The following is a 115343-nucleotide window of genomic DNA, read 5'->3' as shown; positions in this document are numbered from 1 at the left end:
TAATAAAAAAAGAATTATTAAAAAAATTGCAGTTTTAAAATATTTATTGTACTTTTGGGGCTGTATTTTAAATAGAAATACAAATGGCTATATTTAATAAAGAGAGAGATAATAAAAAGATTATTATGGCAGCAGAAAATCCCACAGGAAGTAGCAACCGTATTGTTACTGAAACAAAATTCAAAGGAGAAATCAATTCAAAATCTGATTTTAGAATTGATGGTGAAGTGGAAGGAACTTTCCAAACTTCAGGTAAATTAGTAGTAGGCAGAACCGGTGTGATAAAAGGCACTGTGATTTGCGAAAACGCCGATATTGAAGGTAAAATAACAGGTACCCTCAAAGTGAGTAGTATTTTAAGTTTAAAATCTACTGCAGTTGTAGAAGGCGAAGTGTACGTAGATAAGCTTTCTATAGAACCAGGAGCGGTATTTAACGTTTCTTGCTCGATGAAAGGAGGCAAAAACAGCTTTACCATCAATGAAAAACCACAAGCACCAGTTACAGCCGAAAAACAACCACCTAAATAAGTGGATTACCTTTTCACAAATAGGGCTACAAATGGCTATTACCATAGCCATTTGTAGCTTTTTTGGTGTTTGGTTAGACGGTAAATTTCCTAATAAGTACTCTCTATGGACAGTGGTATGTTCGCTTTTTGGGGTATTTGGAGCTATGTATTCAGTAATTAAGAAAGCCCAACAGATGAGCGATGAAGAGTAACATACTCCTGTTTGTAAAATATTTATTATTGCTTATTGCCGGAGGGGTAGGACTCTTTTGGCTGTATGATTATTGCGTAAACACAGAGGGTATTAGTTTGTACTATTCGCTAAAAACCTTGCTCATCTTCCATTGTGGTTTATCTTTCTTCTTATTTAGTATTATCTTCATCGTAAACAAAAGACGCAAACAGCACACTGCTTTTGCTTTTATGGCGGGCTTTGTATTGCGTTTTGTAGCCGTAGTAATTCTCTCACTTCCGCTGGTAAAAACTGTAAGTCCTTCACCTTTATACGAAATGCTCTTCATCTTATTGCCTTCTTTTTATTTCACAATCATAGAGGCTGTATTAGCAATTCGGTTGATAAAATAAGTGCGAGCCAGGTGGGTAGAAAATTAGCAAATGAGAGAATTAGGAAATGAGAAAATGAGAAAATGAGAAAATGAGTAGTGATAAAAATAGTTTTTTGAGAGGTCTGACAAGTCAGACGATTCAGATGAGATTAAGGGCTTTATTGAAGAGGCTGAGAAGATAGAAAGATATCGGAAAAGAACGGAAGGACAAATTTAAGTAGAAGATAAAAAATGAGCTGTAAGATGGGTGGGGTTAGCTTATAGAGAGCTTATAGGAAGCTTATACGAATCTTGGACGATTGGTATAGGAAGGGTGTATAAGTAATTGATTAATAATATAATACAACAATGCCAAAAACGCCAAAAAGAGGGTTTCGAGGCGAAAGAAAGGGAAAAGGCACTAGGACTTAGGCCATAGGCACTAGGAGATAACCTCCCCCTTTACACATACCCAGCTATCGCTGGCTATTTTCAAAAGAGGAAACTGTGGCGAGTCTTTTATTCGGTAAGCCCCCGAACCCCCGAAGGGGGACAAGCTGGAAAAGCTGATAAACCTCCCCCTTACACATACCCAGCTATCGCTGGCTACCTCAGAGAAGGGGAAGGTAGCGACGGAAAAAGGAACAAATAACGAAGGACGAGAGGCGAATGACGAGAGTAAGGCGATGGTAAGATAAGGGAAATGTAAAGACTGAGTGTGGCAATTTTTGCTAAAAATACCTTGTTAAAGACACTATCTGTGAATTTGAATCAGAAGTATAACTTTTTTTGTTAAAATATTAGGCAATATCAAAAAAATGCTGTAATATTGCACCATAATTTTAATCTCATAATTTTACACACTATGGATGCACAAAAAGTGGATATGTTTATCGTAACCAATGGTAAATTTTTCAGACCTGAAATCGTTCCTCAAATTCGTGAAAAGCTTCTTTCTTTGGACGAATCAAAATGGGTAATGCTACAAACGATACAATTTAAAGACCCTACTACTTCTATCCTCATTTCTATTTTTGCAGGACATTTGGGTATTGACCGTTTCTACATAGGCGATGTAGGTATGGGAGTTGGTAAATTGCTTACTTGTGGTGGTTTGGGCATTTGGACGATTGTGGACTGGTTCCTAATTATGGACGCTACAAGAGACAAAAATGCGGAATTATTAGCTTCAGCACTTAGTTATTAATTGACGACTAAAAAGTTCTATACTTTCATCACACTCCTATGTCTTGCCTGTTGGGGGTGGCTACTTAGCCACTATGTTTTTCACGGACAGGACATAGGGGTTACTGTTTGTGCAATAAAGAATGTTACGGGGTACCCCTGTCCGTCGTGTGGTACCACGCGGTCGGTTGAGGCTTTTTTTGAAGGGCACTGGGGAGAGGCGTTACTAACCAATCCGCTTGGGGTATTGGCATCGGTATTACTTATCATTACTCCGTTATGGTTACTTTATGATTTATGCAGAAAGAAAACTACTTTGCAGGGAGCTTACATAAAGTTTGAACAATTCTTTAAACACCCTTACGTGTATATTCCCTTTTTTATTCTCATAGTACTGAACTGGATTTGGAATATTTATAAAGGTTTATGATAGAAACTAAACAATTAAACGAACGCATCAGCGATGGTGACAAGGAGCGCGCTGCCAATAGCTATATAATGTCGATAGTGGCTATTATGGCGGGAATGCCTTTGCCTATCATCAATCTACTGGCTACCATATTCTTTCTGGTGGCACATCGCAAAGGCTCTTTTTTTGTGCGTTGGCATTGTTATCAAGCCTTCGTTTCACAACTCTTCTTATTTTTTGTAAACACCACTACTTTCTGGTGGACTGTATCAATAGTATTGGGGAGCAATTTATTAACTAATGCTTATATTGCTTGGCTGATTATTGCCTTTATCTTTAATGTTTATGAAATTATAGGCACGTTTTATTCTGCCATAAAGATACGCAAGGGCAAACATTTATCGTGGTGGTTTTACGGTGATATTGTAGATTTAATAGTGAAAAAATAATGAATAAAGTAATATCAAGAGGCACTATTTTACTGTGTGTTTTCTTTGGCAGTTGGTTTTTACTGCAACAAGTAAACTGGTTGGGGATTTTTAAGATTAACCCGCTGATAAGGAATGAATATGTGAAGAAAATAGAGGTGAAGCTGGGTGAAATGATGTTTGAGGACTTCACGAGCAGAAACTCGGTGGTAGACGATAGCCTTGCAGTAGCGACTATCGACAGTATGGTGACCAAAATATGTGATGCTAATAACATCGACCGGAAGGAGCTGAAAGTGTACTTATTAGATAGTGAGGAGGTAAATGCTTTTGCTTTGCCTAATCACCAGCTGATGATTTATACAGGACTTGTAAAAAAGACTTCAAACCCAGAAGCCCTTTGTGGGGTGATTGGGCACGAACTGGCGCATATTGAAAAGGATCACGTAATGCAGTCGCTTGTAAGAGAATTAGGGATAGGCACTTTGTTTGCTATTATTTCGGGGCGGTCAGACCTTTCGATGATTACAGAAGTAGGCAGAATTGTATCTTCGAGTGCTTTTAACCGAAATATGGAAAAAGAAGCCGACCTTGTGGGACTTACCTATATACAAAATGCGAAGATAGACCCTAAACCTTTTGCTGAGTTTATAGGGGTGATAGATGATAAGAATACTCCGCCTTCGGCATTTAAATGGGTAAGCACTCACCCTTTTCCAAAGGATAGGAAAGAGTATTTGCTACAAAATATCAGTCAGCGAACTAACTACAAGCCTGTTATTTCTTCATCTACTTGGGAAACATTTAAGGAAATCATAGAGGAAGAATAATTATGCGACTCTTAGCTATAGACTACGGAACCAAACGCACAGGTATTGCTGTAACCGACCCCCTGCAAATCATCGCTTCGGGGCTTTGCACAGTAGAAACTTCTACCCTACTGGCTTTCCTAAAACAATACACTGCCGAGGAAGCCGTAGAAGCCTTTGTGATTGGGCAACCTAAACGAATGAACAGTGAGGATTCCAGCGTAGAGGCTGAGATACAAAAGTTTATCAGTAAGTTACAACAGGAGTTTCCAGAGATACCTATCCACCGTCAAGACGAGCGGTTTACCTCCAAACTTGCTTTCCAAACAATGATTGATAGCGGACTAAAAAAGAAACAACGCCAGAACAAAGCGCTGATAGATGAAATAAGTGCCACTATTATCTTACAAGAATTTCTTTCAGGGAGAGCTAATGAGTGGTCAAGCAAAAGATAAAATCACAATAAAAATATTTAACCAATGAAAAAGTTTATTATCACTATTGTATGTATGTTGTGTGCTGCGCCTCTTCTTTTTGCACAAACCCTTTTATCTCCTAACGAGAACCTCAAACTCTCATTTCGGCTTAATGAAAAAGGTACGCCTACTTATGCCTTAACTTTCAAAGGCAAAACAGTCATCAGTGAGAGTACTCTGGGGTTTGTAATCAACCAAAAGGAGGATTTCAACAGCAATTTTGAAATCACAGATGTTCAATTTGCTGAAGCTAATAGTGTATGGCAACCCGTATTGGGCGAAAACAAAGAAATACGCGACCATCACAAAGAAATGTTAGTGCACCTCACTCAGAAAAACAACGGACAACAATTGAACTTGCGCTTTCGCTTGTTCAACGACGGTTTAGGTTTCCGCTATGAATTTCCAGTGCAATCTAACTTCCGTCACTTTAGAATTCAAGAAGAGCTTACTGTTTTTCAGCTTTCGGGTAACCACAAGGCTTTTTGGATTCCCGCTGACTACGACACCAACGAGTTCCCTATTACCACTTCTGCCATTTCGGAAATTCCTAAACTTATCGACAAAGTGCGCGAAGAGCCTTTGGCTGCCAAAGCACCTACTCCTAATGTAGCCGTACAAACTCCCTTGATGCTCAAATCGAGTGATGGATTGTACATCAATCTGCACGAAGCTGCTTTGGTGAATTACCCTGCGATGATGCTCAACGTCAGTGCTACCAAACATCAGTTATCAGCTCATTTAGTCCCCGATAAGAATGGGGTAAAAGGCTATGTTCAAACGGGTAGCGTAACACCTTGGCGCACGATAGTAGTAAGCGATGATGCCCGTGATATTTTAGCTTCTAACCTTATCCTCAACCTCAACGAACCCTGCAAAATCACCGATACTTCTTGGATTCACCCTACCAAATACATAGGCGTTTGGTGGGAGTATTTCATAGGAGGCGGCAGTACGTGGGCTTACTCCGATGACCGCGATATTACCATTGGCGTTACCGATTACCAAAAACTAAAACCTAACGGACATCACGGAGCTAATACCGAGCACGTGAAGAAATACATCAACTTTGCCGCTCAACACGGTTTTGATGCCGTTCTTGTGGAAGGTTGGAACGAGGGTTGGGAAGATAATTATGCTTACGACAAAGAGCGCATCTACAGCTTTACCAAAGCCTACCCCGATTTTGATGTGAAAGCACTACACCAATACGCCGCTGCCAAAGGAGTAAAACTGATTATGCAACACGAAACTACCTCCTCAGTAGTTGATTACGAACGCCACCTACACGAGGCTTTCCGCTTTATGAAAGACAATGGTTACGACGCCGTGAAAACAGGCTATGTTGGACCTATCATTCCGCGCAGCGAATACCACGACGGACAATGGATGGTAAACCACTACAACTATGTAGCCGAAACCGCTGCTAAGTACCGCATAATGGTCAATTCACACGAGGCGGTGCGACCTACCGGTATGAGCCGTACTTATCCTAACTGGGTAGCCCAAGAGAGTGCACGCGGTACCGAATTTGAGTCGTTCAACGGCAATCGCCCCGAACATACTACTATCCTCCCCTTCACCCGCTTAATGGGTGGCGCTATGGATTATACCCCTGGTATTTTTGAAGGCGATTTGAGACGATATGGCAACAACAAAGCCAAACGTAGCACTACCCTTGTGAAGCAGTTGGCACTCTACGTAACAATGTACAGTCCGTTACAAATGGCAGCCGACTTGCCCGAGAACTACGAAAAACACCTCGATGCTTTCCAATTTATCAAAGATGTAGCAGCCGACTGGGATAATACTTACATTTTAGAAGCCGAACCCGGCGATTACATCACCATTGCCCGCAAATCTAAAGGTAAAAACGAGTGGTTCATAGGTGCTATCACCGATGAAAACGCCCGTGAAGCTCTCATCGATTTCAGCTTTCTACCCAAAGGAAAAACCTATACCGCTACCCTCTACACCGACGGTAAAAATGCCGATTGGCGTACCAATCCCAATAGTTACTCCATCAAAACAATGAAAGTAACTCAAAAAACCAAACTCAAACAACGCCTTGCCCCCAGTGGCGGCTTGGCTATAAGTATCAAGTGATTATGAAACAATTCTTTTTCATTATAGGTTTCATTTGCTGTGCTTCACTGAATGCCCAAGACCCGTGGCTGCTCAAAGCAGAGACCATCAACCCCGCGAACTATTACGGGGTTACAATAGGCAATGGAATGATAGGGATGCGTTCTTCTGCTGTACCCCTACAAATAGAACAAGTAATCATAGCAGGGTTGTACGATTACGGCAAAAGTAGGGTAGTTTCGGCTATGCCTAATATCAATCCATTACAACTGCGAATGGCTATTGATTACGAGGATATCAACACTCATTCTGTTAGTAATTTCACTCAAGAATTAGATACGCGCAATGGGGCGTTCACTGGTCACTTCAGCTTTAAAAACAAAGCTAAAGTTACCTATACTTATTATGCCTTGAGGCATTTGCCTCACACCTTGCTGTTAGACATCAGCATTACCCCTTTGCGAGATATTACACTTTTAGTAGAGAATATTCTAAGCACTCCCGATGGCTTCCGCAACCCTCAAAACTACTTCAATGAAATCAATCCGCCTCACGCTCATATCCCATTGCTCACTACGGTGGCTCAAACACCAGCAGAGAATGCCAAAGTAGCAGTGAGTAACGCTTTTCTTTTCGATAAAAAATACGGTGACGCTCCCCAAATATTGCACGAAATGAGAGACTACAATAGTCACCTAATGCAATTCACTCATAAACTAAAAGCAGGCGAAACCTATTCTTTCTCACTAATTGGCAACCTAATAAGCTCTCAGCACTCTGCCGACCCTTATAATCAAGCCGAAAGACTCTGTACTTATGCTTTCTTGCAGGGACACGAGGCGCTACTTGCAGGACATAACAAACAGTGGGCAAAACTATGGGAAAGCAACATTGAGATTGAGGGAGATGCACAGGCTAATCAGGACATCCACAATATGTTATACCACTTATACGCATCGGTAAGTGAGCTCCATTCCTTTTCTCTTTCTCCTTATGGGTTAAGCCACACAGGGTATATGGGACACATATTTTGGGATACCGAAATGTGGATGTATCCCCCTTTGTTATTATTGCACCCCGAAATAGCTAAAAACCTCCTCAACTATCGCTATCAAAGGTTAGAACGCGCCCAACACAACGCTGCTCTGCACGGTTATCAAGGCGCTATGTTTCCTTGGGAAAGTGCTGCGTCAGGAGAAGAAGACACTCCTGTGTGGGCACTCACAGGCACTTACGAGCACCACATCACTGCCGATGTAGCTATAGCAGTATGGAATTACTATTGTGTAACTAAAGATAAAGAGTGGTTGCGTCGCATAGGCTATCCCATTTTAGAAAGTACCGCTACCTTTTGGCAAAGCCGAGTGAGTGAACAAGCTCCCTATCAAATTAAAAACGTAGTATGTGCCGATGAATGGGCTGAAAATGTAGATAACAACGCCTATACCAATGCAGCTGCCAAACTGAACTTGCTCTATGCTACTGCTGCTGCCAAAGTATTAAGGATAAAAGCTAACCCTCAATGGAAAACCATAGCCGAACAGCTCGTTTTCAGCACGATGGATAATGGCGTAACCCGTGAACACGATAGCTATACGGGGCAATTCATCAAACAAGCCGATGTAAACCTATTAGCTTATCCATTAAAAGTAATTACCGACAAAAAGCAAATACACAAAGATTTAGAGTATTACAAAGACAAAGTGCCTTACAACGATACTCCTGCGATGACTCAGGCTATATTCTCTCTCTTATACAGCCGATTAGGCGACCGCGAAAAGGCTTATAAGTACTTTACTGAAGCCTATCACCCTAACCTCTTGCCTCCTTTTAGAGTAATGGCTGAAACCAAAAATGGTAAGACTCCTTATTTTCTCACTGGAGCAGGAGGCGTACTACAAACGGTGATGATGGGCTTTGGAGGCTTAGATATATCCGAAGAAAAAGGCATACAACAACTGAAAACTGTAATGCCCACACATTGGGAAAAAATCACTTTAAAAGGCATCGGAATTGACAAAAAAACATATATCATATCAAATGAATAAACCTCAATCACACCCTCCTAAAGCTAAACGACTCCCCCATATATTCCACGAATTTGGCAAAAAGCGCACCGATAATTACTATTGGCTACGCGAGCGCGAAAACCCTGAAGTTATTGCTTATTTAAAAGCAGAAAGCGCCTATTATCATGCGCAAACAGCACACACCAAACCTTTGCAAGAAACGCTCTTTACCGAAATGAAAAGCCACATCAAAGAAAACGATAGTTCTGTGCCTTACTTTTACAACGGTTATTGGTATCAAACTCGTTATGAAGAAGGAAAGGATTACCCTATTTATGTGCGCTACAAAGAAACGCTCGATGCTTCCGAAGAAGTGCTTTTCGATTGTAATGCGATGGCTAAAGGCAAAGCCTACTTTCACCTCGATAGCTTTGCTATAAGCGACGACAACCAGTGGGCGGTTTTTGGGGTAGATGCGGTATCTCGCCGTCAATATACCCTGCAAATCAAGAACCTCAGCACAGGTGAAATACTGCCCTATAAAATCAAAAACACCAACGGACAAGCAATTTGGGCAGCCGATAGTCGTACCATTTTCTACGTGAAGAACAACCGGCAAACCCTGCGTTCTTTCAAAGTATACCGCCATATTTTAGGTACTGACCCCAAAGACGATGTACTGATTTTCCACGAAAAAGACGATACTTTTGATGTATTCGTCTACCGCGAAAAGTCTCGCAAATACCTTGTGATAGGTAGCGAGAGTACCCTTACATCTGAATATCAAACTTTGAATGCCAATACCCCTCACGAGGCTTTCAAAGTATTCCAACCCCGCACACGTGGCTTGGAGTACGATATCGCTCATTATGAGGAGTATTTTTATATCCTCACCAATAAAGATGGTGCGACCAACTTCAAACTGATGCGTACCCCCGAAAGTGCTACAACTTCCGAGCATTGGGAAGAAGTAATTGCCCATCGTCCCGAAGTACGCCTCAACGATATCGAGATTTTTAAAGATTACTTGGTAGTCGAAGAAGTGTACAACGGCTTAGAACGTATACAAATACGCTCGTGGGACGGCTTAAAAGTGCATTATCTCCCCTTTGATAGCGAAACTTATACTGCCTATACTATCCAAAATGTAGATTTCAACACCGAATGGTTGCGCTACAACTACCAATCATTAGCAACTCCTGCTTCTATTATAGAATACAATATGGGCACTGGCGAAGAGCGCCTGCTAAAAGAACAAGAAGTATTAGACGAAAACTTCAACAAAGATAATTATATAGAAGAACGTCTTTGGGCAACTGCCCCCGACGGAGTAAAAGTCCCTATTTCGCTCATCTACCGCAAAGACATAGTGAAAAACGGGCAAAATCCTTTGTTGCTGTACGGTTATGGATCGTACGGAGTAACCATCAATCCTTATTTTTCTACCACCCGTTTGAGCTTGTTAGACCGCGGTTTTATCTATGCTATTGCACATATCCGCGGAGGAGAGTATTTAGGTCGCCAATGGTATGAAGATGGCAAACTCCTCAAAAAGAAAAACACATTTACCGATTTTATCGCTTGTTCTCAGTTTCTCATCGTCGAAGGCTACACCTCTCCCGAACATCTATTTGCCGAAGGTGGCTCGGCTGGAGGTTTGTTAATGGGTGCCGTAGTGAATATGGCACCACAATTGTATAAAGGCATTATCGCTTCAGTGCCTTTTGTAGATGTGGTAACCACAATGCTCGACGAGAGTATTCCGCTCACTACGGGCGAATATGACGAGTGGGGAAATCCTAATAACGAGGAATATTACAATTATATGCTCTCCTATTCGCCTTACGATCAAGTGCGAGCCCAAGCCTATCCAGCAATGTACGTGAGTACTGGTTTGCACGACTCACAAGTGCAATACTGGGAGCCTGCCAAATGGGTAGCCAAACTGCGCGAACTCAAAACCGACGACCATCCACTGTATTTAGACACCAATATGGAAGCTGGTCACGGCGGTGCCTCAGGACGCTTTGAAGCCTTAAAAGAAACTGCAAAAGAATACGCTTTTTTATTGGAATTAGAGGAAAATAGATAAACAAAAAAGGAATGTTTGTGTAAACATTCCTTTTTATAAAAGATACTACTCTATTAAAAATAAAATAGCATTTTATTTAATTTTTACTACTCTTCGTAGAAATTAATTTCAGAGAATCCCATCCAATAAGAGGAAGCGTTTTCATCATTAACAAAGTTTCCTACTGATAGACGTATAAGAGGAATAGCTTTTTTAAAGGTTATTACAATATCACCACTACCGTTATAAGTTATAGTTCCTTGATATTGCTCACTTCCTTGTGTCATACCAGCATACGCTGATATATTTTTCACTTGGTTCCCTGATATAGGTTTCAATACTACTGATTTTATAAGTCTTACTTTAGGAAAAGTAAAGTAATAATAAGCGCCATCTCTCACATAAGAATAGGTATTTTCATCTCCATCTAATAGAAATCTTGGAGAGTAATATATGTCTCCATAATAAGAAGCGATAATACCTTTTCTATCTATTATTTTACCTGATGGTTGAGTGCCCACTTCTACATTATCATTTGATGAGACTAACTCTTTAATGTCGAAATTCACGAAGAGTTTGTTATTACTCAATTCTTGTTCATTGCCTGAAGCATCTTTTACTACATATTTGAGAGGTAATGCGTATTCTCCCTTATTAGTAAAAGAATCTTCATTTAGATTGAAAGTAAGTTTTTTACTTAACGCATCGAAATTATCTTCGGGGAGAGTTCCTTCAACTCCTGCAGGCGCCAGGGTTCTACCACTTAGCACAGCACTATCATCGCGCACTAAGGCTACTTTAAGTCCTGTTGGGAGTTCATAGCTACTCTTTATAGTGAAAGCGACTTCCTTATCACTATTCCCTATATAAACACTACCATTGTAGTAGCCTAAAAGTTTAGAAACAACTTTAGATTCAGCAGTGATTTTTATTTCTTCAGGGAAGACTTTTAGTACAAATACACCTTTCCCTTTAGGAAGTGTAAGACCGCTATCGGTTACTTTTAAGGCATAAGGCAAAATAACTTTTTTGTTAAAATTAGAGTTATTGCTAATAGTAAGTGTAAAAGTAACAGAAGTTTCACCTTTACTAAGGGTTTTGGTAGCTTCACTCAACTGAACAAGGTTTGCATCTCCTAATTCAAAGCCTGAATAATCAGCTTTTACTTTGTCGTAAGCTGATGCATCGTAAGCAAATGATACTTGAACATCCTTATCATAAGGTTTGTCAAGCAGTCTTACTTCTACTTCTTTGGTATAGTTTCTATTAATAGTTACATTACCAAAAGAGAGCATTGGCAGATCGGCAACAGTGGGTCTGAGATAAATATAGTTAAGACGAGGGTCATACCCTAATTGGGTACGAATATCGTTGTCTTCTATTTTTTTATCAATTTCCCAAGTAGTGCTATCGTTTTTTTCGACAGTAATCTCGTCTTTTTTACAAGATACTAATAGTGAAAAACAGAAAGCGACTGTTAAACTATTGAATATTATTTTTTTCATTGTGTTTATTTTTTAGAAGCTATTTCTTTACAGTATAGCCTCATTGTTATTACTAATCTTCTGTATCTAAGATTTCAGATGGGAATTTTACATTTTCTTTCCATTCTACCGTAGGGGTAAAGGTAGCTTCATCAATATCTTTTACATACGAATCACCATCTTGTTCTCCTGTATTATAGGAAGAAGTACCTTTTCTATAGATAGTGGTATTATTGTACTTGCTCATATCTTTAAAACCGTCTTTTTTGGTGATAGGCAAGTAGGCTACCAAACCTTTACTAGTTGGATCAACAGGCAAGTATAAACCATCTACAATCTCAGCATCGGTAAGAACTCTGTTCCACAATCTAAACTCGCGGAAATAACGATTCGCAGAGTAAGAGGTTTGGGTATTTTCGATATTGATACGCATACCAGGAGATACTTTTAAGCTAGGGCGTTGATAAGTTTTAATAAGTTTACCATTGATATACAATTTAAGGAAAGAGTCTTTATAGGTGAAGGTAATTTGTACCCATTTTCCTACAGCAATATCTTTAGATTCTGCCCAATCGTCGGGACTATCTCCACCACCGTTTTTCACCTGTATTTTACCAGCATCTATACGGGTATAAGGTAACATTTCGCCTTGGAAAAGTGACATATTTACATTGGTATTATTATAGGAGTGAAATTCTTCAAACAAGAACATTCCTTGTATGGTAAATTCATCATTTCCTTGAATATTGTCGGCTACTTTCACTCCTAAACCATAGCCTTGTTTAATTTTGGCTACTGAAGTTTTGAACGGACGACTAAGGCTTATTACCACATCTTTATTAGAAAGAATAGGCAAAGAAGCAGAGACGATACGCAATGGGATAGCGTATTTTATGCCTAAAGGGAAGGTATCATCATTTAAAGGGCGTACTTTCACTCCCACTTGTACAGCTGTTTGTCCAGCTTTTAGAGTGATGTTCAAACTACCATTAGTAGATTTATTGGCAGTATTACCTTCTTCATACAATTCGTATTCAGAGACAGGTAACATTTTGTAATTAGTGGTGTTTTTCTCGTTGTATTCAGGGAAAAAATCGGTAGTAGCAATGGTGATGGTTTCATTGCGCTCTCTGAGGTTAGACATACGGATTTCAAACTTAGTGCTACCTGATTCAGTAGACTTGGCAAAGCTCACATTGACATTGTTGTCGTTCATATACACCGCTGAAAGGTTTCCGAGACTGTTACTATTGTCGTTGTCTAACTTTTCTTGACAAGCGGTGAGCCCTAAGAAAAGGGCTACACTCGCTAATTTTATGATTGTATTTTTCATTGTAATAATTTTTTAAGGGAGAATGATTGTAGGTTCCATTTCTTTATAGCCTGAGTAATCAGGGCGAGGATTAGCGATGCGGATCGCTTCACGAGTCCAAGCGTAGTGCAAATACTTGCGAGTAATATTATTATCTTGGAGATATTTTTTGAAGTGAGGGTCACTTTCATTGGTAACAGCGTAATCACTTTGTCCGTGGTATGCTCCTAAACCCCATATTTCTTTATTTTTTACAGCTTTCCCTTTTCCTATCATTACATTAAATTTACCTGCTTGATAATTAGCTGAGGTAGAGTTGTAGTAAACACCTCCTAAATGTTCAATATGATTTCCTACCCCATTAACATTATAGTCTTGTAAAAAGTGTTTATCAAAATAAGTAGTAAAGTGATTATGGAAAATTGCTGCTACGTGACAGGGCACATCGGCACAGAAATAGTAACGTTTGGTAAGATAGTTAGCTGGCAAATAAGATTTGAAACTATTAATATATTCAGCTTCTTTAGGGTGGAATCCTGAAGTAGAAGCGGTAAATAACGCTTTAAGATTAGCTTCGCGTTCTGCTTGAGTTTTTACAGCATGATCTGCTCCTATAGGACCAAAGTATTTAGCCATTTCTTTTACAAATTTAGCTATATTACTATTCTCATTACCCCAATCTACCATTAATGGAGTCTGTTTTTTCTGTTCTTCTCCTGTAAGATTTTGATTATGGTTCCCACAAGTTTCCCAGTCTACATCATAACCATCAAAATCCATAGCGATGATATAGCGCGCTAACTCACGAGCATAGATCTCTGGCCATTGGTTATAGCATTCAGCATAAGGATATTTGTTATGAAAGTCTTGACTACCTGACACTCCTTCTTTGGTAGCGGGTAAGCCTAAACCTACACTTGGAGTTTGCCAACACATCAAGATAGAGCCTCCCTTTTTGTGAAAAACCTTAATATCTTTCTTGTGAAACTCAGTAAGGGTTTCGGGGCGCATATTAGTACCTCCCCAAATAGAAAGCGCTACTATCGAGTCGGGTACAGCTTGTAACCAGCCACGTGCAATGCCTTTTACAGGTTGCCAAGTAGGTCCATCAAACCAAAAATATACCATAGGCACCTGACCGCCAGCTTCACCTGTATTGAGCCACGCTTTTTGTTTGTACTCGCGGAGCTGAGCCCAATAGGCTTCAAGAGCTTTTTTGTTCTCTTCAGTACGTTCGGCTTCAGCGAGCCATTTAGCAGCGTCTCTTTTGTCCTTTAAGTCCTCTAATGCCGCTCTTTCAAAATCTTCGGCATTCGACTCTGTTTCTGTCCACTTACTACAGCTTGTAAGTCCGATAGTAAGGGCTAATAGTGTGTATACAAATTTTTTCATCGTATTTTACTTTTAAATTTATTTAGTTTTTTTGTCCCACCATACGTTAGTAGCAGCGTTATCAGTACCACCTAAGAGGCTTTGAGCAACTGTAACGTTTTCTCTGTTTTGTTTAAATTCATTTTCAGGGAATGGGAAACGACGCATACCGAAATCTTTACCAGAAGCAGGGATATTTTGCACTCCTACATTGGTTCTGTTTAAAGCGGCTGTAAACATACGAGGGTAGCCCGTACGACGCCATTCACTCCAAGACTCGAAACCATTAGGATAGTTAGCGAGGTATTTTTGAGTGATAATTTGCTCTAAATGGTCTTCAGTACTACCGCTGGTGAGCCATTTTTTATCAATAGTGCTCGCTGCACTGATGTTGTAAACAGAGTTTTTAGGGTCGGCATAGTTAGCAGGCTGAGCACTACTATTGTAATAGCTTTGCGCTTGAGCAGCAGTTAAACCATTTTCGGCGAAAGATACTTCAATACCTTTTTTGTACAAATTTTCGGCAGTATCGTTAGTATACCATCCTATCAAAGCAGCTTCGGCGAGTAAGAATTGTACTTCGGAAGCGCGCAACCAATAGGTAGGAGTAGTTTGTACTACAGTAGGTACTGAGAAGTTTTTGTAAACAGCTACATCGGTGGTAGGGTCGATACCAGAGCGTACGGCGTAGAAATCGGAGGTTTGAGTATCGGCAGTTGCTTTGGTAAAGTATTTAGCCATACGAGGATCGTCATATCCTTTTAGGTAAGAATAGATAGTCGCCCCCATTTTAAGCTCTCCATAACCTAACATAGTTACCAAGGAATGGTCGAAAATATATTTACTAGAGGTTACTAACTTACCTGCTTGAGAATCGTCTTCAATAAGTCCACCAAGATTCGTAGTAGCTTTGATTACATATTGTTGAGCGAGTGCTTGGTCAGCAAAGCGTACACGCATTGCTAAGCGCAACATCAATGAATTGGCTAAGCGTATCCATTTAGCAGTATCTCCTTGGTAGACAGGGTCGAAGTTTTCTAACACTTTGTTGTTAGCTCCATATTGGTTGAGTATGGTTACTGCATCGTCTAATTCTTTTAAGAAAGATTTGTAAACTTTTTCTTGGCTATCGTATTTAGCTTTGATTTTACCAGGTTCCATATCGCTATAAGGGATAGGACCAAAGAGGTCGGTAGCGCGATGCATAGCCATTATTTTTACGATTTGTGCTAAAGAATAAGCAGCTTGGCTTGTCAAATCTTTAGGGGTATACATCAATTTACCATTTACAGTTTGGACATTGTGCAAGCGGTTTTTAATCTCAAAATAAGGGTTCATCACTTTTGTAATAAGTGTAGAGAAAGTACCATTGGCACGGAAGTCGGACACATAGTAACTGGTTTGGTTATTACCATTATCCCAGTGATTACGCCCTGGAGAGAAGTAACCTACCCAGTTATCAGTACTCATATTTTGTACTACTTGATAGTCGTTAGCAGGGTTAACACCTACTCCTGTAGGGATCGGGCGTTGTACCAGCTCGGTAAAATATCCACCAGAGGCATAGCCACCACGGTTAATATCCTCATCGGTAGGTTGTGTTTTATTAGTATTTACATCGGCAAAATCTTTAGTACAAGCGCCGAGTAATATACCTGATAATGCTACAACTGCTATATTTTTATTGAATATTTTCATTGTTTTGTCGTTTTTGAATTAGAATTTAATTTTCAAGCTCGCACCGTAAGTAGCTGCACTTGGAGTCATAAAGAACTCAGTAGTAGCATAGGTACCTACACCATAAGTAAGTTGAGGGTCGAAAGGAGCTTTGTTGTAAATCATCCAAAGGTTAGTACCAATGGCACCAATCGTTACGCTTTTCACTTTATCCCAGAAGTGTTTACCATCTATAGTATAGTTGAGTGATACTTCTTGGAGACGTACGTTAGTAGCGTCGTAAGAGTAATAACCAGGAAGGTCTTTAATGGTATTGTAGTATTTTTGAGCGTCGTATTTTTTACCATTCACTACTACTCCATCGTTATCACGAGCATCGGCAGAAGCTTTTGATACTCCATAAGCATCGAGCATAGGTTGTGTACCTGCTAAAACGATACCTCCAAAGCTACCGTTGAACAAAAAGCTCAAATCGATACCTTTATAAGAAAGGGTGTTGCGCCACCCCATTTGGAAATCGGGGGTAGAACGTCCTAATTTTACTTCTTGAGTTTTATCAAATTTGTATTGAGAAGCTTCTTCGATAAGATCACCGTTCACATCGCGGAGCAATACACCTCTTACTACAACATCGGACATACTACCGCCTTCGCGCAATACAGTGCTACCTTTGCGCACTTCGGTAATATCGAATAATTCACCTGTGAAAGGATTGCGGTAACCGCGAACTAATTCTTTTATTTCGTTCACATTGCGTGAATAGGTAAGAGTAGAATTCCAGTTGAGTTCTTTGTTAAGGAATTCTTTATTGTAATTTACTGACAACTCAATACCGCGGTTTTCAACGTTACCTGCTTGCAAATAGAAAGAAGAGTAGATAGAAGAAGCGGACAATTGTTGTTCAAAGAATTGGTTATAAGTGTTAGATTTGTATAAAGTCAAATCTACTGACAAGCTATTACCGAACAATTTCGTATTTAAACCAGCTTCCCAAGAAGTAGTGCGTTCAGCTTTAAATTCTGGATAAGGATATACCTTATTAGTTTTCAAGCCGTCGGCAGTAAGTTCGTGAGTAATAGTACCTGGAGTAATACCTGTTTTGCTGATAGGAGAACCTACCTCAGTATATGAACCGCGTACTTTCAAATAGTTGATAAACTCAGGCAATTTTGCCATTTGAGAAATCACAGCTGAAAGCCCTACTGAAGGATAGAAGAATGAAGGTTCGGCAGAGTTTACCAGTTGTGAAGACCAGTCGTTACGACCTGTAGCAGAGAGGTATAACATACCTTTATAGCCGAGTTCGGCACTTGCGAATACCGCTACGTTTTTAGCGCGAGAATAGCTCTGACCTGAGCCTCCTCGTTGGGGGTCGAAGTTAGTTGTTGAGAAGAGGTTAGGCAAACGGAACAACACGCCTCTTGCTGAAAGACCAGTGCTATAACGGTCGTTATAACTTGAACCAACGTTAGCTGTTAAAGAGAATTTTTCGCCAAAGTTTTTATTGACGTTAAACATTATATCGGCATAAGTTTGCTCATCTTTAGTTTGGGTATTAGCATAAGAACCGTTGTTGTTAGGCCCCCATTCAGTTTTCCAACCGATTAAGAAGTTGGTAGTGCTGGCATATAGTTTTTCTTCAGCAGTACCGTAGTCGTTATCTAAACGCACACGCCCTGTAACGTTCAACCAATCGAGGATATCGTATTTCAAAGAAGCCGACATCATATAGCGTTTCTTGTTGTTCAAGAAGAGTTCTCGATTCGCTACCCAATAAGGGTTTTCGGAGAAGTAACTGTCAACTCTATCAGAATAAGGTTGATATCTTTCATAAATACCTCTTGAAGGGTTGTAGCGTTCATAAGCTTGTACATCGCGATAATCCATACTGCGTGGCATTAAATATAAACCTACTAAGGGGTTGAAATAACCACCTCCCGCCATCATATTACGGCTACCTTGGCGGATAAAGTTACCACTTACATCTAAGTGCAATTTATCTTTAGCAAAATTAGCGGTATTGCGCACCCCTACGTTGTAACGATAGTAAGCGTTGTTAGGAATGAGACCTTCGGCATTGGTTTGTGCAGCCGATACAAAAGTTTGGTTTTGAGCGTTCCCTGTAGAGAAGGTAACAGAGTTCATAAAGTTTGTACCTGTATTGAAGAATTTACGAGGTTCGAAAGTAGAAGGTGTTGCTAATTTAGCTCCCCAGCTTTTATCACCATTACTACCATAAGTATTTTGGAATTCAGGTAATAATATAGGAGTCATCAACTCTACACTGCTGGATAGGTTTACTTCAGTTTTACCTTCTTTACCTTTTTTAGTGTTGATAAGGATTACCCCGTTAGCGGCTTCACTACCGTACAAAGCTGCTGCCGAAGGACCTGTAAGTACGTTGATACTTTCGATATCCTCAGGGTTGATATCTGAAATACCTTCTCCTCCACCTGGACGACCGAAGTTATTACCACCACCATCACTTTGTTTATTGAAGAGTGGCACCCCATCAATTACATAAAGTACACCGTTATTACCGTCCAATGATTTGAGACCACGCATTACCACTTTGGTAGAACCACCTACCCCAGAAGAACTACGTTGGATATTCACCCCCGCTACTTTACCGTTGAGGCTATTTACCACGTTCACGTCTTTCACTTTGGTAAGTTCTTCCGACTTCACTTGTTGTACGTTATAACTCAAGGCTTTTTCTTGGCGTTTAATACCCAAAGCGGTTACCACTACTTCACCAAGTTGTTGTGCTTCTTCTTGTAACACCACATCTAAAGTAAGAGTACCGCTCGCTTTCGTAACTTTTCTTTGCAGAGTACTATACCCCAAGAAGCTGTACTCAATAGTTTCATTAGCAGCTGCTTGTAGTTCATACTTCCCGTCAAAGTCAGTTGAAACACCACGTGTTGTACCTTTAATCACAACACTTACACCTGGCAGTGGCATACCATCACTGCCTGTAACTGTACCAGTTACTTTCGTTTGTGCCATTAGCGCACCGCCAAACAATGCAAAAACGAACATTAGCATTGATATTTTTACTTTCATTACTTTATTGAATAAATTAATTTGGGCGCAAAATTAGGAATATTTTAACATAGTGCAAATTTTTTGCTTTACTTTTTTCCTTTTTTTTCTCTTTTTCTTTATTTCAAAAATATATATTATTGATAATCAAACAGAATCAAAAGTACTAATTTTATATTTTTCTCCTTCAAAAATCTTCAAAGATTAAAAAATAATCTTCTTTATATCTATTTTATTAAAGAGAAGCTTATCTTATACGGTTATTTTTTAAATCTATTTAATTATTATAACCAAAATAGTTTACTCATTAAATTAAAGTCTTTTTTTCTAAATCAATACCCATTCTTAATATTTTCTTAAAACAAATGTTAAAGTCTTCTCCCCTTCATCTCAGCGTCATTTCATCACTCCCTTTCAAAATCGCAAACCACTATTCTTCTCCCCTTTCCCCGACCATACACCTTACCAAAGTTTCTAATTGCTTTTCGTACTACAACCTTTTACAAAGTCAAAAACTACCAATAACCCTCTTTTTATCTCTACCTTACCTTTAACTTAGCTTCACTTTTTCTTCGTCCATTTTTCGTCCATTTTTCGTCCATTCTTCGTCTTTGCATCGCTACAATTCCCCCTTTGGAGGTAGCCAGCGATAGCTGGGTATGTGTACAGCGAAAGCTGGGTATGTGTAAGAAGGAGGTTACCTTTGTCTTTTCTATATCTGTCCGCGTAACTCACACTGTCTTTTATTCATTGTAGACCCACTGTAGACCCACTGTAGACCCACTGTAGACCCACTGTAGACCCACTGTAGACCCACTGTAGACCCACTGTAGACCCACTGTAGACCCACTGTAGACCCACTGTAGACCCACTGTAGACCCACTGTAGACCCACTGTAGACCCACTGTAGACCCACTGTAGACCCACTGTAGACCCACTGTAGACCCACTGTAGACCCACTGTAGACCCACTGTAGACCCACTGTAGACCCACTGTAGACCCACTGTAGACCCACTGTAGACCCACTGTAGACCCACTGTAGACCCACTGTAGACCCACTATAGACCCACTATAGACCCACTCATTATTCAATTATCCTATAAGCTTTGTACAATCCTCTCAAAATTTCACCACTAACCACTAACCATTAATTAAAAATTTGTTCATTTGCTAATTATTTTCTACTTTTGCCTACTGATAACCGATACTTGTAATCATAATAATGAATAAAAATGCTGTATTAGGGTGGGCAACCCTCATAATGATAGTAGTAGGCTTAGGGCTTATCGCTTTAGGAGCCTTTAAATACAACGAAGTAGCAGGCTTTGGATTCGGAGCAGTAGGCATCGGCTTTTTTGCTATTGCTTGGGTATTCAACGCCCTCAAAGGAAGAGTATGACAATTTGCTAATTTGTTAATGTGATAATTAGCAAATATACATACCCTACTCATTTGCTAATTTACTAATTTGCTAATTAAAAAATTATGAATATACCAGAACAATTTCAAGTAAAACCCTTTCGCCAAGACACTTACCTTATCGATGGCGAACTCCGTGAGTGGAAAGGTGAGTTCACCAATATCTATTCCACTATTTCTTCTACTGAAAAGTATGAACGCACCCTCTTGGGTAGCGTGCCTTCGTTAGGCAAAGCTGATGCTTTAGAAGCCCTTCATTCGGCTACTGAGGCTTATAACAAAGGTAAAGGTTTGTGGCCTACAATGAAAGTAAAAGACCGCATCTCCGCAATGCTCAAGTTTGTAAAACAAATGGAAAAGCAACGCGATGAGGTCGTAAAACTGATGATGTGGGAAATCGGCAAAAACCTGGACGACTCGCATAAGGAATTTGACCGTACCGTAGAGTACATCTACGACACTATCAATGCTTATAAGGAACTCGATAACGAGTCGTCTAAATTCGTACAACGCGATGGAGTCTATGCCCTCATTCGTCGTGGCCCCTTAGGAGTTGTACTCTGTTTAGGCCCTTATAACTACCCACTGAATGAAACCTTTGCACTGATTATCCCTGCACTTATTATGGGCAACACAGTGATTTTTAAGCCCGCTAAACACGGGGTATTACTCTTCACGCCTCTATTGGAAGCCTTCCAAAACTCCTTCCCTCGTGGGGTGATCAATATTCTTTACGGACGCGGTCGCACCGTTGCACCACCCATTATGGAGAGTGGTAAGGTAGATGTATTGGCACTCATAGGCAACAGCAAGACAGCTATTGCACTGCAAGACCAGCACCCTAAGAAAAACCGCTTGCGCCTTGTCTTTGGGTTGGAAGCTAAAAACCCTGGGGTAATACTTCCTGACGCCAATCTTGATTTGGCAGTAAACGAATGCGTGAAAGGAGCTTTGTCTTTCAACGGACAGCGTTGTACAGCTCTAAAAATCCTCTACGTACACGCCAAGATTAAAGATGAGTTTCTCAAGCGTTTTGCCGAAAAGGTCGATGCGCTGAAGTTTGGTAATCCGTGGGACGAAAAAGTAGCTCTCACTCCCCTACCTGAGGTCGATAAACCTGCTTTCTTACAAGAACTCATAGATGATGCTCTTGCCAAAGGCGCTACTATTCAGAATAAAAAAGGTGGTCAGCGCACTGATAACTTCATTTTCCCCGCGGTACTTTATCCCGTTACCAAGGAAATGCGAGTGTATAACGAAGAGCAGTTTGGGCCTCTTATTCCAGTAAAACCGTTCTCCAATATCAACGAGATTATAGATGAGATTTCCGATTCTAAATACGGACAGCAAATCAGTCTGTTTGGCGAAGACCCACACGAGCTCTCTCCTCTCATCGATATGTTGGTGAATATGCTCTGCCGTGTGAACCTCAACAGCTTGTGTCAGCGAGGCCCCGATGTATTCCCTTTCACTGGTAGAAAAGACTCTGCTGTGGGTACCCTAAGCGTACACGATGCCTTACGCTCGTTCTCTATCCGCACTTTTGTATCGTTCCAAAACAACGACTACAACGACAGAATAGTAGAGAACCTCCTCCGCACCGGCGCTTCTAACTTCATCAACACCGATTTCATTTTATAAAGTATATTTATAAGGTATATAAAAAAGCAGGTTGCTAATTAGCAACCTGCTTTTTTTTCCGTGACCGCAAGAGGAGTCGAACCTCCAACCTTCAGAACCGGAATCTGATATTCTATCCAGTTGAACTATGCGGCCTCTTTTAAACTATATATTACTAAGACAATAATCTCTTTACAATCTCCGAAATGAGCTTGCCATCAGCTTTACCTGCCAATTGTTTGGTGGCTACACCCATTACCTTGCCCATATCCTTAGGCGTAGTAGCACCCACTTGGTTAATAATCCCTCTCAGAGCAGTTTCTACTTCTGCTTCACTGAGTTGAGCCGGTAAGAACTTCTCTATCACCGCCATTTGGGCTAATTCAGGCTCAGCTAAGTCATTCCTACCTTGTTGTGCGTACAAAGCCGCACTGTCCTTGCGCTGTTTTACTAATTTTTGTAACAGTTTAAGTTCATCAGCTTCCGAAAGTTCTTCGGCAGCCCCTGCTTCTGTTTTGGCTAACAAAATAGCCGATTTAATAGCTCTCAACGATTCTAATGCCACTGTGTCCTTGGCTTTCATCGCTTCTTTGAGAGCCTCCATTACTTTAGTTTGTAAACTCATAATTTTTCAGTGTTTTGTGGGGCAAAAGTAATGCTATATTTGTAAACTGCCAACTTTTACCCCTGTTTTTTATTTCCAACGGAGGCTTTCCATTATCCTCCTCACATCTTTTTCTAAATAATTACTCGCAGGTTGTACCGAATCGTAATTAGGAACTACCCTAAAATACACCGAACCTGATATAAAATGACGCACACTATCGGTAGCGTAAAACTGTGCTTGCGAAGCCGCATTGCCATACACTTGGTAAAACATACCGTACACTTTGGTCGTATCGTTCATAAATACTGTCGAAGCAATATTATCTGCCTTAATCGTATGGTCATAAGTAAACTTCTGTGCATCACTCAGCAACTGACGAATATTGCCATTCACATTTTTATAAGTGAGATAAACCGTAGCCTTCATCGCAGGATATTCTATATTAACATCACACGAATGGGGCTTGTATTTCAATTCCGATAGCGTATTTACCTCAAAAGTAAACGGACAATTAGGCAATTCAGTTACTTTCTGATACGATGCTTGCGGGTATTCCAATCGCAATACTCCCTTAGGCTTAGGCAATATATCAGTACCACAAGCTACTAATAATAGCACTACACTACTCAACAGACTATAAATAAGTTTTTTCATACATCACACTAATACCAAAAAACCTCAGCCACTTATGCTAAGGTTTTTCAGTGTAAAAAAGTTTTTATAATGGGTGAAAAATTATTCTACAGGTTTTTCTTCTGCTTTCACTTCTTTTTTCTCACCACCTTTTTCGTGGCAAGACTTTTTGCCATCTTTCTTACCGTCTTTTTTGCAACAAGATTTCTTTTTGCCATCTTTATTGCACTCTTTTTTCTCGCCGTCTTTATCGCAAGATTTCTTCACTTTCACTCCTCCGTTACCATCTTGGTCTACGATAAGGCTTTTAGCGATTTGATTTACATTAAGGGTCATAGCCCCTACATTAGTACTAAATGCAAACATTACAAATGCTGCAACAATTAATTTAAAAGTGTTCTTCATACAATTTTATATTTAGTTATTAATTTTCTGTCTATCAATATATTTCCATTCTTATCCCAACATCGCATACCCCATTGTAGCAACGCCTATTTCCACATTGGGGACGGTTTTCAGTAGCTCATAACAGTTGGTGAGCGTAGCTCCTGTGGTCACCACATCATCTACCAAAAGCACCTTCTTGCCTTCTATTCTATGAGTGTTTTGAAGAGAAAATATATGTTCACTCTCCTTCAAACGTCGCCACACTACCTTTCGGGTCTGCGTAGTATTAGCTTCAATTTTCACTAATACATCATCTATATAATCAAGGTGTAATACCGAAGCCAATGTCCTGCCAAACAAGGCGACTTGGTTGTATCCTCGTTTGCGTTCTTTGCTTTTGTGCAAAGGCACAGGCAACACCACCTCAGCCTGCTGAAATAGGGGCGCATTCTTTATCTTTTCACCGAGCCATCGTCCTAACCACTCCCCTATCTGCTCTTCTCCTTTATACTTCAAAAGATGTATCAAATGTTGTGCCATATTGTCCTTTTTAAAGTAAAATAATGCAGTAGCCGCAAACACTTCGCACTCTTCTGTCAGTCGCTGGGTAAACAAATTTTCCGCCTGCAAATGAAAGTCCGTTTCTTCCAACTTTTCTCTACAATTTACACACAAAAATTGCTCACCTGTAACCAATAATTTTCCGCAACCTCTGCAATAAGCAGGTGATAACACCGAAAGTATATCCGATAAAATCATAATTCTTTTAGATAATAGGTCGTTAATAGCCTTCTCTTAAATCCACCTTCTCTCCTTCCGTTCTTCGTTCTTTGTTCGTCTTTTGTTCGTTGTAGACCCACTGTAGAGCCACTGTAGACCCACTGTAGACCCACTCTTTGTCCATCTATCCTATAAGCTCTGTATAATCTCTCCCAATTTCACTATTAACCATTAACCATTAATCATTAACCACTAACCATTAATCATTAACCACTAACCATTAATCATTAACCACTAACCATTAATCTAATTTTTTTCGGCAAATATACTCCTTTTTCCAAAAAATAATAGTATCTTTGTCGAATTATTTTCAATCTCAAACAAGCTTTAATCTATATTTTATAACTGAAAATCAATTGAATATATGGCAAATACAGACGATCAATTCAAAAAAGTTGTTGCTCACGCCAAAGAATATGGCTTTATTTTCCCTTCAAGTGAAATCTACGACGGACTCGGTGCCGTATACGATTATGGGCAAAATGGCGTTGAACTAAAAAAGAATATCCGCGAATATTGGTGGCGCGCAATGGTGCAAATGAACGAGAACATTGTGGGTATCGATGCTGCTATCTTTATGCACCCTACTACGTGGAAGGCTTCTGGGCACGTCGATGCTTTCAACGACCCTCTTATCGATAACAAAGACTCTAAAAAACGCTACCGCGCCGATGTGCTCGTAGAAGATTACGTCGCCAAACTCGACGATAAGATTGAAAAAGAAATCGCTAAAGCTCAAAAACGCTTCGGCGATGCTTTCGACCGCGAGCAGTTTATAACTACCAATCCTCGTGTGTTAGAATACAAAAAACGTGGCGAAGAAATATTACACCGCTTGGGTAAATCGCTTGAGAAAGAAGACCTCGCCGATGTAAAAGCTCTTATCGAAGAACTCGAAATTGCCGACCCCGAAACAGGTTCTCGCAACTGGACAGATGTAAAACAGTTCAACCTAATGTTCGGTACCAAAATAGGCGCCTCTGCCGATGCCTCTATGGATTTATACCTACGTCCCGAAACCGCTCAGGGTATTTTCGTAAACTTCCTAAACGTGCAAAAATCCGGACGTATGAAAATTCCTTTTGGTATCGCCCAAACGGGTAAAGCCTTCCGCAACGAGATTGTGGCACGTCAGTTTATTTTCCGTATGCGCGAGTTCGAACAAATGGAAATGCAATTCTTTATCAAACCAGGTACCCAACAAAAATGGTATGAGTACTGGAAAGAAACCCGCCTCAAATGGCACCTATCCTTAGGAATGGGAGAGGAAAACTATCGCTACCACCCACACGAAAAGCTCGCTCACTACGCCGATGCGGCTTGCGATATCGAGTTCCGTTTTCCTTTTGGTTTCAAAGAATTAGAAGGTATCCACTCTCGTACTAATTTTGACCTCGGTAACCACGAAAAGTATTCAGGCAAAAAAATGCAATACTTCGACCCCGAAGAAAATAAGAGCTATACTCCTTACGTACTCGAAACCTCTATCGGGCTCGACCGTATGTTCCTTGCAGTGTTCTCCAACTCATTGCAAGAAGAAGCCTTAGAAGGAGGTGACACTCGCACCGTATTGCGTTTACCTTTTGTGTTGGCACCTACCAAAGTAGCCGTATTGCCATTGCTCAAAAAAGACGGACTTCCAGAAGTTGCCGAACAAATCGTGAACGAGCTAAAATACGATTTCAATGTAGCTTACGACGAAAAAGATGCAGTAGGTCGCCGTTATCGCCGCCAAGATGCGGTAGGTACACCTTTCTGCGTAACCGTCGATCACCAAACTTTGGAAGACAACACCGTTACCTTACGCCACCGCGACACTATGGAGCAAGTGCGCATTGCCATTCCTGAATTGCGCAACACTATTGCCAAAGAAGTGGATATGCGCAATTGGCTTCACAAATTAGATACGAAGTAAGAGATAAGAGGTAAGAAAATGACTGAAACTCCAACAATCAAACGTCCCGTGCCCATAGACGAAGAAGTGTTGTGGGATAAAACCACTACCCTGATGAGTCGTACCAACAAGCACGGACATATAATGGAAACCAATAAGGCATTTCAAGAAGTATCAGGCTATACTGAGGCTGAGTTATACGACCAGCCTCATAGCCTTATCCGCCACCCCGATATGCCCAAAGTAGTTTTCAAAATACTGTGGGAAAACCTCAAAGGGCATAATAATTTCCACGCTATCATCAAGAACCTCTCTAAAAGCGGGCGCTATTATTGGGTGATTACTAATTTTGAAATAGTACGCAATGAGCAAGATGAGATTACTGCTTTTGTATCACACCGCAAAGCTTTGCCTAAAGTACTCATTAGCGAGCATATAGTCCCTTTGTACGAACGTCTTTTAAAGATAGAAAAAGCCAATGGTTTGGAAGTAAGTGAACGCTATTTCAACGGCTTTTTAGAAGACCGTAAAACTACCTACGATGCTTTCATTCGCCAATTGCTCAAAGAAAACGCCGAAGAAATCAAAGCCTTCTATAACAACAAAAACACCGATAGCTTTTTAACAGAACTCATTCGATGAAATACTTTTTACTATCTTTTCTCCTTTTCTCCCTATATCCTGCTACAGCGCAGGAAAACGACTCTATTCCACAATCTCTATTGGATAGCGTTACAAACGCTTTACAAGGCTCACACCCATCTGAAGCAGATTTATCAGGTAAACAATACAAAATCAATGATAATCTAACCTATGTATACCAAAAACCGCGTTTTGTAGATATCTTCAACAAAATACCACGCAACATAGGTAAATCGGCAGTGGAGATGGTGTCTAAACCGAACTATCCTTACGGATTGGCAGCTATTGGTGCTACGGTAGCTCTTATACCCGCTGACCCTTGGCTCATTAGAGAGAGTAGAAATTTGGGAGAGAATTTAGGACTAAATGAAGCTCATACCTATAAGAAGTTAGGCTTTTTGAAGATTATTCCTGCCGATGTAAACTCAGCAATGTATTTTATTGGCAATGGTACGACTTTTATCATTATCAGTGGGGGGATGGCTACTTATGGTCTTATTACAGGTGATTATCGCGCCAAAAGTACTGCTATGCAGATATTGGAAAGCATCATCGTATCGGGGGCATTTGTACAACCTATCAAGCGACTCACAGGGCGCGAGAGTCCATTTATAACCGCAGACGACGGGCGTTGGCACAGTCAGTGGACGTTTGCTCCCAGCTTTAAAGCTTACCAAGAGGATACCCCTATGTATGACGCTATGCCCTCTGGACACCTCACTACTGCAATGTCAGCACTCACAGTGATTGCCGAAAACTACCCCGACTACAAATGGATAAAGCCCGTAGGTTACACAGCCTTAGGCTTGATGTGCTACGAGATGATGCAAAGTAAAGTACACTGGGCTTCCGATTACCCTATTGCCCTATTTGTGGGATATATCACCGGTAAAACGATTGCTAACAGACGCATCACCAAAATAAGAAAAGAAGAAACTTTCTTAGTTAATAAAGTAAAATATAGTTGGGAATTCTGTACCTCCAACACTTGGGAAGGATATCAGCTACTTGGAGTAAATATTAAATTTAAGTAAAGAAAATTATTCACTTACATCTTCTAAATGAACGACTTCTACGCCTGCTTTTTCGAGAAAAGCTAACCCTTCGTTGTCGCGATAGCCTTCCTTATACACCACGCGCTTAATCCCTGATTGGTAGATGAGCTTACTGCACTCTTTGCAAGGTGACATTGTGATATAGAGCGTCGCTCCTTCTGACGATTGTGTAGACGAAGCAACTTTCATTATCGCATTGGCTTCGGCGTGAAGTACATACCAATGGGTATTGCCTTCCTCATCTTCACAACAGTTATCAAAACCAGTGGGCGTACCATTATAACCGTCTGAAATAATCATACGGTCTTTTACTATTATAGCTCCTACTTGCTTGCGCTGTGAATAAGACAATTTTGCCCATTCCATCGCCATACACATATAAGCTTTGTCATAACGCAATTGCTTTTCTCGCTGTTGTTTCGTCATCTTGTAATTGTTTTTTAAGAAGTGCTACCGAAGAGAACTTTCGTTCTTCACGTAGGTATTTTACAAAATATATTGTGAGTTCACGGTCGTAAAGGTCGCCGTTGAAGTCAAAGAAATAGACCTCAATAGACGCTCCTTTACCTTCGATAGTAGGGTTCTTGCCAATGCTCATCATTCCATACACTTTTCGTTCGTCAATGTAACTATACACAGCATATACGCCATCTTTGGGAATGAGTTTGTAGTCTTCGGTTACTTGTATATTAGCAGTAGGGTAGCCTAAGGTACGCCCCAATTTGAGTCCGTGTACCACAGTGCCTGTAAGGCTATAAGGAGTTCCGAGGTAATGCTCAGCAGTGATAACGTCGCCTTTATTCAACGCTTCTCTGATTTTGGTGGAACTCACCGATACTTCATCTACTTCTTGCACCGATATTTCTTCTACAGCAAAGCCATACTTTTCGCCAAATAAACGCATATCGCTGATATTTGCGGTACGATTGCGCCCGAAACGATGGTCGTAACCAATAATCACCTTTTTCACGTTGAGGTGCTGTACCAAAATAGTACTTACGAACTCCTCAGCAGTAAGTTGGGCAAAAGCCTCATTAAAAGGTTGCACCACGAGCAAATCGACGCCTAATCGCTGGAGTAGTTGCTTTTTCTCTTCCAAAGTGTGGATGAGTTTCAAACTTTTGTCGTGTTGCACTACCATTCGCGGATGCGGAAAGAAAGTGAATATTGTTGCTAAAAGTCCTTCTTGGCGAGCTGTTGCTACTACCCTTTCAATGATTTTCTGATGCCCCAAATGCACACCATCGAACGTGCCTATGGTGAGCACCGTAGGTTGCTGGGTAGAAAAAGTAGTAATATCGGTTATTTCTCTCACTTATTGTAGAACTTATTGTAAATATCTATATATTTTTCTTTAATCACACGTCGTTTGAGTTTGAGAGTAGGAGTGAGATGACCGCCGTCTATCGTCCATTCATCGGGGGTGAAATCAAAAAGTTTTACTTGTTCCCACTTGCCTAAATGATTGTTTACCTTTTCTACCTCTTTGGCAATACGATCGTGAACGGCTTGGTTTTGTATAATCTCTTCGTTGGTCTTTCCTAATTTCACTTTATGACGGCGTGCCCACTCTTTTACAAACGGGAAATTGAGCTGAATAATAGCCGCTGGCATCTTTTCACCTTCGCCTACTACCATCGCATTCTCAATAAAACGAGAGAGTTTTAGTTGGTTTTCTATCAGCTGAGGTGATACATATTTACCGCCTGAAGTTTTAAAGATTTCCTTCTTGCGGTCGGTGATTTTAAGGAAGCCATCAGCATCGAGTTCGCCTATATCACCTGTGTGGAAGAAACCATCGGTGATGTTTTGATCTGTTTGCTCGGGGTCTTTATAGTAGCCCAACATTACATTCTCGCCTTTCACAAGTATTTCACCGTCTTCGGCAATTTTCACTTCTATATTGACAATAGGTTTCCCTACGGTACCTATTTTCCAAAATCTACCCGATTCGCGGTTTACTGCAATAACGGGAGCAGTTTCGGTAAGACCATAACCTTCCATTATTTTGAGCCCTGCGGCAGAGAACACCTTAGCCAAACGCGGTGAGAGGGCAGCACTACCTGAGACAATCATCTGTATGCGTCCTCCTAAGGCTTCACGCCATTTACTAAAAATGAGTTTGCGTGCAATTTTCAGTTTGAACTGATACCAAGCCCCATTAGCACCATAAGGTTCGTACTGAAAGCCCAAATTGAGTGCCCAAAAGAAGAGTTTGCGCTTAATGCCTTTAAGTTCTGCCCCTTTTGCGAAGATTTTGTCGTAAATCTTCTCTATGAGTCGGGGTACTACTGTAATGATATGCGGTTTTACTTCGCGTAAGTTATCACTGATTTTATCGAGAGATTCAGCAAAATAAATGCTTAGACAATCGTACTGATACAAATAGGTGAGCATACGCTCAAACACGTGGCACACAGGCAAAAAGCTGAGTGCTGTAGAGCCTTCGGTAATAGGCAAACGGTCTTGGCAGTTCAGTATGTTAGAGATGATATTCCAGTGGGAGAGCATTACCCCTTTTGGGCGACTGGTAGTGCCCGAAGTGTAGATGATAGTAGCTAAATCATCTTTTTGTATGCTATCTTTGCGTGCTTCCACTTCTGCTTGATTGCCCTCATCGGCGCCTAAATCGAGGATTTCTTGCCAATGGTGGGCATAAGGTACATCGTTGAAGGTAAAAATAGTTTTTAGATGAGGCAATTTATCTTGGATAGAAGAGATTTTCTCCCATAGTTCTTTATCGGAAACAACACAGTATTTACATTCCGAATGGTTGAGGATATACTCGAAATCCTCTAAGTTGATAGTGGGATAGATAGGTACATTCTGTGCGCCTACTTGTAAAATCCCGATGTCGAGCACGTGCCATTCGGTGCGATTAGTACTTGAAATGACCGCTATTTTATCATTTTTTTCAATGCCTAAGCGCAATAAGCCTCGGCTTACGGTATTCGCTTTTTGGATATATTCAGCGGTAGAGGTTTTTGCCCACTCACCGTTGTATTTGGTAGCAAAAGCGACCTCTAAAGGGTGTTTAGATTGTTGATAATAAGGTATATCGAATAAACGATTTACGGTATTCATTGGTTTAAATTTTTGTTACAGAGGGCAAAAGTAATAAATAATTACGAAATACGAAATACGAATGACGAAAAAAGGAAAAAACTTTATTTTTCTGGAAAAAAATTGTCTTTTATCATTTGTAATTTACAATTAATTCATACTTTTGCACCAAATAAAAACAATTGAGATATAGAAGAATAGAAAAATACACATAAGATTTAAAGAGAAAGTTGTTAATATTCCTTTTAAAAAGAATCTGGTAAATTCAATAAAAAAGCAGAGGTGAATTAACAAATAGTTTCTCGCCCCACAAGGGCGTGAACTGTTTTTGTTACATACCTGTTTTTGGGCATACCAGAGCCTTTTTAAAGTGTGAACAAAACATTCACGCTTTTTTTATGCTCTAAAAGTTGCCCTTACTCATATCGTAACATCAAAATTAAATCAATAACAAATGAAAAAAATCGTATTATTCAGTGTTTTAGCACTACTGTTAGCAAGTTGTGGTGTAACAAGAGAGTTATCACACAATGTAAACAACCATACTACTCAAGTGGTACTGGCTAAAAATAACTTTAAAGTAGTAGAACACGTTAAAGGAGAAGCTTCTAATCAATATTTTCTATTGATTATAGGAGGTGGGAGACGTGCTTTGGTGGAAAAAGCAAGAGCTAAAATGCTTCAAAATGCCAATTTGGTAGGCTCTTCAAGAGCGGTTATCAATGAAACCGTTGAGTCACATTGGATTTTTATAGGGGTAGGAATCCAATATACAGTAAGTGTTTCAGCTGACGTAATCGAATTTACTGAATAGTAAAACACAAAAAAGAAGCTGTTCAAAAAGTTTTATTTTTATAGGGGCGTTTACAAGCGCCCCTATAAATGTGATGTAAATGAGATTGACTATCAATGATTTCAACTTTAAAAAAGTTATAGTAAGACAAGGTGCGAGCTACACGGGGGACGGAAACTTTGGCAAGGTATAACGGCAGTAAGATGAACGAAGAGTGGCTCTACAGTGGGTCTACAGTGGGTCTACAACGAACAAAAGACGAACCTAAATAGAAAGTAAGTTAAAGCTAAGATAGAACTAAAAAGAAGGTAGTTAAGGGATTTCTATTTTGGTAAGGGGCGTAGCACGAAGAGCGAACAGAAACTTTGGCAAGGTATATAGTACAAAAGCAAATAAAAAAGAGTATTTTGTTATATCGAGCTCACTTCAAACAAAAAAAGAGTCAATTTGTAAGTATACAAATTGACTCTTTTTCTAATTGAGAAATTGGGAAATTACCAAATTATTCTACGGTTACTGATTTGGCTAAATTACGAGGTTGATCGACATTGCAACCGCGCTTGATAGCGATATAATAGGACAGCAACTGCAAAGGTACTGAGGCTAAAATAGGGGTAAGCGCCTCACTGATTTCGGGTATTTCAATCACGTGGTTTGCTAAGCCCGCCATTTGGGTATCGCCTTCGGTTACTACGGCTATAATTTTACCTTTGCGTGCCTTTATTTCTTGTGCATTGGAAACTACCTTATCATAATGTCCTTTAGACGGTGCGATGAATATCACCGGCATATTCTCATCGATAAGGGCGATAGGTCCGTGTTTCATCTCGGCAGCTGGATAGCCTTCGGCGTGAATATAGGATATTTCTTTGAGTTTTAAAGCCCCTTCCAAAGCGGTAGGGAAGTTAAAACCACGACCTAAATACAAGCAATTGGTAGCTGTTTTATAGCTTTCGGCTATTTCGGCTATCTTGTGATCGACTGTTTTGATAGTGGTTTCGAGCAACTGGGGCACACGTTCTAATTCCTTGCAAAGACGGTGATAGGTTTCCGTACTGAGGGTACCCTTCTTATGTCCTAAATGCAAAGCGATAAGGGTAAGCACCGTAAGCTGGGTGGTAAAGGCTTTGGTAGAAGCTACCCCTATTTCAGGACCTGCGTGAGTGTAAGTGCCTGAATGGGTGATACGCGCAATTGATGAACCTACCACATTGCAAATACCGTAGATAAAAGCTCCTTTTTCTTTCGCTAATTTGAGGGCTGCTAAGGTATCGGCGGTCTCACCCGATTGCGAAATAGCAATGACGATATCCCCTTTATTGATAATAGGGTTGCGATAGCGGAACTCTGAGGCGTACTCTACCTCCACAGGAATACGAGCGTATTCTTCTAACAGATATTCACCTACCAAGCCTGCGTGCCACGAAGTGCCACACGCTACAATAACGATGCGTTTGGCATTGAGGAAGGTCTCTAAATGATTATCTATTCCTGATAGTTTGGTAGTATGGTTGGGCAAGAGGCGACCGCGCATCGTGTCTTGGATAGACTTAGGCTGCTCGTAGATTTCTTTGAGCATAAAATGGTCGTATCCGCCTTTTTCAATTGCTTCGAGGTTGAGTTTGAGTTGTTGTACAAACGGACTCACCTGCTCGTTACTGCCTATTTTAATCACTTTCAACGGTTTGTTGAGGTGAATGGTAGCCATTTCGCCATCTTCTAAATACACAGCATTTTGGGTGTATTCTATAAAAGGAGAGGCATCGGAAGCGACGAAGAACTCTCCATCACCTACCCCTATTACCAATGGACTACCCAAGCGGGCTACTACTATTTCCTCAGGTTTGCTTTCCTCCATTACAGCAATGGCAAAAGCGCCAACCACCTCGTTGAGCGCATAGCGCACGGCAGTCTCTAAATTGACGTTTTCTTTTTCTTTGAAGTATTCGATGAAGTTTACTAATACTTCGGTGTCAGTATCTGAATGGAATACAAATCCCTCTTTGATGAGGTTTTGCTTGATACTCTCGTAATTCTCAATAATTCCGTTGTGTACAATGGCTATTTTGCCAGAGTTAGAACGGTGAGGGTGTGAATTGATGTCGTTAGGCACTCCGTGGGTAGCCCAACGGGTATGCCCCATACCGCAGCCATAAGTAGGAACATTTTCTCCTGCCTTGGCTACCAAATCGGATACTTTGCCCTTGGTTTTTTCTCCGTAAAAACTCTCAGCGTTTAAGATAAAACCTGCGCTGTCGTATCCGCGATACTCTAAGCGTTTTAAACCATCAATCACGATGGGAAAGGCGGCGCGTTTGCCTAAATAACCTACAATTCCACACATATTTTTAAGTTCTTTTTATTATTTATTAATTTATACTCTTACACTTTCGGGCACTAATACGGTATAATCACCGTGATTGCGAATAACATCGCGCACAATAGACGATGATATAAACGAAGTACGCGCTGCCGTAAGTAAAAAGACAGTTTCTATTTGAGATAATTTGCGGTTAGTATGCGCAATAGCTTTTTCAAACTCAAAGTCGGCTGGGTTGCGCAAACCTCTGAGGATGAACTGAGCATCGATTTCTTTGCAGAAGTCTACCGTAAGTCCTTGGTAAGTTGTAACTTTTACTTTGGGTTCATCGGCAAAGGCTTTTTCGATAAACTCTTTGCGTTGTTCTACCGTAAACATATAGTTCTTGTCGCCATTAACACCTATGGCAACCACAATTTCATCGAATAGGTCTAAAGCGCGTTTGATAATATCGTAATGACCTAAGGTAATGGGGTCAAATGACCCTGGAAATAAAGCTCTTTTCAATGATTAACGATTAATGGTTAGTGATTCAATACTCGTTCAATTTCGCTTTCGAATAGTTCTTCAAGGCTAATACCAGCTACTTTAGCTTGTTGAGGCAGTAAACTAGCTTCTGAAAGCCCTGGTGTGGTATTCATTTCAAGCAAATAAGGTGTATCGCCTACTATGATAAACTCACTTCGGCTGAAACCTTCCATTTTTAACAATCGGTATACACGTTCCGCCAAAGCGTTGATTTTAGCAGTCATTTCGGCAGAAAGGCGCGCAGGGGTAATTTCTTGCGACTTGCCGTTATACTTGGCATCATAATCGAAGAAATCATTCTCGGATACAATCTCAGTCATTGGAAGAACTTTTATTTTCCCGCGATAGTTGATTACCCCGATAGAGATTTCAGTACCTTTCAAGAAAGTTTCGATGAGGATTTCGTCGTCTACTTCAAATGCTTTGTCTATATACATAGGCAGTTGAGCCTCTTCATATACTTTATACACTCCAAAACTACTCCCTGATTTATTAGCCTTCACAAAGCAAGGCAAGCCTACTTTGGCCACAATATCAGCAGTGTTGTAGTCTTCACCTTTGTTGAGATAGTAAGAAGGGGCTGAAAGAATTCCGAAAGGTTTGAGTACCGATAGCATATCACGTTTGTTGAAAGTAAGAGCCGAAGCATACATACTGCACCCTGTGAGCGGTAAGCCAATCAAATTGAAATAGGCTTGTAAATAACCGTCTTCACCTGGGGTGCCGTGAATAGCATTGAAAACAGCATCAAAAGTAATTTTACGTCCGTTTACTGTTACCGAGAAGTCGTTTTTATCAATAGGGTGTTCGTTGTTTTGAGTATCTACATACACCCATTTATCACGGTCGATACGCACGGGGTAAGGTACATATTTATCTTGGTTGAGGTTTTTGGCTACTACTGCAGCACTTTTTAAAGAAACGGGAGCTTCATTAGAGTATCCTCCCATTATGATTGCTATATTCTTTTTCATTTTTTCAATAGTATTACTTCTGACGGAAATACACGTCAATAGGCACGCCATTAAAATCAAAGTTCTCACGGAGTTTGTTTTCTATAAAACGTCGATATGGGTCTTTTACATACTGAGGCAAATTAGCAAAGAAAGCAAACTGTGGCATAGGTGTAGGCAACTGGGTACAGAATTTTATCTTGATGTATTTCCCTTTGATCGCGGGAGGGGGATAGTTCTCAATGATAGGCAACATCACCTCATTGAGTTTGCGAGTAGGGATACGCTTGGTGCGGTTGTTATACACTGCTACAGCCGTTTCTATGGCTTTGTAGATACGTTGCTTATTCAATGCCGATACAAACAAGATAGGTACATCGGTGAAAGGTTCTATTTCTTTACGGATAGCCGCTTCGTACTGTTTAGCCGTATTGTTTTCCTTCTCTACCAAATCCCATTTGTTTACCAATATCACTATGCCTTTGCGATTGCGTTGTGCCAACCAGAAGATATTAGCATCTTGGCTTTCAAAACCACGCGTAGCATCAAGCATCAAAATACACACATCGGAGTGTTCAATGGCGCGAATAGAACGCATTACTGAGTAGAACTCTAAGTCCTCTTTCACTTTGGCTTTGCGACGGATACCTGCTGTATCAACTAAGTTAAACTCAAATCCAAAACGGTTATATTTAGTGTCAATCGCATCGCGTGTAGTGCCTGCAATATCAGTAACAATATAACGGTCTTCGCCTATAAGGGCGTTGATAAAGGACGATTTACCCGCATTAGGTCTCCCTACTACGGCAAAACGCGGTAAGGTGTTTTCTTCTTGTTTTTCTTTTTCGGGCAAGAGAGCGACCAAATCGTCGAGTAGCTCCCCTGTACCGCTACCATTTACACTTGATAGGGCGTAGAGATGTTCAAAACCTAAGGCATAAAACTCGTGCATATCGTTGCGACGGTTGTTGCTATCTACTTTATTTACCGCTACTAATATCGGTTTATGGCATTTGCGCAACAACTCAGCCACCGATTCGTCCATACCGGTAAGTCCTTCTTCTACGTTTACCATAAAGATAATCGCATCGGCTTCGTCTATGGCTAAGGCAACTTGTTTGTTGATTTCTTTCTCGAAAGAATCGTCGCCTCCCGCTAAGTAACCACCTGTATCAATAACAGAAAAAGAGACCCCGTTCCAGTCGGTTTTACCATAATGGCGATCGCGTGTTACGCCACTTACAGCGTCCACGATAGCCTCTCGGCGTTTTATCAAACGGTTAAAAAAAGTGGATTTACCTACATTCGGTCGTCCCACAATGGCTACTATAGCACTCATAATACACCTACTTATTTTTTGCAAAGATAGAAATTAATTGACAAATGACAATTATCTTCTTACAATCGCTGTTCTTTTTTATATGGATTGGGGCGATATCCGTCCATTAAAGCATCGTTTTCCATTATAAACGGAATGGCATTGGGTTGCTCCCATTCTACATCATATCGGTTCATTAAGTAATCACTGAGCTGGGTGCGATTCTCTAGTTTTATTACCTGATAGGGTTCTTGAAAAGCGAGTTTTTCGATAAAGAGCAGCTTGCCGTCAAAAGGTACTAGTACCCCTACGTGTCCTACAAAAAGAGTGTTCTCCTCTGGGGTGATTTGGGAATGGAAGACTGCCGAAATAAGCGATGCCTTAGTAGGGTCGTTTTTATAACGGAAATTGATACCGCGTTCTTTCCACGCTTGTTGCATCGCCTGCAAATGAATGTTTACATCTTTGGTATTAGTAGTGGGCACCTCAGTAAAGAGGGTAAAAAAGTTATTTTCTTCCTCAGGGGTAAAGAACTTCTTAGGGGTATTATGCAAGGACTCACGGTCTATAAAAAGCACCTCATCTTCCTCTTTGCTAGCAAACTTTTTATTTGTGGGGAAAGCAATTAAATCACGCAAGAGGGTGAAAGAGGTAAGACGACAGTTATAACCTTGAAACATAGGGTATTTAGCCGTCCAAATGCTTTGTATAGCAACCTCATCATACTTAGGTAGCAAGCTGTCAATAGTAACAAATCCTTTGGGTACTAAGCCTGCTTTATCGCCTACTGTTTGGTTGAAAAGGGCTACACTCTCCAAAAAAGAGGCTACATTTTGCTCAGCTATTCCCGCTGCTGTAAGGGCTTTTTGCACTTCATCTTGGGTAGCGGTATCTACTAAATTAGAATAAGTGAGAGTAACTGCTGTATTTTCAGTTGTTGCTTTCTTCTGCTGGCAAGAAATTGCTACCAAAGAAAGAATAGTTATCAATAGAAGTCTTTTCATTGTTTTAGTCATTACTTTCATAATAATAAGATTGTTCTATACCTTTAAAAATTACTTCACGGTCGTTTACTTTATCAGTAAGGGCAGGTTGCAACAAAAAGCGCAATTCCAAATCGTTGATAGGGCTACGCTCCATTGCTTGGAGATAAGGAGCTTTATCTATCAGTTGCCAATTCACTACTTTGCTTAAGCGTTTTTTGAGTATCAAGTCGAGCCATATACGAATAGCACGTCCATTGCCTTCCATAAAAGGGTGGGCAATATTCATCTCTACGTATTTGGCTACAATTTCTTCAAAAGTATTTTCAGGCATTTGGTCTATTACGGGTAGGATAGCGTGCAAAAACATCGCATTAGCAAACTTAAAACCGCCCTTGCTGATGTTTAGCCGACGTATCTCACCTGCAAAATCGTAAAGCCCCTCAAAAAGATAGCAATGTATCTCGCATAATCCTTTAGTGGTACCTACTTCTATTTGCTCTATAGTCCCACTCTCAAAAAGACGATAGGCATTTTGTAAACTTTGCGCGTCGATTTCTTGAGTATTCATCTTCAATTTTCTCTGTTTAATGTATATATCAAACTTGTATGTCTCTCCCCTGTGAGTGGAAACAAGAAATCTTCAATGGTATGATGGTAACGGAAGCCACATTTTTCAAGTACTCGCTGTGAGGCAATATTTTCCTCGTATGCGCCTGCCCATAGCTGGGTAAGGTTCACCTGTTCAAAAGCATATTGCAGTACCCTTAGGGTAGCTTCAGTAACATAGCCCTTACCCCAAAAGTCTTCTCCAAGCCAGTAGCCTATTTCAGCTTCATTTTCGCTTACAGGAAGATTGCTCTCTCCTTGTAAAAGCAAGCCTATACTTCCTATGGGAATGTTGTTTGCTAAACAAATAGCAAAACTATGAGACTTGCTAAGGACAACCTCAATAATCTTTTGGCTCTCTTCTACACTTTTGTGAGGGTTCCAACCGCACCGCTTGCCTATAATAGGATTGTGCGCTTGTGCGTATAAGGCTTCGGCATCTGTTGTTTTCCAGGGACGAAGCAAAAGACGCATTGTGTGAAGTGCTTCCATAAACTTAAATATTTTATAAATAGACTTTACCAAAGTTATCTGCCCGTGCGGCTCGCACCTTTGGCAAAGTTTATCATTAACCATTAAGCACTAACCACTACTTAAACATTTCTTTAATCTCTTCCAACATCTTAATCTGTTTCTTTACCGATTCAGTTTGGTTTAAGCCGCGTTTGATAGTAATACCTTCATCCAATACGTTTTTGAGCATCTCTTTAGCAGCAGGGTTCTCCATATCTTTAGCGATTTCTTTGAGTGATTCAGCCAATAGCTCCACGTGTGAAGTATTGTCTAAGTGCATTGCCCACTCATAGCCTTTCTTGAAGTTGACAGCTGTTTCAGGATTGTCCTTTTCAAAGAAAGGATAGTATATAAAATAAGGAAGTATCGCAGGGAGATACTGCTCCATTTGGTTGTCTACAATTACTCCTGATAATCCCGCTAATTGGTCGGTATCAAAGTCTTTAATACTTCCTTTTTCAAGTATACTCTTAGCGCGGGCGGGCTCAGTACGAGCTATCCCGTTAATAGCAGCATTCTTAATAGCCCCCGAAGGAGTTTCAAGGTATTTTTCAAATAAAGAAACGTATTTGTTTTTGTCTTTTGAGGTAGCTAATACCCATATCGCTGCCGATTTAGCTAAGTTCTTAGGGTCAGAAGACGCAATCTTTTCTACCATTGCCATTTCTTTGGCATTGAGTTCATAATTAGCGAGTTTTTGTAATGCTTGTATACGCACTTGGAAAAAGGGGTCTTTAAGAGCAGCGAGCAAAATATCTTTGCCGTCAGGAGCCATTGGGGCACTTACCGCTTGCATTCTGCTCTTGAGCGATTTAGCGCGTTGCATTTGGTACAAATACTCTGCCCACGTTTTTTGGTATTGCTCATCTATCAGCACCACACCTTCGGGGTTGATATCTATCAACTCTGGGGCTTTCTTCATTGCGAAAGTAAAAGTATTTTCTTTACGAGCATCTACCCAAACACTATAACGCTCTGCCTTGCCATTTCTGTAAATATCTATATCCAACGGAAACTGAAACAAGAGGTCTTCGCTTTGTGTTTGAATGATTTTTAAGGTCAATTTACCATTACTAAACGTCTTTTCTACATTCACAGTAGGGTTACCATTGCCAAAGTACCATTGGTTGAAGAACCAGTTCAAGTCTTTACCGCTCACTTTTTCTAACGAAAGACGTAATTGGTGAGCTTCCCCCGTGCCGTATTCATTTGTTTTGAGGTAATCGGTAAGCCCTGCAAAGAAAGCCTCATCACCAAGATAATTGCGCAACATATGCAAGATAGCCCCGCCTTTGTTGTAAGATACCAAATCGAACATATCCTCACGTGAATCATAGCCAAAGCGCACCAAATCTTTTGCAAAATCATTGACGCGGTGTTGGTATTGAAGGGTGTTATTGCTAAGGTGGTATTCTGCGGCATCTTTGCCGTATTTGTGTAGCAACCACAAGTATTCGCTGTAGTTAGCAAACGACTCGTTTACGGTGAGATTCGACCAGCTTTCGGTAGTTACCAAATCACCAAACCAGTGGTGTGCCAATTCGTGTGCGATAATAGGCTCCCAATAGTTTTGGTCAGCCAAAGCTTCTGCGCTCTGATAAGCACTCTCGGCGTGGCTTACAGCCGTAGTGTTTTCCATTGCTCCACTCACAAAGTCGCGCACTACCATTTGGGCGTATTTAGCCCACGGATAGTCATAGCCAAAACGCTCAGAGAAGAACGTAATCATCTCGGAAGTATTTCCAAATATCTGTTTTGCAACAGGCTCGTATTCCTTTTCTACATAGTATTCAATAGGCACCTTACCGCGCCAAGGCGTATCTTTTACTACGGCAAACTCTCCTGCCCCCATAAAGAAAAGATAAGGTGCGTGAGGCTTGTCCATCACCCAATAGTCGGTGCGCATATTGCCTTTCTTATCACTGCTTTTTAGCACCCCGTTAGAGAGGGTAACAAAGCTATCGGGCACTGTCATTTCTATTTCTTGAGTAGTCTTTTGGTTGGGCTTGTCGATGGTAGGAAACCAGCACGAAGAGCCTTCTGTTTCACCCTGCGTCCATACTTGGCGCATAGGCTTATCGGCTTCTCCGTTAGGGTTGATAAAGTAAAGCCCTTTCGCATCGGTAATCGCACGACTGCCCTTATCAGTTACCTTTTCAGGCTGTGCCGTATAGCGAATGTACACGGTATAGGTCTCCCCTTTTTGGTAAGTTTTGTTGAGTTTTATTCTCAACATATCGTTCTTATAGCTATAAGAAAGAGACTTTTGCTTGCCGTTCTGTTCCAAAGCCACCTTGTGGATAAGCATAGCCTTTGCATCGAGGATAAGGCTATCGGTAGCATAAAAATAAGGAGAAGCAGTAAGCCATTCTTCGCCGTTGAGTGTTTGGTTAGTGAAGTTAAAATCTACCTTCAATTTCGTGTGCTTTAAGGCAGTTTTCTTCTCAGGAGTAGCACGATAGAGGCTTCGCCCCGAAGTATCCGTCTGTGCAAAAGTGTAGCCCGAAAGTAACAGGGCAATAATAGTAAAAAGTGTTTTTTTCATTAGCTTATTTTATTGCCTTGAAAAATATATTTCCAAGAGATAATTTCAAGTGCAAAGATATAGCTTTTTGCCATTATAGCGAAATAAAACACCAAAAAATCACAACCGTTGTACTTCTTCCAGTTCATTTACGTGTGCCTCTTTAGCTTTTCCAAATTGGTAAGTGAGGTTCAGTTTAAGCTGTCGGCTTTCGCTATTGCCGTAAGCATAAAGGTCTAAGTTAGGCAAATGGCTCTCGCTGTCCCAACGTTGGGTGTGGAAAATATCGGTAGGACTTTCGTAGCGCAAGCCATTTTGTAGGCGCTCACTGCCGTAATCCATTGCGTAATGCCCCAACTGATGATTATAACCCAAACGCAAAATACCCTTCTTCACGCTGTGTTGCAATTGGAGTTCTGTGTTCTGTCGCAGATTCCACCAATACGACACAAATAATCACCTGTACTTTCAATATAAATGCGCAACTTACGAGGAGGAGAAGTAAAGCTAAAGAGTCTGTTAGTTCCCGTAAGAGGTTCGCTTACAATAAGGTTCGTATCAGCATCTAATACTTTAATAGCTACTCTGGGAATTCCCTCAAGCGAAGCGTTATGGACGAAGCCTTTTACAGTGTATTGTGCTTGAGCAGAAAGGGTAAGCTCACAAAAAAGAGCAAGAAAGAAAATAAAACTTTTCATTAAAATATTGTTTATGGCGAATACTGGTGCAAATGTAAAATAAAAAACACACTCCATAAAAAGAATTAACTTATTTTATTGTTTTACTTTAACAAAGTTTCACATTCGTCCTTCGTCCCTCATCATTCGTCATTTCTCCTTTTTTCCCTCGCCACACTCCCCCTTTTCTGTCATACTCCCTCCTATTACCTATGCCCTAAGACTCCACACCACCCCATTTTCTCATTTTCAAATTTGCTAATTCTCTAATTTCTCTTCCCTTTTTTCCGTCCCTACATTCCCCCTCTCCTTGGGAGAGGGACGGGGTGAGGATTCTCTTTCTTTCGCCTCGAAACCTCATTTTTAACATTTTTAGCCTTGTTGTATTATATTATAAATCAACTTTTTATACACCCTTTCTATACCAATCGTCCAAGATTCGTATAAGCTTCCTATAAGCTCTCTATAAGCTAACCCCACCCTCCTTACACCCTTTTTTCACCAAAATTCCTCTTAACCTTCTTCCGAATCTCTTCGATATCTTCCGAAAGTTCAGAACATCTTTAAGATTCTCCAAAAACTCCGACGAACCTCTCTCCCCATTTCACAAGGCGTAGGCTTGATTTTGTTTAAAATTTGTTTAATTTCTGAGGCACAGCCTCATTCCTCTAACTCAAACTCGCACCTCATTTCCTCATTTGCTAATTTTCTAATTCTCCAATTCTCTAATTTTCTCATTTCTAACATTATTTGGTATTAAAGAATTATTTACTATCTTTGCCCCAATCTATACAAAAGAAAAAATGATGAAAAGAACGATACAATATTTGCTCACAGGTGGAGGAGTAGTTTTGCTCTCTGGTTTTTTGGTCAATGCAATGTCAGTTAAAAAAGAAGAAAACAACATCTACGAACAAGCAGAAGCCGAAGTAGCCCAGAACCCTCTTTCAGCTCAAGAAACTCATCATAAAAGCGATTTCTCTAATGATTACAGAGTTTTTGCCATCGATTTACCCGAAAAATTAGACTTTGCTGGTGAAAGAGTACCTTTGGAAGACCCCGATGTACACGAGCGTTTAGACCGAGAGCTTATCGTAAATACCTATTGGCAATCCAATACTTTGTTGGTGCTCAAGCGTGCTAATAAGTACTTCCCTATCATCGAACCTATCCTCAAACGCAATAATATCCCCGATGATTTCAAATATTTAGCCATCATAGAAAGCGGACTTACCAATGCGGTATCACCCTCTGGTGCAAGTGGCTTTTGGCAACTTATGAAACCCGCCGCTCAAGAATACGGCTTAGAAGTAACCGACCAAGTAGACGAACGTTATCACATAGAAAAAGCCACCCAAGCTGCCTGCGATTATTTAAACAAAGCTAAGCGCAGTACAGGTTCGTGGACGATGGCTGCCGCTGCTTATAATGCCGGTATCTCAGGAATGAATAAGCAAACTTCTTTTCAAGAAACTAATAATTATTATGATTTATGGCTAAGCTCCGAAACTTCACGCTATGTTTTTCGTATTTTAGCTCTAAAAGAGATAATGAAGCACCCTAAGAAGTACGGCTTCATCTTCGAGAAGAAACATTTGTATAACGAACTGCCCACTTACAATGTAATGGTAGATTCCACCATTGAAAATCTCACCCAATTCGCCAAGAGCCAGAACATCACTTATAAAGACCTAAAACTATACAATCCTTGGCTACGCGATAAAAGGCTAGATAATATAGACGGTAAAGCGTATTATATCAGGATTCCCAAGAAATAGTTTTTAAGGATAAATATTAGAAAGTAGAAATTTTCAAGTGTTCGACATTCTTGGGCGCAAACTGTTGCAATACTTCTACCTTGCCATTAGCAAGCCAAAGGTGTTGTGGCTCTGCAGTAGCATCATCATTCAGTAAATGATGTTGAGAAAGTATATTGCGCGTTTGTTTAGCTACCGCATACCCCGAATCTATTACCTTTATGTGTGGAGGAATGAGTTCTTGTATTTGTGGTAACAAATAAGGGTAATGAGTGCAACCTAACACCAAATAATCAATCCCTTCGGCAATCATAGGTAAGAGGTATTTACGTAATAATAGCGTCATTTCAGGACTCTTTATACGTCCCGCTTCTATAAGGTCTACTAGCCCCTCCCCTACTTGCTCTATAATTTCCACTTGCTCTTCCTGTTTAAGGTGCTCACTGGTTTTAGCAAAAAGGTCGCTGGCAAGTGTACTGCGGGTTGCTAATACCCCTATTTTCTTAGTAACACTCTGCAAACTCGCAGGTTTTATAGCAGGTTCTATTCCTATAAAAGGTACTTCTTTATATTTATTCCTCAAATACGATATAGCATTGGTAGTACCCGTATTGCACGCTACTACTATAATTTTTGCATTATTTTCTAACAGAAAACGCGTATTGGCATCGCATAATGCAATGATTTCTTCCTTAGTCTTCTCACCATAAGGGGCATTTTTATTATCTGCTATAAACAGAGTATTCTCATTAGGCATTAGTGCGTTTACTTCTTTCCAGATAGTAGTTCCCCCTACTCCAGAGTCAAACAAACCAATAGGTGCTGTGCGTGATGTTGAGTGAGTCATTTTAAAATAAGGTTCTTTTCAGTTGCAAAAATAAAAAAAAGTGTTCACTTAGCGAACACTTTTCATAAGAAAAAATATCTAATAATTTTAAAAACCTACGAACTAAAATCCTAAGTCCTTTTTAACTGTACTGTAAAGGTCATCTCCTGTAGCTACAATCACGCTTGAGCCTGCACTTGAATCCAATACGTACTGAAGTCCTCTTTGCTTAGCAATTTTCTCAATAGAGCTTTTTACCTTTTTAAGCAATGGCTCTACCAATTCTTGTTGCTTTTTCTGTAAATTCTCAGCAGCAGTTTGTTGTGTTTTACGGATATTTTCTTCCATAGTTTTAATTTCCTCTGATTTTTTGAGGAATTCTGCTTCACGAGCTTTAAGTTGTGCCTCTGTAAGAGCAGCAGCTTCATTCTGATACTTTTGAGCCTTAGCTTGCAATTCTTTAATAGCTGCTTGAATATCGTTCATATATCCTTGCTCCATTTTCTTTAATTGTGACTCTATTGATTTTCTTTCAGGCATTTCTTCTAAAAGTTTTTGCACATCAATATGAGCGATTTTCACTTGTGCAGTAAGCATTGTAGTAGCTCCTAAGAATAGAGCCAATGCAATCATCAACGTTCTAATGTTTCTCATCATCTGTTTGTAATATTAGTTATTTAAAAATTTTTACTGATTTGTTGTAGGCGTTTGTGTTCTCGCCTCTTGTTGTTTTTTAAGGCGCTCGGCTTGTTCTTTTTCACGTTGCACCCTTTGCTCTTCAAGTTTCTTTTGGCGTTCAGCTATTTCCTTCTCACGCTGTTCTTTCTGTTCTTGTAACTTCTGTTGGCGTTCGGTTTGTTCTTTGTCGCGTTGCGCCTTTATAGAATCGCGCTGTTGTTGGAACTTCTGCTGACGCTCAGCTTGCTCTTTCTCACGTTGTGCTTTAAGGGCATCGCGCTCTTGTTGGAATTTCTGTACACGTTCGGCTTGTTCTTTTTCGCGTTGCGCTTTAAGGGCGTCTCGTTCTTGTTGGAACTTCTGCTGACGCTCGGCTTGTTCTTTCTCGCGTTTCGCTTTGAGCTGTTCGCGCTGTTGCTTCATTTCTTCAGTCTTGCGCAAACGTTCTTGTTCGTATTGTACTCGGCGTTGCTCACGTGCTTTTTCAGCTTCTTTACGTTTCTTAACGCGTTCTTCTACAAACTCAAAATCATAGCTTTCTTTTAAGAGCTGAGCCATATCTTTGTTCCTATCTTCGGCATTGTCTTTCTTCTTCAAGGCACGAAGCACTACTTTACTCAAGTTATGTTGCTCATTAGAGAATAACATAGTGGCATCACTCTTTTCAAAGATAAAGTCGTATTTACGCATCTTGCCTATCTCTTGCACTATATTAAACACTTGGTCTTGGATAGGCTTAGCAAGCATAAACTTTTGGGTGATATACTCTCCTTCCTTAGCATCAAACTTCTGCTGTTTATAGGCATTCAAGTTGTATTCTAACAGAGCTATTTCTTCTTCTTTATCTTTGATAAGCTCGGGAGTAAGTAAAGCTTTCTCAGCTTCTAACTTATCTTTTTCAGCCTTTATCTTTTCTTGGCGCTTGGCTATTTCAGCCTCCCATTGCTCTACTTGTAAGGCAAACTGCTGGCTTGCTACTTTATAATCTTCGAGGTGTGATAATATGTAATCCATATCCACATAGCCAATACGAGATGGCTTTTGTGCATAAGTAAAACAGGCACTACACAATAGTACTATAAATAACGCTTGTAGTTTGTTCATAACATTTATCAAATGTATATACTACTTTTTAGCCTTCTCTTTTCATAAAAGAAAATATCGTGCCAAAAATTAGAATTGTTGTCCAAAAATAAAGTGTGTTTGCCAGCCACTGCGGTTATTGCTATTGGCAGGGTTATCGAAACCATATCCAAAGTCAATACCCAGCATACCGAACTGTGGCATAAAGAGTCGCAATCCTAAACCTGCTGAACGCTTAATCTGGAAAGGATTAAAGTTCTCTAATCCATTGTGTACATTACCTCCTTCGGCAAATACTAAGCCATAGATAGAAGCCATTGGTTTAAGAGTAATAGGATAACGCAATTCCAGAGAGAACTTGTTAAACACAGTCTCGCCATCATCGGCGGAAAGGGCATAGTTTTCATACCCGCGCATTTGTATGTTTTCACGTCCGTCCATAGAGTAATAGCCTAAACCATCGCCTCCCATAAAGAAACGTTCAAAAGGTACTATACCGCGTTTGCTGTTATAAGCTCCCAAATAACCAAAATCAGCACCAAACTTTAATACAAATTTACTGTAAATATTGGTATACCAAGCTGAGGTAAATTTAAGCTTATAAAACTCTAACCAGTGAAAACGCTCTTGGTCTATTTGTGCTATTCTTTCAGAATCGCCGTTATTAGATGCAGTTTCACGTTCTTCAAGCAGTTTGCCATAATCTATCTTATTGAACAATGAGTAAGGAGGGGTAAGCTTCGCACTAATTGTAAAGCTACTTCCTGACATTGGATAGATAGGGTTAGGACCACTTGAGTTACGCGATAGCGAAATAGTATAAGCTAATGAATTAGAGTTACCATCTTTAAAAGTAAAGAGTCCTAAATTAGGATAATTCTTCAAATCATAATGCTGATAGCTTAAAGTATGAGCGATTTGGAAATAATCATCGGGGACTCTCAAACGTTTGGCTAAACCTACGCTTATTCCTGTGATATACACACGTTTACTCTTATCTACATCATAGCTCCTGTAACTATACCCGAACTGTTCGGTTCTACTGAATGACACTGAGAACTGCACAGGCTGTTTACCTCCCATCCAAGGCTCGGTAAATGAAAACCCATAAGTACGGTAGTACCTACTTATTTGGAAACTGAGTGATAGTGCTTGACCGTCGCCCATAGGCACTGGACGATAGGCTTTGGGGTTGAACAAGTTGCGAATAGAAAAGTTATTGAATGAAAGGGCAAGTGTACCTATGAATGAGCCTCCACCATACCCTCCTTGCAACTGCACTTGGCTTGAACCTGTTTCGGTGAGTTTATATTCTATATCAACGGTTCCTGCATTAGGGTCGGCATTTTTAAACTCTGGATTGATGTTTTGAGCATCGAATAGTTGCAACTGTCCTAACTCACGAACGGTACGCACTACGGCATCTTTGCTATATAAATAACCAGGACGTGTGCGCAACTCGCGATAAATTACATAATCGTTAGTCTTTTCGTTACCTGTTACTGATATTTTATTAAAATAAGCAGGCTTCCCTTCTACCACGCGTATTTCGAAATTGATAGTATCATTTACTACTGAGGTTTCTACAGGGTGTATTTGCGAGAAGAGATAACCACTATTTTGATATAAGTTGGTTATATCTTCGGCATCGGGTTTGGTATTGTCTTGAATGCGTTTTTTGAGCAATACTCCGTTATATACATCGCCTTTTTTGATACCCAATACTTGATTGAGCACACGGTCGTTATAGACTGAGTTTCCTAAGAAGCGGATATCACCGAAATAATAACGCTTCCCTTCTTCTACTGCTATATTAAGACTTACGTTACCGTCTTTATTTTTAATAAGTGTATCGTTTACCACACGAGCATCGCGATAGCCTTTTTCTTTATAGAAATCTACGAGGTTTGTTAAATCTTCGTCGTAGTCTTTCTTAACATATTTGGAGCGTTTCCAGAAACGACCGAAACGCACTTGTTTTGTCTTTTTGAGCTTCTTGCGCAACTTAGCTGAGGTGAATTGCTGATTGCCTTCAAAAGTAATTTTATCAATTTTTACCTTATTACCTCTATCGATGTGAATGAGCATATCTACACCATTGGCATCGGTAGTATCTATTTTGGTATCGATGGTTACTTTGGTATTGAGATAACCATCTTTTCGATATTTATTAGTGATATAGTTTTTAGTATTAGCAATAAGGCTTTCGTTTACCTTTACTCCTTTTTTTATTTCGGCATCTTTAAGGAGGGTTTCTGCTTTTTTCTGTCCGATACCTGTTACTTTTACATCGACTAATGAAGGTGTTTCTTTGATAGCTAACTCTAAGAATACGGTATCACCTTCTACGCGCTTGATATAAATATTAATATCGCTAAACAACTTATAGCCCCATAGCTTATGAATGATGGAGCTGAATTTTTCACTGGGGATTTCGATTACATCACCTACTTTCAAACCCGAAGTAGTGAGGATAGTTTGTTCGTTATAACGTTTTGCGCCAGTAACTTCAATGCCACCAATTGTATATTTTCTTCCTTTTCCTAATGATATTCTATCTTCTTCTTGTGCACTTACAAGGCTTACAAAAGCCAAGAAAGCAAGCAATAAAAATTTTTTCAGCATAGTTTTACGTAAGTTGTTCGCTTGTTTTTCCAAATCGTCTTTCTCTATTTTGATAGTTTGATAGGGCTTCTTCTAAGTGTTTTTTTGTGAAGTCAGGCCATAATACTTCAGTAAAATAGAGTTCGGCATAGGCTATTTGCCATAATAAAAAATTGCTGATGCGCTCCTCACCGCTGGTGCGGATAAGTAAGTCTACATCGGGTAAGTCGTAGGTGTATAGGTGTTTTTGTAGTGTTGTTTCGGTAATTGTATTAGCAATAAGTGTGCCTTCTTTTACTTTTGCTGCAATTTCTTTTATAGCAGTTAGGATTTCTTCACGTGCTCCATAGTTGAGGGCTAAGGTAAGGGTAAGCCCTGTATTGTTTTTGAGTTTATCGATAGAAGCAAGTAGGGCTTCGCGTGGTTTAGGAGGGAAACGGTCTAAATTGCCAATGGTTTTGAGTCTTACATTATTCTTGTGCAAATTATCAACTTCCTTTTTTAGGAACTTTACCAATAGCTCCATTAGGGCTTTTACTTCTAAGGCGGGTCGTTTCCAATTTTCGGTAGAAAAGGCAAAAAGGGTGAGGTATGGAATACGGTGTTCCACACAATATTCCACTACTTGTCGCACAGTTTGCACTCCCTTTTCGTGACCATAGGCTCTGAGCAAGCCTTGTTTTTTTGCCCAACGCCCATTACCGTCCATTATAATAGCCAGATGCTTTGGATAGTTCGTAATCTCCATTGGTTTTAAGTGAAATTATCTACAATAGCAAGGCCATTCGCCGAAGGTGTAGGTAAGGGTAAGACCTGAGAAGGCGTACCAGTCGTAACTTCTTCCTATGTTACCGAATGTAAAGGATTTTCTTTCGGGCGCACTACCATCGACGTTGTTAGTAAGGGCAAAACGGAAAGCTACTTCACCTCCTAAAACAAGCCTTCGAGTGATTTTAGCTTTAAAACCGAAAGCTACGGGCACAGCCACATCGAAGTCGCGACGTGTAGTATCGGTAGCTTCAACGGGTTTGGGAGAGGAGGGGTCGAAGTACAAATCGTCGTGCCAAAGCCCAGCTATACCTACGAACACATAGGGGGTCATAGGCATATCGAGCAAATTGCCGATTCTGTAGCTAAAGAAATTGAACTCGGTGCCTACTGCCAAATCGGTAATATCACTTGAATAAGCGAACCCTCGGTTGCGTTTACCAGGGATATCGGACTGGACGTCGTTAGCTCTAAGTTCGGACTTAGTAACCTGCACACGAACTGCCATACGTTCGTGGAAATTCCATTTATATATCCCACCAAAAGCGATTTTGTTAGGATATAAATAATAGGTTCTACCAACATCTGAAATGGGGTTGCTTCCACCTAAGAAAACACCGATTTCGTGTTGCTGTGCCGATGCCATATGCATCGCCAATAGTATCAATGTAATGTGTATAAATCTGTACATACGCTATTCTATGCAAGGCGCAAATATACGTGTTTTATATGAAATAACATTTATTATTTCCTATTTTTTTATTTTGGATTTTTTAATTAGCTGTTAAAATTCTTTATATATCATTGATTATTAACACAATATAAGTATATTTATTTTTATAAAGAATTATAAGTTATCGGGGGTGATTTGTGAAAAGTGGGTAGACGAAAGGTGCTTGTAAGTAGGTAGCAAGAAGTACCTTTTGGTTGCTCTGTGAGACATCTGACGGATTTTTAATAAACCTTAAACGGAACTACAGTGGACTTATAGTGGCTCTACAGTGGCTCTACAGTGGCTCTACAGTGGCTCTACAGTGGCTCTACAGTGGCTCTACAGTGGCTCTACAGTGGCTCTACAGTGACTCTACAGTGGCTCTACAGTGGCTCTACAGTGGCTCTACAATGAAGACTAACCGAAGATTAATGGAATACTAACTGAATATTGATTGGACTTATAGTGCTACTATCTGCTCATATCACTGGTTCTACTGGTTAGACTTGTCGGACATAAAAATAAGTAGCGTGAGCTCGATGTAAAATAGCCAACGAATACTCGGAGTGGGGTATGCGAGAGATTGTGTTTCAGAAATTAAACAAAATTGATTTCAAAATTAAAATAGCATCAAGACTGCACCTTGTGAAATAACAATTCAAAATTCAACTTTGCCAAATTTTGAAACTTTGGCAAAGTGTATATACCGCAAAAAAGACTCATCATCAGAATTATTTATCGAACTGATATTAACTTTCAACTTCGTGCGTTTGCTCTGATTGACAAATTGGCAGGTTTGTAGATTGGTATTATTTTTGTAGTTTTGCACCCTAATTAAAAGAAAGAAAAAATTGCTATGGCAAACATTGAAAAGATAAAATGCCTAATTATAGGCTCAGGTCCTGCGGGCTATACTGCCGCTATTTACGCTTCGCGCGCGAACCTAAGCCCTGTGCTTTACCAAGGAGAACAACCTGGTGGACAGCTCACTACTACTAACGAAGTAGAGAATTTTCCGGGATATCCTGAGGGAGTAATGGGTAGCGAAATGATGATACAGTTAGAGCAACAAGCTAAACGCTTTGGGGCTGATATTCGCAACGGCTGGGTGACTAAGGTAGATTTTTCGGCTCACCCACACAAAGTATGGGTAGATGACCAAGAGCTCCACGCTGATGCCGTGATTATCGCTACGGGTGCTTCGGCTAAATACTTAGGTTTACCCTCAGAACAGCACTATTTGCAAACAGGAGGAGGCGTATCGGCTTGTGCTGTGTGCGACGGTTTTTTCTACCGCAATCAACACGTGGCTATTGTAGGGGCAGGCGACTCGGCTTGTGAGGAAGCGCTTTACTTAGCGAATCTTTGCTCGAAAGTAACAATGTTCGTGCGTCGCGATGAGTTCCGCGCTTCACAAATTATGAAGGAACGCGTGCTCAATTCGCCAAAAATAGAAGTGCTTTTCAATACCGAAACTGAAGAAATTCTCGGTGACGGACAAGTAGTTACGGGCATTAAAGTGCGCAACAACAAGACAGGGGAGATAAGCGAAATAGCTATCACAGGTTTCTTTGTAGCTATCGGTCACAAACCTAATACTGATGTGTTTAAACCTTATATCGACACTGATGAGGTGGGCTATATTAAAAATGTAGCGGGCACTTCGCTCACCAATGTAGCAGGGGTGTTTGTAGCTGGTGATGCTGCCGACACGCGCTACCGCCAAGCTATTACGGCAGCAGGCTCGGGCTGTATGGCAGCGTTGGACGCAGAGAAATACCTTCTTACTCTTGAATAGGTAAGAGGTAAAAGATAAAAGGTAAAAGGTAAAAAAGCGCGATGTTTATTATTCTAAACATCGCGCTTTCTCATTTGCTAATTGACTAATTTGCTAATTATTCAATTTATGGTTGATAATTCTATCCATATAGTCTTGCATAAAGGCTTTTAAATCTTTAATACCTTTTTGTATTTCGGCATTGTCTTCTTTGCCCAAGAGATTGTTTTTGAGAGCACCGTCTTCTTTCTTGTACACTCCGTTTACCTTGCCTGTTTCGTCGATGATATAGATGTAATTACCTTGCATCATTTGGTACATAAGCGCATCGGAGATAAAAGCGCGAGGCGTTTCATCAGGAAGATTGGCAAACACACTGCGCCCCCAAGAGCGGAAAGGCTTATGGTAACCCATTAGGTCTACTAACGAAGGATAAATATCTATTTGCTGAGTAATATCTGAATTTACACCCTTTGGCACCAAATTAGAGTTAGGGCTGTAGAACATAATTGCCGCTCCTTTGCCTGTAATAGGCTCTTTGTAAAGGTCGTAATAGATTTGGTTAGGGTGGTCATTGACAAAAGCAAAGATAGTATTGTTATACCAAGGTTGTTTTTTAGCACACTCAAAGAATTGTTTGAGAGCGTAATCGGTATAGCCAATACATTGGTGAATTTCTAAGTTGCCTTTAGGGAATTTGCCCTCATATTGCTTAGGAATTTGAAAAGGGTGGTGGGAGGAGAGTGTGAAAATAGTGCCTAAGAAAGGTTGTTTCTTTTGAGAATAAGTTCTGCACATATATTGGAAAAAAGGTTCGTCCCAAATTCCCCAGTGTCCATCGTCATCAGCATCGTTATTGTACTCATTCTTACCATAGTAATGGTCGAAACCTAAGATATTAGAAAAACCTAAGAATCCCATAGAACCATTGGGTGCTGAATGGAAGAAAGAGGTATCGTAGCCCATTTCTTTGGCGATAGACACCAAAGATTGTGTGGGTTGTTTCACATAAGGTGATGAGGTGTAAGCGACTTGAAAAGAGGGAATTCCTGCCAACATTGACGACATTCCGTGTATAGACTGACGTCCTGTACAATAAGCATTGTCGAGCACAAGTGAATGTTGTGCTAACGAGTCTAAGAAGGGTGTATACGACTTAAAGTCAGGAATATGGGTTTTAGTATTCATACAGCCCCAATACTCTTTGCCGAAACTTTCTAAAATAAAGAGGACGACATTAGGCTTGGTAGCTACTTCGCGGTTATACTGCTTAATAGGTTTTAAACTCTCATTGATGTAGGCTTCATCTACAAAGTGATATTCTTTAAATCCTTTGTTCTTACCCATACTGCGAATGAGACAAAAAGGCGTGTTTAGTATCGCATCAGCCTGAGGAGCTGTATTTACGTGTCGGCTAGCATCGAGCATATTGATAGGGCGTGTATCCGAAGTAAAACCACCGCCTCGTATAGCCATCATTATCAGAGTACCGAAGCCTAAGAAAAATACAGCAGACCAACCAAAATAAGATTTCTTTTGAGCAATAGGCACTTCGACGTTTTTCACGCGTTTATAAAGGAAAACCCAAAGAGCTATCAGTAAAAAGAAGCCTACAAACATATACCAATAGCCTCCTAAAAAGCTACTGAATATTTTCATTTTGTTGTTTTCGTGTTCTATAACTGCAAACGATGCCGAAGTAAGGCGAGACTTGCTAAAAGGGTAGTATGCCATATCAATAAAATTGGTGGCATAAGCAATCGTATTAGGTATAAAGTACGACCAAAAAACTACTTTCTGAAATTTCCTATGGGTATTTACCCACAAAGGTAGTAAACTGAGCAGTATGAACAGCAAATTAGTGTACATTATAGCACAGTTATCAAACGCCAATCCATAATAGAAAAGGTCGGATGTGTTATAATCACCCATCAGTCCGCGATTCATATAGATAAACAAACCACGTGCAATGGCATAAAATAAGTATACCAAGAAGATACGGTATAAGAAAACTACATATTCTCTGATTCTCATTGTATTTAATTTTAAGTGAATTGTAATAGCAGAATTATAAAGGCTAATACGCACGAAGCGATGAGTACACCACGTGCGCGTTCGTTTTCATAACGATTGATAAAAAAGAAGAAGATAGCAAGGTCTAACAGGGCTCCTAAGAGTATGAGTTTACCTAAATATCTCTTGTAATAGGCATCTTGCAAGGTAGTAGCAATACTAAACTTAGAGAAGATAAGCACATAGGCTATCACCCCTATTACATTTAGAACAATACCTGCTATAAAACCAATGATTTGGTCTTTGCGTTTTTGATTTATATTTAAAAATCCCATTGCTTTAACTCTTGAATATTTTGGTGAGCCGTAAGGTCAAATTGAATAGGCACTACTGAAATGTAGCCGTTTTCGAGAGCCCATTGGTCAGTATCAGTACCTTGGTCTTCATTCACAAAAGTACCTGTCATCCAGTAGTACACTCTTCCTTGCGGGTTCACACGTTTGTCAAAACTTTCTATCCAGCGCGAACGTGCTTGACGGCATACTTTTACGCCTTTTATTTCTTCCTTCTTGATATTAGGTATATTCACATTTAGCACTATTCCTTTGGGTAAACCATTAGTGAGTACTTTTTCGGCTATATGTTTTATATAAGCACGTGCTTGCGAAAAATCAGCATTCCAACTGGAGTCTAATAATGAAAAACCAATAGCAGGAATGCCCTCAGTACCCGCCTCAATAGCAGCACTCATCGTTCCTGAATATATCACGTTGATAGAAGCATTGGAACCGTGATTGATACCACTCACACAGAGATCGGGCAGACGACCATTCAGCACTTCGTGTTTGGCAATTTTCACACAGTCGGCAGGTGTACCACTACAAGCGTATTCGCGAGTAGCTCCGTTATGTGAGGGCATAGGGTCGCAGTACATAGTAGTATCGAGGGTAACGGCGTGCCCTTTACCACTCTGTGGCGAATCGGGGGCTACTACCACCACTTCGCCTAATTCTTTGATTATGTCTATCAGATAACGGATACCAGGAGCGGTAATACCGTCGTCGTTTGTTACTAATATTAAAGGTTTTTGCATACTAAAAAGTAAAGACGCGTTTTGTAGTCGCGTCTTTACGATGTGCAAAAGTACACAAATTTTAAATAAAAGCAATATTACATATGAAAAATATATATTTTTACATCAATTGGATTTCATCTACAAATAGTAAGGCTGGTGTGCCTTTACCCTCGTGCCATTCAGGGATTACAGTACCTTTGAGCACTACTTTCACATAGCGAGTTTTAGTTTTAGCAAAGTTCAAACTGATAGGCACACGCTTGATAGGGTCGGTCTTCTGGGCTATCTTCAAAGGTTGCTGAGTGATGAGCTGAAAGTTTTTTCCATCAGCAGAGCTGTAAATAGCGACTTCTGAGGCTGGAAATATCCAGTTAGGCGTATCGGCTAAGCTACCCGCTTTCAAGGTACTAAACTCTTCTTCTCTACCTAAATCGATTACTGCTTCTACTCCCACTCGACCAGGAAAGCCCACCCAATGTCCATCGATATAAGAATCTTCACCTATTTGCGCATCTACTAAGGCAGTAGCCCCTCCAAAAGTGTATTTAGGATTAGTTTCAGTGAGTAATTGTATAGGCTTGTAAGTAGCCTTATTAAATAACGACTGGTAGCTAAACACTCCACTTATGGTATCTTTATGCACAGCTACTGCTTTTAACAGCACCTCGTTGCTGAGTTTGATAGGCTGGGTATAAAGCGTTTTGGTAGCATCAGGAGTAGTGCCATCGGTAGTGTAGTACACCTTGCCATTGCCTACGGTGAGGAGTTCTACCTGAATACCATCTTTCTTAGGAGCGGGCTGAATCACAGGGGTAACGCCCAAGATGTGTTTGGCATAATGATATCCCTCTTTTTGGTAGTAATTGAGTAAGTTGCCTAAACGCTTCAAAAAGTCGGCATAGTTCTTTTTCTCTGGGGCTGTCCATTGTACCTCAGCTAAGGCAGCCAAGCGAGGCAAGAGCATATACTCAGCGTGTGCAGGACTCGCGATGTACTCTGTCCATAAATTAGCTTGTGCTCCTAAGATGTATTTACCTTGTTCGGGAGTGAGTTTAGGGTCGATAGGCTCGTAGTCGTACACCTTTTTCACGGGGAGGTATTCACCTATGGACAGTGGTTCTTTACTGGGGTCTTCGCCTTGGTTATAGTCGAAATACAAACTGTAATGCGGGGTCATAATAGCACGGTTGTGGCGTTGTGCTGCGGCGATGCCTCCTTCGGTACCTCGCCACGACATTACAATTGCGTCTTGTGAAATGTTATCTCCCTCCAAAATCTCGTCCCAGCCTATTACCTCTCTACCTTTCTTCTTGAGAAACTGCTCTACGCGCGATACCACATAGCCTTGTAGTTTCTGTTCGGCAGTGTGTTCAGCGTCGCCTTTTAAGCCCAATGCTTTAATTTTAGCCTGGCATTTAGGGCACTCTTTCCAACGTGTTTTAGGACATTCATCACCTCCTACATGAATATATTTAGAGGGGAAAAGTTCGGTAATTTCGTCGAATACGCCTTCTAAGAACTCATAAGAAGCCTCATTGCCGGCACAAAGTACATCGTCGAACACGCCCCATTTGGTACCTACTGCATAGTCCTTGCCTGTACAACCCAACTCAGGGTAAGCCGTGAGCACAGCTAAGGTATGTCCGGGGATATCTACCTCGGGAATAATCGTAATATAGCGGTCTTGGGCGTATTTTACAATCTCTTTAATCTGTTCTTGGGTGTAGAATCCACCATAAGGTTTGCCATCAAATTGGTGGGGTTTATCTTTGAGCAAATGCCCAATAAGCGTTTCTTTGCGTGTTGAACCTACCTCAGTAAGGCGAGGGTATTTTTTGATTTCTATACGCCACCCTTGGTCATCGGTAAGGTGCCAATGGAACTTATTAAGGTTATGAAGTGCGAGTATATCAATGTACTGCTTGATAAAATCTACTGTAAAGAAATGCCTGCTCACATCAAAATGCATTCCCCGATAGGCAAAGCGAGGCGCATCGTCTATCACAGCCGTAGGAAACGCTAAGGATTTAGGTTCTGTTACGTCAATCGACTTGCGCAAGGTTTGTATGCCGTAGAACACACCTGCGGGACTTGCTCCATCAATAGTAATTTGCTCACTTGCTACGGTAAGTTGATAAGCCTCTTGGTTAGGTTTTTTAAGGTCGGTTTTAAGACGAATAACCTTCCCACTATTTACATTGGGCTCAGTGGTAAGGGTTAGCCCTGTGATTTCTTTAAGATAAGAAGCGAGGAATTGGGCATTCCTTTGTAGTAAGGCATCATCTTGTGGATAGGTAATCACGGTTTGAGCATCGAGCTCAAAAGGTTTCTGATGGGTATAACTAATGGATTGTGGTAGCGGAATTACCTCGTAATGAATTACAGGCTCAGTGCCTTTACAAGCCATAAGACATAGTGTTACTAAACTAAATATAAGTTTTTTCATTGGTGGTGGTTTGATTTTTAATATTTAATAGTTGGGATATATTGTGCTCTATAGAAAGTAAAAGGCAACATAAAAGAACGTTTTATGGTGGGTGTTTCGTTGCGGTCGGTAATGATTATTTGTTTTTTGGTACTCAACGTGATTAGTAACAAGTCCTCACCTATAAATTGGGCATTGCTACGGTTTGATGAGGATAAATCTTTGGGAAGGGCTACTGCCATAGGAACTGTTACTGTTTTACTTTGTTCATTTACTTTATACAAAATAGCTCTCGAGCCTGTATCGGAATCTGAACGCGCATTGTCAATCACTAACACCTCGTTAGGTGCTTTCGGGTTAGCACAGTGCATTCCGTGAGTAAAGTATTTTTTCTCAGGTTTTATGGTGCCATTTTCGCCTATCCGATATAGTAACTTCCCTGTTTTACCGTCAATTTTCCAAAGTTCTCCATAACGATTAAACGTCATATAGTAATTACCTTCGCTATCGTAGTTAAAGGAGTTGGCGTGTAGCCAATCTTTTTTTACTCCTTGTATTTTTATATTAGGGTCGGTAGTGGGGTCTACATAATCAAAACAACTCCATTGCTGGGTGATTTCTCCTCTTCTATTCATAATCACAAAACCATCACCCTTTACAATATCGGTGGTTGTACCGCCTTGTGCAGTGAGGTCGAAAGTTTTATCAATATAGGTCACTAATCCTATACTGCCATCGGGCATAGGGCGACACTCGTGATGCACTTCCCGTCCGTTAAGTGCGGGAACAGTAGCAAAGTCTTTTTGAAATACTACCTCCCCAAAGAGGTCTATAATTTTAATACTTTTAGCATTGAAAGTATAAGGACTTCCAACAGGGTAAGCAGGATTGGTAAGAATGTAAAACTGCTGACGCTGTGCATCGTAATTTACGACCAAAGGCTCTTCGGGCACTTGCTCATACCATACTACTACTCCTTTTGTATCTGTCAGATAGATGGCTTTTGTACCATTCATACGGGCATTTGCAAAAAAATAACCACCTATATCTTCTTTTAGGTCGTCTATGAGTAATGTTGCATTAGGAAGGAAAGCCTCCACACTTTTTGTTTTAAAGGTTTTTACTGCCGACTTATCTCCTTTCTCGGTAATGATTTGGCAACTATATTGCCTATCGGGTTTGAGGAACAATAGCGTTTTACGTTCTATCCCTTTGCCCTGGTAGGTATTGGTTTGCTGTACTTGTGCCGGATGGTTCACTTCCCAATAAGCTATATGGAAGGACGTTTCTCCGCTGAAAGTTGCAGTTACTTCCGCGCGAAGGTTATTCGTCTTGCTCAAAGACACCTCAAAATCGTTAAGATTACTCTGATACGGAGGGGTAAAAGGGTCTTCTTTTTTAGGGGGAATAGGGTCTTCTTTCTTAGGGATAAAAAGTTCGTCTTTTTTACAAGAAACTAATACCCCCCCTATGATTAAAAACAAAATAATAATCGATTTTCTCATATTTTAAATCTTTCTTGTTCCTATATGTTATTTCAATAAGAAAAAAGCGTTAGTCTTTATCGGGATTTACAGGCTCAATAGCATTACTAAAAGGTTCATACGTCACATAATCCCACAAGGCATAATGGTCTCTGGTAGGAATACGGTCACCTATAAAATCTATATTTTCTACACTGCAAAAGATACGAAAAGGATACTGTTGCCCATAGTTGAGCTCCGTATGAAGGTGTTGCACCCCATCGATGAGCCACGTAGCAATATAATGGTTGTTCTGCGGATTGATAGCTAATTTAATCTGAAAAGTATGCCATTGGTCGCTGTCTATAAGCACCTCAGCATTTTGCTTCCAAGGATTATTCTGGCTGGTCATAAACACCACTACCTGCCCCTCTTTTGCGCCCAACTTCTTCCTGCGTTTAGCATCACCTGAGCCTACTTCAAAATCTATTTCGTGCCCCTCACTGTTATACAAGAAAGAGCCTATACTTGCCCAAGCGCCTGTTTCCATCGGCGGAATGTAAGCGCGCCAAGTGTAAATACCTGCCCCGTAACGGTGTACTGTCTTTTGTTTTTTGCGTTGTTCAGTATGAGCTTTTGTCCATATTTTCAGTGCCCAACCATCTTTGGCGTAAGAATCACTTACCACTTTGGCATAAGTTTCTTTGTCCTTCCCTTGTGGGTAATCCTCGTCCTGATTACCTAATAACCAACCGTCAAGCGTTTTAAAATCCCATCGCATCACTTTGGTTTTATCAATGGTCACCTCAGGAATATCACTCGATTGTTTGCTACAGCTTACAAAAGCTGTCCAACACATTGCCATTAAAAATAGATTTACTCGTTTCATATGCTTTTATTTTTTCGTTTTTGCTTTATTTAAAATTCTCTTTTGCTTTATTGTTTCTTCGCTATTCCTTCTCCGTTTCTTCGTTCTTTCTTCGTCTTTCCTTCGTCTTTCCTTCGTCTTCCCTTCGTCGTTTCTTCGTTCATTATTCGTCATTGCATCGCTACACTCCACCTTTTCCGTCATACTCCCTCCTATTGCCTATGGCCTAAGACCTCACACTTCCCCATTTACTAATTTTCTAATTTACTAATTTCCTAATTATCCCTTCTCCTTTTCCGTCATACTCCCCCCTAGTGCCTATGGCCTAAGGCCTAGTGCCTATTCCCTTTTCTTTCGCCTCGAAACCCTGTTTTTACCTTTTTTTGCTTTGTTGTATTACAGTATTAATCAATTACTTACATACCCTTTCTATACCAATCGTCCAAGATTCGTATAAGCTTCCTATAAGCTCTCTATAAGCTAACCACACCCATCTTAGACCCTTTTTTCACCAAAACCTCTCTCAGCTCTCTTCCGAACTTTTTCGATATCTTCCGAAAAGCTCAAAACTCTTTATCCCAATAATTTCTCACTTTTCGCTATACAAACTGGTGTGAGGGTTGTAATGAATACCGTTTTAACTAACAACAAAGCAATTCTATTAATATTCTATAAAGGTAGATAATTACAACCCCTTTACCAGCCATTTATAAAAGCAATATGTAAGTCTCGTTTTATTAGCGAGGTTTATAAGAATAAGGATATGGTTGATAAGTTACATAATCCCATAAGCCTACAACATCTTCTGTAGTAGGACGTTCTCCTAAAAAGTCTAAGTTCTCTACACTACAAAATATATGAAATAATTTTTCTTGTCCATAGTTTAGTTTTGACTTATAACGGTCTACTCCATCTATAGCCCAAGTGATGATATAGTTCTGACCATTAATAGCTTGATTTATTTCCAATCTTATCTGAAAAGTATGCCACGATCCTTTATTTACCCTATCAACTGTAACAATCTCAGTATCGTGATGTAGTTCTGGATTATTTTGGCTTGTAATATAAGCTATCAACTGATTGTTTTTCGTTGCGTGAGCTTCTCCTCTTTTTTTAATAGTCCCTGAACCAACCTCAAAATCTACTTCGTGTTGGTCATCGTTATAAAGCCAAGAACCTACGCTCACTCTTTCACCAATATTCATTGTAGGAATGAAAACACGCCAAGTGTAAATCCCTGCACCAAACATTTGTTTTGTCTTTAATTTTTTCCGCTCTTTTGTCCCTGCATTTGTCCATATCTTCAAAGCCTTACCATCGTCACAACCATCTTTATAAACTGATGAACAATGGTCTACATTCTTATTAGGTTCTTGGTTGGCTAAAATCCAATCTGAAAGAGGATAAGAACTAAAGTGCCATCTGTAAGTTTCAACAGGATTATCAGGCTTAGGGTCAGGTGTAGGCTTAGGTGTAGGAACTACGGCTCCACCATTGGGCGTATACTTAACATTGTCCCATACGCCTATTGTAGGAGTAGTAGCAGGTCTATCACCTACTTTTGGTAAGTTCTCTACACTACAAAAGATATTGAAAAGGTACTTTTGACCATAATTAAGTGTTCCTTCCAATTTATCCTTTCCTTCTCTTCCATCTACTGTAAGGATAGCGTGATAGTTGCCATTCACTAACTTCAATTCTATCTTAAATCTATGCCAATCTTGTTGGGTAATAGCTATCTTTTTAGTAGCCATTCCGTAACCACCCAATTCTGCTATTACTTGATTATCAGTAAGTCTCATTTGAGAGCGTTCCGCATTCTTTCCTGAATAGACTTTGATAGACAATTCGTGATCGTCATCTTTGTAAAGAAAGCAATTCACACTTGTTTGGGCTCCTTTCTCCAATTTAGGAACATACAATCTCCATTCATATACTCCCGCTCCATATTGTCTTACAGTTTTGAGTTTGTTGCGTTGCAAAGTATTCACCTCTGTGTGAATAATAAGTCCACCGTTTGTACAGCCAGGGCTATGTTGTATCTTATAGCAATTAGGCTTACTGTTCTGATTGGCTTCTATCCAATCGTTAGAAGGAGCATCAAACTCCCAAAACATTACCCCTTTTTGAGCTTGTTGTGCAGCATTAAGCGATTGCCCATCGCTTGATGTAGTTGTTGCGTTGCGGGTAGTTTCCTCAGAATCTATCTTACAACCAACATAGATGAACAAGGTCATCAATGAAAAAATAAATGTTTTTTTCATACTAAAATCATTAAGTTGTATGCTTTATTCTTAGTTTCTTTTTTAAGAAAAAGAGGCTGTCTCGTTGTTGGAGGTGAGACAGCCTCTGAAAAATCAATTTGCCATTTATAGATAAACATCGATTACTACTAATAGGCGGTATATTCAATAAAGTTAAACTTCGTTTCTAAGTGTTTTGTAAGAGCTTTATCGAGTTTAGCCCATTTCATCCAAGGTCTATTAGCAGCTGCTTCGGCTATAAAGAAGAACTTAAATTCATCTTCACCATAATTTGCAACTAAAGTTTTTAATACGTTACCATCAATAGAGTAAACAATAGTATACTTGTTATTTACTTTTTTAAGGTCGATGGTAAGTTTGTAGTCTTTGTTAGCATCTAATAAGCCAACATATTCGTCTACCGCAGGTTCAGCTCCTTGTATATATAGCAATAACTGATTGGGTTTAGCTCCTAAACGAGTGCGATCCTCTTCTGAGCCTATACGAGCCATCATTAAAAAGAGGCGTTCGGTTACTTTCCCTTTTTCATCTTCTGCATAATAATAAAGATTAGCTCCTGATTGGAATTGAGTACCCGCAGGAATAGTTGATACATCGGGGAAGCGGACAGACCACGTATATTTTCCATAGCCCATTTTCATACCCAACTTGTATTGTACCTTAGCAATAGTATTACCACTATCTACTCCTAACACCAATTTACCACTATCTACTTTAGCAATACCCCATTTCAACCAATCGTCGGGGAAGCTGTTGAAAGTCCATTTCTTTACTTCTCCTGTATCTGGTTCTGGTTCTGGGTCAGGTGGGTTAAGTTGGTTTTGAGGTTCTGTAGGTTCCATAGAATATGAGTAGGGAGTATAGGCTACATAATCCCACAAGCCATAATTATCTTTATAAGGCCAGCTATCGCCTACAAACTTCAAGTTTTCAGTACTACAAAAGATATAAAAAGGGTGCTCTTGCCCATAAGTGAGTTGCTGAGCGGCACACTTTACATCATCAATAAGCCAAGTAGCAAAATACTTTCCTCCTGCTAATTTTAGGTCAATTTGGAACGTATGCCAAGCATTCTTCTTGATTTTTACCTTTTGGTGTAAAGCTGGGTTATCCTGGCTGGTAATATAAGCAATCACTTCATCATCAGCAGCTGCTAAGGCATCACGGTCTTTAGCCGTACCAGAACCCACCTCAAAGTCCAACTCGTGTTTATCGCTATTCCACAACCAAGAGCCTATGCTCACACGTTCAGTAGTTCCTAAATCAGAGATATAGGCACGCCAAGTGTAGAGTCCTGCTCCGTATTGTTTTTTAGTTTTGAGCTTTTTACGCTCTTTGGTACCTGATTTAGTGAATATCTTCACTACTTTGCCATCTTCAGCTTGTGTATTGCTTTCCACTGAAGTTTGTGAAATATTAGCCTGTTCTCCTTGACTGGCATTAAGCCAATCATTGGTATTATCAAAGTTCCACTTCACTTGTTTAGCAGTAACTAAACTGCCTTCTTGTGGAGTTCCTATCTCACTGCGTGGGTTATCGCTAAAACGCCCATCTACATCGCTCTTGTCACAGCCTATCATACTAAGCATCGCAACAGCCATCAGTATTGGTTTTGTATAGGTTTTCATATGAGTTTACATTTAAGATTATTGTTCTCTAAAAGAACGGTTGTTTTGTAGGTCAGGGAATTTGTTACTATACACCCCTGGTATAGGGTAATACCTACGTTTGTCATAAGGTTTAAACGGATTGCTGAACTTAGGATACACTTTCCATTCAGGACTCAAATCATAAGGATTCTTTACTACATTAGGGTCTCTTCTGGCATTTAAATTGGCTTCTTTAGTTTCCAATTTTTGTTTAACAAGATCCATATAAGCATCTAAGCGGTCTTTCCATAATCCCATACGGATAAGGTCTACACGACGAACTCCCTCCATATTAAGCTCAAACAAGCGTTCATCACACAATTTACTACGCATATCTTCTTTGGAAGCAAAGTTTGCCAAGGTATAATTGTGGTTGCTATTTTCAAAAGCTCTCTCACGAATTTTATTAATCAAATCCACTGATTCTTGAGTAGGTCCATTGAGCTCATTAAGAATTTCAGCTTTGCAAAGCAATACATCAGCATAACGCAATAAGATGAGGTTATTAGGTGTATTATAATTATAGGTTCCTGGTTTGGTATATTTGTACTTTTTAGTATATACCGCATCATTCTCTACTATTTGCGGATTACTTTTTTCATTCCTAAGCGTTCCTACTTCATTAAGTTTAGGAGATATGTACTTTATAGGTTTTCCGTACACGTTGTTGAAAGAAGTTACAATAAGTTCTTTAAGACGTTGGTCATCACTATCAAACTTCCAGTACAATTCCAGAGGCATATTGATATTGTTCCAGCCCATATCATATTCCCAAGGAGTGAAATACAAAGCTAAATCTGAAGAACCTGAAGGCACTTTATCACTTGCTCGTATAGCAAAGATAATCTCGTTATTATTTAAGGTTTCAGGCTTAGAAGGGTCGAACACATCAAACACTTTAGCTTGTAAGGCGTATTTACCTGAGGTTATCACTTGGTCTGCATACATTAAAGCAGCTTGCCAAGCAGCAGTAGCATCTTTACCTTCTTCACGCAAACGCCCTGCTTTACGCATATTAAGACGCATCAAATAGCCATAAGCCGCGCCTTTGGTAGGACGACCTGAAGCTCCCTCTGTTGTAGTACCCCATTCATCGGGAAGGTTATTAGTAGCAATGAGCAAATCTTGTTCTATTTGGTCATCTAATTCCTCAACAGTAGCCAAAGTAGGATTAGCATCAGCTTCGTAGAAACCATTTGTTATCAAAGGTACTCGATAAAAAGCATTGGTAAGCTGATAGAAAGCAAAAGCGCGCAAAAAGTGGGCTTCGGCTAAGAGCTCTGGTTTCCTATCGGCGGTTTTGAAACGAGATTCGGGAATCATTGAGATATTGTCAATAGCAGTATTGGCACAACCAATCATTTGCCAGTTACCATTGTAGCATCTCGCAAGTTCTACGTTGCCAGAGAGACCATTTTCATTGTATATCTCGAAAGCAATACCATCTTTAAAACAGTCATCAGTAGACATATCGTTGATGTAGAAGTTGCTTGTGTGTGTAGCCCCAAGAAGGTAACGATAAATTCCGTTTACACCTTCTTGTGCATTTTCTTCGGTAGTATAGGCGTTATTAGCATTGTAAACCGAAGTTAAATCTTCTTTGAGTTCACAAGCGGTAAACGAGAGTCCTAAAAGACCTACCAATGTATATAGTTTATAATTCGTTTTCATTATTCTTTTGCGTTAAAAAGTTAATTTCACTCCAAAGTTAATGGTTCTGTAAGCAGGATAAGAGTTCAAATCCAAACCTTGTGCAATAGCACTACTACCATTGGTACTGATATCGGGGTCGAAACCTTGGTATTTAGTGAAGGTAAGCAAATTTTGAGCTCCTACAAACATACGCATTGTTTTAAGAGTTTTCATATTCCATTGACTGCCTGTGAAGGTATATCCTAACTCAACATTGCGCAATTTTACGAAATCGGCATCTTCTACAAAACGAGAGTTTACATAAGAACCATATTGCAATTTGGCTGTTTTTTGATAACCATTACGAGGCACACTGTTAGAAGCGTGAGCTTTTGTCCAACGGTCAGCTGAATCCGAAAGGCGGTTATTATCTTCCAAATAAATACGAGTTAAGTTAAGCATCTTGGCTCCTAATGAGGCTTCAAAGAAGAAAGAGAAGTCAAACCCTTTATAGGTAAAACTATTGTTAAGACCTATGATAGTTTTAGGGATACCAGTACCCAATACAGTACGGTCTTTTTCGTCTATTTTACCATCACCATTGAGGTCTTTAAACTTAGGGTCACCAGGTGCTGAGTTAGGCTGTGGTGCATAAGTTTCACCTTCTTGAAGGATACCATCGAACTCATAACCATAGATAGCACTAAGAGGTTCACCTTCTTTGAGCATCATATATTCTTTTTCGTCATAAGAACCGTGAGGACGTATATACTGAAAACGTGGTTTTCCATCGTTGAGTTTCAATACCTCACTACGGTTATGAGAGAAGTTAAATGCTGTAGTCCACACAAAATCGTTTTTATTGATATTGGTAGATTTGATAGCCACTTCAAAGCCTCGGTTTTCAATCTCACCATCGTTTACCATCATTGCGGTATACTCAAAACGGCGACCGTCATTCACATAGTTAGGGAAACCTCCTGAAGGGTGAATAGGGTCAGGGTTTAACAAGTCGTGAGTGCGTTTGATATAATAATCGAAGCTGGCTTCTACTCTACCAACCACTAAATCGATACCGGCATTCCATTGTGCAGTGGTTTCCCAACGGAGTTTTGGATTGTAGGGATTAGAAGGATACATACCTTTAGAGTTCACGTCATTACCAATATACACATCGCGTACAGAGTATTGGTATTGTGACAAACCAAAACGGATACCATCGTTACCACTAAGCCCATAGCTAGTGCGCAATTTGATACGAGAGAAAAGAGGTTTAGCAAATTTCATAAACTCTTCTTCTCCTAAGTGCCAAGCGATAGATCCCGCAGGAAATATACCCCAACGATAGTCAGCTCCGAACACTGATGAACCATCGGCACGAACTGAAGCGTTGATAATATAACGATTATTGAAGATGTATTCGGCACGACCGAAAACAGAAGCTTTTTTGATTGAGGATTCACCTGAACCTATCCAATCTAAATGTTGGGCAGCTCCAATATTTTTGAAAGAGAATACATCGGAAGCAAAACCATAGGCTTGCACTTCATCTCCTTTACCTCTTTGATAAATATAGGAAGTACCTGCGGTTACTTTTACATCGTGTTTACCTTCCATTTTAGGGTGATAAGTAGCCACACCTTCTATTTGGTGTTTTACGTTTTCTTCGTGACTGAGAAATGCTTGTCCTTTGTAAGACTGACCTATAGAAGTAGAACGGTCATAATACTTTTCAGTTTTTAAATGGTCATAAGCATAAGTATAACGACCATTGATAGTAAGTGAAGGCAACAAATCTATATCGGCATAGGCGGTTGCATACATTGTATTAAAATGGCGATAGAGTTGTGCTCCGCTCATTTCTTCGAACACAGCAGGACGACGGTCTTTAGTTCCAAACACATCGAAACCTTCTTTATTTTTCCAAGGTTCCAAATTAAAGATACGATACATAATATTTTTATCAGAAGAGACTGTACCCATATCTAAGAATTTCTTTTTAGATTTGGAAAAACTCATATTAGCCCCCGCTCTTACTTTCGGACTTATCTTGTACTGCAAATTGATGCGTCCTCCATAACGATTATAATCGGTATTGAGCAGAATACCAGGTTCGGTAAGGTAGTTACCTGACATAAAAGCGGATAAGCGGTCAGTACCACCTGATACAGAAAGTTGATGCAATACAGTAAAGGCATCGTGAGTGGTTTCTTTGAGCCAATCGGTACCTTTACCGCGATAGGTAGCTTGTTGAGCTGTCCATTTGCCATAAGCGGCGTCTTGGGTTTGTTCATATAAGCGACGGGTAAGTGCTATGGTTTCTCCAGCATCGAGCAAATCCCAAGGATTATACATATTCTTATAAGAAGTTTGGTTAGAATACTCTACATTAAAGCTACCTTCTTTACCTTTTTTAGTAGTAATAAGGATAACCCCATTAGCACCACGAGCTCCGTAAATAGCAGTAGTAGAGGCATCTTTTAAGATTTCGATTGATTCGATGTCGTCTATACTGATTTGCGACATATTATCTGTTTGGAATCCATCGATTACGTAGAGTGGTTCGTTATCGGCACTTACTGAAGAAGCACCACGTACACGGATAGATACATTACCACCAGGCTCGAGTGAGTTTTGGCGCACTTGTACTCCTGAGGCACGACCTTTTAACATCTGTGACATATCGGCTACCACCCCTGCTTTTACATCATTGGTTTTGATGGAGGTAATAGCACCTGCTAAATCACGTACTTTAGTAACGCCATAACCTACGACCACTACTTCGTCTAACTTTCTTTGCTCTTCGGCAAGAGCAATATTCAAAGGTGAAGGTGTATTGGCGGTTACTTTTACATTTTGAGTTACATAACCCATAAATGAGACTTCTAAGGTTTGCCCTACCGATACCTCTATGGTATACTTACCGCTCATATCGGTACTGACACCCTTACTAGTTCCTTTAATTACTACCGAAGCACTCATTAGGGGCTCTTTGGTAGTAGCATCGCTGACAGTTCCACGGATAGTGCGTTGTTGCGCATAGCTCCAACTCACTAATAAGAACAACAGAACTGATAAAAATAGATTTCTTTTCATACAATGGTTGTTTGTTCGTTTGTTTTCGTATGGTTTTGATGGTTCAAAAGTACAAAATAGATGAAGAAATAGAGGTTTAAAATCGTCTATAAAAGGTTTAAAATCGTCTAATGAGTTTTAAGACATTCATAATCAAAGGCTAAAAAGAAGCTCTAAGAAAGTAATAAAAAGAAAAATAGCCTATAACAAATAGAAAAAAGATAAAAACAAAAGAATAAAAGATAAAAAAAGCCCCCAAAAAGGGGGCTGCGCAATTTAAAAATATATTACAATGCCGAGAAAAATCTCGTTATTTTTATCCACACTTACAATCAGTTCCTCCTCCACAACTTTTCTTTTTCTTTTTAAAAAAAAGTGTTTTTACGAGATAGCCTACTGCTATAACAACTAATATATAAGCGATGATTTCTTGTGTATTCATAGAAATATCTATTTATTGAGTAATTCAAAAGCTACATTTATTTGTGCTTCTACCGCTATTTTGCCTATTGCTAAGGTGTCGTCGTTAGCTTCCGCTCCGCTACTACCTAAGCTCACTTTACTGGATCTGAAAGTAGGTTGTACATCGTTAAAGTTTGATGAGAGTTCTTTAACAGCAATGGCTTTGCCTATATTTTGGTCTAAACTTACTGCATAGAGCAGTGCTTTTTTACGAGCATCTTCAATGGCAGCTACACGAGCGTCTTGCAAATGCTTTTCTTTATTCTTCACATCGAAACTTACACTGTTGATACGGTTTACGCCTGCATCAAAAATAGCGTTCATTAAACTATCGTATTTGCTAATATCTTCTAATTTAATAGTAATATTTTGTAAAACGCGATATTTATTAATCTTGTTATAATCGTCTTTATAAAGTGAAACATAGCTGGTTTGGAAGTTTTCCTTTGGCAGTTCTTTACTCAAAGTCTCCAAGACCTTGGCTACTTCTTCACTGTTTTTTTGTCGCAAATTTTTAAGGTCAAGTCCTTCTCTTTCTATACTGATAGAGATGTTTACGACATCGGGGATAACATATACAATGCCTTCACCCACCACTTGCACTGAAGGTGTTTGGGTTTGTGCTATTGCCATTGTAGAGACCAATGAGAATAATAAAATGTACTGTTTCATATGTTTGTTTTTAGTTTATTATATGCAATTTATATGCCAAAAGTGCGAGGTCGCATAGACATTAGCTAATGATTAATGGTTAATGGTTAATGATTAATGGTTAATGATTAATGGTTAATGATTAATGGTTAATGATTAATGGTGAATGGTGAATTTGGGAGGGGATTATACAAAGCTTATAGGATAGATGGACGAAGAGTGGGTCTACAGTAGCTCTACAATGGCTCTACAGTGGGTCTACAGTGGGTCTACAGTGGGTCTACAGTGGGTCTACAATGAAGACTAACCAAAGATTAACTGAATACTAAGTGAATACTGATTGAGTTTAGAATGTTACTAATAGCAATCAAGGGTTGAATTAACCTATTGATTATAAATATTCCCCTTACAATACCTTTCTCTCGCTGGTTATCTTCAAAAAAAGACCGTACAAAGCACACGAGGAGGTATAAAATTAGCAAATGAAACAGAAAATTAATTGAAGAAGCTCGGAGGCACGAGCTACAAGAAACGCATTAGCGGAGGGATTCATTTAATTCACGGATTTTAGTAACAAGTTGCTTAGGTTTTACAAAGACATTCTTCAAAAGGATACTGTAAATCAGAATTATATATAGAAATGATATTAACTTTTAATTTTGTATGTTTGCTATAGTAAGAATTTTTCCTATTAGCCTATTTGTTAATTATTTTGTACCTTTGCCCCCTCGATAGATAAAACAATGAACACACAACAAAAAATCATCATTTATAAGACCGACGACGGTAAGGTGAAAATCTCTCTTTTTGCCAAAGACGGCTCGGTATGGTTGAACCAAAATCAGCTTGCTGACCTTTTTGACACCTCTGTTCCTAATATCAGTATGCACATATCTAATATACTAAAGGATAATGAATTATCTCCAAATTCAGTTATTAAGAATTACTTAACAACTGCCTGTGATGGGAAGAATTATGAAGTTACTTTTTACAGTTTGGATATGATTCTGGCTATTGGATTTAGGGTGCGTAGTAAGCGAGGAGTTCAGTTCAGGCAATGGGCTAACCAGTACTTGAAAGAATTTATGGTGAAGGGATTTGTGATGGACGATGAACGGCTGAAAAACCCCGATGGGCGACCTGATTATTTCGACGAATTACTCGCCCGTATTCGCGACATTAGAGCTTCGGAAAAACGCTTCTACCAAAAAATAAGAGACTTATTTATGCTCAGTAGCGATTATGATAAAACCGATAAGGCGACCCAGATGTTTTATGCACAAACTCAAAATAAAATTCTATACGCTATCACAGGTCAAACGGCTGCTGAATTGATTGTCAGTCGTGCTGATGCTTCGCAAAACAATATGGCACTTACCTCGTGGGAGGGAAACATAGTGAGGAAAGGGGATATTTACATAGCTAAGAATTACCTTACTGATAATGAGATTGATAGCTTAAATCGGTTTGTAATGGTATTCTTAGAATCGGCGGAATTAAGAGCTAAAAACCGACAAGACATTACTATGGATTTCTGGCGTGAGAACATCGATAGGATTATTGAATTCAACGATAAAAAAGTACTAAAAGGCAATGGCTCAGTGAGCAACGAACAAATGAAAACAATAGTGAGAAAAGTGTATGACGAGTTTGAAGTGAAACGGAAACAATATGATGCTCAGCAAGCTGACTTAGAAGATTTAAAAGAAATAGAAGAATTAGAAGCGCATATAAAACTGCTAAAATAAACAAATGAAAACCAAAGAGATACTTATAAAGGGTGCTAAATTACACAACCTTAAAAATATAACTGTAGGGATTCCTCGTAATAAGTTAGTGGTGATTACAGGACTTTCGGGCTCGGGTAAATCATCATTGGCGTTTGACACGCTTTACGCCGAAGGACAGCGCCGTTATGTGGAGAGCCTATCGTCGTACGCGCGTCAGTTTTTGGGTAAGTTAGACAAACCCAAAGTAGACAATATCGTAGGGATTGCCCCTGCGATTGCGATTCAACAGAAAGTAAATACCTCGAACCCACGTTCTACTGTGGGCACTTCTACCGAGGTGTACGACTACTTGAAGCTGCTTTTTGCTCGTATCGGGAAGACGTATTCGCCAATTTCGGGACAAGAGGTGAAAAAACATACGGTTACCGATGTGGTAGATGCAGTAATGCGATATCCCAAAGGTACGAAATTGTTGCTTTTAGCCCCTGTGAGTATCCCCAAAGACCGCACCGTAGAGCAAGTGCTCAAACTCCTATTACAACAGGGCTATGCACGCATTCTATACAAAGAAGAAATTATCCTTATTGAGGAAGACAACTTACCTAAGAATCTCGACAATTTCCAATTGGTAGTAGATAGGGTGATTGTGCGTCACGACGAAGACTTTCAGCACCGCCTTGCCGATGCGGTAGAGACGGCTTTTTTTGAAGGCAAAGGCGAGTGCTATATTCAAGAAATGGACGGGGTGGTACAAACGCATTTCAGCAATCGGTTTGAGTTGGACGGTATCACTTTTTTAGAGCCTAACGTACATTTGTTCAGCTTTAACAACCCTTATGGGGCTTGCCCAAAATGCGATGGTTATGGTGATACTATCGGACTTGATGAAGACCTTATCGTACCTAACACAGGTCTTTCGGTCTACGAGAATGCTATCTATCCTTGGCGTGGCGAGACGATGAGTTGGTTTCGTGACCAATTGGTGAATAACGCCTATAAGTTCGATTTCCCGATACACAAGCCTTGGTTTGAGCTCACCAATGAGCAGAAACAATTGGTTTGGGACGGTAACAAGTATTTCACAGGACTCACCGATTTTTTCAAAGAGTTAGAAGACAAAAGTTACAAAATACAAAACCGAGTGCTCTTGGCACGCTATCGCGGAAAAACGCGTTGTCACGAATGCCACGGCAAGCGTTTGCGCAAAGAGGCTAACTACGTAAAAATAGCAGGCAAAAGCATTTCGGACTTGGTAGAATTGCCTATTGAAGAACTACAAATCTTTTTCAAAGAACTCAAGCTCACCGACTATGAGCAAGAGGTAGCCAAACGATTGCTTTTAGAAATTAACAACCGCTTGCAATTCCTTGCCGATGTAGGCTTAGGTTACTTAACGCTCAACCGAAAATCGAACACGCTCTCAGGAGGGGAAAGCCAGCGCATTAACTTAGCGACCTCGTTGGGCAGTAGTTTGGTAGGCTCTATGTACATACTCGATGAGCCCAGTATCGGTTTGCACCCACGCGATACCGAACGACTGATAAGCGTACTAAAATCCCTGCGCGACTTAGGCAATACGGTGATTGTGGTGGAGCACGACGAGGATATTATGAAAGCTGCCGACCATATTATTGATATAGGTCCTGAAGCCGGTACGCACGGTGGCGAAGTAGTAGCGACAGGCACTTACAACGAACTTCTAAAAGCCAACACCCTTACGGGGAAATACCTCAGTGGGCGCTTAACAATTGAAGTACCCAAAAAGCGACGCACTTCGCCTCACTACATCACTTTGGTAGGCTGTCGCGAGAACAACCTTAAAAATATAGATGTTACTTTTCCTTTGGATATGCTCACGGTAGTTACAGGGGTATCGGGTAGTGGAAAATCGACTTTGGTGAAAAAGCTACTCTATCCTGCTATTCAGAAAGAATTAGACTTAGGCGGAGAGAAAATCGGTCAGTTTACCAAAATAGAGGGCAAATACAAGCACTTGCAAAGTGTGGAGTTTGTAGACCAAAACCCTATTGGCAAATCTACCCGTTCAAATCCTATTACCTATATTAAGACTTACGACGATATTCGCGCCCTCTTTGCAAGTCAGAAGTTGGCAAAGATGCGCAATTTCCAATCCAAACACTTCTCGTTCAACGTTGATGGGGGGCGTTGTGAAGTATGTAAAGGAGAGGGTGAAGTAACCATAGAAATGCAATTTATGGCTGATGTGCACCTCACTTGTGAGGCTTGTGGCGGCAAACGCTTCAAAAAAGAAGTGCTTGAAGTGATGTACGAAGGCAAAAACATAGATGACCTGCTGAACACTACTATTGATGATGCCGTAGCCTTTTTCCAAAAGCACAAACAAACCAAAATAGCCGAAAAACTCAAACCTTTGCAAGATGTAGGTTTGGGGTATGTAACACTGGGGCAATCCTCTTCTACCCTATCGGGTGGGGAAGCCCAACGGATAAAATTAGCGTCGTTTCTATCGAAATCAGACAGTAAAGAAAAGGTGCTTTTCATCTTCGATGAGCCTACTACGGGGTTGCACTTTCACGACATTCGAAAGCTCTTAGACTCGCTACAAGCTCTTATAGAAAAAGGGCATTCGGTAATTATTATAGAGCACAATGTAGAGATGATAAAATCGGCTGACTACGTGATAGATTTAGGCTTAGAAGGCGGTGCTAAGGGAGGTAATCTCATAGCAACGGGTACGCCCGAAGAAATCGCTAAAAACAAAAAGAGCTACACAGGTAAATACTTAAAACTGAAATAAAAAAGAGTTCGGTATTCTTACCGAACTCTTTTTTATTGATAATCCTAATAATAAACTACGCTTGACGAAGCTGTTTTTCCAAAGCAATTGCTTTAGGGAAAAGGATATTGTTTTCGAGGTGGATATGACGATTTAAATCGGTTTCAAACTCTTGCAACATTTGATACGTTACCTTGTAAGTATTACAAGCGTCGGCAGGAGGCGTATAGTTATTGGTAAGCTTTACTATTTCCTCGAAACGCTCACCTTCTGCACTGTGTTCGTGCATCATCATTGCAATAGGGTTCTCTACCGTACCGAAAGGTATATCGCCAAGAGGTTGCCCTGATTGTTGTGCTTTTACGAGGCTTTCGATAAAAGGGAAAAGCACTCCTTCTTCTTTTTTAAAATGCGACTCGAGGTCACGAGCACTCTCATTAAAAATACGATTGATTTCAAAGAGCTCAGGGTGACGCTCGCCGTGCACACGACATAGCTTATCGAGAAACTGCAAGAGCATAGGGGTTTTGTCGTGCACGTATTGATGATGAATGCGCACAATATAGTTAGCAAGCAAGTCGAGAGGCCAATCGCGTACATCGACCTCGTTACCATTGCCTTTGGGGAGTGCTTCTAACTCGCTAATAAGCGCGTTTTTCTCTACTCCTTTTTTCTCACAGGCTTCGTCGATAGTACGACCGCCTTTGCAGCAAAAATCAATACCGTGTTTTTTAAATATAGCGGCAGTGCGAAAATCGTCGGCTACGATTTCGCCAATGGTTTTGTTTGTTGTTATACTCATAATGATTTAATTTGAGAGGGCAAAGGTACGAAAAGTATCTGGATAATAAAAGTGTATTATATCTTTTTTGTTTATTATACAAATACTATCTCTTAGAAATAAGGTAGTTTTTGCTTTTAACATTCCTTTTACATTAACAAATATTTAAGACCTTCATTTTAACATTAAGAAGATAGCTGAATCCTTTTATTGTTCTAAAATGAATAAAGGGAAGGGTAACACAATAGCTTTTTTATAAGGATTTTGGGCGTTTTAAAGAAGATAGTATTGTCTTAAAAGGACAAAAATAAAACTTTAACATTCTTTGCGTTATTCTCGGGATTTTAACATTTTCTTTGCGTTTTATCTGTTAAAAACGGTTTTTTAACAGATAAAACGCAGTGTTTTTAAAGATTTAATGTGTAATTATTAACAGTAAAATAAGAATTTCAGCGACAATAGTTATATTTTTTTGCATATTTTTTTGAATATTTTTTGGTAGTTACATTTTTTAACGTATCTTTGTGCCATCAAAAAAGATAAGAGACTTTTTCATAACCAACAACAAAGAAATAAACGAACTACAAGTTGTGTATAAAAACAAGAATGTAATTGTAAACAAAAAGTTTTTTTCATAATTTTTATTTTTAAGTTTTCTTTTTTATTATTAAATTCAAGAGGCTTCTAAGGGGTTAGAAGCCTCTTTTTATTTGAGCCGGCCGGCCGTAGCACGGCAGGCACTTTAATTAAGCAAATACAATTTGAGATGAATTTGGGCTAAAGAACAAAACTATGCCTCAGAAAGTAGTAGCACGACGGACAATTGATTTCAGAATTGGAATGCTTGAAAGATTACACATAAAAAACCGTTATAAGTATTGCAACTTATAACGGTTTTTTTTATAATTATTATTTTAAATATTTAATTCTTATGAATAAGACTACTAAAAAAGTATATCATCTCCAACTATCTTGTCTATTATTTAAATTCTGAAATATCTTTAGGGTTGTATATACCTCCTGCACGGAAAGGAGATTCTCCTAAAGCATTTTTATAAGCTGACTTACTTGCTAAAGGTATATATAATTGTATCTGACCAGCATCAAAAGCATCTGTAGCGGTAGGTTTTTCTGGAGCTGGCTCACGTTTGCCTTTTACAATAGTTTTAGGGAGAGCACCTAATCCTTTTGGAGGAACTGTTCCTCTAAAAGCTACGTGTTGTAACGCAGTACAATTACTGAATGCATATTGTCCTAAGTGAGTTAAAGTAGCTGGTAATTCTACTCTTGTTAATTTCTTAGCATTTCTAAAAGAGGAATCTCCTATTTTTACTACTTTAGGCAATGTAATAGAAGTAAGATTAACGTTAATACCTAATACATCATCTTCATTTGCACTAAATATTTTACCTTCTATCTCAGTAACATTATTAAAATCAATCTCGGTAAGCTCAGGTTGATTCTTAAAGACTGTAGCTGCTACTTTTGTAACGTTTTCAGGAAGTTTTATAGCTCCTTTTAAATTTACACCTGCTTTTATTCCTGTAAGTACGCCGTCTTTTATTATATAAGCGGAATTATCAACAGCAGTAACATTGATTGTCAAGCTAATTTCATTCCCTTTACCGTTATCACCATCGCTATTAATAAGCTTTAACACAAAAGAGCCTGCTTTTTTACCTGTTACTTTTATACCTGTAAAGCTACCATTTGGAATTTCTGTTCCTGCACTTAATTCTCTTGCATACTCAACAGTGGCAATATCATTATTTACACCTTCGAAAGTAAAGGCATTGTTATAGATATTGATTAAATCAATACGTTTGGTTTGCCCTACTCCTACTTCACCGCTTTGTATTGCAAGGAAAGGAGCTCGTACGTGTACGATAAAACTTCCTTTAGGGAATCCCTTCTTCTTGTCGTTCTCACCTGCGGTATCTTCAAAGTATACTTCACCAGTTAGTCCCTCGCCTATTCCTTTTACAAAAAATCTATTTCCATCTTTACGTACTTGTGCCAAAGCAGATGAAGTAGATTTGATATTTACTTTATCTATTACATCGTTGTATTTTTTGAGCAAATTAGTAACTTCTACTTCTTGGTCTCTATCAACAAATACGGTTTTACCCAAAACGACTAAACCTCTATCATTAGTTTCTTTGTCTTTTACAGTTACATTGATATAGGCTATATTCCCGGTTTTACTTTCTATTTTTACACGGGTCTCTCCTACTTTCTGTTTACTTTGGATAGTAACCCAAATATCTCTACCCACAGTAGCAATAGCCACATTTACATCTTCAGATTGGGGTTTTTTGATACCATCGGGGGCTGTTACTTTTATAGTTTCTTGCCCTCCTAAGTTAAGGGTTACAGCACTCTTCCCTAATACTATATTAGAGTCTCCCTCTTTATCGTCTTTTTTGCAGCTAAACAGGGTTGCTGAAGTCAACACTGCTAAAGCTAACATCATTAGTCTAGTTTTCATTGCTAAATACATTTAATTAAATTTCGCTACAAAAATAGGTATTTTTACAATACAAAACAAACTTTTAGAGATAATATTATCTACTATTTTGTGTTATTTGTAACATTATATATTTAAATACCTGACAATCAAGTAATATTATAAGAATTTTATTAGAGTAAAATTATTGTTTAATAAGAGAAGTATAGGTTAAACGCACGAGGGTTTCTTTAAAGAAAATCAAACAAATAGGTAAAAGTATTTCAATTGACAATTGATAATTGACAATTGATAATTAACAAATGTGATGTGCACGAAAGTATAGTGGCTCTACAGTGGCTCTACAGTGGCTCTACAGTGGCTCTACAGTGGCTCTACAGTGGCTCTACAGTGGCTCTACAATAACGATTAATTAAATTATAATCGAACATTAATTGAGTTTATAGTGTTTTAAGTTAATGTGAGATTGGTGTAAGAAAAAAGTGTAGCTTACGCTACAGAAATCTTACAAATCTTAAAATAATCAAACAAATAGGTAGCAAGCCTGGAAGTCTCGCGTAGATTTCACGGAACAGTAATGAATAAATTGTAACTGACGTTAATTATGATGCATAAGATAGGGGATAAAACTGATAACACCAAAATAAGCCAATAATACCAGAAGTGACGAAATGAGAGAATGAGGAAATTAGCAAATGGGGATGTATAAGATAAAAATAAAAGGCAAAAGGTAATAAATAAAGTGAAGGAAAATACAATGACCATTACAGTTGGGATAGTAATAAAATTTTTAAGAAATGAAAAAGGGCTACCCTTAGCGGATAGCCCTTTTAAAATAAATATTAATTAATGTATAACCTATGAAGCAAACAAATCTTAACGATATAGTGTGAAGTTACCGTTGAAGGTACGAGTATCGTGTTCGTCGCTAAGTTCTACGAGATACCAATAGTCGCCTGTTGGCATATCTCTACCGTCGTACTTACCATCCCATTCTTCGCCTGCTCTAAGCGTTTTGAGGCGACGACCGTAGCGGTCGTAAATAGTAGTACGAATGAACGGATACTTATCTACCCTGCGTGGTGCCCACGTATCGTAGTTGCCATCGCCGTCAGGAGTAAAGAAGTTCGGTATGAATACATCGAAGTATTCTTCATAGAACGTTTTGGAGAACGTACAGCCTGCTGCATCGTGTACTACTACATCTACTATTTTGAGTTTCTTACCGCTGACTGGATCGGTGTACTCACGGTCGTTCATTCTCAATTCGTAGACGTTATTGGTATCGTAGTCTTCGCCATTGAACTCATAAAGATAAGGTTTCACGCCGTTTACACCTTCTACTTGTAGTGTATTGATAACGGTAGTAGGTGATTTCACGATATTGTTCAACTGGCGATACTCTACCACAGTTACTGATTTGGTAGCCATTTGAGTACATTGCTTAACAGCTCCGGTAACTGAATGGACATCGGTATAGACGATTTCTAAGGTTTGTGTTGCTATACTCATATTAAACCTGTTCTGGTCGATATAGCCGACATTCACACCGTTGTTACGCGAGAAGGTTTGTGGTGTTGTAGCTCCGTTGAGTTTGTAGGTTATCTTATTGAAATCTACTTCGTCTTTGAAGCGTACTTCTATCCAAGTTGTGAACTCGTTATTATCACAACTGAAGCCTTGCTCGGTAGTTGGGTCGAGGTCAGGAGCTGAGTAAACACTGAACTTATAAGTAGGCGACATCACACAGCCGTTGGTTGTACTGCTTACGCTATCGGTTACCACAATCTCGTAATTGCCTTCGGTTAAGTTAGAAGCGCGGATTACGGTTGCTGACGAGGTAGCATAATCGGTATGTGCAGGAACGTTAGAGCCTTCTTTCATTATAGCGATGTCGTAGTTAGGGCGACCGCCATCAACGGTGAACTCTATCCAAGCGTCGTTACCTTTGTGACATACGAGCAAGTTAGAATCGGTTACATTCACTACGATAGGCTTAGGTTCTTTTACTTCCAATTGTCGAACGATGAGGTTACAACCCCAAGTATCCCAAATTTCAACGGTGTACATACCTGGGAGCAAGTTCTTAAATGTGGTGTCTTTTGGATCAGTATGGGTATCATTATTAAAGTTAGAATCTACAATAGTATAATAATATCTACCTGAACCTCCACTTAGACTTGATGGGTCGATAGAGATTTCACCATCGTGGTCACCTTGACAGGTAACATCACGAGTTACGGAAACGGTAGCAGTAATTGGGTCAGGAGTTTTCAAGCCTACTTGTGTAGTACCAGAAACTACTGAACAACCCCACGCATCGGTAACAGTAACGGTATAGGTTACTACACCACCAGGAGTACCCGTAGATACTAAGCCTGTGAACAAGGCACTATCGCCATTGAGAGCTATGGTTTTCCGACCTGTAATAGCACCACCTTGGATATTGACAGTATAAGGAGCCCAACCACCTGATACAGTTACAAGTATTTCTCCACGGTTATTATCGCAAGTTACACTGGCTGTTTCCTTAGCAAAAGCAGTTATAGGAGCTTCGGCTTGTACTATCTCGAAGGTAGTTTCGGCTTTACAACCTGAAATAGCCGAGATAGCTTCTACCCTGTACTTGCTTGCTGGCAAGCCTGCGTGTGCTATGGTAGCACCTGTAGAGTTACCTGTAATAGGAGTACCTACTGGCAACGGATAGATTGTATAGCTAAATCCGTTAGCCACTTGGTCGCCATCAGAAAGACGGGTGTCGGTAAGTTCTAAGGTAATAGAACCTGTACCGCCGTAGCAAGTTACCCTTTGTGGGTTCTTAGCTTCTAACAACAAGGTGTTAGGATCGAGGACGGTATAGTTGGTACTTACCTCACAACCTGTAATCATATTCTTAGCTCTTATCACATAAGCGTAAGGTTCGGTAAGGGTGAGAGTATAAGTAAGTGAGTTAAGCGTTACTGGAGGTATTACGGTAATAGTACCCCAACCTACTTTGCTCACTGAGTACTCGATAGGTTCGCCACTGTATACGGTGGTAGTGCTGAGGGTTACAGAGATGTTTTCATCTACATTACAAGTCTTCGCTTGTAACTGAGTAGCGGTAAGACCGCTCATCATAAGTGTAGGTGAAATAGTCACTGCGGTAGTAGTTGCACTACAACCATTGGTATCGTACACCTGTGCATAATAACTATTAGCGGTAGTTAAATAGCTTGGTAAGGTGTAGCTATAAGAGGTTACTCCCAGAGTTACTTGCTGTTGATAGAGCAAGGTACCTGAGGCAAGCTCTCGGTATTCAATACGTGTATAAGACTCAGTACCACCTGTTACATTATTCAAATCGAAAAGCAATTGTGGATTAGTAACTTCACCGGTATCAGCATCACAAGTGTACTCTTTTTTGCTAAGGGCATTGGTAGTTGAGATTACATCAGGAGAGGTAACCGTTACTTCAATGGTTGATGAACAAACTTGTGCACTTACAGCTGTAATACGGTAGGTAGCACCACCTAAGATAGCTGCACCTGATGGTACGTTATTAAAGGTTACGTAATTACCATTTAGAACCTGAGTTACACCTGGTACTGCTACCCCTGCATTATCGGTGATTGTAAAGGTATATGGAATACCATCAACAGGATTTGCTTTTATACGTACGGTAGCAGTTTCGGCATAACAAGTAGGTGTAGTAACCGAAAGGACTTCGAGTCTAGGTATTTCAGGAGGTCTTACTACGAAGTCTAACGACTTAGCACATTCGGCAGGAGTACCCCAAGTAGCTGCATCATAGATATTGATGAGATAGCTACCTATACCACCATTGGTTATTACACTGTGTGCATTACCTGTAACATTAGCCCCTGTAACCACTGGCACAGCACGTTCGTTGGCAGTACCTTTGTTAATCACACGGTAGAGACTAAACTTATAAGTACCTGAACCACCTGTGATATTAGTTACATTGATAGTTACTGTATTAGTAGCACCACAAGGCAACAATGGTAAGTGACTTGCATCAAACTTAATCATCTCGTGTACTCTAAATGTAGTACTAGTTTCGCAACCATTAGCATCTTTAAATGAGATGGTGTATGGATTTGGATTTGGTGCTAAGCGTATTGGTAAAACAGTTTCAGTAGCTACTGTTATGTTTTGCCAATTCACAATACCGTCTATCTTATATTGATGTTGACCAATACCTATGCTGTTAAATTTCACTCTAATAGGATAATCGGTATTATCGCTACAAGCGTCATCGACAGTAATTGAGGCAACAGAAGGTTGAGAATCGACGGTTACGGTAACTGTGTTTTCTCTCAAACAGCCAGAAGTATCTCTGACGAATACTTTCCAAACACCTGCTTCTACGTCTTTTGATTCGTTATCAGTAGAAGTAGTGAGGGCATTATCTAAGGCAGTACCAGTAGGTGCTGCTGATATGGTTGTATTGTGATAGTAATACTGATAAGGGGCTGTACCACCTGCGGCATCTACTACTATTTTACCGAGACCTTGTGGTTGCGGTGCTTGACAGTTTGCTTTACGGGTAACCGTAGCAGTCATTGTCAATAAAGACGCTGACTTGCCTATGGTAAAGTTGGTAGTACCTTGTGTACAGTTAGTACCACCCTCAGTAAAGAGGACAAAATATCTACCTGCTGGAACATTTTCTATTACTACATCTTGACCTACTGCTGGGGCTGCTGTGAGTGCAAAGCTTCCGTTAGCTACAGCAGTTCCTAATGACGGATAAGTAGGTGTATAGCGGAATACCTGATAGGTAATATTATTATTTGTCCAGTTCTTCAAGTGAACAAACACCTTACCGTCATTGGCATCGGCACAAGTAGTAGAAGCAACACCTGTGATAGTAGCTTCTAAATGCGATTGTGTAGGTACAGGTATATTAGCTTCCTTGATAAAAGTACACTTGCTACTTGCATCGTACACGATAAAGGTATAGGTTACCCCTGGTGTAACACCTGTAAAGGTGTAAGTAGAAGCCATTTTAATACTACCATCGGACAAGGTGGTAGGTACCACAGCACCACCGTGGAACCAAGTATCATTTCCTCCTAGAGGGTTAGCCACTGTTTCTTGTACACTGGTAGTGGCTCCATAAGGAGGAGTAATGCCTTCACGATATACAGCGATGTATTGGTTAGCACCGATAGTTCCACCTGACTTATCGTATACTGAGATAGCTATTTCACCGGAGTTGGCAGCACAACCTATTGTGGCTGTACCTCGTGCGTCCAAGCCATTAGCATCGGATTTTACAACAAAGTCATAAGTATACTTACAAGACTTAGCATCTTCTACCACTATTTGGTAGTTACCAATGTCTAAGTTCATAAAGGTTTCTCTTGAACCAGTAGCTACATTAGTACGAGTAGCATTCACCACGCCGTTCTTATTTAAAGTAACAGTGAATGGTGCAGTACCTCCTTTATTCACCCAAGCACTTGCCTGAGCTTTCTGAGTACCCGTAGTAGAGCACTCAAGGTCAGTATGGGTAACAGAGACTACCATTGCAGGTATTTCGGTAACAGTAAGACCTAATGGGTCGGATTTACAGTTTGAAGCATCTACAATTGTAAGAGTATAGATTCCTTTTGCCAATCCTGTAATATCTCCTACTGGACGTGTAACGGTGGTAAGACCATTATTAAACTCTATAGTATAAGGAGCTACTCCTCCTGAAATGTTGGCATTGTTGAAGAGTATCTTACCTGAATTAACGCCTGCGCAGTTAATACCTTCAACAGTAGGCGTAACTACAAAAGCAGGAGCATCTTTCTTGATTTCTTGTTTAGGTGAAATCACTTCGCAGTAGTCACCATTAGTCATTTGATAACGTATCTTAAAGTAGTAATCACCTGGTATCTTAGTTTTGAAAGTATAAGTATTACCAGACTGGCTAATAGCAATACCTGTTGGGGCTGCTACTGTAAAGTTGGCAGTAGGTGAATTGCTCCACAAGAACTGACGAGCACCTCCAGCTTTACCACCAGAGTAAGTAATATCATACTCAGCTTCGCTATTAGGTACACAAGTTAAAGCTGCTTTAGAGATTACTTGCATACGCAATGGGTTGTCTATAGTATAAGAAGTGCTTGTACGACAGTCGGCACCATCTTTTACTTCAAAGTTATAAAGACCAACCGATAGGTTTTCGTAAATGATAAAGTTCGTAGCGCTGGACTCAAAAGTTGCACCTCCGTCTTTACTAAACTGATAGCTACCATTGCCATTTATTACCTTCACTTGCAAACGACCTGTATTACCACCTTTAAAGCAAGGTTCTAAGTCTACTACTTCTATTTGCAATGGCTTAGGCGCTGGCACATCAAGAGTAGCCGTCATTGTACAACCATTGTTATCCTCTACTTCAATTACATAAGTACCTACCTGTAAGTCAAAGTCAGCTTCGTTATTTACAGCCGCTTGTGAGCCTGATGGTGTAGTACCTGTTATAGGAGTAAAGCGGAATGTTTTATAAGGTCTTGCACCTCCTTCGGCAGTAAAGCGTACTGTTGCAAAGGTATTAAAGCAAGACACCGGAGCTGTAACTGTAGCCGTAACTGTTAAAGGTACAGGCTTGTTAATAGTATAGTTAAAGGCTACTTGGCAACTGTGTTCATTAGCTTTCCGCACCAATAACGTACCATTATTTACTGCTGGAATTCCTGTGAGAGTAGCCACCCCTTGAGCAGGATTAAGCTGTGTAAGGGTAACACTCGTCCAAGTAGTAGTACCCGCTATTTGATATTCTACTACAAATGTAGAAGGTGGATTATCAACTGTCAAGAAGATAGAACCGTCATTCTTGCCACATTTTTCATCGTAGGTAGTACCACGTGCCTTAAAGCCTTTGTTATTGTCAATCTTCACTGAAAGACCTTCAGCACGCACTTGGCATATCTTAGTAGGTTGTGTAATCACAATATCGTCCACTGCTAAATCACTACCCACAGTAGAAGCAGCTGCTATATTTCTAATCTCAAATATATAAGCATTAGCAGTTATATCAGTAGTTGCAAAGGTTACTTTCTTATTGAGCCAAGCTCCTGTACGAGGAAGTTCACCTAATGACCTTTCAACGTATTGTGCTGGGTTACCAGGATTGTACAAGCGTACTACCAAGTTAGGGTTAGTACCACCTATATAGGTAACAGGTAATAAGTTGAACAAGTTCACTGATACACTCATTTCTTGACCGGCTACTACATCTCTAATCGTGCGTTTGTAAACAATACCATTGTCATTATCAGGGCTACTTCCGTTGATTGCTAAATAGCGACCATCGGTTACTCCCGAAGCGTCTGACGGTGGTGTAGATACCCAGTAAGTTCCTGTGGTAGGTACTTGGCGTGTAATCATATACTGGTTATCACCCAAAGTAGTACCATTGGCATTACAAGTAATAAATACCGACTCGGAGTCGCAAGTATTCTTACCTTTGCCAAAGTCTTCTTTAAACAACACATTAGGAGTTGTGCCCGTAGCTGTCTTCGGTGTATACCGCACATAAACACTATAAATACCTGGGTCTAATGTAAAGACATTAGAAGTACGTGTTTCGCTGAGAGTACCATCATCTTTTACAATGTCGTATTCGTAGTTACCTGCTGGGTTAGTAGTTACCGTAAAGGTACCTTTACCCTCACAGTCATAAGTAACAGTAGAAGCACTTACGGTAGCAGGTACTATTGGTTTTATGGTAATAGGTATTTCAAGAGTACATTTATTACTATCGCGTACATATACCACACTTGCTGTAGAGCCTACACGCAAAATAGGCACAGTAGTAAACGATACGTTATTAGTACTAAACTCATAACCTGTACCAGTACCTCCCGACACATTGTTAATATGCACTATATACTCTTTGGTAGGACTTGAAGTATCACAAGAGATATCCTCAGCCACTCCTGCATAAGCACGCAAAGTGCTTTCTACATCATTAATTACAATATTGCGGTTCCTATAAGTACATATGTTGGTAGTAGATAACTGTATTTGTATTTCTACTTCATACTTACCAGCTTCCAAGTTATTGAAGAAACCTGTAGAGTTGGTACCCATATTTTGTACTCGTGCTCCTGTGTCGTCTAACTTGTAAAGAGTAGACTTCACGTTTTGCTGTGTATTATAAGTAATAGACACCTGTCCAGAATTATTAGCAAAACCACACAAGATATCGCGAGTTTTGATTGTATAGCCTAAGAGTCCTTCTGGATAAATATCCACAGGGGCAGTAAGAGCATAAGCTGAGTTAGCATCTTTGGCAATGAACACATATCTACCAGGTTGGTCTATATGTATATCACGCTCTACAAAGCTACTACCTGCAGGTATGGTAGCTATGAAAGCTGAAGTAGGTACATCGGAGTAATCAGTATAGCCGTTTTGTACTACGCCGTCAATACTCCAAATAGCAAACTGATAAGGATTCTTACCTCCATCGGCTTCAAAACGGGTAGTAAGTGAGTTACAGTTCTTCCAAGCCTTAGGAGTTACTTTGGCTGTAAGAGTAGTTTGTTTTTCTATTTTTTGTATAAAAGTTGCCTTACAAGTGCTTGGCAAAGCGGTTGAAGTAACCTCAACAGTATAAGTATCAGGGGCTATGGTTATAGGCACTCGGTATTCTGAATTAGTAGTAATCACAAAAGCTTGTCCGTTTTGGTTCACTACATTGCCTGCTGAGTTTTTCAACACATATTTATAAGCAAGACCTGCCGTAGCCATACGTATAGTAATGAAACCTTGCTGATAGCTGGTCACATTGGCAAAGTCTATTATTTCACCTGAAAGTGAATTGGTAAATACATCAAAATAGAAGTATTTCTCACAGTTGTTACCCTTGTCTGACACACGCAAGCGGAAATGACCTTGTGCGTTGGCAACAAAAGTATTGTTGCTATGTACATCTTCCCAAGCGCTATCATCTAAGTTCGGACAGTTCAAGCTTGATGGCGAAGAGCCTGCTTTTAGCTTTTGCCACATTATATTGCTATCGCGGAAGTTCACCACTATATTACGTGAAGGCTGATTACACAATATAAAGTGACTTACCCATAAGTTGTTACCCGCACACACATCACCTCCGTTAGCTTGAGGTTTGATAGGGTCTGGTAGGTCATTGCTCAATGTCAATTTTATCTCTTCAGTGGTTGTGTAAGTAACATTGCCACACACTGCTATCTTTTCTACTCTATAAGTAGCAGGGTCGCTTACCTCTATATAGTTATGATTTAGCGGATTAGGTTGTTGCACACCGTTCTTATACCAGTTATAGCTTACAAATCCTTCTATAGCAGTAAGGCGTGTATTGGTGCCCGCACAAGCAATCTCAGTACGTGAACACTCTTGCGTAGATATTGCAATAGTTTTAGAGCCTGTGCTAGTTTGTTCAGGAATAGTACAAGCTGCCGTTCCTCCTGAGTAAGTTAAAGAGTAAGTAGCTTGCAACACATTCATACAAGGCTTACCGATTACTGAACACTCTCCTTTTAGAGTAAGAGGAATGAGTATGGTACGCACATTACCCCCTGCTGTAAGTGTTTGCTTAGGCAGTGTAAAAGTAATCACATTACCCGATTTAGTAAAGGTAGGCTTGTAGATAGTAAGGGTAGCCCCTGTAACATCAGGAGTTCCTATGGTAATATTAGGATGATTAGGCAAAGTAACCTCCAAGGTCGACGATACTACCCCTGCGGTTCCTTTATTTCTATAAGTAATGCGATAGTTGAAGTTCTCAGTAAGTGATAAATCGCGGTTGATAGGAGCCCCTGTACCATCTACAAAATCATTGGTAACCTCCATATCTACAGCGCGCGATTTTACTACCACGTTAAAGGTACAAGTAGCTGCATTACCTGAGGTATCCTTAAACACATAGGTTACCGAGGTCGTTCCTATCGGGAAACGCTCTCCACTTTGGTGAGTCTGACTCCAAGAACCTATACGGCAGTTATCGGTTGCCGTTACCACTCCCCAGTGTGCTATTCCGTAACATTGGTTAGCTACCGCAGTTACTTCAATATTTTGCGATGGGCAACCTGTAATCACAGGAGGTATGGCGTCAGGAGCGAAGTTTACAGTAATAGTATGACTGCCCGAGTTAGTAGTACACAACCCGAGGTCTTTCAAACTGTAACGCACCACATACTGGGTATTGCGTGTTACCGTATCACTAATAGTTTGTTCACTACCCAAGAAAGTTTCAGTGGCATTAGCTTCTATACGGAACCAATCTATATTGAAGAGTTGCGCCGAACCGCCAAAGGTAAGGTCTACCACATCACCATTACAAGGGTTCGTGCTTCTTGCCACATAGGTAACCCCTGGCGAAGTATAGTTATTTGCCGTTACCAAAGCCGAATCAGGGTAATCACCACAAGCGTGAGAAGTGGTCACAGCATAAGTACCGTCGGGAACATTCTTAAATACGTACCCCGTAGCAGTAGAAGTAGCTCCAAATACTGGCGATTTAATTTCTACTCCTGTAACGGTATTCTTAATACTGAATTGTAATGGGTAACGGATATACTCAGGATTTGTAACGTTCACCGCTATAAGTCCTGTCCCCGATGCCGCACTACACGAAGTACCCACCACATCGCGTTTGAGTTCTCCAGTAGGGCTCACGGTTAAGTACACACGACTGACGTGAAAAGCTCCTGTACCATCATTCACAGGGTCAGAAGGTTTATGAGTGTCAGGAGAAGGGATTACACTATACAAATTCATACTATTAGCTGGATCAGTAAAGTACTGTTCTCTCTGTGAAGGTTTCCCTACATCCCACAATTGTTTTATACGTGCGTAATAAAAATAAGTAGACTGTAACAGATACTCTCCTGCTGATAAGTTATTAAAGGTGTGTGAATGGTCATTGCTCCTTCCTACTACTTGGTCATAGCCTGTGGCAGTCTTTTTTAATAAAGTATATTGTGCATAACGTAGTGTTCCTACAGGAGTTGTTCCTATTTCATACGAAACCTTTGCCGCTCCCACACATCCTTGTTCTACTTTCACCTCATCTTTGTCATACTGCATCGGAGTATTTAAGTTGAATTCTTTGGTTGCTTCATTGCCACAACGGTCTTTAATAGTAATATTATATCTACCTTGTGGAAGGTCTCCAAACTCAAAACGATACGTCTCATTAGCAGTATCAGGGTTTCTCACCTCTCTCACCATAGGGAAAGTATACGTTACTTTGTGTAGTGGTTCAAAAGGTAAAGCGGTTTGGAAGTCAAAAGTACGAGTAGTACCACTGTGCCCATCGTCTAAATAATCAACAGTCACAGTGATAGGATAATTAAATTGGTTTCCTGCTACCCATTTACGTATAGATACAGTACCTTTAAATATCCCTCTATTAATTTCTATCCCGTCAAAACGCTCATCTATCTTATTAGGCAGAGGAGTCATATTTACAATACGCTCTGGCTCATAGCACTGAGTAATTCCCGCTCCCTTAGTTTTAAACTTCACCTTATAGTAGCCATTAGCTTGTGAAGCTAAATCGGCATACAAACTACCGTTGTTGTTTATCCAAGTATAGTCAGTCCCTGGTATAAGAAGTTGCCATTTAGTAGAGTCGCTTATTTCTGACTGTGTATAAGTAGCATTCCAACTCGGGTCGCCTGCACCTATATACTTGTATATTTCAAAGTAAAATCCTTTGGCTCCTGCTGCTGATGGATTTTTTACCCAGTCTGCTGGAGTAAAGTTCTGCCAGTTATAGAACCCAAAGTACATCTTATCAGAAGCACTGTCTGGGTTAGGCAATTCTATTTTTTTCCAATTAGCCTCTACGTACAGATACTTAGCCGAAGAACCACTGGGGCAAGGATTAGCAGGGTCAGCGTTTAGGTCTGAACGGTTCACTGCTGCTATCGCTGTCGAACCTGCTCTATCCATATATATAAAGGGATCTTGTGAATTCGTAGGGTTCAATTTGTTTCTTAGAACATCTACTAAGTCCTTATCAAGTTTAAATTTCTTAACTATAGGTGTTTTCCCTAAGTTAATGGTCAGTTCAATAATATCTCCTTCTTGAAATTGTACTGTATTATTGGTAATAAAAGAATAAGCACTAGATTTTTGTGGGCGAGCACTCGTTTGATAAGAAGAGGTAATATCATAACTATTGATATAATGCCCTGCTGAGTCATATCGTTTTATAACAGCGGTGCCAGGTTTCCCTTTAATTTCATTCTCTAAACTTTGTTGTATACCTACATTGTCTTTTCGTTTTATACGAAATGAAAAATTAAACTTACAATCAGCTCCTACGCGTATACCTGAATTCTCATTGTCGAGTTCAAACTCCATACAGTCAATATTCAATGAAGAAGCCGCTACTGAAAAAGTAGTTTTATTGGTTTCCCCACAATTCGGAGTACCATTCATTGTATCTTCTACGGTAAGCTCATAACCACTTCCTGTAGTAATTGGTTTAGCATTAGTCCCTTGAATAGTGATTTCCAAGTCTTGCCCCGCAACAGCATTATGAGTGGCATTATACAGCTCAGTACCCCCTTTGGTAAGGCGCACTTTAAAAGGTCCCTTAGCTCCTTTCTGTATACTGAAAACCACGCTACCGTCATTACCATTCCCTGTACAAGACGGCGGTACCGATTTAAAACTTTTAAAAGTTGGTGGTACGTACGAAGAAGTAACCGTTACCACTTTAGGTAAAGTAGATTTCTGGTTATTAGCTACATTCACCATTGTAACAGTGTACGTACCCGCTTTAAGCGTAGTAAACTCGTGTTCATTTTTACCCGTCACTCCTATTTCCATAGGCCAAGTACGACCACTCGGGTCACCAGGTACATCGAGTTTTACCTGCAACTTGGTACCTACAGGCCCCATAGTAGTAGGAAGTGTTACCTTAATCTTCCCATCTGAGGCACATTGCCCTGGTGTTGTGGAAACATTAAAGTTGTTTAAGTTCAGCGGTGTTTGAGCCGAAAGCCCGAAGACCGTCATTACTATAAAAACAATTGTTAGAAAAAACTTTCTCATAATGCTATATATGCTATTTTGAAACAATAGTATCACTATACTTTAATGCACAAAAGTATATATTTTTCTCGAAACAGCAAAACTCTTTTATTGCGAATGTTAAAACAAAAGTCGCTCGTCTACCCCTTCCCCACCCTGCTCTTTCAACGGAAAAACCTTACACAACTATAACATTATTAATTACATACAACTGTGAAAAAGAAAAACAATCCACCCTTTTAGTCCGCTATTTTTTAGCTATATTTTAACTTTTTGTATACAAAAATTTAACATTTCCAAGACGCTATTTTGGTAAAAAACACCCTCTTTTTTCACTCTTTTTTCACCTCCTTTACACAGATAATTGGAAGTTTTTACACAAAAACTTTTATCACCTTATTTATATTATGTATTTTATCTCAAATTCATCTTCGTTTAATGTCTATCCAATCTATATAGTTCAATGCTTATCCAATGAGCCCTACACTTTGGCAAAATTTCTATTCGCCCGTCGTGCTACGATCTTTGGCAAAGTTGAAAATCACTCACCTATACTCTCTGAGAGTTACCCGTAGTAGCCGAGTAAGTGAATAAAGAGAGAAGTCTTTCTGAGTCCCTCCAACTAATCTCCAAATTTTCTAATCCTATTTTTGCAGCACATTCCCTCTAAACTCCTCCAACAAATTCACTAATCTCCAAATTTTCTAATTTGCTAATTCCCCTTTCTGTCGCTACATTCCCCCTCTCCTTTGGAGAAGTCTCCGAATAGGAGAGTATGTGAACGGGGTGAGGATTCTTTTTCTTTCGCCTCGAAACCCCGTTTTTAGCATTTTTTATATCGCTGTATTATATTATTAATCAATCATTTATACACCCTTTCTATACCAATCGTCCAAGATTCGTATAAGCTTCCTATAAGCTCTCTATAAGCTACCCCCACCCTCCTTACACCCTTTTTTCATCAAAAACTCTTCCTCCCCTCTTCCGAACTTCTCCGTTTCCTTCCGAACTCCCCAACCCTCCACATTTGCTAATTTTCAAATTTGCTAATCTGCTAATTTTTACTGCCTGCCGTGCTACGGTTGCCTGTGCGGCTCGCACCTTTGGCAAAGTTAATTATCAGTATTATTGGCATTTCTGGTATTATTGGCATTTCTGGTATTATTGGCATTTCTGGTATTATTGGCATTATTGGCATTTCTGGCATTGTCGGCATTATTTATTTTTTTTCGCTTTCTCCCTTGCTAATTCCTATTTGTTTTGTACCTTTGCCCAAAAATAATAAGCACCTCAACAAAACGAGGTTTTATCAATGAAACGTTTAGTAATATTAGGAGGTGGTGAAAGTGGTGTAGGAACTGCCATTCTCGGTAAACAAAAAGGCTGGGAAGTATTCCTTTCCGATAAAGGTTCCCTAAAACCTCACTACCGCGAAACTCTTAACAAAGAAGGCATTCAGTGGGAAGAAGGCACACACACCGAAGAGAAAATTCTCTCAGCCGATGTGATTATGAAAAGCCCAGGTATCCCAGATAAAGCACCTATCATCAAAAAAGCTCACGAAAAAGGCATTGCTGTGATTTCTGAAATAGAATTTGCAAGCCAATATACCGATAGCCTCATTGTAGGCATCACAGGTAGTAATGGTAAAACCACTACCACCTTGCTCACTTATCACATTTTCAAAGAAGCGGGATTGCAAGTGGGACTTGGCGGAAACATAGGTTATAGCTTCGCCGAATTAGTAGCTACCAAAAATCCACCGTATTATGTACTCGAAATCAGTAGTTTTCAGTTAGACGGCATAGAGCATTTCGCCCCCCATATCGCCGTGTTGCTTAACATAACTCCTGACCATCTCGATAGGTACGACTATAAGTTCGAAAACTATATCGACTCTAAATTCCGTATCGCGATGAACCAAACTGAAAATGATTACCTTATCTATGATGCCGACGACGAGGTAATTACACAGTGGCTCAGCACCCATACTATAAAATCTAAACTCATACCTTTTTCTATAGAGAAAGAACTCCCACAAGGAGCTTTCTTAAAAGATAATAAAATATACATTATGTTAGAGAATCAAACTACTGAAATCGACGTTGAAGAAATTAGCCTTCGTGGCAAGCACAACATTAAAAATACAATGGCAGCAAGTGTAGCTGCTCGCTTGGTAAATATCCGCAACAACTCATTGCGCGAAAGTCTCAAAGGCTTTAAAGGTGCTCCCCACCGCCTCGAAGAGGTGAAAGTAGTAGATGGCGTTACTTACGTAAACGACTCTAAAGCTACTAACGTAAATTCAGTATTCTACGCTCTCGACACCATTAAAACTCCTATCGTGTGGATAGTTGGCGGACAAGACAAAGGCAACGACTATAACTCTCTTTTACCTTATGTACACGAAAAAGTAAGAGCTATTGTATGCCTCGGAGTCGATAATACCCCTATTATTCAATCGTTTTACAACACAATAGACACGCTTGTCGAAACTCGCTCAATGGACGAAGCCGTGAAATTAGCACAAAGTTTTGCTCAAGAAGGCGATACAGTACTATTATCCCCCGCTTGCGCCAGCTTCGACCTCTTTAAAAACTACGAAGAACGCGGAGACCTCTTTAAAGCAGCCGTTCAGAAACTGTAATAATGCGCGAATGGATAGCCTCACATATCAAAGGCGATAAAACCCTTTGGGCGCTAATACTCGTCTTTACCCTCTTCTCCTTCTTGGCGGTGTACAGCACCAGTACCAACTTAGTGTATGTAGTGGGTAAGGGTACTCCTTTTGGCTACCTCATCAAGCACTTGGTGTTTGTAGGGGTTGGCTATCTCACTCTTTATATCGTACATCGTACACCTTATCGTTTTTTTCGTCCTGCTTCTAAACTGGGGCTTATCTTAGCGGTGCTCCTGCTCATCTTTGCAAACCTTTCAGGAAGCACCATCGAAGGGGCAAACGCCAGCCGATGGCTCAGCGTAGGGGGTTTCTCTTTTCAGCCCTCCACCTTTGCAATGGTAATGCTGATGGCTTATGTAGCTTCTTATTTAGCTAAAAACTACGGCAAAAAACTCTCTTTCAAAGAAACTATCTTACCCCTGTGGATGCCCGTAGGAGTGATTGCAGCCTTAGTGCTTCTTTCTAACCTATCTACCGCAATGCTAATCCTCAGCTCAGTGCTGATGCTCACTTTCTTGGGTCGTTTCCCAATGAAACATATCTTTTCAGCTATAGGCATTGCAATTGTTTTCCTTGCACTTTTCTTATTAGTAGTAAAAGCCTTCCCTGAAGCTTTCCCCAATAGGGTAGATACTTGGATGAGTCGTATCGAATCGTTTATGGGAGGTGAGGACAACAAAGAAGGCTATCAGATAGAGCGTTCCAAAATGGCTATTGCCAAAGGAGGTATAATGGGACAAGGAGCAGGCAAAAGCACAATGAAAAACTTCCTCCCTCAAAGTTCCTCCGACTTTATTTATGCTATCATCACCGAAGAATATGGCTCATTAGGAGCTATCGTTATAATGGTGCTTTACATACTATTGCTCATTCGCATTGTAGTCATCTCACAAAAAGCACCTACCCTCTACGGACAGTTATTAGTATTAGGCTTAGGTTTCCCAATACTCTTGCAAGCAATCATTAATATGGGAGTAGCAGTAGAACTCTTTCCCGTAACGGGGCAGAACCTACCTCTCATCAGTAGTGGGGGTACATCACTATGGATGACGTGCTTAGCCTTAGGGTGTATTCTCTCCGTAAGTGCCCAAAAGCGCAAAGATGGTAAGATGGAGAAAGACAAACCCGAAGCCGACGTAGAGGAAGAACTCGCTGAAAGCGCTCTCAGACAAATGAAAAATGCGAACCGCACAGGCGATTAACTTTTAACTTTTCACTTAACTAAAAATGCCCAAAGGAGTATTACTCGTAAATTTAGGATCACCCGATTCCTTTGCAATAAAAGACGTCAAACGATATCTAAAAGAATTTTTAATGGACGAACGCGTCATCGACCTGCCTTACCTATTGCGCTATGCTTTGGTACACGGGGTTATTCTCAATACGCGTCCACCTAAAACCAGTAAAGCCTATCAAAAAATATGGTGGAGCGAAGGTTCTCCGCTCATTGTCATTAGTCGTTGGCTTACTGAAAAAGTACAGCGCAAAGTCTCTGTACCCGTAGTATTAGCAATGCGTTATGGCAACCCAAATATCGCCAATGCACTAAAAGAATTACACAGCAAAGGAGTTGATGAGGTACTCCTCATTCCTCTTTATCCTCAATACGCAATGGCTACTACCGAAACCATTGAAGTCCTCACCGAAAAACTCATCAAAGCCTCTTATCCTAATATGCGCCTCACCAAGTTTCCTGCTTTCTTCCATCGCCCCGAGTATATCGAGGCTTTAGCGCAGGTAGTACGCGCTCATTTAGGGACAGCCCCTTTCGACCATTTGCTCTTTTCTTATCACGGTGTACCCGAGCGTCATCTCTACAAAACCACACCTACCTCTGCACACAAACACATTGTAGAAGGTGTAACTTGTTGCGACCCTTACAGCGAAGAAGGAACACACTGCTACCGCAGTCATTGTTTTGAGACTACTCGCTTATTGGCAGAAAAGTTAGGATTAGAAAAAGGAAAATACTCACAAGCGTTTCAATCGCGTTTGGGGAAGGATAAGTGGATTACCCCTTTCACTTCCGATAAAATTATAGAACTTGCCCGAAATGGTGTAAAGAAATTAGCAGTCATCGCTCCTGCCTTTGTCGCCGATTGCGTAGAAACTCTCGAAGAAATAGAAATAGTAGGAGGTAAATCTTTCCGCAAAAATGGTGGTGAAAATTTTAAAATGATTCCCTGCCTCAACGACTCCGACCTATGGGTACAAGCTCTCTCCTCTTGGATTAATGAAGAGACAAGAGATGAAAGATAAGATTAAAACTTTTCGGACGACTTCTTTTTTTATTTTAGCTGATTAATTTCTATCTTTGTAATCTGAAACGCTTAAAATATTTCTAATGACCGATTACCTTATTGCTAAAAGCATACATATCATCTTTGTAGTGAGCTACTTCGCAGGGCTTTTCTATATGGTGCGACTATTTATCTATCACACCGAAGCCTTGGAAAAAGATGACCCCGAACGCTCAATTCTCCACAAACAATTCAGCTTTATGGAAGAGCGCTTGTGGAACATCATTACCGTGCCGGCGCTGGTGCTGATGACTCTTAGCGGACTCTATATGCTATACGACGATGGCGAGTGGACGCTTATTAAACAAGGATGGTTTCACGTCAAACTGCTATTCATCGCCTTTTTGTTTGTATATCATTACTATTCTTGGCGCATAATGAAACGACTCCAAGCGGGTCGCGCCTCTCTTACTTCGGTACAACTGCGAATGCTCAACGAAATAGCGACAATTATCCTCTTTGTAGTGGTTTTCGCCGTGATACTAAAAGGCTTATTCATCACCTATTGGTATTTTTCTTTAATAGCTTTTGTAGTAATGGGAGCTCTGATAATGTTAGTAGTGAAATTGGTAAATAAAGGAAAGAATTAGCAAATTTGAAAATTAACAAATTAGCCAATGAGTGCGTCGCAAACTTAGCCAAAGTTTCAAACACAAGCTACACTTCTTTTCTAATTGTTTGATTTGAATAGATTTGTTTGATTTCTAAGGCATAAACCTTATCCTTTTTAACTTTTTTGTTGAATTTATATAGCGTAAGCTTAATATGCAACAACTAAAAAATACTCTTATAACCTCTCTTCCTGCTCTGGCGCAACAAATCCGCAACCGCATTATAGAGGTTATTGCTACACGAGGTGGGCACTTAGGTGCAAGTCTCGGAGTGGTAGAGCTTACTATTGCGTTGCACTATGTGTTCGATACTCCTCAGGATATACTAGTATGGGACGTAGGGCACCAGAGTTATGCTCATAAAATCCTCACCGGTAGAAACGAGGATTTTACACATATACGCGAGCGAGGAGGTATCAGTGGTTTTCCTAAACGTGCAGAAAGTCAGTACGATGCTTTTGGTACGGGACACTCATCTACCTCTCTTTCTGCTGTCTTGGGTATGGCAATGGCATCAGCTTTGACAGGCGATAAAAAGCGACAACATATAGCCGTAATAGGCGATGCTTCTATTGTGAGTGGTATGGCTTTCGAGGCTCTGAACTATGCAGGCACCACCGATGCCAATATGCTCATTATACTGAACGACAATGCAATGGCTATCGACCCCACCGTAGGAGCGTTCTCTCATTACCTTGCCCAACTGAAAACCGAACACGCTACCCACAGTGCTTTTTTTAGTGCTTTGGGGATTACCTACAAAGGCGTAGTAGACGGGCACAACCTCCCCGCGCTTATCACGGCACTCAAAGCCGAAAAGCAAGCCCGTGGAGTGCGCCTCTTACACGTTGTCACCACCAAAGGTAAAGGATACCCCAAAGCCGAAGCCTCACAAGTATTCTTCCATTCCCCCTCACAATTCGATAAAATCACAGGCAACCCTCTGCCTGAAAACTCTGCTCTCCCTGCTAAATATCAAGACGTAGTAGGGCAAACCCTCACCGAACTCGCCCAGCAGAACCCCAAGATAGTTGTCATCACCCCTGCGATGAGTAGTGGTAGCGGACTCACAACTATGCAAAAGGCATTCCCCGATAGGGTAATGGACGTCGGTATTGCCGAACAACACGCGGTTACCTTTGCTGCCGGTTGGGCTACACAAGGTTTTATACCGTACTGTGTCGTATATTCCACATTTTTACAGCGCGCTTACGACCAGCTTATTCACGATGTAGCCCTCCAAAACCTGCCCGTAGTATTCTGTATAGACCGTGCAGGACTCGTAGGCGAAGACGGTGCCACTCATCACGGAGTGTTTGATATGGCTTTCTTGCGCCCTATTCCTAACCTCATTATCGCTTCACCCCGTAATGCTACCGAGTTGCGCAATTTGCTCTATACCGCTCAGCAATCGCTCGAGCACCCCATTGTCATTCGTTATCCTCGTGGTCGTTGTACACAAACCGATTGGCAACAACCTTTTCAACAGCTAATTATAGGCAAAGGCGAACAGCTAAAAGAAGGTAGCGAGATAGCCGTACTCACCATTGGCGCCATTGCCGAAAATGTACAACAACAGCTCACTCAAACTGCTGAACCCGAAAAATATGCCCATTACGATGCCCGTTTTCTCAAACCTTTGGACGAGGCGACGCTACATCATATCTTCCGTTCTTATAAAAAAGTAATCACAGTAGAAGAAGGAAGCACAGGCGGTTTAGGCAGCGCCGTAGCCGAATTTGCTACCCAACACGGTTATACTATACCTTTGAAAATCATCACCCTTCCTGATAGTTTTATTCCTCACGGCAAAGTAGAGACGCTCAAAGAAGAGTTTTTAAAAATTAGAGATTTAGCAGATTGACAAAATAAGCCAATATGTGAAAGAACAAAAACTGCTTTTTCTTCAACCTTTTCACGTTTTTAACACTTTTTCCTCAACAGTTTTAAAAGCCCTTTCTTCCTATTGATCTTCAACTAACTAACACCTTTCCTTCGTCTTAGGTTCGTCTTTCCTTCGTCTTAGGTTCGCTCTTCCTTCGGTTAAGCTTCGGTGAAGAGACAAGTATGATAAATCTTTTATTTAACTGAATAATAATATTTTAACTGTTTTTACAGTGTAAGATACTAAGTTGTATTTTTCTTTTTAATAATTGAAGAAAATACATACATTTAACAAACATTAAGATTTTTTCGACAATCTGTCAAGCTTCCAATTTGCTAATCTGATAATTACTTCTCATTCTATACCTCTCCCCTACTATTATATTTTCATTACGCTTTGTCTGTCAAGCATTCACCAGCTATATTCATTCCATTTTACATTTATTAGTTCATTTGCTAATTGCCAAATTAGCAAATTATCATTACCTTTGCACCCTGAAATATTTAGCACGATTCTCTGTATGAAAAAACTCATTGTTCTACTGTTTCTTACCTCCTTTACCGCTTTTGGGCAAGTGCGCAAAGCAAGAACGTACGAAGCCCCTGTAAAGTCCGATACGGTAAAGGTAATGAAAGATACCGAAGCGTTAAAGTTCACTTTCAACCGTTTTAAATTAGCACAACAAAAATGGTTCAAATTCAATCAAGTGAGCCTTAATATGAGCGAGGTAGCTTTTTCTAATTGGAGTGCAGGAGGAGAAAGTTCTATTTCGGGGATATTTAATGCCAAATTCCGTCGCCGTTATACCGAACGCACTTTCTTTTGGGACAACGAATTAGAAATCAACTACGGTATTAATGCTCAAAAAGGACGCGAAGTGCGCAAGACCGACGATAAACTCTCACTCATCTCATCGTTTGGCTATCGAGGCGACTCACAGTCGTTTTGGTATTACACGGCGCGCTATCAGTTTCTTTCACAAATCAGCAACGGGTACAACTATCCCGATGTAGAAAAACCTATCTCCAAATTCTTTGCCCCTGCTTATATCACCTTTGGTTTGGGTACTGAATATGCGCCTTCAAAGATAAAATTCAGTATTTTCCTTTCGCCTATCACGCTTAAAACTACTGCTGTACTCGACCAACGTTTAGCCGATGAAGGTGCTTTCGGGGTAGAAAGAGCCCAGCGTGCTCCTGACGGTACTATTCTGAAGAAAGGTAAGCGTACTCATAACGAACTGGGTTTTTCAGTGTCCGGTCGCTGGGACAAGAAAGTGATGGAGAATATGATACTCAATACTTCCTTCAACTTCTATGGCGATTACCTTAAAAACTTCGGAAATATAGATGTGGATTGGGAAACTAATCTCAACTTAAAGGTAAATAGTTACGTGCAAGCGCGTATAGGGGTGCATATCAAATACGACGACGATGTGAAGTTTTATTCCTACAAAGCACCTAATGGTGAAGTGTACAACTATGGCGCGCGCACTCAATTCAAGCAAGTATTAGGAGTAGGAGTACTATATACTTTTTAAGTGATGTTTTTAGAGAATACTGTAAATAACAACGAAAAGACAGGCTGGATAGAAGTAATATGCGGGTCGATGTTCTCAGGCAAAACCGAAGAACTGATTCGCCGATTACGTCGTGCCCAATTTGCAAAACAGAAGGTAGAGATTTTTAAACCCAGTTTCGACACGCGTTATGATGATACCAACATCGTATCGCACAACGCCAATGAAATTCCTTCTACACCCGTAGAAGCCGCCGCCAGCATTATGCTTCTTGCCGATGGTTGCGATGTGGTGGGTATAGACGAAGCACAGTTTTTCGACGACGAGATAGTACACGTGTGCAATGAGCTCGCCAATCGCGGGGTACGTGTAATCGTAGCAGGACTCGATATGGACTATAAAGGAAAGCCTTTCGGACCTATGCCCTTCTTGATGGCTACTGCCGAGTATGTTACTAAGGTACACGCTGTTTGTACGCGTACTGGCAACCTCGCTAATTATAGTTTTCGCAAAGTGTCTAACGACCAGCAACGCTTGTTAGGAGAAGCCGATAGCTATGAGCCTCTCAGTCGCGCTGCCTTCTATAAAGCAATGAATGCTAAGAAAACAAAAGAATAATAACTGCACTTAAAGTACTTAATTGATAAGTTATTTTGGTATATTTAGGGTATTTTCAAACTTGCTAATCTGTTAACTTGCCAATTTGTAATTATTTTGTACTTTTGTCTGATTTTTAAAATGAAGTAATATAAACAACCATTATGAAAAAGAAAAATCCTATTACTTGGGTGCCTACCACCTATTTCGCTATGGGGCTTCCCTTTGTGATGCTTTCATTAGTTTTTCCTATTATCTTCAAAGGATTAGGTATTCCTGACGACCAGAACGCTTTTTGGACTTCTTTACTCATCTTACCTTGGTCTTTAAAACCTATTATCAGTGTAATAATGGAGCTCTATGGTACTAAAAAACAATATATTGTCATTACCGAATTAGTATCAGCAGCTTTATTCGGTTGTATTGTCTTTTCGTTACCTCTGCCCAACTTTTTCACTGTGTGTTTAGCCTTATTAGGAGTGATTGCCCTTAGCGGTTCTACTCACGATATTGCAGGTGACGGAATGTATATGGAACAATTGGACACAGCTACCCAAAGTGTATATTCTGGCTGGCAAGGTGCTTTCTACAACTTAGCAAAAGTGCTTGCCAATGGTGGTCTTATCTTCTTAGCAGGTTGGCTCGTAAAAGCAAAAGGAATGAGTGTAATTGCTTCTTGGCAACTGATTCTTAGCATTTGTGCTACTATTTTAGGTCTCGTAGGTCTATATCACCTTTATGCTTTGCCAAAAGATACTAAACCTCAGCAAGCTGGTGATTTTAATGTAAAAATGAAAGAACTATGGGGTATTTTTGTAGCTTTCTTCCGAAAGAAATATATTTTTTATTATTTGTTTTTTATCTTCTTATACCGTTTTGCAGAAGGGTTAGCAATGAAGATAGCTCCTCTTTTCCTCATTGCTAAAACTGATAAAGGAGGCTTAGGGCTCATCGAACAAGAATATGGCTTAGTATACGGTACTGCGGGAGTTATTGCTTTTATTGTAGGCTCTATTTCAGCTGGCTATTTTGTCTCTCGTGTAGGGTTGCGCAAAGCTCTTTTCACTTTGGCGTGTGCTTTTAATATTCCATTTGTAGTGTATCTACTTTTTGCTTATTTCTTGCCCTCTCACTTGCCTACTATTGCTTTGGGAATTGTAGGTGAGTACTTTGGTTATGGCTTCGGTTTTGTAGGTCTTACCCTCTTTATGATGCAACAAATAGCTCCTGGTAAATACCAAATGGCTCACTATGCTTTCGCCAATAGCCTGATGAACTTAGGAGTGATGGTTCCTGGTATGATTAGTGGTTTCCTCAGTAAATATTTAGGATATCAACACTTCTTCTTATTGGTAATGATTTGCACTATTCCTGCACTATTAATCACTTGGAAAGTGCCTTTTACTTATGACTCCAAGCAGAATAAAATAGATGAAAAAGCTCATTAAACCTACTTCTTAGAGCATTTTTAAGATCTATAATACTCATACTTAAAAGCCTTTACCTAATCAGTATTTAGGTAAAGGCTTTTAAGTTATCATTCTTCCTCCTTAGTAAGTTTTATTTCTTTGCCTCCCAATCAAAAGGAAAGAGCTCTGAGCGCGTATGGCTTTGTTCCATAAATCGCTCTATTTTCTTCACTATCTTAGGATATTTCTCGGCGAGGTTGTGCTGTTCAGCAGGGTCAGTAGTAAGGTCGTACAACTCAATAGGAGCCTTTTTATCTTTATTCACGTTTAGGCGTACTCCTTTCCAGTTTTTATAACGCACTGCTTGTCTACCTCCCATTTCGTGAAACTCCCAATAAAGGTATTTATGCTGTTGCTGTTGTTTCTTCCCTAAAAGCGTAGGTAAAAACGACACCTGATGCCTATTGGGTACATACTTCTGATGCGTAATCTCAGCAAAGGTAGGCATCATATCCCAAAAAGCCCCTATGTGGTCGCTTACGCTACCTGCCTTTATCTTGCCTTTCCAATACACAATGTAAGGGGTACGTATACCGCCTTCGTACAAGTCGCGTTTAATACCTCTCAATCCTGCTGAGGAGTTGAAGAACTTAGGGTCAGCACCACCTTCGCGATGTGCCCCATTGTCGCTCGCAAAGATAATAATGGTATCCTCATCAAGCCCTTTAACTTTAAGGAGCTTGCGTATTTCTCCCAAATACTTGTCTAACCGACTCACCATAGCCGCATAAGTGGCATAAGTATGCGGTTGCGACATATAACCTGCCCAGCCAAAAGGTTTAGGAGTAATCTTGTCGTAATCTACCCCTTTATAAGGTTTCTTGGGAAGATATTCGTACGAAGCGTAAATACTGTCGTGAGGCACTACCAATTCGGCGTGTGGAAGTGTATAAGTAAGCCACATAAAGAAAGGCTTTTCAGCTGTTTGTTTGCCTATATAATCCAATATTTTTTCTTGTATGAGGTCTTCGCCATAAACCTCTTGGCGCTCATAATTTCCGTTTTCGGGAATGAGCACCTTTTCATTGTCGTGCCATAAGAAAGCAGGATAACGACGATGAGCGCGGAACTGCGAGTTATAACCAAAAAAAGTATCAAACCCTTGTTTTAGCGGATTCCCTTCGGAAGGAACGATACCTAAACCCCATTTACCAAAACAACCCGTATTATAGCCTGCTTTCTTAAAAAGTTGTGCTACCGATGGGTCGTTAGCAAGTAAAGGTGCTTGCCCATCTACTGGCTCACGCACTTCTTCATTACCGCGTATGTGCGTTTCACCCGTAGTTTGCCCTGTAATAAACGAAGCGCGAGAGGGCGCGCACACAGATGTACCTGTATAAAACTGAGTAAACTTCATTCCTTCATCAGCGAGTTTGCTGAGTTGGGGTGTTTTGATAATTTGCTGACCGTAAGGCTCTATATCGCCGTAACCTAAATCGTCAGCCAAAATAAAGATAACATTAGGAAGTTTTTCTTGCGCCTTGACTCCTATGGTGCATAAGGAAGCTAAAAGACTGAATAGTAAATATTTCATAATAGTTAATAATGAGTTATAAATGGTTAATCATTAATGGGACAAAGATACAAAACAATTTACAATTAGCAATAAAATAGACTATCAAACTCACATTAATCAACATTAGTCCGATATGATCATCACCACAACTCCCCTTGCGTCTCTATTGTCCCTCTCCTGCGAGTCTCTCTCAAACATCTGATAACTCCCCTTTGGTCGCTACAATTCCTTTTTTGAAGATAGCCAGCAATAGCTGGGTATGTGTACCGCGAGAGCAGAGTATGTGTAAAGGAGGAGGTTTGTCTCCTTTTCCAGCTTGTCCCCCTTCGGGGGTTCGGGGGCTTACCGAATAAATGACTCGCCACATTCCCCCTCATTGAGAGGGCTAGGGAGAGGTTTTTCCCCTACTGCCTATTGCCTAAGACCTCATACTTCCCCATTTACTAATTTTCTAATTTGCTAATTCTCTAATTATCTCTTCCCTTTTCCGTCACACTCCCTCCTAGTGCCTATGGCCTAAGGCCTAGTACCTATTCCTCTTTCTTTCGCCTCGAAACCCCTTTTTTACCATTTTTTACATCGCTGTATTATATTATGAATCAATTATTTATATACCCTTTCTATAACAATCGTCCAAGATTCGTATAAGCTTCCTATAAGCTCTCTATAAGCTAACCATACCCATTTTACCTCTCATCTTTTACCTTTTACCTGTATTACCTCTTCCGTTATCTTTTGATATCTTACGATACTCCAAAAAATCTAATTACTAACCCTCAATTAGTAAAACCTAACCCCCATTTTGCTAATTAAAAAATGTTTCGTACTTTTGCCCCATAAAACTGATATAGTGTTATGGAACAGGTGTACATCTTTATGCTGTTCGTGTTCTTGGTGCTCGCCGTTATCGATTTGGTGGTGGGTGTGAGTAACGATGCAGCTAACTTTCTTAACTCTGCCGTAGGCTCCAAAGTAGCCACCATTCGCACCATTATGATAGTCGCCAGCGTGGGGGTAGCCATTGGTGCCGTCTTTTCTAGCGGAATGATGGAAATCGCACGTAAAGGCATCTTTAACCCTCAGCTCTTCTATTTCGATGAGGTAATGGTTATCTTTATGTCGGTTATTCTTGCCGATATCCTCCTCTTCGACCTCTTCAACTCTATCGGTCTACCTACTTCCACAACCGTTTCTATCGTATTCGAACTCTTGGGCGCTGCGATGTGTGTCGCCACTATCAAAACGTTTATGAGTGACGAATCGCTTTTTAACGCTTTCAACTATATCAATACAAGCGAAGCAGGCAAAATTATCACCGGTATTTTCACCTCGGTAGCCATCGCCTTTACAGTCGGTACGATAGTACAATACTTAGCCCGATTAGTATTCTCATTTAAATATCAAGAAAATGTAAAATATGTAGGAGGCGTGTTCGGCGGGCTCTCGCTTACGGGGCTTTCCTACTTCATTATCTTTAAAGGTCTCAAAGACGTCGCTTTCATTCCTAAAGAAGCCATTGCGTGGATAGACACGAATATAGTGCCACTACTCATTGGCTGTTTTATTTTCTATTCGGTGCTCTCACAAGTGCTTATCCGTATGAAAGTAAATATTTTTAGGGTAATTATCCTCAGCGGTACTTTTGCTTTGGCAATGGCTTTTGCGGGTAACGACTTAGTGAACTTCATAGGGGTACCCGTAGCGGCTTATCAGTCGTATGATATATGGCATAATTCAGGAGTAGCTCACGACGGCTTGTTAATGGGTGCTTTAGCCGATGGGCAAATCTCTACTCCTACCGCATTGCTATTTTTCACCGGTTTTGTGATGATTCTCACTCTTTGGTTTTCCAAAAAAGCACGTCACGTGATTGATACAGGCGTCAATCTATCTCGTCAAAACGAAGGAGGTGAAGAGAAGTTTTCTTCTAACTTCTTATCGCGATTCTTGGTGCGTATTACAGTGATTTGTGCCAATGCCGTAAACTTCATAATGCCAAAGTCGATTAGCAACAAAATAGACCACCGTTTTGAAAAACCTGAACCTGACCCTAATGTAAAAGAAGAAGACCTTCCTGCTTTCGACCTTGTGCGTGCTGCTATTAACCTCGTGGTATCCAGTAGTTTGATTGCCATTGGTACTTCCTTTAAGCTCCCTCTTTCTACTACTTATGTAACCTTTATGGTGGCAATGGGTTCTTCCCTTGCCGATAGAGCTTGGGGGCGCGATAGTGCTGTATATCGCGTGGCAGGGGTACTGAACGTAATCGGCGGTTGGTTTTTAACAGCTATTGTTGCCTTTATCGGGGCATTTTTAGTAGCAGGCATATTGTATTACGGAAGCGTGATTGGGCTTATTGTGATGATAATGGTAGTAGGCTTTGTGCTCATTCGCAACGCAATTATCTACCGCAATAAACAGAAAGCCAAAGCACAAGGCAAACGCTTTGAGCGTGCCGACTTGGCTACCATTGGCGGTGTCATCAAAGAAAGCTCCAACTATGTATCCGAAACGATTTTCCGCATCGACCAGCTTTATAGCAAAGTGGTGAAGAATCTCGGTACTCAAGATTTAGGCAAACTCACCAAAAACAAAAAGAATGCTAAAAAACTCGAAAAAGAACTCGATGAGCTGAAAGGTAATGTGTACTACTTTATCAAATCGCTGAATGAAAGTTCTGTGGCGTCCAGCAAGTTTTATATCCTTATTTTGGACTGTTTGCAGGATATGGCACAATGTCTCACCGCTATCACACTCAATAGTTATGAACACGTAAACAACAATCACAAGAACCTCAAATTTAATCAGCTACGTGACTTAAAATACATTTCCGATAAGATGGAAGATGTGTTTAAGGCAGAAGCTGAAATATTCAAAGGTTCAGACTATAACAAGTTACACGTAATTTTCGAAGATTGTAAGGTGTTGAAAAACGAAGTGTCAAAGATGGTACAAAAACAAATCGACCGTATTCGCACTACCGAAACCAGTCATAAAACTACTAAATTATATTTTAGTATTTTATTAGAAACCAATGCGCTCATCCGTGCTAATAACAACTTGCTAATGCAGTTCGATGAATACCAAAAACAGCAAAATAAGAAGAAGAAAATGAACCTTATCACCCAAGTAACAGGGAAGAAATAATGAAGATATAAAAAAGAGGCAACTAAGTTAATTTTTAGTTACCTCTTTTTCTTTTTCTATATTTTAACTATTCGTTAATAGCTGCAATACCAGGAAGTACCAATCCTTCAAGGCTTTCAAGCATCGCTCCACCACCGGTAGAAACATAACTTACTTTATGCTCAAAACCAAATTGTTTTACAGCAGCTACTGAGTCGCCACCTCCTACGAGTGAGAAAGCACCTTTTTTAGTAGCTTCAGCCACGTAATCACCTACGGCAATGGTACCTTTAGCGAAGTTAGGCATTTCAAATACTCCGATAGGACCATTCCACAAAATAGTTTTTGATTTAAGCAATACCGATTTGATGTTTTCAAGAGTCTTAGGTCCTGCGTCCAATCCTTCCCAACCATCGGGAATAGCATTTACAGGTACTACTTGTGTTTTGGCGTTGTTATCAAAAGCGTCAGCAGCTACTACGTCTATAGGCAAGTGTACTTCTACTCCTTTAGCTTTGGCTTTGGCAAGGATATCAAGTGCAAGGTCAAGTTTATCGTCTTCGCAGATAGAACTACCTACTTTTCCGCCTTGTGCTTTGATGAAAGTATAAGCCATACCCCCACCTATGATAAGGTGGTTCACTTTATCTAAGATATTTTCGATAATAGTGATTTTAGAAGAAACCTTAGAACCACCAAGGATAGCAGTTACAGGTTTTTCGCCGGTTTTCATCACTTTTTCGATACTTTCAATTTCTTTAGCAAGAAGGTATCCAAAGCATTTCTGGTTAGGGAAGAATTTCGCTACAATAGTAGTCGAAGCGTGAGCGCGGTGAGCGGTACCAAAAGCATCGTTCACGTAAATATCTCCGAGTTTAGCAAGCTGTTTAGAGAATGCTTCATCTCCTTTTTCTTCTTCCTTATGAAAACGCAAGTTTTCAAGTAATACCACACTACCAGCAGGAGCAGCTGCTACCGCTTTTTCGGCTACTTCGCCTACGCAATCATCTACAAAAATCACTTTTTTACCTAATACTTTTTCCACTTCACTTACGATGTGACGCAAAGAATACTTATCGTTGCGTTCCCCTTTAGGGCGACCTAAGTGGCTCATAAGTACTGCAGTTCCTCCATCTTTGAGAATTTTTTCGATAGTAGGTTTCGCAGCCTCAATACGAGTGTTATCAGTTACTTTAAAATTTTCGTCCAATGGCACATTAAAGTCCACGCGAATAAGGGCTTTCTTGCCCGCAAAATTAAAATTGTCTATGGTTTTCATATATCTAAAACTACAATAATTTTATTCAAGCCTCAAAGGTACAACAAAAAAGTGATATACACAAAACTTTTTGACAATAATTTTATTTCACCAATTGCTCTTGATGGTAGAATTGGCGCACCGACAAATTGGCTAATTGCCAAATTATCTTTATCTTTGCGCCCTCAATTCAGAAACTCAAACCTCTATGGCTAAAGAAATAGACGAAAGTAAGCAAGGGCAAAGCCTTGTTTTACAAGCTGATAATAACAATTCCAAAAAACTATATATCGAGAGTTACGGTTGCCAAATGAACTTCTCCGACAGTGAAATTGTAGCTTCTATTCTCTCCAAAGCGGGATATAATACCACTGATACTGTTGATGAAGCCGATTTGGTACTTATCAACACCTGCTCAGTGCGCGAAAAGGCAGAACAGACCATTCGCAAGCGTTTGGAGCAATTCAATGTGTACAAACGTAAGAAACCCGCTATGAAAGTGGGCGTATTGGGCTGTATGGCCGAAAGGGTAAAACACGCCTTCCTCGAAGAAGAAAAAATAGTGGATATGGTGGTAGGTCCTGATGCTTATAAGGATTTACCTAACCTACTTGAAGAAGTGGAAGAAGGTCGTGAAGCGGTAAATGTGATTCTCTCTAAGGACGAAACCTATGCCGATATTGCACCTATTCGTCTCAATAGCAACGGTGTAACAGCTTTTGTATCGATTACGCGCGGTTGTGACAATATGTGTACTTTCTGCATTGTACCTTTCACTCGCGGACGTGAACGCAGTCGTGACCCTTATTCTATCCTCAACGAAATCGCCGACCTCCAAGCGCGTGGTTTCAAAGAGGTTACCCTACTGGGGCAGAATGTGGATAGTTACCTTTGGTATGGAGGCGGGCTCAAAAAGGATTTCAGCAAAGCAAGTGAGATGCAACAAGCCACCGCTATCAACTTCGCTAAACTCCTCGATATGGTGGCAATAGCTCAGCCTGAAATGCGTATCCGCTTTTCTACTTCCAATCCGCAGGATATGACCCTTGATGTGATTGATACGATGGCAAAACACCCTAACATCTGCAAGTATATCCACCTGCCCGTACAGAGCGGTAGCAATCGCATCTTGAAAGCAATGAACCGCCTCCATACTCGCGAAGAATATTTTGCGCTGATAGACAGCATACGCGAACGCATTCCTGAGTGTGCTATTTCGCAGGATATGATTGCTGGTTTCCCCACCGAAACTGAAGAAGACCACCAAGATACGCTTTCGCTAATGGAATATGTAAAGTATGATTTTGGGTTTATGTTTGCTTATTCGGAGCGTCCTGGTACATTAGCAGCACGCAAAATAGAAGATGATGTACCCGAAGAAGTAAAGAAACGCCGTCTTGCTGAGATTATCGACCTGCAACAAAAACACAGCTTGTACCGCACTCAAGCACAAATAGGCAAAACGGTAGAAGTGCTCATAGAGGGAAACTCTAAAAAATCGGATAAAGAGTGGATGGGACGCAATAGTCAGAATACCGTAGTTGTATTCCCCAAAGAAGATTATAAAATAGGCGATTTTGTAATGGTAAAAATTACAGATTGTACTTCTACTACCCTAATAGGGAAAGCAGTGAAAATTAGTAATGAAAGACAATAGAGAAAACAAAATAGGCTGTCCGGTTAAGGGACAGCCTATTTTGTATTACTTTTAGTTGTGATAATATTAGCAACTTAATTACCTGTCGTGCTACGAGCTAACTCTATAATCTCTAAATTCTTAATCTCTCCTGCTTCTATCTCAAAACGAAGCATCGTACGCACGGTTTGCCAGCCATAGAGACCAGCAGCTCCTGGGTTGAGGTGTAACAACTGAAACTGTTTATCGTATTGCACTTTTAGAATATGTGAATGCCCCGAAATGAAGAGTTTAGGAGGGCAAGTTAGGATTTCTTGTTTTGCCAACGGACTGTATTTATTAGGGTAACCGCCTATGTGTATCATCAGTACCTCCACGCCCTCACAAGCAAACCGATTTACTTCAGGGAACTGCTGCCGTATCTCTATGCCATCGATATTACCATAAACCCCACGCAAAGGTTTTACGGCTTGCAACGCCTCTATCACTGCCAAGTTACCGAAATCGCCACAATGCCACACTTCGTCTGCCTCGCTGGCGTAGTGCAATATACGATCGTCTATATACGAATGGGTATCGGAGAGAAGAAGGATTTTCATTGTACATCTAATTTATGATGTTGTTTACCCTGAATCTTATAGCAAGCGCGTTTGGCAGCAATCTCTTCAGCCTTTTTCTTAGACGTAGAACGCGCCCGAGTTACCGAAAAGCCTTGTACGTGCACTTTAGCAACGAAAAACTTAGTCTCAGAGCAATCTTCTATATCTTCTTCAGCCTCAAAAGCAAAGTCTAACTTATGTTTCTGACACCATTCTATCAGCAAACTCTTATGGCTAATAACCTTTCCTTCTAAATTCTTGATGTTGATATACGGCAAAATGAGCTCACGCTCAATGAACTTAAAACAAGCCTTATAACCTCTGTCTAAATAAATTGCTCCTATAAGTGCCTCGAAGAGGTTACCAGTGATATTATTACCTAATTGTCTCGGAGTAAGTTTAGTGCGCAAGAAGTCCAAGAGCCTCATATCCTTACCGAGCTGGTTAAGATTGCGACGTTCTACAATTTTAGAGCGCATTTTGGTAAGATAGCCTTCATCTTGTTCAGGAGCATTGGTGAAAATATAGTCGGCTATCACAGCGCCAAGAATCGCATCACCCAGAAATTCAAGGCGCTCATAGCTCTTACGCGTCGCTTTTTGGAATTGGTAAGAAGGATGTGTAAAAGCCTCACTGTAATACGATAAGTTTTTAGGAGGGAATCCTAAAAGCTCTTTGATTTTAGTATAAAAAATCCCGTCTTTCTTCTTAGGAATAAGACGGGGAAAAATTAATATTTTCTTTAAGCTGAACACTTATAGTTTATATCTTTTTGAATAATAAGCACGCATTGTGTCCACCAAAACCAAAGGTGTTGCTCATTGCTACTTTCACGTCGCGATGTTGCGCTTTGTTGAAGGTGAAGTTCAGGCGTTGATCTATTTTTTCATCGGGATGTTCAAAGTTGATGGTAGGAGGAACGATGCTGTGTTTGATAGCGAGGATAGACGCTACTGCTTCTATTGCTCCCGCAGCTCCTAGCAAGTGCCCCGTCATCGACTTGGTAGAGTTAATATTGATATCGTAAGCGTGCTCACCAAATACATCTAATACTGCCTTAGATTCAGCGATGTCTCCTAATGGAGTAGAGGTACCGTGCATATTGATAGCATCTACTTCGTTCACTGATACTCCTGCGTCTTTAAGACAGTTAATCATCACGTTTTTAGCACCAAGCCCTTCAGGGTGAGGTGCCGTCATATGGTAAGCATCAGCAGAGAGACCTCCTCCTGCTAATTCGCAGTAGATAGTAGCTCCACGAGCCACTGCGTGATTGTACTCCTCAAGCACTACCGCTCCTGCTCCTTCGCCTAATACAAAACCATCGCGATTGGCATCAAACGGACGAGAAGCTTTGGCAGGGTCTTCATTGAAAGTAGAAAGAGCGTGCAAGGCGTTGAAACCACCGATTCCAGCAATAGTAACCGCTGCTTCCGAGCCACCTGATACCATCATATCAGCATAGCCAAAACGAATGTAGTTTAGCGCATCTATCATAGCATTAGCTGCAGAGGCACACGCTGAGACTGTAGTGAAGTTAGGACCCCTAAAACCATAGCGTATAGAAATCACACCTGCTGCGATATCAGCTATCATTTTAGGTATAAAGAATGGATTAAAGCGTGGCGTACCATCGCCTTCGTTGAAGTTGATTACCTCATTTTGGAAAGTTTCTAACCCCCCAATACCTGAGCCCCAAATTACCCCTATGCGGTCTTTATCAAGCGTATCCATATCAAGATGAGCGTCTTTTACGGCTTCATCAGCAACCACTAAGGCATATTGAGCAAATTTATCGAGCTTACGTGCTTCTTTTTTGTCTATAAAATCCTCGACATTAAAGTTCTTTACTTCGCAAGCAAACTTTGTCTTAAACTTTGAAGCATCGAAATGGGTAATAGGCGCAGCACCGCTCTTGCCGGCTACGAGTCCTTCCCAAAACTCTTGGGCGGTATTACCTATAGGGGTAAGAGCCCCTATACCTGTAACTACAACACGTCTTTTCTCCATATTAGTTTCAACTTTTTAGCATTTAGGTTTAGAGCAAAAAGCATTAAGCAGTAAGCTACCAAGTATATACGTTGATAGCCTACTGCCTATGAGCCAATTATTGTTTAGCGTCTTCAATATATTTGATTGCTTGACCTACAGTTGCAATGTTTTCAGCTTGGTCATCTGGAATTTGAATATCAAATTCTTTTTCAAACTCCATAATCAATTCAACAGTGTCTAATGAATCAGCTCCTAAGTCGTTAGTGAAGCTCGCTTCTGCGGTTACTTCATTTTCGTCTACGCCTAATTTATCAACGATAATGGCTTTAACTCTTGATGCAATGTCTGACATAATTTTCTTTTTTTTATAATTTGATAATAATTACTGCCGGCAAAAGTAACACTTTTTTTTTGAAACACAATCTTTTTCGTACAAATATTCTTCTTTTTTACTTTTAAAAAGTACAAACCTACTTATTATCATAGATTTATCATTTTATAAATATACTACTTTTTACTTTGCTTTTTTCACTTTTTCACTATCACACTTATTCCATTTCCGCCAAATCCTACCGCATTAATTAATATATGTTCGAATTTATCGGGTACAGATTCCGGGTAACTAAGGTAAGGCACTCTTTCAAAACGGTTATTCTGTAACATTCGTATTGCCATTGCGAGGTTGAGCGCTCCACTCGCCCCATAGGTATGTCCGTGTTGCCATTTATTATTGGTGAGTAGAGGCTTTTCTTCGCCAAATACAGCTTCTATAGCGTTGAGTTCAGCTTGGTCACCTTTGATAGTACCGGTACAATGGGTTACAATCGCATCTATCTTAGGGTTCCCAGCGCTTGTCAAAGCACGACGCATAGCATCTTGCAAGCACTGTCCGTTTTTAGAGAGCGATACACTATGAGTTAGCTTTTCAGTAGCAAAACCTATACCTACGATATAAGCTAAGGCGTTAGGTCGTTCTCCTTTTTCTAAACAGAAACAACCTGCCCCCTCCCCTAACACCATAGTACTTTGTTTTTTGCTCATATCCATTGCCCTGCAAGGATAAGGCAAAGGCAGACTACTGTATATTTTCAGAGCTTTCACTTGTGCAATAGTAAAAGGGGTAAGAGGTGCCTCGCTACCACCTACCAAGAAGCGGTCTTCCATACCACTTTCCAGCCACGCAATGGCATTGGCGACACCGTGTAAAGCGGTAGAACAAGTAATAGAATGTGAGAGCTCAAAACCCTCATTGCTCAAATCCTGCGCTACCCAAGTGCTGATATTGCCTAAAGTAGTAGTAGGCGAAGCTAAGGTTTGGCAACTGCCTTCTTTCAGAAAATGACTAAAATGCTCTTCAAACAACATTGTTGCTCCTCGCGACGACCCTATATTGATGCCAAAACGGACTCCTTGCCAGCCTGCTTGTGTAACCGCTCTTCGTGCGGTATGTAAGGCATAAAGAACAGTGGGGTCTAAGGGCTCATAAGCAGAATTAGAAGCTCTGAGTTGTTCTATAAGTTTTTGGTCACGGTCAGAAAGTCGCCCTTGTGGAATATTATTGTGAAGGGAGAGCGCCTCAGCTGCGAGGGTACTCGCCTCTGTAATAGCTATTTTCATTTCCCGCTTGCTAATTATTAATTATCAATTGACAATAGTTCAATATATTCTTTAATATGCTTCTTCGCTTGCCAGCCCAAAGCTTCTGTTTTTTGGGTAATAACTTCAGCAGTCATACGGTTACCTTTGCGCTCCGGTAGCATTTGTATCTCGCCCCCAAAGAGCTGAGCAATTTCTAAAACTGTATAAGTCTCCGGACTGCCGATACCATAACCGTCGCCTTTACCTTTTTCACCTACCAAGAGTAAGCCCGCTACTATATCATCTATATGCGTAAAATTGCGCTGTTGAGTACCTGGGGCTACTACTGTTAGGGGCTCACCTTTCTTCTTCTTCTCTATAAAGAGTGCTATAAGTGTCGCATATTTTCCCGTGCCAACTTCTCCTTTGCCATAAACATTGTAGAAATACACAATAGCATAGTTGAGCCCATACCATATACCGTAGTTCTTGATAAGCTCTGTATTCGACGATTTGCTCCAAGCATACGGACTTTGGTCTTTCCCTAAACCGCCGTCACCAAACTTGGTGCTACTCCCCGCATACACAAGTTTAGACCCGTGTTTTCTGCAGAACTCTAATACTTTCAGCGTACCTATTTTGTTAAATAACAATACCTTGTCGATATCCTCAAAACTCTGTTCCACCCGTGAGTATTCACCTAAGTGATAAATAATATCAGGTGAAAAACTGATAAGCTCGAAGATATGTTCGGTACTTCCTTCGATATATTGCACCCCTTCCACGTGATTTTCACGCTTACCGGTAAAATAATTGTCTAACGAATAGACCTCGTTGTTAGGGTCTTTGGCAAGGGCTTCACAAAGATTAGAACCTACAAAGCCTGCCCCCCCCGTTACTAATATTTTCTTCATTTATCTTAATAATACAACCTTAGTTCAATATAATATTATCCCGATTTTACAATTGCTTTGCGTTACATTATATAGGGGCAAATAACCATTCACCCTCATTTTATTTATTCTTACTTGTGAATTGCAAAATAAGACAACCAATGGCGTAGCACACCACATCTGCCCACGAAAAGTGATTGCCTAAGAGGATATACCCCAAGCTCCCTCTCGTGAAGCCCAAATAAGTAGCCACACCCAAGTACTGCATCACTTCTACGGCTACCGCAAAGGCAAATATACCCCAGATGAGTTTATCTTTGTGCTTCACTTTCACGAACGAAAGCACTAAGTAGTACAACAATATCACCACCAGTACATCGCCTATATAACCTCTGATAAATCCCA

The 115343-nt window shown here is 40.2% G+C and carries 85 protein-coding genes, 1 tRNA gene and 2 pseudogenes (1 of these 88 running past the window's edge); 33 read left to right on the top strand and 55 right to left on the bottom strand.

Translation table 11 applies throughout. The annotated features are described in order from the left end of the window. The first annotated feature begins 83 nt into the window (after positions 1-83). From COCH_RS07020 to COCH_RS06970, 12 genes and pseudogenes are all read left to right on the top strand, one after another. A complete protein-coding gene (locus COCH_RS07020; RefSeq protein ID WP_015782535.1) occupies positions 84-530 on the top strand; it encodes a bactofilin family protein in 447 nt (148 codons plus the stop codon). Next, positions 481-723 (top strand): AtpZ/AtpI family protein, encoded by a 243-nt coding sequence (locus tag COCH_RS07015; protein ID WP_015782534.1) that lies wholly within the window; start codon positions 481-483, stop codon positions 721-723. Before COCH_RS07020 ends, COCH_RS07015 begins: the two co-directional genes overlap by 50 nt. Further along, the gene (locus COCH_RS07010; protein WP_015782533.1) at positions 713-1096 is read left to right on the top strand and encodes a hypothetical protein; all 384 of its coding nucleotides are present in this window, start codon (positions 713-715) and stop codon (positions 1094-1096) included. The genes COCH_RS07015 and COCH_RS07010 overlap by 11 nt, the downstream gene beginning before the upstream one ends. A gap of 465 nt (positions 1097-1561) precedes the next feature. After that, positions 1562-1754, top strand: a pseudogene (locus tag COCH_RS12670) (phosphinothricin acetyltransferase). A gap of 167 nt (positions 1755-1921) precedes the next feature. Next, positions 1922-2263: a TM2 domain-containing protein gene (locus COCH_RS07005; protein ID WP_015782532.1), complete on the top strand. Its 342-nt coding sequence runs from the start codon at positions 1922-1924 to the stop codon at positions 2261-2263. Beyond that, positions 2264-2671 carry a DUF2752 domain-containing protein gene (locus COCH_RS07000; protein WP_015782531.1) on the top strand — a complete coding sequence of 136 codons (408 nt, stop codon included), beginning with the start codon at positions 2264-2266 and terminating at the stop codon, positions 2669-2671. It abuts the gene before it with no gap. Continuing rightward, positions 2668-3099 (top strand): hypothetical protein, encoded by a 432-nt coding sequence (locus tag COCH_RS06995; RefSeq protein ID WP_015782530.1) that lies wholly within the window; start codon positions 2668-2670, stop codon positions 3097-3099. Before COCH_RS07000 ends, COCH_RS06995 begins: the two co-directional genes overlap by 4 nt. Beyond that, complete coding sequence (locus COCH_RS06990; RefSeq protein ID WP_015782529.1) at positions 3099-3908, top strand: M48 family metallopeptidase; 810 nt, start codon at positions 3099-3101, stop codon at positions 3906-3908. Before COCH_RS06995 ends, COCH_RS06990 begins: the two co-directional genes overlap by 1 nt. A 2-nt stretch (positions 3909-3910) precedes the next feature. After that, entirely contained in the window at positions 3911-4342 is a 432-nt protein-coding gene (gene ruvX, locus COCH_RS06985) for a Holliday junction resolvase RuvX (RefSeq protein ID WP_015782528.1), read from the top strand. A gap of 24 nt (positions 4343-4366) precedes the next feature. After that, positions 4367-6469, top strand: a complete 2103-nt coding sequence (locus COCH_RS06980) for a glycoside hydrolase family 97 protein (RefSeq protein WP_015782527.1) — start codon at positions 4367-4369, stop codon at positions 6467-6469. A gap of 2 nt (positions 6470-6471) precedes the next feature. Beyond that, positions 6472-8496, top strand: coding sequence for a glycoside hydrolase family 65 protein (locus tag COCH_RS06975; protein WP_015782526.1), 2025 nt, complete (start codon positions 6472-6474; stop codon positions 8494-8496). After that, positions 8489-10549: a S9 family peptidase gene (locus COCH_RS06970; protein ID WP_015782525.1), complete on the top strand. Its 2061-nt coding sequence runs from the start codon at positions 8489-8491 to the stop codon at positions 10547-10549. Before COCH_RS06975 ends, COCH_RS06970 begins: the two co-directional genes overlap by 8 nt. Before the next feature lie 86 nt (positions 10550-10635). On the opposite strand, the gene COCH_RS06965 is transcribed toward COCH_RS06970, so the two are convergent. The 5 genes from COCH_RS06965 to COCH_RS06945 are packed head-to-tail and all read right to left on the bottom strand — an operon-like array spanning position 10636 to position 19438. Further along, positions 10636-12033: a BT_3987 domain-containing protein gene (locus tag COCH_RS06965; RefSeq protein WP_015782524.1), complete on the bottom strand. Its 1398-nt coding sequence runs from the start codon at positions 12031-12033 to the stop codon at positions 10636-10638. 52 nt (positions 12034-12085) lie between these two features. Then, on the bottom strand, positions 12086-13345 hold the full coding sequence (locus COCH_RS06960) for a DUF1735 and LamG domain-containing protein (RefSeq protein WP_015782523.1): 1260 nt from the start codon (positions 13343-13345) through the stop codon (positions 12086-12088). 12 nt (positions 13346-13357) lie between these two features. Beyond that, the gene (locus COCH_RS06955; protein ID WP_015782522.1) at positions 13358-14716 is read right to left on the bottom strand and encodes a glycoside hydrolase family 18; all 1359 of its coding nucleotides are present in this window, start codon (positions 14714-14716) and stop codon (positions 13358-13360) included. Between the two features lie 18 nt (positions 14717-14734). Continuing rightward, positions 14735-16393 (bottom strand): SusD/RagB family nutrient-binding outer membrane lipoprotein, encoded by a 1659-nt coding sequence (locus tag COCH_RS06950; protein ID WP_015782521.1) that lies wholly within the window; start codon positions 16391-16393, stop codon positions 14735-14737. A gap of 18 nt (positions 16394-16411) precedes the next feature. Further along, positions 16412-19438 carry a SusC/RagA family TonB-linked outer membrane protein gene (locus tag COCH_RS06945; RefSeq protein ID WP_015782520.1) on the bottom strand — a complete coding sequence of 1009 codons (3027 nt, stop codon included), beginning with the start codon at positions 19436-19438 and terminating at the stop codon, positions 16412-16414. Between the two features lie 1201 nt (positions 19439-20639). Here COCH_RS06945 and COCH_RS12180 point away from each other — a divergent pair. Next, positions 20640-20816, top strand: a complete 177-nt coding sequence (locus COCH_RS12180; protein WP_002675432.1) for a CAL67264 family membrane protein — start codon at positions 20640-20642, stop codon at positions 20814-20816. Positions 20817-20902: 86 nt separating this feature from the next. Continuing rightward, positions 20903-22477 (top strand): NADP-dependent glyceraldehyde-3-phosphate dehydrogenase, encoded by a 1575-nt coding sequence (locus COCH_RS06935; protein ID WP_015782519.1) that lies wholly within the window; start codon positions 20903-20905, stop codon positions 22475-22477. 61 nt (positions 22478-22538) lie between these two features. On the opposite strand, the gene COCH_RS06930 is transcribed toward COCH_RS06935, so the two are convergent. The 5 genes from COCH_RS06930 to COCH_RS06910 all read right to left on the bottom strand — a co-directional run bounded on the left by COCH_RS06930 (position 22539) and on the right by COCH_RS06910 (position 24842). Then, a tRNA-Arg gene (locus COCH_RS06930) sits at positions 22539-22612 on the bottom strand. Between the two features lie 19 nt (positions 22613-22631). After that, positions 22632-23081 carry a GatB/YqeY domain-containing protein gene (locus COCH_RS06925; protein ID WP_015782518.1) on the bottom strand — a complete coding sequence of 150 codons (450 nt, stop codon included), beginning with the start codon at positions 23079-23081 and terminating at the stop codon, positions 22632-22634. Positions 23082-23150: 69 nt separating this feature from the next. Further along, the gene (gldD, locus tag COCH_RS06920) at positions 23151-23717 is read right to left on the bottom strand and encodes a gliding motility lipoprotein GldD (RefSeq protein WP_002675426.1); all 567 of its coding nucleotides are present in this window, start codon (positions 23715-23717) and stop codon (positions 23151-23153) included. Between the two features lie 81 nt (positions 23718-23798). Next, positions 23799-24101, bottom strand: a complete 303-nt coding sequence (locus tag COCH_RS06915; protein WP_002675425.1) for a hypothetical protein — start codon at positions 24099-24101, stop codon at positions 23799-23801. Between the two features lie 51 nt (positions 24102-24152). Next, positions 24153-24842 (bottom strand): ComF family protein, encoded by a 690-nt coding sequence (locus COCH_RS06910; protein ID WP_015782517.1) that lies wholly within the window; start codon positions 24840-24842, stop codon positions 24153-24155. A gap of 385 nt (positions 24843-25227) precedes the next feature. Here COCH_RS06910 and COCH_RS06905 point away from each other — a divergent pair, with 385 nt between their 5' ends. From COCH_RS06905 to COCH_RS06895, 3 genes are read left to right on the top strand one after another with little or no spacing between them, the layout of a single operon-like run. Then, a complete protein-coding gene (locus COCH_RS06905) occupies positions 25228-26778 on the top strand; it encodes a glycine--tRNA ligase (RefSeq protein ID WP_015782515.1) in 1551 nt (516 codons plus the stop codon). 18 nt (positions 26779-26796) lie between these two features. Beyond that, positions 26797-27399 (top strand): PAS domain-containing protein, encoded by a 603-nt coding sequence (locus COCH_RS06900; protein ID WP_015782514.1) that lies wholly within the window; start codon positions 26797-26799, stop codon positions 27397-27399. Beyond that, positions 27396-28433, top strand: a complete 1038-nt coding sequence (locus tag COCH_RS06895; protein ID WP_015782513.1) for a phosphatase PAP2 family protein — start codon at positions 27396-27398, stop codon at positions 28431-28433. The genes COCH_RS06900 and COCH_RS06895 overlap by 4 nt, the downstream gene beginning before the upstream one ends. Positions 28434-28439: 6 nt before the next feature. On the opposite strand, the gene COCH_RS06890 is transcribed toward COCH_RS06895, so the two are convergent. Genes COCH_RS06890 through COCH_RS06880 form a run of 3 tightly spaced genes read right to left on the bottom strand, consistent with a single transcriptional unit; the run spans position 28440 to position 31538 of the window. Further along, a complete protein-coding gene (locus tag COCH_RS06890) occupies positions 28440-28880 on the bottom strand; it encodes a deoxycytidylate deaminase (protein WP_015782512.1) in 441 nt (146 codons plus the stop codon). Continuing rightward, the gene (locus COCH_RS06885) at positions 28843-29769 is read right to left on the bottom strand and encodes a bifunctional riboflavin kinase/FAD synthetase (RefSeq protein ID WP_015782511.1); all 927 of its coding nucleotides are present in this window, start codon (positions 29767-29769) and stop codon (positions 28843-28845) included. Before COCH_RS06885 ends, COCH_RS06890 begins: the two co-directional genes overlap by 38 nt. After that, a complete protein-coding gene (locus tag COCH_RS06880) occupies positions 29766-31538 on the bottom strand; it encodes an AMP-dependent synthetase/ligase (protein ID WP_015782510.1) in 1773 nt (590 codons plus the stop codon). The genes COCH_RS06885 and COCH_RS06880 overlap by 4 nt, the downstream gene beginning before the upstream one ends. Before the next feature lie 433 nt (positions 31539-31971). Here COCH_RS06880 and COCH_RS06875 point away from each other — a divergent pair, with 433 nt between their 5' ends. Beyond that, positions 31972-32331, top strand: coding sequence for a DUF6567 family protein (locus COCH_RS06875; protein ID WP_015782509.1), 360 nt, complete (start codon positions 31972-31974; stop codon positions 32329-32331). A 481-nt stretch (positions 32332-32812) separates the two neighbouring features. Here the strand turns inward: COCH_RS06875 and glmS are convergent, their stop codons facing one another. From glmS to COCH_RS06825, 10 genes and pseudogenes are all read right to left on the bottom strand, one after another. Then, positions 32813-34654 (bottom strand): glutamine--fructose-6-phosphate transaminase (isomerizing), encoded by a 1842-nt coding sequence (glmS, locus tag COCH_RS06870; RefSeq protein WP_015782508.1) that lies wholly within the window; start codon positions 34652-34654, stop codon positions 32813-32815. Between the two features lie 30 nt (positions 34655-34684). Further along, on the bottom strand, positions 34685-35137 hold the full coding sequence (gene coaD, locus COCH_RS06865; RefSeq protein WP_002677379.1) for a pantetheine-phosphate adenylyltransferase: 453 nt from the start codon (positions 35135-35137) through the stop codon (positions 34685-34687). Positions 35138-35154: 17 nt separating this feature from the next. After that, positions 35155-36132 (bottom strand): D-alanine--D-alanine ligase, encoded by a 978-nt coding sequence (locus COCH_RS06860; RefSeq protein WP_015782507.1) that lies wholly within the window; start codon positions 36130-36132, stop codon positions 35155-35157. Positions 36133-36145: 13 nt separating this feature from the next. After that, positions 36146-37450: a ribosome biogenesis GTPase Der gene (der, locus tag COCH_RS06855; protein WP_015782506.1), complete on the bottom strand. Its 1305-nt coding sequence runs from the start codon at positions 37448-37450 to the stop codon at positions 36146-36148. A 59-nt stretch (positions 37451-37509) separates the two neighbouring features. Continuing rightward, positions 37510-38433: a DUF4300 family protein gene (locus COCH_RS06850; protein WP_034554187.1), complete on the bottom strand. Its 924-nt coding sequence runs from the start codon at positions 38431-38433 to the stop codon at positions 37510-37512. Positions 38434-38437: 4 nt separating this feature from the next. Further along, complete coding sequence (fic, locus tag COCH_RS06845) at positions 38438-38983, bottom strand: protein adenylyltransferase Fic (protein WP_009417697.1); 546 nt, start codon at positions 38981-38983, stop codon at positions 38438-38440. 2 nt (positions 38984-38985) lie between these two features. Next, positions 38986-39513, bottom strand: coding sequence for a GNAT family N-acetyltransferase (locus COCH_RS06840; protein WP_034554160.1), 528 nt, complete (start codon positions 39511-39513; stop codon positions 38986-38988). Between the two features lie 97 nt (positions 39514-39610). After that, positions 39611-42079 carry a M1 family aminopeptidase gene (locus COCH_RS06835; protein WP_015782503.1) on the bottom strand — a complete coding sequence of 823 codons (2469 nt, stop codon included), beginning with the start codon at positions 42077-42079 and terminating at the stop codon, positions 39611-39613. A 99-nt stretch (positions 42080-42178) separates the two neighbouring features. After that, positions 42179-42367: a hypothetical protein gene (locus tag COCH_RS12695; RefSeq protein WP_394330119.1), complete on the bottom strand. Its 189-nt coding sequence runs from the start codon at positions 42365-42367 to the stop codon at positions 42179-42181. Continuing rightward, a pseudogene (locus tag COCH_RS06825) lies at positions 42344-42756 on the bottom strand (TonB-dependent receptor); the annotation flags it as partial. The gene COCH_RS12695 and the pseudogene COCH_RS06825, both read right to left, overlap by 24 nt. Positions 42757-43538: 782 nt before the next feature. On the opposite strand from COCH_RS06825, the gene COCH_RS06820 reads away from it, so the two are divergent. Then, positions 43539-44513, top strand: a complete 975-nt coding sequence (locus COCH_RS06820; protein ID WP_009411264.1) for a lytic transglycosylase domain-containing protein — start codon at positions 43539-43541, stop codon at positions 44511-44513. A 16-nt stretch (positions 44514-44529) separates the two neighbouring features. Here COCH_RS06820 and murI read toward each other — a convergent pair whose 3' ends face one another. The 6 genes from murI to porG form a co-directional block, all read right to left on the bottom strand. After that, a complete protein-coding gene (gene murI, locus COCH_RS06815) occupies positions 44530-45339 on the bottom strand; it encodes a glutamate racemase (RefSeq protein ID WP_015782499.1) in 810 nt (269 codons plus the stop codon). 102 nt (positions 45340-45441) lie between these two features. Beyond that, complete coding sequence (locus COCH_RS06810; protein WP_016479699.1) at positions 45442-45975, bottom strand: OmpH family outer membrane protein; 534 nt, start codon at positions 45973-45975, stop codon at positions 45442-45444. Between the two features lie 30 nt (positions 45976-46005). Continuing rightward, entirely contained in the window at positions 46006-47100 is a 1095-nt protein-coding gene (locus COCH_RS06805) for an OmpH family outer membrane protein (RefSeq protein WP_009417703.1), read from the bottom strand. Positions 47101-47169: 69 nt separating this feature from the next. Further along, positions 47170-49704, bottom strand: coding sequence for an outer membrane protein assembly factor BamA (gene bamA / locus COCH_RS06800; protein ID WP_015782498.1), 2535 nt, complete (start codon positions 49702-49704; stop codon positions 47170-47172). Positions 49705-49708: 4 nt separating this feature from the next. Continuing rightward, positions 49709-50431: an isoprenyl transferase gene (locus COCH_RS06795; RefSeq protein WP_009411260.1), complete on the bottom strand. Its 723-nt coding sequence runs from the start codon at positions 50429-50431 to the stop codon at positions 49709-49711. A gap of 15 nt (positions 50432-50446) precedes the next feature. Then, positions 50447-51142 carry a type IX secretion system protein PorG gene (gene porG / locus COCH_RS06790; protein ID WP_034554165.1) on the bottom strand — a complete coding sequence of 232 codons (696 nt, stop codon included), beginning with the start codon at positions 51140-51142 and terminating at the stop codon, positions 50447-50449. Between the two features lie 877 nt (positions 51143-52019). Between porG and trxB the strand changes: the two genes are divergently transcribed. Next, a complete protein-coding gene (gene trxB / locus COCH_RS06785) occupies positions 52020-52961 on the top strand; it encodes a thioredoxin-disulfide reductase (RefSeq protein WP_015782497.1) in 942 nt (313 codons plus the stop codon). A gap of 93 nt (positions 52962-53054) precedes the next feature. On the opposite strand, the gene COCH_RS06780 is transcribed toward trxB, so the two are convergent. The 12 genes from COCH_RS06780 to COCH_RS06730 form a co-directional block, all read right to left on the bottom strand. Next, positions 53055-54974 carry an LTA synthase family protein gene (locus COCH_RS06780; protein WP_015782496.1) on the bottom strand — a complete coding sequence of 640 codons (1920 nt, stop codon included), beginning with the start codon at positions 54972-54974 and terminating at the stop codon, positions 53055-53057. Between the two features lie 11 nt (positions 54975-54985). Then, the gene (locus tag COCH_RS06775) at positions 54986-55288 is read right to left on the bottom strand and encodes a hypothetical protein (RefSeq protein ID WP_015782495.1); all 303 of its coding nucleotides are present in this window, start codon (positions 55286-55288) and stop codon (positions 54986-54988) included. Further along, a complete protein-coding gene (surE, locus tag COCH_RS06770) occupies positions 55276-56046 on the bottom strand; it encodes a 5'/3'-nucleotidase SurE (RefSeq protein ID WP_015782494.1) in 771 nt (256 codons plus the stop codon). Before surE ends, COCH_RS06775 begins: the two co-directional genes overlap by 13 nt. A 100-nt stretch (positions 56047-56146) precedes the next feature. Then, positions 56147-58474: a glycoside hydrolase family 20 protein gene (locus tag COCH_RS06765; protein ID WP_015782493.1), complete on the bottom strand. Its 2328-nt coding sequence runs from the start codon at positions 58472-58474 to the stop codon at positions 56147-56149. Between the two features lie 17 nt (positions 58475-58491). Then, positions 58492-59958, bottom strand: coding sequence for an aryl-sulfate sulfotransferase (locus tag COCH_RS06760; protein WP_015782492.1), 1467 nt, complete (start codon positions 59956-59958; stop codon positions 58492-58494). Positions 59959-60007: 49 nt separating this feature from the next. Then, positions 60008-60805, bottom strand: coding sequence for a hypothetical protein (locus COCH_RS06755; RefSeq protein ID WP_015782491.1), 798 nt, complete (start codon positions 60803-60805; stop codon positions 60008-60010). A gap of 716 nt (positions 60806-61521) precedes the next feature. After that, positions 61522-63048, bottom strand: coding sequence for a hypothetical protein (locus COCH_RS06750; RefSeq protein ID WP_015782490.1), 1527 nt, complete (start codon positions 63046-63048; stop codon positions 61522-61524). Between the two features lie 128 nt (positions 63049-63176). Next, entirely contained in the window at positions 63177-64676 is a 1500-nt protein-coding gene (locus COCH_RS06745; protein ID WP_015782488.1) for a hypothetical protein, read from the bottom strand. 18 nt (positions 64677-64694) lie between these two features. After that, the gene (locus COCH_RS06740) at positions 64695-66368 is read right to left on the bottom strand and encodes a RagB/SusD family nutrient uptake outer membrane protein (protein ID WP_015782487.1); all 1674 of its coding nucleotides are present in this window, start codon (positions 66366-66368) and stop codon (positions 64695-64697) included. A gap of 12 nt (positions 66369-66380) precedes the next feature. Beyond that, positions 66381-69425, bottom strand: a complete 3045-nt coding sequence (locus COCH_RS06735) for a SusC/RagA family TonB-linked outer membrane protein (RefSeq protein ID WP_015782486.1) — start codon at positions 69423-69425, stop codon at positions 66381-66383. A gap of 295 nt (positions 69426-69720) precedes the next feature. Beyond that, positions 69721-69846, bottom strand: coding sequence for a FeoB-associated Cys-rich membrane protein (locus COCH_RS11535; protein WP_002675350.1), 126 nt, complete (start codon positions 69844-69846; stop codon positions 69721-69723). Between the two features lie 8 nt (positions 69847-69854). Further along, positions 69855-70538: an SIMPL domain-containing protein gene (locus tag COCH_RS06730; RefSeq protein ID WP_015782485.1), complete on the bottom strand. Its 684-nt coding sequence runs from the start codon at positions 70536-70538 to the stop codon at positions 69855-69857. 722 nt (positions 70539-71260) lie between these two features. Between COCH_RS06730 and COCH_RS06725 the strand changes: the two genes are divergently transcribed. Together COCH_RS06725 and uvrA are read left to right on the top strand one after the other, a co-directional pair. Further along, a complete protein-coding gene (locus tag COCH_RS06725) occupies positions 71261-72265 on the top strand; it encodes a virulence RhuM family protein (protein ID WP_009419174.1) in 1005 nt (334 codons plus the stop codon). Positions 72266-72269: 4 nt separating this feature from the next. Next, complete coding sequence (uvrA, locus tag COCH_RS06720; RefSeq protein ID WP_015782484.1) at positions 72270-75026, top strand: excinuclease ABC subunit UvrA; 2757 nt, start codon at positions 72270-72272, stop codon at positions 75024-75026. Between the two features lie 55 nt (positions 75027-75081). On the opposite strand, the gene ric is transcribed toward uvrA, so the two are convergent. The 4 genes from ric to COCH_RS12520 all read right to left on the bottom strand — a co-directional run bounded on the left by ric (position 75082) and on the right by COCH_RS12520 (position 92304). Continuing rightward, on the bottom strand, positions 75082-75807 hold the full coding sequence (ric, locus tag COCH_RS06715) for an iron-sulfur cluster repair di-iron protein (protein WP_009422601.1): 726 nt from the start codon (positions 75805-75807) through the stop codon (positions 75082-75084). A 958-nt stretch (positions 75808-76765) separates the two neighbouring features. Then, positions 76766-78286, bottom strand: a complete 1521-nt coding sequence (locus tag COCH_RS06710) for a leucine-rich repeat domain-containing protein (RefSeq protein ID WP_015782483.1) — start codon at positions 78284-78286, stop codon at positions 76766-76768. A gap of 843 nt (positions 78287-79129) precedes the next feature. Then, the gene (locus tag COCH_RS06705) at positions 79130-91300 is read right to left on the bottom strand and encodes a T9SS type B sorting domain-containing protein (protein WP_041546757.1); all 12171 of its coding nucleotides are present in this window, start codon (positions 91298-91300) and stop codon (positions 79130-79132) included. 902 nt (positions 91301-92202) lie between these two features. After that, the gene (locus COCH_RS12520; protein ID WP_223375712.1) at positions 92203-92304 is read right to left on the bottom strand and encodes a glycosyltransferase; all 102 of its coding nucleotides are present in this window, start codon (positions 92302-92304) and stop codon (positions 92203-92205) included. Positions 92305-92382: 78 nt separating this feature from the next. Between COCH_RS12520 and COCH_RS06700 the strand changes: the two genes are divergently transcribed. From COCH_RS06700 to COCH_RS06660, 9 genes are all read left to right on the top strand, one after another. Continuing rightward, positions 92383-92595 carry a hypothetical protein gene (locus COCH_RS06700; RefSeq protein WP_143713221.1) on the top strand — a complete coding sequence of 71 codons (213 nt, stop codon included), beginning with the start codon at positions 92383-92385 and terminating at the stop codon, positions 92593-92595. Next, complete coding sequence (gene murD, locus COCH_RS06695; protein WP_015782481.1) at positions 92592-93926, top strand: UDP-N-acetylmuramoyl-L-alanine--D-glutamate ligase; 1335 nt, start codon at positions 92592-92594, stop codon at positions 93924-93926. Before COCH_RS06700 ends, murD begins: the two co-directional genes overlap by 4 nt. A 2-nt stretch (positions 93927-93928) precedes the next feature. Beyond that, on the top strand, positions 93929-95161 hold the full coding sequence (locus COCH_RS06690; RefSeq protein WP_009421080.1) for an FtsW/RodA/SpoVE family cell cycle protein: 1233 nt from the start codon (positions 93929-93931) through the stop codon (positions 95159-95161). A 25-nt stretch (positions 95162-95186) separates the two neighbouring features. Beyond that, complete coding sequence (gene hemH / locus COCH_RS06685) at positions 95187-96218, top strand: ferrochelatase (RefSeq protein ID WP_015782480.1); 1032 nt, start codon at positions 95187-95189, stop codon at positions 96216-96218. 85 nt (positions 96219-96303) lie between these two features. Then, on the top strand, positions 96304-96849 hold the full coding sequence (locus COCH_RS06680) for a CopD family protein (protein ID WP_015782479.1): 546 nt from the start codon (positions 96304-96306) through the stop codon (positions 96847-96849). Between the two features lie 175 nt (positions 96850-97024). After that, the gene (locus COCH_RS06675; protein WP_015782478.1) at positions 97025-98734 is read left to right on the top strand and encodes a 1-deoxy-D-xylulose-5-phosphate synthase; all 1710 of its coding nucleotides are present in this window, start codon (positions 97025-97027) and stop codon (positions 98732-98734) included. 541 nt (positions 98735-99275) lie between these two features. After that, on the top strand, positions 99276-100295 hold the full coding sequence (locus tag COCH_RS06670) for a DUF3078 domain-containing protein (protein ID WP_015782477.1): 1020 nt from the start codon (positions 99276-99278) through the stop codon (positions 100293-100295). Between the two features lie 3 nt (positions 100296-100298). After that, entirely contained in the window at positions 100299-100892 is a 594-nt protein-coding gene (locus COCH_RS06665; RefSeq protein WP_015782476.1) for a thymidine kinase, read from the top strand. 143 nt (positions 100893-101035) lie between these two features. Further along, the gene (locus COCH_RS06660) at positions 101036-102319 is read left to right on the top strand and encodes an MFS transporter (RefSeq protein ID WP_015782475.1); all 1284 of its coding nucleotides are present in this window, start codon (positions 101036-101038) and stop codon (positions 102317-102319) included. Between the two features lie 112 nt (positions 102320-102431). Here the strand turns inward: COCH_RS06660 and COCH_RS06655 are convergent, their stop codons facing one another. Both COCH_RS06655 and COCH_RS06650 read right to left on the bottom strand, forming a co-directional pair. Beyond that, a complete protein-coding gene (locus tag COCH_RS06655; RefSeq protein ID WP_015782474.1) occupies positions 102432-103874 on the bottom strand; it encodes an arylsulfatase in 1443 nt (480 codons plus the stop codon). 172 nt (positions 103875-104046) lie between these two features. Then, positions 104047-104223 carry a hypothetical protein gene (locus COCH_RS06650; protein WP_015782473.1) on the bottom strand — a complete coding sequence of 59 codons (177 nt, stop codon included), beginning with the start codon at positions 104221-104223 and terminating at the stop codon, positions 104047-104049. Between the two features lie 488 nt (positions 104224-104711). Between COCH_RS06650 and COCH_RS06645 the strand changes: the two genes are divergently transcribed. Next, entirely contained in the window at positions 104712-107003 is a 2292-nt protein-coding gene (locus tag COCH_RS06645) for an inorganic phosphate transporter (RefSeq protein ID WP_015782472.1), read from the top strand. Positions 107004-107070: 67 nt separating this feature from the next. Here the strand turns inward: COCH_RS06645 and COCH_RS06640 are convergent, their stop codons facing one another. Further along, positions 107071-108261 carry a phosphoglycerate kinase gene (locus COCH_RS06640; RefSeq protein WP_015782471.1) on the bottom strand — a complete coding sequence of 397 codons (1191 nt, stop codon included), beginning with the start codon at positions 108259-108261 and terminating at the stop codon, positions 107071-107073. 187 nt (positions 108262-108448) lie between these two features. On the opposite strand from COCH_RS06640, the gene miaB reads away from it, so the two are divergent. Continuing rightward, on the top strand, positions 108449-109897 hold the full coding sequence (miaB, locus tag COCH_RS06635) for a tRNA (N6-isopentenyl adenosine(37)-C2)-methylthiotransferase MiaB (protein ID WP_015782470.1): 1449 nt from the start codon (positions 108449-108451) through the stop codon (positions 109895-109897). 74 nt (positions 109898-109971) lie between these two features. On the opposite strand, the gene COCH_RS06630 is transcribed toward miaB, so the two are convergent. The 7 genes from COCH_RS06630 to COCH_RS06600 form a co-directional block, all read right to left on the bottom strand. Beyond that, positions 109972-110475 carry a metallophosphoesterase family protein gene (locus tag COCH_RS06630; protein ID WP_009417715.1) on the bottom strand — a complete coding sequence of 168 codons (504 nt, stop codon included), beginning with the start codon at positions 110473-110475 and terminating at the stop codon, positions 109972-109974. After that, positions 110472-111230 (bottom strand): ribonuclease III, encoded by a 759-nt coding sequence (rnc, locus tag COCH_RS06625; RefSeq protein ID WP_015782469.1) that lies wholly within the window; start codon positions 111228-111230, stop codon positions 110472-110474. Before rnc ends, COCH_RS06630 begins: the two co-directional genes overlap by 4 nt. A gap of 7 nt (positions 111231-111237) precedes the next feature. Further along, positions 111238-112485 (bottom strand): beta-ketoacyl-ACP synthase II, encoded by a 1248-nt coding sequence (gene fabF, locus COCH_RS06620; RefSeq protein ID WP_009417598.1) that lies wholly within the window; start codon positions 112483-112485, stop codon positions 111238-111240. 97 nt (positions 112486-112582) lie between these two features. Next, entirely contained in the window at positions 112583-112819 is a 237-nt protein-coding gene (locus COCH_RS06615) for an acyl carrier protein (protein WP_002675303.1), read from the bottom strand. Between the two features lie 176 nt (positions 112820-112995). Beyond that, positions 112996-114084 (bottom strand): beta-ketoacyl synthase N-terminal-like domain-containing protein, encoded by a 1089-nt coding sequence (locus COCH_RS06610; protein ID WP_015782468.1) that lies wholly within the window; start codon positions 114082-114084, stop codon positions 112996-112998. A 17-nt stretch (positions 114085-114101) separates the two neighbouring features. Further along, positions 114102-114959: an NAD-dependent epimerase/dehydratase family protein gene (locus tag COCH_RS06605; protein WP_015782467.1), complete on the bottom strand. Its 858-nt coding sequence runs from the start codon at positions 114957-114959 to the stop codon at positions 114102-114104. Positions 114960-115059: 100 nt separating this feature from the next. Further along, positions 115060-115343 carry the 3' portion of a ribosomal maturation YjgA family protein gene (locus COCH_RS06600; RefSeq protein WP_009417662.1) on the bottom strand. 88 nt of this gene lie beyond the right edge of the window, so only the last 284 of its 372 coding nucleotides appear in the window; its start codon lies beyond the right edge, outside the window; its stop codon occupies positions 115060-115062.

Source organism: Capnocytophaga ochracea DSM 7271 (assembly GCF_000023285.1).
GTDB lineage: Bacteria > Bacteroidota > Bacteroidia > Flavobacteriales > Flavobacteriaceae > Capnocytophaga > Capnocytophaga ochracea.
Note: the sequence above shows the minus strand (reverse complement) of the source record. Positions and strands in the feature narration are given on the sequence as shown.

Bases quoted from the DNA above. Each gene is read 5' to 3' on its own strand.
- COCH_RS07020 (WP_015782535.1), top strand. From the start codon at position 84: ATGGCTATATTTAATAAAGAGAGAGATAATAAAAAGATTATTATGGCA.
- COCH_RS07015 (WP_015782534.1), top strand. From the start codon at position 481: ATGAAAAACCACAAGCACCAGTTACAGCCGAAAAACAACCACCTAAAT.
- COCH_RS07010 (WP_015782533.1), top strand. From the start codon at position 713: ATGAAGAGTAACATACTCCTGTTTGTAAAATATTTATTATTGCTTATT.
- COCH_RS07005 (WP_015782532.1), top strand. From the start codon at position 1,922: ATGGATGCACAAAAAGTGGATATGTTTATCGTAACCAATGGTAAATTT.
- COCH_RS06995 (WP_015782530.1), top strand. From the start codon at position 2,668: ATGATAGAAACTAAACAATTAAACGAACGCATCAGCGATGGTGACAAG.
- COCH_RS06990 (WP_015782529.1), top strand. From the start codon at position 3,099: ATGAATAAAGTAATATCAAGAGGCACTATTTTACTGTGTGTTTTCTTT.
- ruvX (WP_015782528.1), top strand. From the start codon at position 3,911: ATGCGACTCTTAGCTATAGACTACGGAACCAAACGCACAGGTATTGCT.
- COCH_RS06980 (WP_015782527.1), top strand. From the start codon at position 4,367: ATGAAAAAGTTTATTATCACTATTGTATGTATGTTGTGTGCTGCGCCT.
- COCH_RS06975 (WP_015782526.1), top strand. From the start codon at position 6,472: ATGAAACAATTCTTTTTCATTATAGGTTTCATTTGCTGTGCTTCACTG.
- COCH_RS06970 (WP_015782525.1), top strand. From the start codon at position 8,489: ATGAATAAACCTCAATCACACCCTCCTAAAGCTAAACGACTCCCCCAT.
- COCH_RS06965 (WP_015782524.1), bottom strand. From the start codon at position 12,033: ATGAAAAAAATAATATTCAATAGTTTAACAGTCGCTTTCTGTTTTTCA.
- COCH_RS06960 (WP_015782523.1), bottom strand. From the start codon at position 13,345: ATGAAAAATACAATCATAAAATTAGCGAGTGTAGCCCTTTTCTTAGGG.
- COCH_RS06955 (WP_015782522.1), bottom strand. From the start codon at position 14,716: ATGAAAAAATTTGTATACACACTATTAGCCCTTACTATCGGACTTACA.
- COCH_RS06950 (WP_015782521.1), bottom strand. From the start codon at position 16,393: ATGAAAATATTCAATAAAAATATAGCAGTTGTAGCATTATCAGGTATA.
- COCH_RS06945 (WP_015782520.1), bottom strand. From the start codon at position 19,438: ATGAAAGTAAAAATATCAATGCTAATGTTCGTTTTTGCATTGTTTGGC.
- COCH_RS12180 (WP_002675432.1), top strand. From the start codon at position 20,640: ATGAATAAAAATGCTGTATTAGGGTGGGCAACCCTCATAATGATAGTA.
- COCH_RS06935 (WP_015782519.1), top strand. From the start codon at position 20,903: ATGAATATACCAGAACAATTTCAAGTAAAACCCTTTCGCCAAGACACT.
- COCH_RS06925 (WP_015782518.1), bottom strand. From the start codon at position 23,081: ATGAGTTTACAAACTAAAGTAATGGAGGCTCTCAAAGAAGCGATGAAA.
- gldD (WP_002675426.1), bottom strand. From the start codon at position 23,717: ATGAAAAAACTTATTTATAGTCTGTTGAGTAGTGTAGTGCTATTATTA.
- COCH_RS06915 (WP_002675425.1), bottom strand. From the start codon at position 24,101: ATGAAGAACACTTTTAAATTAATTGTTGCAGCATTTGTAATGTTTGCA.
- COCH_RS06910 (WP_015782517.1), bottom strand. From the start codon at position 24,842: ATGATTTTATCGGATATACTTTCGGTGTTATCACCTGCTTATTGCAGA.
- COCH_RS06905 (WP_015782515.1), top strand. From the start codon at position 25,228: ATGGCAAATACAGACGATCAATTCAAAAAAGTTGTTGCTCACGCCAAA.
- COCH_RS06900 (WP_015782514.1), top strand. From the start codon at position 26,797: ATGACTGAAACTCCAACAATCAAACGTCCCGTGCCCATAGACGAAGAA.
- COCH_RS06895 (WP_015782513.1), top strand. From the start codon at position 27,396: ATGAAATACTTTTTACTATCTTTTCTCCTTTTCTCCCTATATCCTGCT.
- COCH_RS06890 (WP_015782512.1), bottom strand. From the start codon at position 28,880: ATGACGAAACAACAGCGAGAAAAGCAATTGCGTTATGACAAAGCTTAT.
- COCH_RS06880 (WP_015782510.1), bottom strand. From the start codon at position 31,538: ATGAATACCGTAAATCGTTTATTCGATATACCTTATTATCAACAATCT.
- COCH_RS06875 (WP_015782509.1), top strand. From the start codon at position 31,972: ATGAAAAAAATCGTATTATTCAGTGTTTTAGCACTACTGTTAGCAAGT.
- glmS (WP_015782508.1), bottom strand. From the start codon at position 34,654: ATGTGTGGAATTGTAGGTTATTTAGGCAAACGCGCCGCCTTTCCCATC.
- COCH_RS06860 (WP_015782507.1), bottom strand. From the start codon at position 36,132: ATGAAAAAGAATATAGCAATCATAATGGGAGGATACTCTAATGAAGCT.
- der (WP_015782506.1), bottom strand. From the start codon at position 37,450: ATGAGTGCTATAGTAGCCATTGTGGGACGACCGAATGTAGGTAAATCC.
- COCH_RS06850 (WP_034554187.1), bottom strand. From the start codon at position 38,433: ATGAAAAGACTTCTATTGATAACTATTCTTTCTTTGGTAGCAATTTCT.
- fic (WP_009417697.1), bottom strand. From the start codon at position 38,983: ATGAATACTCAAGAAATCGACGCGCAAAGTTTACAAAATGCCTATCGT.
- COCH_RS06840 (WP_034554160.1), bottom strand. From the start codon at position 39,513: ATGGAAGCACTTCACACAATGCGTCTTTTGCTTCGTCCCTGGAAAACA.
- COCH_RS06835 (WP_015782503.1), bottom strand. From the start codon at position 42,079: ATGAAAAAAACACTTTTTACTATTATTGCCCTGTTACTTTCGGGCTAC.
- COCH_RS06820 (WP_009411264.1), top strand. From the start codon at position 43,539: ATGATGAAAAGAACGATACAATATTTGCTCACAGGTGGAGGAGTAGTT.
- murI (WP_015782499.1), bottom strand. From the start codon at position 45,339: ATGACTCACTCAACATCACGCACAGCACCTATTGGTTTGTTTGACTCT.
- COCH_RS06810 (WP_016479699.1), bottom strand. From the start codon at position 45,975: ATGATGAGAAACATTAGAACGTTGATGATTGCATTGGCTCTATTCTTA.
- COCH_RS06805 (WP_009417703.1), bottom strand. From the start codon at position 47,100: ATGAACAAACTACAAGCGTTATTTATAGTACTATTGTGTAGTGCCTGT.
- bamA (WP_015782498.1), bottom strand. From the start codon at position 49,704: ATGCTGAAAAAATTTTTATTGCTTGCTTTCTTGGCTTTTGTAAGCCTT.
- COCH_RS06795 (WP_009411260.1), bottom strand. From the start codon at position 50,431: ATGGAGATTACGAACTATCCAAAGCATCTGGCTATTATAATGGACGGT.
- porG (WP_034554165.1), bottom strand. From the start codon at position 51,142: ATGTACAGATTTATACACATTACATTGATACTATTGGCGATGCATATG.
- trxB (WP_015782497.1), top strand. From the start codon at position 52,020: ATGGCAAACATTGAAAAGATAAAATGCCTAATTATAGGCTCAGGTCCT.
- COCH_RS06780 (WP_015782496.1), bottom strand. From the start codon at position 54,974: ATGAGAATCAGAGAATATGTAGTTTTCTTATACCGTATCTTCTTGGTA.
- COCH_RS06775 (WP_015782495.1), bottom strand. From the start codon at position 55,288: ATGGGATTTTTAAATATAAATCAAAAACGCAAAGACCAAATCATTGGT.
- surE (WP_015782494.1), bottom strand. From the start codon at position 56,046: ATGCAAAAACCTTTAATATTAGTAACAAACGACGACGGTATTACCGCT.
- COCH_RS06765 (WP_015782493.1), bottom strand. From the start codon at position 58,474: ATGAAAAAACTTATATTTAGTTTAGTAACACTATGTCTTATGGCTTGT.
- COCH_RS06760 (WP_015782492.1), bottom strand. From the start codon at position 59,958: ATGAGAAAATCGATTATTATTTTGTTTTTAATCATAGGGGGGGTATTA.
- COCH_RS06755 (WP_015782491.1), bottom strand. From the start codon at position 60,805: ATGAAACGAGTAAATCTATTTTTAATGGCAATGTGTTGGACAGCTTTT.
- COCH_RS06750 (WP_015782490.1), bottom strand. From the start codon at position 63,048: ATGAAAAAAACATTTATTTTTTCATTGATGACCTTGTTCATCTATGTT.
- COCH_RS06745 (WP_015782488.1), bottom strand. From the start codon at position 64,676: ATGAAAACCTATACAAAACCAATACTGATGGCTGTTGCGATGCTTAGT.
- COCH_RS06740 (WP_015782487.1), bottom strand. From the start codon at position 66,368: ATGAAAACGAATTATAAACTATATACATTGGTAGGTCTTTTAGGACTC.
- COCH_RS06735 (WP_015782486.1), bottom strand. From the start codon at position 69,425: ATGAAAAGAAATCTATTTTTATCAGTTCTGTTGTTCTTATTAGTGAGT.
- COCH_RS11535 (WP_002675350.1), bottom strand. From the start codon at position 69,846: ATGAATACACAAGAAATCATCGCTTATATATTAGTTGTTATAGCAGTA.
- COCH_RS06730 (WP_015782485.1), bottom strand. From the start codon at position 70,538: ATGAAACAGTACATTTTATTATTCTCATTGGTCTCTACAATGGCAATA.
- COCH_RS06725 (WP_009419174.1), top strand. From the start codon at position 71,261: ATGAACACACAACAAAAAATCATCATTTATAAGACCGACGACGGTAAG.
- uvrA (WP_015782484.1), top strand. From the start codon at position 72,270: ATGAAAACCAAAGAGATACTTATAAAGGGTGCTAAATTACACAACCTT.
- ric (WP_009422601.1), bottom strand. From the start codon at position 75,807: ATGAGTATAACAACAAACAAAACCATTGGCGAAATCGTAGCCGACGAT.
- COCH_RS06710 (WP_015782483.1), bottom strand. From the start codon at position 78,286: ATGTATTTAGCAATGAAAACTAGACTAATGATGTTAGCTTTAGCAGTG.
- COCH_RS06705 (WP_041546757.1), bottom strand. From the start codon at position 91,300: ATGAGAAAGTTTTTTCTAACAATTGTTTTTATAGTAATGACGGTCTTC.
- murD (WP_015782481.1), top strand. From the start codon at position 92,592: ATGAAACGTTTAGTAATATTAGGAGGTGGTGAAAGTGGTGTAGGAACT.
- COCH_RS06690 (WP_009421080.1), top strand. From the start codon at position 93,929: ATGCGCGAATGGATAGCCTCACATATCAAAGGCGATAAAACCCTTTGG.
- hemH (WP_015782480.1), top strand. From the start codon at position 95,187: ATGCCCAAAGGAGTATTACTCGTAAATTTAGGATCACCCGATTCCTTT.
- COCH_RS06680 (WP_015782479.1), top strand. From the start codon at position 96,304: ATGACCGATTACCTTATTGCTAAAAGCATACATATCATCTTTGTAGTG.
- COCH_RS06675 (WP_015782478.1), top strand. From the start codon at position 97,025: ATGCAACAACTAAAAAATACTCTTATAACCTCTCTTCCTGCTCTGGCG.
- COCH_RS06670 (WP_015782477.1), top strand. From the start codon at position 99,276: ATGAAAAAACTCATTGTTCTACTGTTTCTTACCTCCTTTACCGCTTTT.
- COCH_RS06665 (WP_015782476.1), top strand. From the start codon at position 100,299: ATGTTTTTAGAGAATACTGTAAATAACAACGAAAAGACAGGCTGGATA.
- COCH_RS06660 (WP_015782475.1), top strand. From the start codon at position 101,036: ATGAAAAAGAAAAATCCTATTACTTGGGTGCCTACCACCTATTTCGCT.
- COCH_RS06655 (WP_015782474.1), bottom strand. From the start codon at position 103,874: ATGAAATATTTACTATTCAGTCTTTTAGCTTCCTTATGCACCATAGGA.
- COCH_RS06650 (WP_015782473.1), bottom strand. From the start codon at position 104,223: ATGTGGCGAGTCATTTATTCGGTAAGCCCCCGAACCCCCGAAGGGGGA.
- COCH_RS06645 (WP_015782472.1), top strand. From the start codon at position 104,712: ATGGAACAGGTGTACATCTTTATGCTGTTCGTGTTCTTGGTGCTCGCC.
- COCH_RS06640 (WP_015782471.1), bottom strand. From the start codon at position 108,261: ATGAAAACCATAGACAATTTTAATTTTGCGGGCAAGAAAGCCCTTATT.
- miaB (WP_015782470.1), top strand. From the start codon at position 108,449: ATGGCTAAAGAAATAGACGAAAGTAAGCAAGGGCAAAGCCTTGTTTTA.
- COCH_RS06630 (WP_009417715.1), bottom strand. From the start codon at position 110,475: ATGAAAATCCTTCTTCTCTCCGATACCCATTCGTATATAGACGATCGT.
- fabF (WP_009417598.1), bottom strand. From the start codon at position 112,485: ATGGAGAAAAGACGTGTTGTAGTTACAGGTATAGGGGCTCTTACCCCT.
- COCH_RS06615 (WP_002675303.1), bottom strand. From the start codon at position 112,819: ATGTCAGACATTGCATCAAGAGTTAAAGCCATTATCGTTGATAAATTA.
- COCH_RS06610 (WP_015782468.1), bottom strand. From the start codon at position 114,084: ATGAAAATAGCTATTACAGAGGCGAGTACCCTCGCAGCTGAGGCGCTC.
- COCH_RS06605 (WP_015782467.1), bottom strand. From the start codon at position 114,959: ATGAAGAAAATATTAGTAACGGGGGGGGCAGGCTTTGTAGGTTCTAAT.